At 51.5% G+C, this 115,343-nt stretch carries 111 protein-coding genes, 1 tRNA gene and 4 pseudogenes (1 of these 116 running past the window's edge); 42 read left to right on the top strand and 74 right to left on the bottom strand.

Annotation, left to right across the window (positions count from 1 at the left end):
• Positions 1 to 391, top strand: the 3' portion of a protein-coding gene (locus INT21_RS03785; RefSeq protein WP_193060435.1) for a DUF934 domain-containing protein. The gene continues 155 nt to the left of window position 1, outside the view; only the last 391 of its 546 coding nucleotides appear in the window; its start codon lies off the left edge, out of view; its stop codon occupies positions 389 to 391.
• Positions 392 to 507: 116 nt separating this feature from the next.
• Here INT21_RS03785 and smrA read toward each other — a convergent pair whose 3' ends face one another.
• Positions 508 to 1,098 (bottom strand): DNA endonuclease SmrA, encoded by a 591-nt coding sequence (gene smrA / locus INT21_RS03780; RefSeq protein WP_089038370.1) that lies wholly within the window; start codon positions 1,096 to 1,098, stop codon positions 508 to 510.
• 121 nt (positions 1,099 to 1,219) lie between these two features.
• On the opposite strand from smrA, the gene INT21_RS03775 reads away from it, so the two are divergent.
• The 3 genes from INT21_RS03775 to INT21_RS03765 are packed head-to-tail and all read left to right on the top strand — an operon-like array spanning position 1,220 to position 2,753.
• A complete protein-coding gene (locus INT21_RS03775; RefSeq protein WP_193060434.1) occupies positions 1,220 to 1,690 on the top strand; it encodes a gamma-glutamylcyclotransferase family protein in 471 nt (156 codons plus the stop codon).
• A gap of 47 nt (positions 1,691 to 1,737) precedes the next feature.
• Positions 1,738 to 2,364: an NAD(P)H:quinone oxidoreductase gene (gene wrbA, locus INT21_RS03770; protein WP_125747878.1), complete on the top strand. Its 627-nt coding sequence runs from the start codon at positions 1,738 to 1,740 to the stop codon at positions 2,362 to 2,364.
• Positions 2,361 to 2,753: a DUF2069 domain-containing protein gene (locus INT21_RS03765; RefSeq protein ID WP_193060433.1), complete on the top strand. Its 393-nt coding sequence runs from the start codon at positions 2,361 to 2,363 to the stop codon at positions 2,751 to 2,753. The genes wrbA and INT21_RS03765 overlap by 4 nt, the downstream gene beginning before the upstream one ends.
• A 29-nt stretch (positions 2,754 to 2,782) precedes the next feature.
• Here INT21_RS03765 and INT21_RS03760 read toward each other — a convergent pair whose 3' ends face one another.
• The gene (locus tag INT21_RS03760; RefSeq protein ID WP_193060432.1) at positions 2,783 to 3,475 is read right to left on the bottom strand and encodes a cytochrome b/b6 domain-containing protein; all 693 of its coding nucleotides are present in this window, start codon (positions 3,473 to 3,475) and stop codon (positions 2,783 to 2,785) included.
• A 237-nt stretch (positions 3,476 to 3,712) separates the two neighbouring features.
• On the opposite strand from INT21_RS03760, the gene pdxH reads away from it, so the two are divergent.
• Entirely contained in the window at positions 3,713 to 4,357 is a 645-nt protein-coding gene (gene pdxH / locus INT21_RS03755; protein WP_038484211.1) for a pyridoxamine 5'-phosphate oxidase, read from the top strand.
• Positions 4,358 to 4,477: 120 nt separating this feature from the next.
• On the opposite strand, the gene INT21_RS03750 is transcribed toward pdxH, so the two are convergent.
• Complete coding sequence (locus tag INT21_RS03750; RefSeq protein WP_193060431.1) at positions 4,478 to 7,222, bottom strand: bifunctional acetate--CoA ligase family protein/GNAT family N-acetyltransferase; 2,745 nt, start codon at positions 7,220 to 7,222, stop codon at positions 4,478 to 4,480.
• Positions 7,223 to 7,328: 106 nt separating this feature from the next.
• Between INT21_RS03750 and INT21_RS03745 the strand changes: the two genes are divergently transcribed.
• Together INT21_RS03745 and INT21_RS03740 are read left to right on the top strand one after the other, a co-directional pair.
• Complete coding sequence (locus INT21_RS03745; protein ID WP_193060430.1) at positions 7,329 to 8,270, top strand: histone deacetylase family protein; 942 nt, start codon at positions 7,329 to 7,331, stop codon at positions 8,268 to 8,270.
• A gap of 102 nt (positions 8,271 to 8,372) precedes the next feature.
• Positions 8,373 to 9,005, top strand: a complete 633-nt coding sequence (locus INT21_RS03740; protein WP_038484202.1) for a helix-turn-helix domain-containing protein — start codon at positions 8,373 to 8,375, stop codon at positions 9,003 to 9,005.
• Positions 9,006 to 9,045: 40 nt separating this feature from the next.
• Here the strand turns inward: INT21_RS03740 and INT21_RS03735 are convergent, their stop codons facing one another.
• From INT21_RS03735 to INT21_RS03695, 9 genes are all read right to left on the bottom strand, one after another.
• On the bottom strand, positions 9,046 to 9,396 hold the full coding sequence (locus INT21_RS03735) for a TusE/DsrC/DsvC family sulfur relay protein (protein ID WP_193060429.1): 351 nt from the start codon (positions 9,394 to 9,396) through the stop codon (positions 9,046 to 9,048).
• Positions 9,397 to 9,398: 2 nt separating this feature from the next.
• Positions 9,399 to 9,686: a sulfurtransferase complex subunit TusB gene (tusB, locus tag INT21_RS03730; protein WP_193060428.1), complete on the bottom strand. Its 288-nt coding sequence runs from the start codon at positions 9,684 to 9,686 to the stop codon at positions 9,399 to 9,401.
• A 36-nt stretch (positions 9,687 to 9,722) separates the two neighbouring features.
• Positions 9,723 to 10,088 carry a DsrE family protein gene (locus tag INT21_RS03725; RefSeq protein ID WP_193060427.1) on the bottom strand — a complete coding sequence of 122 codons (366 nt, stop codon included), beginning with the start codon at positions 10,086 to 10,088 and terminating at the stop codon, positions 9,723 to 9,725.
• Between the two features lie 53 nt (positions 10,089 to 10,141).
• Positions 10,142 to 10,531, bottom strand: a complete 390-nt coding sequence (tusD, locus tag INT21_RS03720; protein WP_193060426.1) for a sulfurtransferase complex subunit TusD — start codon at positions 10,529 to 10,531, stop codon at positions 10,142 to 10,144.
• An 81-nt stretch (positions 10,532 to 10,612) separates the two neighbouring features.
• On the bottom strand, positions 10,613 to 11,293 hold the full coding sequence (locus tag INT21_RS03715) for a Bax inhibitor-1/YccA family protein (RefSeq protein ID WP_038484188.1): 681 nt from the start codon (positions 11,291 to 11,293) through the stop codon (positions 10,613 to 10,615).
• 221 nt (positions 11,294 to 11,514) lie between these two features.
• Positions 11,515 to 11,691: a hypothetical protein gene (locus tag INT21_RS03710; protein WP_167457121.1), complete on the bottom strand. Its 177-nt coding sequence runs from the start codon at positions 11,689 to 11,691 to the stop codon at positions 11,515 to 11,517.
• Positions 11,692 to 11,819: 128 nt separating this feature from the next.
• Entirely contained in the window at positions 11,820 to 12,827 is a 1,008-nt protein-coding gene (locus INT21_RS03705; protein ID WP_193060425.1) for an aldo/keto reductase, read from the bottom strand.
• Between the two features lie 23 nt (positions 12,828 to 12,850).
• Positions 12,851 to 13,876 carry a hydrolase gene (locus tag INT21_RS03700; RefSeq protein ID WP_193060424.1) on the bottom strand — a complete coding sequence of 342 codons (1,026 nt, stop codon included), beginning with the start codon at positions 13,874 to 13,876 and terminating at the stop codon, positions 12,851 to 12,853.
• Positions 13,877 to 14,136: 260 nt separating this feature from the next.
• The gene (locus INT21_RS03695) at positions 14,137 to 14,334 is read right to left on the bottom strand and encodes a hypothetical protein (protein ID WP_193084858.1); all 198 of its coding nucleotides are present in this window, start codon (positions 14,332 to 14,334) and stop codon (positions 14,137 to 14,139) included.
• 98 nt (positions 14,335 to 14,432) lie between these two features.
• On the opposite strand from INT21_RS03695, the gene iscB reads away from it, so the two are divergent.
• The 5 genes and pseudogenes from iscB (at position 14,433) to INT21_RS03670 (ending at position 20,719) form a co-directional block, all read left to right on the top strand.
• Positions 14,433 to 15,821: an RNA-guided endonuclease IscB gene (gene iscB, locus INT21_RS03690; protein ID WP_193084857.1), complete on the top strand. Its 1,389-nt coding sequence runs from the start codon at positions 14,433 to 14,435 to the stop codon at positions 15,819 to 15,821.
• Positions 15,822 to 15,989: 168 nt separating this feature from the next.
• The gene (locus INT21_RS03685; RefSeq protein WP_193060423.1) at positions 15,990 to 17,402 is read left to right on the top strand and encodes a cytochrome ubiquinol oxidase subunit I; all 1,413 of its coding nucleotides are present in this window, start codon (positions 15,990 to 15,992) and stop codon (positions 17,400 to 17,402) included.
• Positions 17,399 to 18,397, top strand: coding sequence for a cytochrome d ubiquinol oxidase subunit II (gene cydB, locus INT21_RS03680; RefSeq protein WP_193060422.1), 999 nt, complete (start codon positions 17,399 to 17,401; stop codon positions 18,395 to 18,397). The genes INT21_RS03685 and cydB overlap by 4 nt, the downstream gene beginning before the upstream one ends.
• A gap of 221 nt (positions 18,398 to 18,618) precedes the next feature.
• Positions 18,619 to 19,383: an aminoglycoside adenylyltransferase family protein gene (locus tag INT21_RS03675; RefSeq protein WP_319022185.1), complete on the top strand. Its 765-nt coding sequence runs from the start codon at positions 18,619 to 18,621 to the stop codon at positions 19,381 to 19,383.
• A 44-nt stretch (positions 19,384 to 19,427) separates the two neighbouring features.
• Positions 19,428 to 20,719 (top strand): annotated as a pseudogene (locus tag INT21_RS03670) (ISL3 family transposase).
• A 34-nt stretch (positions 20,720 to 20,753) separates the two neighbouring features.
• Here INT21_RS03670 and INT21_RS03665 read toward each other — a convergent pair.
• The 3 genes and pseudogenes from INT21_RS03665 to INT21_RS03655 form a co-directional block, all read right to left on the bottom strand.
• Positions 20,754 to 21,179, bottom strand: a pseudogene (locus tag INT21_RS03665) (alpha-hydroxy acid oxidase).
• Between the two features lie 171 nt (positions 21,180 to 21,350).
• A complete protein-coding gene (locus INT21_RS03660; RefSeq protein WP_193060421.1) occupies positions 21,351 to 21,653 on the bottom strand; it encodes a helix-turn-helix domain-containing protein in 303 nt (100 codons plus the stop codon).
• Positions 21,650 to 22,996, bottom strand: a complete 1,347-nt coding sequence (locus tag INT21_RS03655) for a type II toxin-antitoxin system HipA family toxin (RefSeq protein ID WP_193060420.1) — start codon at positions 22,994 to 22,996, stop codon at positions 21,650 to 21,652. Before INT21_RS03655 ends, INT21_RS03660 begins: the two co-directional genes overlap by 4 nt.
• Positions 22,997 to 23,175: 179 nt before the next feature.
• Here INT21_RS03655 and INT21_RS03650 point away from each other — a divergent pair, with 179 nt between their 5' ends.
• On the top strand, positions 23,176 to 23,481 hold the full coding sequence (locus tag INT21_RS03650; RefSeq protein WP_193060419.1) for a hypothetical protein: 306 nt from the start codon (positions 23,176 to 23,178) through the stop codon (positions 23,479 to 23,481).
• Between the two features lie 148 nt (positions 23,482 to 23,629).
• The gene (locus INT21_RS03645; RefSeq protein WP_193060418.1) at positions 23,630 to 24,409 is read left to right on the top strand and encodes a transporter substrate-binding domain-containing protein; all 780 of its coding nucleotides are present in this window, start codon (positions 23,630 to 23,632) and stop codon (positions 24,407 to 24,409) included.
• 90 nt (positions 24,410 to 24,499) lie between these two features.
• On the opposite strand, the gene INT21_RS03640 is transcribed toward INT21_RS03645, so the two are convergent.
• Both INT21_RS03640 and INT21_RS03635 read right to left on the bottom strand, forming a co-directional pair.
• A complete protein-coding gene (locus INT21_RS03640; RefSeq protein WP_193060417.1) occupies positions 24,500 to 24,820 on the bottom strand; it encodes a hypothetical protein in 321 nt (106 codons plus the stop codon).
• A 92-nt stretch (positions 24,821 to 24,912) separates the two neighbouring features.
• Positions 24,913 to 25,185, bottom strand: a pseudogene (locus tag INT21_RS03635) (integrase core domain-containing protein); the annotation flags it as partial.
• A gap of 85 nt (positions 25,186 to 25,270) precedes the next feature.
• Between INT21_RS03635 and INT21_RS03630 the strand changes: the two are divergent.
• Complete coding sequence (locus INT21_RS03630; protein WP_193060416.1) at positions 25,271 to 26,512, top strand: IS110 family transposase; 1,242 nt, start codon at positions 25,271 to 25,273, stop codon at positions 26,510 to 26,512.
• Positions 26,513 to 26,736: 224 nt separating this feature from the next.
• Here the strand turns inward: INT21_RS03630 and INT21_RS03625 are convergent.
• The 9 genes and pseudogenes from INT21_RS03625 to INT21_RS03585 form a co-directional block, all read right to left on the bottom strand.
• Positions 26,737 to 27,554 (bottom strand): annotated as a pseudogene (locus INT21_RS03625) (IS3 family transposase); the annotation flags it as partial.
• Between the two features lie 423 nt (positions 27,555 to 27,977).
• Entirely contained in the window at positions 27,978 to 29,945 is a 1,968-nt protein-coding gene (locus tag INT21_RS03620; protein ID WP_193084856.1) for a 2Fe-2S iron-sulfur cluster-binding protein, read from the bottom strand.
• A gap of 57 nt (positions 29,946 to 30,002) precedes the next feature.
• The gene (locus INT21_RS03615) at positions 30,003 to 30,626 is read right to left on the bottom strand and encodes a glutathione S-transferase family protein (protein WP_193059820.1); all 624 of its coding nucleotides are present in this window, start codon (positions 30,624 to 30,626) and stop codon (positions 30,003 to 30,005) included.
• Positions 30,627 to 30,760: 134 nt separating this feature from the next.
• Positions 30,761 to 31,669, bottom strand: a complete 909-nt coding sequence (locus tag INT21_RS03610) for a LysR family transcriptional regulator (protein WP_193059819.1) — start codon at positions 31,667 to 31,669, stop codon at positions 30,761 to 30,763.
• Between the two features lie 2 nt (positions 31,670 to 31,671).
• The gene (locus INT21_RS03605; protein WP_193059818.1) at positions 31,672 to 32,583 is read right to left on the bottom strand and encodes a LysR family transcriptional regulator; all 912 of its coding nucleotides are present in this window, start codon (positions 32,581 to 32,583) and stop codon (positions 31,672 to 31,674) included.
• Between the two features lie 213 nt (positions 32,584 to 32,796).
• Positions 32,797 to 33,117: an addiction module antidote protein gene (locus tag INT21_RS03600; protein WP_193059817.1), complete on the bottom strand. Its 321-nt coding sequence runs from the start codon at positions 33,115 to 33,117 to the stop codon at positions 32,797 to 32,799.
• Positions 33,104 to 33,271: a hypothetical protein gene (locus tag INT21_RS03595; RefSeq protein WP_193059816.1), complete on the bottom strand. Its 168-nt coding sequence runs from the start codon at positions 33,269 to 33,271 to the stop codon at positions 33,104 to 33,106. Before INT21_RS03595 ends, INT21_RS03600 begins: the two co-directional genes overlap by 14 nt.
• A 386-nt stretch (positions 33,272 to 33,657) precedes the next feature.
• A tRNA-Ser gene (locus tag INT21_RS03590) sits at positions 33,658 to 33,748 on the bottom strand.
• 58 nt (positions 33,749 to 33,806) lie between these two features.
• Positions 33,807 to 35,513: a potassium/proton antiporter gene (locus INT21_RS03585; RefSeq protein WP_193059815.1), complete on the bottom strand. Its 1,707-nt coding sequence runs from the start codon at positions 35,511 to 35,513 to the stop codon at positions 33,807 to 33,809.
• 147 nt (positions 35,514 to 35,660) lie between these two features.
• Here INT21_RS03585 and INT21_RS03580 point away from each other — a divergent pair, with 147 nt between their 5' ends.
• The 3 genes from INT21_RS03580 (at position 35,661) to INT21_RS20630 (ending at position 38,233) form a co-directional block, all read left to right on the top strand.
• On the top strand, positions 35,661 to 36,821 hold the full coding sequence (locus INT21_RS03580) for an ABC transporter substrate-binding protein (protein WP_193059814.1): 1,161 nt from the start codon (positions 35,661 to 35,663) through the stop codon (positions 36,819 to 36,821).
• A gap of 26 nt (positions 36,822 to 36,847) precedes the next feature.
• Positions 36,848 to 37,714, top strand: a complete 867-nt coding sequence (locus tag INT21_RS20635) for a 3'-5' exonuclease (RefSeq protein WP_319022029.1) — start codon at positions 36,848 to 36,850, stop codon at positions 37,712 to 37,714.
• A 153-nt stretch (positions 37,715 to 37,867) separates the two neighbouring features.
• A complete protein-coding gene (locus tag INT21_RS20630; protein WP_319022028.1) occupies positions 37,868 to 38,233 on the top strand; it encodes a hypothetical protein in 366 nt (121 codons plus the stop codon).
• Between the two features lie 28 nt (positions 38,234 to 38,261).
• Here the strand turns inward: INT21_RS20630 and INT21_RS03570 are convergent, their stop codons facing one another.
• The 3 genes from INT21_RS03570 to INT21_RS03560 form a co-directional block, all read right to left on the bottom strand.
• Entirely contained in the window at positions 38,262 to 39,068 is an 807-nt protein-coding gene (locus INT21_RS03570; protein WP_193059813.1) for an alpha/beta fold hydrolase, read from the bottom strand.
• A 54-nt stretch (positions 39,069 to 39,122) separates the two neighbouring features.
• Positions 39,123 to 39,791, bottom strand: a complete 669-nt coding sequence (locus tag INT21_RS03565; RefSeq protein WP_193059812.1) for a 7-cyano-7-deazaguanine/7-aminomethyl-7-deazaguanine transporter — start codon at positions 39,789 to 39,791, stop codon at positions 39,123 to 39,125.
• A 159-nt stretch (positions 39,792 to 39,950) separates the two neighbouring features.
• Positions 39,951 to 41,867 (bottom strand): propionyl-CoA synthetase, encoded by a 1,917-nt coding sequence (locus INT21_RS03560; protein WP_193067726.1) that lies wholly within the window; start codon positions 41,865 to 41,867, stop codon positions 39,951 to 39,953.
• Between the two features lie 287 nt (positions 41,868 to 42,154).
• Between INT21_RS03560 and INT21_RS03555 the strand changes: the two genes are divergently transcribed.
• Positions 42,155 to 42,475 (top strand): ArsR/SmtB family transcription factor, encoded by a 321-nt coding sequence (locus INT21_RS03555; RefSeq protein WP_083004010.1) that lies wholly within the window; start codon positions 42,155 to 42,157, stop codon positions 42,473 to 42,475.
• Between the two features lie 31 nt (positions 42,476 to 42,506).
• Here INT21_RS03555 and sohB read toward each other — a convergent pair whose 3' ends face one another.
• Positions 42,507 to 43,553: a protease SohB gene (sohB, locus tag INT21_RS03550; RefSeq protein WP_193059810.1), complete on the bottom strand. Its 1,047-nt coding sequence runs from the start codon at positions 43,551 to 43,553 to the stop codon at positions 42,507 to 42,509.
• A gap of 140 nt (positions 43,554 to 43,693) precedes the next feature.
• On the opposite strand from sohB, the gene INT21_RS03545 reads away from it, so the two are divergent.
• A complete protein-coding gene (locus INT21_RS03545) occupies positions 43,694 to 44,005 on the top strand; it encodes an SCP2 sterol-binding domain-containing protein (RefSeq protein WP_038484038.1) in 312 nt (103 codons plus the stop codon).
• A 23-nt stretch (positions 44,006 to 44,028) separates the two neighbouring features.
• Here the strand turns inward: INT21_RS03545 and nudC are convergent, their stop codons facing one another.
• Genes nudC through INT21_RS03525 form a run of 4 tightly spaced genes read right to left on the bottom strand, consistent with a single transcriptional unit; the run spans position 44,029 to position 46,810 of the window.
• The gene (gene nudC / locus INT21_RS03540) at positions 44,029 to 44,808 is read right to left on the bottom strand and encodes an NAD(+) diphosphatase (RefSeq protein ID WP_193059809.1); all 780 of its coding nucleotides are present in this window, start codon (positions 44,806 to 44,808) and stop codon (positions 44,029 to 44,031) included.
• Positions 44,801 to 45,553, bottom strand: a complete 753-nt coding sequence (gene dnaQ, locus INT21_RS03535) for a DNA polymerase III subunit epsilon (RefSeq protein ID WP_193059808.1) — start codon at positions 45,551 to 45,553, stop codon at positions 44,801 to 44,803. Before dnaQ ends, nudC begins: the two co-directional genes overlap by 8 nt.
• A complete protein-coding gene (rnhA, locus tag INT21_RS03530; RefSeq protein ID WP_038484029.1) occupies positions 45,541 to 46,020 on the bottom strand; it encodes a ribonuclease HI in 480 nt (159 codons plus the stop codon). The genes dnaQ and rnhA overlap by 13 nt, the downstream gene beginning before the upstream one ends.
• Complete coding sequence (locus INT21_RS03525; RefSeq protein WP_193059807.1) at positions 46,013 to 46,810, bottom strand: class I SAM-dependent methyltransferase; 798 nt, start codon at positions 46,808 to 46,810, stop codon at positions 46,013 to 46,015. Before INT21_RS03525 ends, rnhA begins: the two co-directional genes overlap by 8 nt.
• 112 nt (positions 46,811 to 46,922) lie before the next feature.
• Here INT21_RS03525 and gloB point away from each other — a divergent pair, with 112 nt between their 5' ends.
• The 6 genes from gloB to INT21_RS03495 all read left to right on the top strand — a co-directional run bounded on the left by gloB (position 46,923) and on the right by INT21_RS03495 (position 54,811).
• The gene (gloB, locus tag INT21_RS03520) at positions 46,923 to 47,690 is read left to right on the top strand and encodes a hydroxyacylglutathione hydrolase (RefSeq protein ID WP_193059806.1); all 768 of its coding nucleotides are present in this window, start codon (positions 46,923 to 46,925) and stop codon (positions 47,688 to 47,690) included.
• A 29-nt stretch (positions 47,691 to 47,719) separates the two neighbouring features.
• On the top strand, positions 47,720 to 48,925 hold the full coding sequence (locus tag INT21_RS03515) for a transglycosylase SLT domain-containing protein (RefSeq protein ID WP_193059805.1): 1,206 nt from the start codon (positions 47,720 to 47,722) through the stop codon (positions 48,923 to 48,925).
• Positions 48,926 to 49,090: 165 nt separating this feature from the next.
• On the top strand, positions 49,091 to 50,971 hold the full coding sequence (locus INT21_RS03510; RefSeq protein WP_193059804.1) for an extracellular solute-binding protein: 1,881 nt from the start codon (positions 49,091 to 49,093) through the stop codon (positions 50,969 to 50,971).
• A gap of 99 nt (positions 50,972 to 51,070) precedes the next feature.
• Positions 51,071 to 52,144: a microcin C ABC transporter permease YejB gene (locus INT21_RS03505; protein WP_193059803.1), complete on the top strand. Its 1,074-nt coding sequence runs from the start codon at positions 51,071 to 51,073 to the stop codon at positions 52,142 to 52,144.
• Positions 52,145 to 52,146: 2 nt separating this feature from the next.
• A complete protein-coding gene (locus INT21_RS03500; RefSeq protein WP_193059802.1) occupies positions 52,147 to 53,220 on the top strand; it encodes an ABC transporter permease in 1,074 nt (357 codons plus the stop codon).
• Positions 53,213 to 54,811 (top strand): ABC transporter ATP-binding protein, encoded by a 1,599-nt coding sequence (locus tag INT21_RS03495; RefSeq protein ID WP_193059801.1) that lies wholly within the window; start codon positions 53,213 to 53,215, stop codon positions 54,809 to 54,811. Before INT21_RS03500 ends, INT21_RS03495 begins: the two co-directional genes overlap by 8 nt.
• 173 nt (positions 54,812 to 54,984) lie before the next feature.
• Here the strand turns inward: INT21_RS03495 and INT21_RS03490 are convergent, their stop codons facing one another.
• On the bottom strand, positions 54,985 to 55,689 hold the full coding sequence (locus INT21_RS03490) for a pseudouridine synthase (RefSeq protein WP_089038295.1): 705 nt from the start codon (positions 55,687 to 55,689) through the stop codon (positions 54,985 to 54,987).
• Positions 55,689 to 56,504, bottom strand: coding sequence for an amidohydrolase (locus INT21_RS03485; protein WP_089038296.1), 816 nt, complete (start codon positions 56,502 to 56,504; stop codon positions 55,689 to 55,691). Before INT21_RS03485 ends, INT21_RS03490 begins: the two co-directional genes overlap by 1 nt.
• A gap of 72 nt (positions 56,505 to 56,576) precedes the next feature.
• Between INT21_RS03485 and rarD the strand changes: the two genes are divergently transcribed.
• On the top strand, positions 56,577 to 57,485 hold the full coding sequence (rarD, locus tag INT21_RS03480; protein ID WP_193084855.1) for an EamA family transporter RarD: 909 nt from the start codon (positions 56,577 to 56,579) through the stop codon (positions 57,483 to 57,485).
• Here the strand turns inward: rarD and INT21_RS03475 are convergent.
• Positions 57,456 to 59,111: a methyl-accepting chemotaxis protein gene (locus INT21_RS03475; RefSeq protein WP_193084854.1), complete on the bottom strand. Its 1,656-nt coding sequence runs from the start codon at positions 59,109 to 59,111 to the stop codon at positions 57,456 to 57,458. The genes rarD and INT21_RS03475 overlap by 30 nt on opposite strands.
• A gap of 236 nt (positions 59,112 to 59,347) precedes the next feature.
• On the opposite strand from INT21_RS03475, the gene INT21_RS03470 reads away from it, so the two are divergent.
• The 5 genes from INT21_RS03470 (at position 59,348) to INT21_RS03450 (ending at position 64,672) form a co-directional block, all read left to right on the top strand.
• Entirely contained in the window at positions 59,348 to 61,048 is a 1,701-nt protein-coding gene (locus INT21_RS03470; RefSeq protein WP_193084853.1) for a SulP family inorganic anion transporter, read from the top strand.
• A gap of 104 nt (positions 61,049 to 61,152) precedes the next feature.
• On the top strand, positions 61,153 to 62,283 hold the full coding sequence (locus tag INT21_RS03465) for an MlaE family ABC transporter permease (protein ID WP_193084852.1): 1,131 nt from the start codon (positions 61,153 to 61,155) through the stop codon (positions 62,281 to 62,283).
• The gene (locus INT21_RS03460) at positions 62,283 to 63,107 is read left to right on the top strand and encodes an ABC transporter ATP-binding protein (RefSeq protein WP_193059823.1); all 825 of its coding nucleotides are present in this window, start codon (positions 62,283 to 62,285) and stop codon (positions 63,105 to 63,107) included. Before INT21_RS03465 ends, INT21_RS03460 begins: the two co-directional genes overlap by 1 nt.
• Positions 63,108 to 63,113: 6 nt before the next feature.
• Positions 63,114 to 64,055: an MlaD family protein gene (locus INT21_RS03455; protein WP_193084851.1), complete on the top strand. Its 942-nt coding sequence runs from the start codon at positions 63,114 to 63,116 to the stop codon at positions 64,053 to 64,055.
• Entirely contained in the window at positions 64,052 to 64,672 is a 621-nt protein-coding gene (locus tag INT21_RS03450) for an ABC-type transport auxiliary lipoprotein family protein (protein ID WP_193059795.1), read from the top strand. Before INT21_RS03455 ends, INT21_RS03450 begins: the two co-directional genes overlap by 4 nt.
• On the opposite strand, the gene INT21_RS03445 is transcribed toward INT21_RS03450, so the two are convergent.
• From INT21_RS03445 to INT21_RS03400, 10 genes are all read right to left on the bottom strand, one after another.
• Positions 64,646 to 66,511, bottom strand: coding sequence for a serine/threonine protein kinase (locus INT21_RS03445; protein ID WP_193059794.1), 1,866 nt, complete (start codon positions 66,509 to 66,511; stop codon positions 64,646 to 64,648). The genes INT21_RS03450 and INT21_RS03445 overlap by 27 nt on opposite strands.
• 63 nt (positions 66,512 to 66,574) lie before the next feature.
• Positions 66,575 to 67,831, bottom strand: a complete 1,257-nt coding sequence (locus tag INT21_RS03440) for a 2-oxo acid dehydrogenase subunit E2 (protein ID WP_193059793.1) — start codon at positions 67,829 to 67,831, stop codon at positions 66,575 to 66,577.
• 17 nt (positions 67,832 to 67,848) lie between these two features.
• Positions 67,849 to 68,826 (bottom strand): alpha-ketoacid dehydrogenase subunit beta, encoded by a 978-nt coding sequence (locus INT21_RS03435; RefSeq protein ID WP_193059792.1) that lies wholly within the window; start codon positions 68,824 to 68,826, stop codon positions 67,849 to 67,851.
• A gap of 1 nt (position 68,827) precedes the next feature.
• Entirely contained in the window at positions 68,828 to 70,030 is a 1,203-nt protein-coding gene (locus INT21_RS03430; RefSeq protein WP_193059791.1) for a thiamine pyrophosphate-dependent dehydrogenase E1 component subunit alpha, read from the bottom strand.
• A gap of 163 nt (positions 70,031 to 70,193) precedes the next feature.
• Positions 70,194 to 70,970, bottom strand: coding sequence for an ABC transporter permease (locus tag INT21_RS03425; RefSeq protein ID WP_193084850.1), 777 nt, complete (start codon positions 70,968 to 70,970; stop codon positions 70,194 to 70,196).
• Positions 70,960 to 71,925, bottom strand: coding sequence for an ABC transporter ATP-binding protein (locus tag INT21_RS03420; RefSeq protein ID WP_193084849.1), 966 nt, complete (start codon positions 71,923 to 71,925; stop codon positions 70,960 to 70,962). The genes INT21_RS03425 and INT21_RS03420 overlap by 11 nt, the downstream gene beginning before the upstream one ends.
• Positions 71,922 to 73,115: an ABC transporter permease gene (locus tag INT21_RS03415; protein ID WP_193059789.1), complete on the bottom strand. Its 1,194-nt coding sequence runs from the start codon at positions 73,113 to 73,115 to the stop codon at positions 71,922 to 71,924. The genes INT21_RS03420 and INT21_RS03415 overlap by 4 nt, the downstream gene beginning before the upstream one ends.
• A 3-nt stretch (positions 73,116 to 73,118) precedes the next feature.
• Positions 73,119 to 74,027 carry a glycine betaine ABC transporter substrate-binding protein OsmF gene (gene osmF / locus INT21_RS03410; protein WP_193059788.1) on the bottom strand — a complete coding sequence of 303 codons (909 nt, stop codon included), beginning with the start codon at positions 74,025 to 74,027 and terminating at the stop codon, positions 73,119 to 73,121.
• Between the two features lie 150 nt (positions 74,028 to 74,177).
• Positions 74,178 to 75,569 (bottom strand): cysteine--tRNA ligase, encoded by a 1,392-nt coding sequence (gene cysS, locus INT21_RS03405; protein WP_193084848.1) that lies wholly within the window; start codon positions 75,567 to 75,569, stop codon positions 74,178 to 74,180.
• An 11-nt stretch (positions 75,570 to 75,580) separates the two neighbouring features.
• On the bottom strand, positions 75,581 to 77,260 hold the full coding sequence (locus INT21_RS03400) for a glutamine--tRNA ligase/YqeY domain fusion protein (protein WP_038483956.1): 1,680 nt from the start codon (positions 77,258 to 77,260) through the stop codon (positions 75,581 to 75,583).
• Positions 77,261 to 77,416: 156 nt separating this feature from the next.
• On the opposite strand from INT21_RS03400, the gene INT21_RS03395 reads away from it, so the two are divergent.
• The gene (locus tag INT21_RS03395) at positions 77,417 to 77,917 is read left to right on the top strand and encodes a peptidylprolyl isomerase (RefSeq protein WP_038483952.1); all 501 of its coding nucleotides are present in this window, start codon (positions 77,417 to 77,419) and stop codon (positions 77,915 to 77,917) included.
• Between the two features lie 13 nt (positions 77,918 to 77,930).
• Positions 77,931 to 78,701, top strand: coding sequence for a UDP-2,3-diacylglucosamine diphosphatase (locus tag INT21_RS03390; RefSeq protein ID WP_193084847.1), 771 nt, complete (start codon positions 77,931 to 77,933; stop codon positions 78,699 to 78,701).
• A gap of 90 nt (positions 78,702 to 78,791) precedes the next feature.
• On the opposite strand, the gene INT21_RS03385 is transcribed toward INT21_RS03390, so the two are convergent.
• From INT21_RS03385 to INT21_RS03350, 8 genes are all read right to left on the bottom strand, one after another.
• Positions 78,792 to 80,609 (bottom strand): SurA N-terminal domain-containing protein, encoded by a 1,818-nt coding sequence (locus INT21_RS03385; protein WP_193059785.1) that lies wholly within the window; start codon positions 80,607 to 80,609, stop codon positions 78,792 to 78,794.
• A gap of 111 nt (positions 80,610 to 80,720) precedes the next feature.
• Positions 80,721 to 80,993, bottom strand: a complete 273-nt coding sequence (locus INT21_RS03380) for an HU family DNA-binding protein (protein WP_009724302.1) — start codon at positions 80,991 to 80,993, stop codon at positions 80,721 to 80,723.
• Between the two features lie 194 nt (positions 80,994 to 81,187).
• Positions 81,188 to 83,617 carry an endopeptidase La gene (gene lon, locus INT21_RS03375; RefSeq protein ID WP_038483943.1) on the bottom strand — a complete coding sequence of 810 codons (2,430 nt, stop codon included), beginning with the start codon at positions 83,615 to 83,617 and terminating at the stop codon, positions 81,188 to 81,190.
• Between the two features lie 199 nt (positions 83,618 to 83,816).
• Positions 83,817 to 85,097 (bottom strand): ATP-dependent Clp protease ATP-binding subunit ClpX, encoded by a 1,281-nt coding sequence (gene clpX / locus INT21_RS03370; protein ID WP_038483940.1) that lies wholly within the window; start codon positions 85,095 to 85,097, stop codon positions 83,817 to 83,819.
• 74 nt (positions 85,098 to 85,171) lie between these two features.
• On the bottom strand, positions 85,172 to 85,789 hold the full coding sequence (gene clpP, locus INT21_RS03365) for an ATP-dependent Clp endopeptidase proteolytic subunit ClpP (RefSeq protein ID WP_089038315.1): 618 nt from the start codon (positions 85,787 to 85,789) through the stop codon (positions 85,172 to 85,174).
• Positions 85,790 to 85,851: 62 nt separating this feature from the next.
• Positions 85,852 to 87,204 (bottom strand): trigger factor, encoded by a 1,353-nt coding sequence (gene tig, locus INT21_RS03360; protein WP_089038316.1) that lies wholly within the window; start codon positions 87,202 to 87,204, stop codon positions 85,852 to 85,854.
• 248 nt (positions 87,205 to 87,452) lie between these two features.
• A complete protein-coding gene (locus INT21_RS03355) occupies positions 87,453 to 87,821 on the bottom strand; it encodes a hypothetical protein (protein WP_089038317.1) in 369 nt (122 codons plus the stop codon).
• Positions 87,822 to 87,823: 2 nt separating this feature from the next.
• Positions 87,824 to 88,285 (bottom strand): flavodoxin domain-containing protein, encoded by a 462-nt coding sequence (locus tag INT21_RS03350; protein WP_193059784.1) that lies wholly within the window; start codon positions 88,283 to 88,285, stop codon positions 87,824 to 87,826.
• 142 nt (positions 88,286 to 88,427) lie between these two features.
• On the opposite strand from INT21_RS03350, the gene INT21_RS03345 reads away from it, so the two are divergent.
• Positions 88,428 to 88,634, top strand: coding sequence for a DUF2788 domain-containing protein (locus INT21_RS03345; RefSeq protein ID WP_038483925.1), 207 nt, complete (start codon positions 88,428 to 88,430; stop codon positions 88,632 to 88,634).
• Positions 88,635 to 88,762: 128 nt separating this feature from the next.
• Here the strand turns inward: INT21_RS03345 and INT21_RS03340 are convergent, their stop codons facing one another.
• The 12 genes from INT21_RS03340 to INT21_RS03285 all read right to left on the bottom strand — a co-directional run bounded on the left by INT21_RS03340 (position 88,763) and on the right by INT21_RS03285 (position 100,300).
• The gene (locus tag INT21_RS03340; protein ID WP_009724294.1) at positions 88,763 to 89,059 is read right to left on the bottom strand and encodes an integration host factor subunit alpha; all 297 of its coding nucleotides are present in this window, start codon (positions 89,057 to 89,059) and stop codon (positions 88,763 to 88,765) included.
• Between the two features lie 119 nt (positions 89,060 to 89,178).
• On the bottom strand, positions 89,179 to 91,560 hold the full coding sequence (gene pheT / locus INT21_RS03335; RefSeq protein WP_193059783.1) for a phenylalanine--tRNA ligase subunit beta: 2,382 nt from the start codon (positions 91,558 to 91,560) through the stop codon (positions 89,179 to 89,181).
• Positions 91,561 to 91,586: 26 nt separating this feature from the next.
• Positions 91,587 to 92,606, bottom strand: a complete 1,020-nt coding sequence (gene pheS, locus INT21_RS03330) for a phenylalanine--tRNA ligase subunit alpha (RefSeq protein WP_193084846.1) — start codon at positions 92,604 to 92,606, stop codon at positions 91,587 to 91,589.
• 157 nt (positions 92,607 to 92,763) lie between these two features.
• Positions 92,764 to 93,117 (bottom strand): 50S ribosomal protein L20, encoded by a 354-nt coding sequence (gene rplT / locus INT21_RS03325; protein ID WP_009097607.1) that lies wholly within the window; start codon positions 93,115 to 93,117, stop codon positions 92,764 to 92,766.
• Positions 93,118 to 93,174: 57 nt separating this feature from the next.
• A complete protein-coding gene (gene rpmI / locus INT21_RS03320) occupies positions 93,175 to 93,369 on the bottom strand; it encodes a 50S ribosomal protein L35 (protein ID WP_009724291.1) in 195 nt (64 codons plus the stop codon).
• A gap of 81 nt (positions 93,370 to 93,450) precedes the next feature.
• Positions 93,451 to 93,990 (bottom strand): translation initiation factor IF-3, encoded by a 540-nt coding sequence (infC, locus tag INT21_RS03315; RefSeq protein WP_083003855.1) that lies wholly within the window; start codon positions 93,988 to 93,990, stop codon positions 93,451 to 93,453.
• 12 nt (positions 93,991 to 94,002) lie between these two features.
• Positions 94,003 to 95,925, bottom strand: a complete 1,923-nt coding sequence (gene thrS / locus INT21_RS03310; RefSeq protein ID WP_089038321.1) for a threonine--tRNA ligase — start codon at positions 95,923 to 95,925, stop codon at positions 94,003 to 94,005.
• A gap of 215 nt (positions 95,926 to 96,140) precedes the next feature.
• Positions 96,141 to 97,010, bottom strand: a complete 870-nt coding sequence (locus INT21_RS03305; RefSeq protein WP_193059781.1) for an OmpA family protein — start codon at positions 97,008 to 97,010, stop codon at positions 96,141 to 96,143.
• A gap of 291 nt (positions 97,011 to 97,301) precedes the next feature.
• Positions 97,302 to 97,769, bottom strand: a complete 468-nt coding sequence (locus INT21_RS03300; RefSeq protein WP_193059780.1) for a DUF2489 domain-containing protein — start codon at positions 97,767 to 97,769, stop codon at positions 97,302 to 97,304.
• A 156-nt stretch (positions 97,770 to 97,925) separates the two neighbouring features.
• Positions 97,926 to 99,017, bottom strand: coding sequence for a COX15/CtaA family protein (locus tag INT21_RS03295; protein WP_089038324.1), 1,092 nt, complete (start codon positions 99,015 to 99,017; stop codon positions 97,926 to 97,928).
• Between the two features lie 55 nt (positions 99,018 to 99,072).
• Positions 99,073 to 99,579, bottom strand: a complete 507-nt coding sequence (locus tag INT21_RS03290) for a hypothetical protein (RefSeq protein WP_193059779.1) — start codon at positions 99,577 to 99,579, stop codon at positions 99,073 to 99,075.
• Positions 99,580 to 99,589: 10 nt separating this feature from the next.
• On the bottom strand, positions 99,590 to 100,300 hold the full coding sequence (locus INT21_RS03285; protein WP_089038326.1) for an SURF1 family protein: 711 nt from the start codon (positions 100,298 to 100,300) through the stop codon (positions 99,590 to 99,592).
• On the opposite strand from INT21_RS03285, the gene INT21_RS03280 reads away from it, so the two are divergent.
• A complete protein-coding gene (locus tag INT21_RS03280; protein WP_038483896.1) occupies positions 100,299 to 100,490 on the top strand; it encodes a DUF2909 domain-containing protein in 192 nt (63 codons plus the stop codon). The two genes, INT21_RS03285 and INT21_RS03280, sit on opposite strands and share 2 nt — an antisense overlap.
• Before the next feature lie 4 nt (positions 100,491 to 100,494).
• Here the strand turns inward: INT21_RS03280 and INT21_RS03275 are convergent, their stop codons facing one another.
• The 5 genes from INT21_RS03275 to INT21_RS03255 all read right to left on the bottom strand — a co-directional run bounded on the left by INT21_RS03275 (position 100,495) and on the right by INT21_RS03255 (position 105,069).
• Positions 100,495 to 101,352 (bottom strand): cytochrome c oxidase subunit 3, encoded by an 858-nt coding sequence (locus INT21_RS03275; RefSeq protein WP_089038327.1) that lies wholly within the window; start codon positions 101,350 to 101,352, stop codon positions 100,495 to 100,497.
• Positions 101,349 to 101,939, bottom strand: coding sequence for a cytochrome c oxidase assembly protein (locus INT21_RS03270; protein ID WP_089038328.1), 591 nt, complete (start codon positions 101,937 to 101,939; stop codon positions 101,349 to 101,351). The genes INT21_RS03275 and INT21_RS03270 overlap by 4 nt, the downstream gene beginning before the upstream one ends.
• A gap of 35 nt (positions 101,940 to 101,974) precedes the next feature.
• A complete protein-coding gene (gene ctaD / locus INT21_RS03265; protein WP_193059778.1) occupies positions 101,975 to 103,618 on the bottom strand; it encodes a cytochrome c oxidase subunit I in 1,644 nt (547 codons plus the stop codon).
• 36 nt (positions 103,619 to 103,654) lie between these two features.
• The gene (coxB, locus tag INT21_RS03260) at positions 103,655 to 104,770 is read right to left on the bottom strand and encodes a cytochrome c oxidase subunit II (RefSeq protein WP_089038330.1); all 1,116 of its coding nucleotides are present in this window, start codon (positions 104,768 to 104,770) and stop codon (positions 103,655 to 103,657) included.
• A 125-nt stretch (positions 104,771 to 104,895) separates the two neighbouring features.
• The gene (locus tag INT21_RS03255; RefSeq protein WP_089038331.1) at positions 104,896 to 105,069 is read right to left on the bottom strand and encodes a DUF2970 domain-containing protein; all 174 of its coding nucleotides are present in this window, start codon (positions 105,067 to 105,069) and stop codon (positions 104,896 to 104,898) included.
• Positions 105,070 to 105,201: 132 nt separating this feature from the next.
• Between INT21_RS03255 and INT21_RS03250 the strand changes: the two genes are divergently transcribed.
• Positions 105,202 to 105,561 carry a hypothetical protein gene (locus INT21_RS03250; protein ID WP_193059777.1) on the top strand — a complete coding sequence of 120 codons (360 nt, stop codon included), beginning with the start codon at positions 105,202 to 105,204 and terminating at the stop codon, positions 105,559 to 105,561.
• 101 nt (positions 105,562 to 105,662) lie between these two features.
• Positions 105,663 to 105,878, top strand: a complete 216-nt coding sequence (locus INT21_RS03245) for a hypothetical protein (RefSeq protein WP_089038333.1) — start codon at positions 105,663 to 105,665, stop codon at positions 105,876 to 105,878.
• Positions 105,879 to 105,919: 41 nt separating this feature from the next.
• On the opposite strand, the gene hrpB is transcribed toward INT21_RS03245, so the two are convergent.
• A complete protein-coding gene (hrpB, locus tag INT21_RS03240) occupies positions 105,920 to 108,355 on the bottom strand; it encodes an ATP-dependent helicase HrpB (RefSeq protein ID WP_193059776.1) in 2,436 nt (811 codons plus the stop codon).
• Between the two features lie 20 nt (positions 108,356 to 108,375).
• Complete coding sequence (locus INT21_RS03235; RefSeq protein ID WP_089038335.1) at positions 108,376 to 109,035, bottom strand: TetR family transcriptional regulator C-terminal domain-containing protein; 660 nt, start codon at positions 109,033 to 109,035, stop codon at positions 108,376 to 108,378.
• A gap of 202 nt (positions 109,036 to 109,237) precedes the next feature.
• On the opposite strand from INT21_RS03235, the gene xdhA reads away from it, so the two are divergent.
• From xdhA to guaD, 4 genes are read left to right on the top strand one after another with little or no spacing between them, the layout of a single operon-like run.
• Complete coding sequence (xdhA, locus tag INT21_RS03230) at positions 109,238 to 110,695, top strand: xanthine dehydrogenase small subunit (protein WP_193059775.1); 1,458 nt, start codon at positions 109,238 to 109,240, stop codon at positions 110,693 to 110,695.
• Positions 110,679 to 113,102 carry a xanthine dehydrogenase molybdopterin binding subunit gene (xdhB, locus tag INT21_RS03225; RefSeq protein ID WP_193084845.1) on the top strand — a complete coding sequence of 808 codons (2,424 nt, stop codon included), beginning with the start codon at positions 110,679 to 110,681 and terminating at the stop codon, positions 113,100 to 113,102. Before xdhA ends, xdhB begins: the two co-directional genes overlap by 17 nt.
• Positions 113,099 to 113,971, top strand: coding sequence for a xanthine dehydrogenase accessory protein XdhC (xdhC, locus tag INT21_RS03220; RefSeq protein ID WP_193059773.1), 873 nt, complete (start codon positions 113,099 to 113,101; stop codon positions 113,969 to 113,971). Before xdhB ends, xdhC begins: the two co-directional genes overlap by 4 nt.
• Position 113,972: 1 nt before the next feature.
• Positions 113,973 to 115,286, top strand: coding sequence for a guanine deaminase (guaD, locus tag INT21_RS03215; protein ID WP_193084844.1), 1,314 nt, complete (start codon positions 113,973 to 113,975; stop codon positions 115,284 to 115,286).
• The last annotated feature ends 57 nt before the right edge of the window (positions 115,287 to 115,343 follow it).

Raw genomic sequence — 115,343 nt, 5'->3', positions numbered from 1 at the left:
GGCACTCTGGCAAGCGAACCAGGACGATGCCGAGCTAGCACCGCTGCTTTCAAGTGATACCGAGTTAACCACGGAGCTTGGCCAGCAGCTAAGCCGTACCAGTGCGATTGCCATCGATTTCCCGGCATTTACGGATGGGCGTGGCTACACGCTTGCTCGTTTGCTTCGCGAACGCTACGGCTATACCGGTGAAGTACGTGCAGTCGGTGATGTGTTGGTCGACCAGTTGGATTACATGCGCCGCTGTGGCTTTACCGCCATGGCTCTGCGTGATGATCAGCATCCAGACGACGCTATCCGTGCGTTGAATATGTTTAGTGTTCGCTACCAAACCGATGTTGAGCAGCGCCAAGCATTGTTCGAACGCCGCCTGGCGGACACAAAGCAGTAACCGCAAACGATATCGAGATAGACGTAGAAAGATAGAAGTAGAGATAGAAACAGAAAGGGCAGCTTCTCGGCTGCCCTTTTTGTTTGATAAACAATTACTCGATAAACAATGGCAGGCTATCCGCGACGTTTTTGCTGGCGCTCACGGTTGTTAGCTTTGGCACGGTCACTTTTACGTAGCATGACCCAGGTGGCGCCAAGGCCACCCTCCGCAGGTTGCGCAGAAATATAAGCCTGCACTTCGTCGAACTGAGTAAGCCATTTAGCCAGATAGGAACGCAGGACATTCGCAGGACTATCTATTTCTCGCCCCCTCCCATGCACAATGAGCACAGAGCGAAGGTCGTGGAGGTAAGCTTCTTGAATAAACGGGAACAGCATTCTGCGGCACTCTGCCAGCGGCCGCCGTAGCAGATGTAGCTGGGCCTGAACACTGTAACCACCATGCTTCAGTTTATCGACCACTCCTTGCTGAATACCCTCCCGGCGGTATTCAATCGGATCAAAGGGCGGCAACAAGTCGACAAAATCATCGGATAAGAAATTACGCTCTTCCAGACGCTGCTCAGCACTTTCACGACGAGCAAGCTGGGCCTCTGTAGGCCGCTGGCGCTGGGTACCTGTATCTGCGCGGTTATGCTTGGGTAACGGCTTTACATCGCCGACCAACGCACTGAAATCCATCTCATCACGAAGTGATTGATTCATAACAGGCTCCTCTGACAGGGTCTAATGCCTCTATCCTAGCAAACCCGCCGACATTGCTTAAGACTTGTTTTCATTAACATCTAACGCCACGCTGATAGCCAACATTATCAAAGGAGTGGGCATGGTTTGGTTAAAACGTTTGATCGCGTGTAGCGCAGCACTACTAATCGGTGCCGCAGGTTGGCTTTGGCTGACAATGCTGAGCCCGTGGTTTTACGAGCGCCCCTCCCACTTGCCAGTCATTGAAGAACGAACCCACAGCGTCTTCGTCTATGGCACGCTGCGCTATCTCCCTGTGCGCTGGGTGGTGATGGGCAGTTCAGGCAACCCACAACCAGCACGTCTTGAGGGCTTTAAAAAACAAGGCCTGGACTTGACTCCCGATACCCATAGCCATGTAGAAGGGTTACGGTTAGAAGTCACTGCGGATCAGCTATTGCGCTTGGATCGTTATGAGCGCTTGGGTATTCGCTATGAGCGGGTCAAACAAACGCTGGCGGATGGTTCAATTGCCTGGGTTTATCTACGCCTGCCCGCATTTAGCCAATTGCGTAACGCATCTCCTGTACAACCGGTAGCTCTGGTACCATAAGCAGACAACGCAGTGCCCTCTTTACGTCGTTATTTCTAGGATACCTCATGAGTGATTCCACGCCGTTTGTTTTAATTCTTTACTATTCGCGCTCAGGAGCCACTGCGGATATGGCAAGGCAAATTGCAGCAGGTGTCGAAAGCATTACGGGGATTGAAGCGCGGCTGCGCACCGTCCCCCCTGTCTCCACAACCTGTGAAGCCGTTGACCCCGAAATTCCAGCGGAGGGAGCAGTCTATGCAGACCTCGAAGATTTGCGCAACTGCAGCGCGTTGGCATTGGGTAGCCCTACGCGTTTTGGCAATATGGCGGCACCGCTTAAGTATTTTCTAGATACCACCAGCAGCCTATGGATGAATGGCGCATTGATTGATAAACCTGCCTGTGCATTTACCTCCACTTCCAGCCTTCATGGGGGCCAGGAAAGCACGTTGCTCACCATGCTCATTCCGTTACTGCATCACGGCATGGTCTACGCCGGCATCCCCTATAACGAGACCGCCCTTCTTAGTACCCAAACCGGTGGCACGCCCTATGGGGCTAGTCATGTTGCCGGTGCGCGTAGTGACCGCTCTGTCGACGAGCATGAGCGTGCACTGTGTCTTGCTCAAGGCAAGCGGTTAGCCAAGCTTGCGCGAGCACTGCATACAATGCGCCAGGAGGACGCAGTATGAGGCAGTGGTTAGAAGGTCTTGAGACTCGCCATGGACTCGATAAGCTCACGCAGCAAGCAAGGCAGTTAGTCCTCGTCAGCTTTGTCATTCTGCTGCTGCTTGTTGTCTATCGTGGCTTTTTTATTCAAGGTGATACCTTTAACTGGCGTCCAGTGGTCGCGTTTGTGCTGCCACTCTTGCTATTCCTACCCTCGATCATTGGTCAGCGAGCCAGAGGCCATGCCTGGTTAGCCTTTGTTAGCCTACTGTACTTCACGCAGGGCACTATGCTGGCAACCCTACCCGGCCAAGGCGTTCGCGGTGTGCTGGAAGCGCTTGCATCCCTGGCCCTATTTACTGGCTGCATGGCGTACGCGCGTTTTCGCAGCCGTCAACAGCGCCAAGCATAAGCTTAGCTACCCTCTGTTTGCTAAAAACATCAGTAGGGATAAAACCACAGCCAGCCACAAACGCCCGCCGCAACTAAAAAAGCACCTAGCGCAAATAGGCGATGCTTAGTTCGGCGGGCAGGTTTTATATCAATCGGTTCACTATTGAAACGTTTGATTCCCGTCACCATCGCCGCGACTAAATTTTCTCCTTGCAGAGCATGCACAACGATGCCCGCAACATGGATTGCTATCAGGATAAGCAGCACATCACTATTGAGTGAATGCAAGCTGGCTAGCTCGCTACTTATGTCTCGGCCCAACAAACCGTAAAGCGGGCCCTGAAAGAAGATATCGTCACTCAAAAACAGCCCACTCACTGCCTGAAAACTCAGTGAGAGCAGCAGAAGCACCACCATCCACCCCCCCAAGGGGTTGTGGCTCGCATAGCGAGGTGCACGTCGCTTGAGCAGCGCATTTGCATAAATTGCCGTATTTTTTGGCCCATAAACAAACGTACTAAAGCGGGCATAGATAGGGCCTGAAACACCCCAGATCACGCGAAATATCAATAAACCAATAATCAGGTAGCCTGCTTGGGCATGAGCCTCAATCGGAAACAAAAACGGTGCGCCATTGGTTTTCGCGGTGTAAAACGAAATGGCCACCGCTGCCAGCAGACACCAATGGAATAAGCGTACAAAGACGTCCCAAACGGCCAGCTGTTTTCTTTCATTCTGCATTACGTTGCCCTTTATCTTCTATCCATACATTTTCTCATTTCTTCAATGTTTCTGATATAACGCATTACAGAGCACAGGCGACGCGTTATACAATCAAGCAACTTTGCATTACCCGTAACGCCATCAACCTCTCGGCTGGGCTTCCAAATAGAGCTTGTCAACAAAGCGTAGAGACAGGGCTTGAGCTTTACCGAAAGACCAGCGACCATGAACAAAATTTAAAGGGAGCAGTATTCAATGACACGCAATATAGCTGATATTAGGCGCGATTATGAAGGTGGCCGCCTTGATGAAGCCCAAGCCCCCGACAATCCCTTTGTGCTGTTTGATGAGTGGTTTAGCCTAGCGCTGGAAACGGAAGGACAAGACGGTAACGCAATGACCCTTGCTACGGTAGACAGCCAGGGGCGCCCCCATGCCCGTGTCGTTCTGCTCAAGGGGTTTGATGAGCAAGGCATGGTGTTTTTCACCAACTATCATAGCCACAAAGGTAGCGAGCTGAGTAACGTACCTTTTGCGGCCATCACCTTTTGGTGGCCTTCGCTGTCACGACAAGTGCGCATCGAAGGTCCCGTAGAGCAAGTGGCACAAGAGGAGTCTGATGAGTACTTCTCAAGTCGTCCACGTGGTAGCCAGCTGGGTGCCTGGATTGCTACCCAAAGCGTTGTGATCCCCGATCGCAATTGGATCGAAGAGCGGCAAAAACGCTTTGAACAAGCCTACGAAGGACAAGATATTCCGCGTCCGAATCACTGGGGTGGCTATCGAGTTAATCCTGAAATGATAGAGTTCTGGCAGGGGCAACCCAGTCGTCTTCACGACCGCCTGCGTTTTGAGCGGCGTGACGGCGGCGACTGGAGCCGCTTCCGCTTAGCTCCTTAATCAAGCAATTCATTAAGTTAGTCGGTTCTTAATTTAGACATTTCGTCACTCGCGTTTACCCATCCCATGAATGAGCCTGCCTCTTTTGAGGCAGGCTCATCTGGGTCAGAAGCAGCCTAGTCAGGCTGGGCTCTCTAACCGGTGACGCTGCCATTCACTTTCAGGCTCGTTCAACCTGAGCACGGCATCAATCACCTGCTCTTCCATGTTATAGCGACACTTAAAGCCCAAGTGCTTCATCAAGGCGCGCATGGGATGGTTATCGACCATAATTTTGCCGATCATTTCGAGCGTGCCAATGCTGGTGCAGTAATCGATCATCTTGTTCATTAACAGGCTACCAATACCCAGCCCCTGCAAGTCGTCACGGATAATAATCGAAAACTCCGTGCGAATATTATCAGGATCATTCCATACCCGAACGACACCCAACATCTCTTTACTCCCGTCATCGTGCTGATGTTCGGCAATAAAGGCCATCTGTCGGTCGTAGTTGATATGCGACAGAATCGACAGATCACGCTGGGTTAAGTTAGATTTATTGTGGAAGTAACGAAAACGAATACTCTCCTCTGATAACTGCCGGTGGAACGTCGTAATCAGCGGAGCATCTTCCGCGCGGATGGGGCGAACCTCTACCCGCCATCCATTTGTCAGCGTTACCCATTCACGTAGCTCTTCAGGGTAAGGCATGATGGCAAAACGCGCAGGCGGCCCTAAGTCCATGGCAAAATCCACGGCTAACATCCCATCACGGTTCAGCAACAAAGGATTGAGTTCAAGCCCTCTCAAGTCGACTAAGTCAGACGCCATTTGAGACAGCTTGACCAACAGCTGGCAGAGCCGCTGGATATCTCGTTCGGGGTCGGCCGAATGCTCGCGAATCAATGAAGCCGCATGGGTCCTGCCCACCACGTCAGCGGCCAAGCTCATGTTCAGCGGCGGTAGCGCAATCTGGCGGTCCGCTAGCACGTTTACTTTATAGCCACCTATCCCAAAAACAATCAGCGGACCGAATACAGGGTCACGCGTGATCCCGGCACAGATCTGCATTGAGTGTTTACCACGCTGCATTGGCTGCAAACAGTATTCGCGAATAGCATATTGAGGGAATTTCTCGCGTACCTTGTCGCCTAGCTGACGGATCCCTTCGGCCACTTGCTCCGGCGTTTCTAAATCTTGCAGTAGACCCGCGGATATTTTATGGGGGTGCTTACGGTAACGATAAGGACGACAATTGCCCTCGTGAATGACTTTTAGCGCCTTAGGGCCTGGAAAATGATCCGCCATTGCTAAGGCATCTTCCGGCTTGCTCAAATAGACACTAGGCGCCGCTGGAATGCCATAGGCTTCCAATACTTGGGCCGTTTCGGAATGGGTCAATGTTTGTCGCCCTTCCGCTTTGGCATTTTTAATCAGCGCGCGACACTCCGCACGAATCTCTGCGCTGGTGGAAAAAGGTAAGCTAGGCGGAATTTCATGCAGCAGCGCTTGAACACGCTGATAGTCCACCATATGCATAAATGCTTTCACCGCCTTTTCCGGCGATGTATAGGTGGGTATCCCCGCCAAATTGCACACATGCCTAGCATTCAGAGCTTCTTTCAGCCCCATCCAACTCGTTAGTAAGTTACGTTTAAATGTCTTTCGATGATCAATCAGCGCCTGAGCGGTGGCCAATGAAGGCGCTAAACGAGTAGGCGCGTGAACCACCAGTACGGCATCCACATTTGGATCGGCAGTGACAATTTTTAGCGCTTCTACAAAACGCTCTGGCGTCGCGTTGCCGCCTAAATCCACTGGGTTCTCACCGGGTTTGCTCATATCTACCTGGCTTTTATGCAGCACCCGCTGGGTCTCTTCGCTAAACTCCGCCAGTTTACCGCCGGCACTTATCAGTTTATCGATCGCCAGCATGGCGGGTCCTAAGCCATTGGATACAATAGCCAATCGGTCGCCGCGAAGCGGCTTCATGCGCGATAAGGTTTCAAGCGCATCCAGCAATTCATCGTAATCATTGACGCGAACAACGCCCGCCCGGGCAAAGGCCGCGTCAAACACCACATCACGATTAGCAATACCTGGTGTGGGGGCCATACCCGAAATATCTGACTGCGGCGTTCGCCCACTCTTGATGGCGACGACCAAGCGGTTACGCGATGCATCACGCACGGAGGTCATAAAGTGCTGAGCATCCATCACGCGCTCAAGGTGCAGCAGAATCGCTTGCGCTGGAGAAAACTGATTCACATAATCAATCAAATCTGGCAGTAGAACATCAACACTGTCACCTACCGTGATCAAGTGTGAAAAGCCAACATCGCGGCCAGCAGCCCAATCGATCATGGCATTTGCCAACATGCCCGATTGCCCTAAGTAGGCCACTTTGCCCGCTTGAACTGGCTGGCTGGCATAGGAAGCATTCAGTTTCTTCCCAGGCACAATCAGCCCCATGCACTCGGGCCCTAGCACCCGGATACCCGACTCTATCGCCGACTGCAACATACGTTGCCGGATTGAGCCTTTGTTGCCCGTCTCACGATCAAGGTAGGCACCACCGGAAAGCACCAGCGCAGCTTTAACACCAAACTGCCCAAGTTTTTTGATAAGACTAGGAACACCATCGATTGGCGAACAGATAACCGCTAAATCAGGGATTTCAGGCAGTTCATTCACGGTGCGGACGCAATCCACGCCGAAGACTGTGTCATATCCTTTCAGATTGACCGCCCATATTTTCCCCCTAAAACCGCCCTCTTGGAGATTACTGAGCACTAAACCACCCAACGAGGCTGGCTTTTCAGAGGCACCGAACACGGCCACTGTGCGCGGTTCGAAAAAATGATGCAAAAAACGTGTGCTCACGAATGCGTCTCCCCTGAAATTAATAACCACTGTGTACGACTTATTGACACTGTCGCGCAAGCCCCTGAGACGATTAAGGTGGCGATATTGTCTTCGGAGCGCTTGCATGATTACTGCCTACCTTACTCACCCAGACTGCGCATTGCACCATATGGGGCCTGAGCACCCTGAAAGCCCTCAACGGCTTGAAGCGATTCGTGCGCGCCTATCTCTAGCAGGCCTTCTTCAACAAACCATGCAGGCGGATGCCAAAGAGGCGTGTGACGAGGCATTAGCAAGAGTGCACCCAACAAGGCACCTTAATGCGTTAGCAAAGTGCCTGCCGAAAGAAGGCATCGTCACCCTCGATAGCGACACAATGATGAACCCCGATAGCCTAAAATCGGCCAGAGTGGCCGCGGGAGCCGTCATTCGCGGAGTTGATCAAGTCTTTAAGCGCCAAGCTGACAACGTATTTTGCGCAGTACGGCCGCCTGGGCATCATGCAGAAGCGGCTGATGCGATGGGGTTTTGTTTCTATAACAACATTGCCGTCGGTGCGGCCCATGCAAAAGCAAAATATGGTGCTAAACGTATCGCAATACTCGATTTTGATGTTCATCAGTGCAACGGCACTATTGATATCTTCAAAAATGATCCAGAGGTACTGGTGTGCACGAGCTTCCAGTATCCGTTTTACCCCTGGCGCTATTTACGCAGTGAATGGCAAAATGTGGTCAATACGCCGCTGGAAGTAGGCACTGATAGTAAAGAGTTTAGACGCATTATCGAACGACAGTGGCTTCCCGCTCTCCATGCGTTCAAACCAGACTTAGTCATGCTTTCTGCAGGCTTTGATGCTCATCGCGACGACCCGATGGGAGATATCTGCTTAGAAGATGAGGATTTTTATTGGATAACCCACTTAGCAATGGAGATTGCAGCCCTCTATGCAGAAAACCGAGTAGTTTCAGTACTTGAGGGGGGGTATAACCCGAAAACCCTCGCTAGCGGTGCAGAAGCTCACTTAAAAGCGCTATTGGGTTTGCCCTTTACGGATGTTCCATGACGTATGCCACTCACTATTGTGAAACGTCATGCGACGGCGACCTTGATACAGAGCGTCTGTGATAACATGCGGTTTTATTGACGTTTACTCACGTGGCTTTTTATGACCGCTACTACTGAAGAGCATGCTGCGCTGCGCATAGCCTCTGGGCGAAAGCCCTTTGTCGAACCTTTACGCCTGGGGGAACGTTTAAAACAGATTCGCCTTGCTAACCAGTGGACATTGGAAGACGTCAGCCAGCGCACAGGCTTAGCACGTTCAACACTCTCCAAGATCGAAAATGACCAAGTGTCGCCTACGTTCAGTGTGGTTCAAAAACTTATTACCGGCCTGAACATCGACCTGCCCCAGCTATTTACGCCGCCGAAGCGTGAGCGCTATACCATGGGGCGTAGAGATCTTACCCGTAAGGGCAAGGGCCAAGTGCACCCTACCCCTACCTACGAGCATGAGCTGCTCGGACATCAGCTTGCTCAAAAGCGCATGATTCCTTTTAAGACCATTGTTAGAGCACGCAGCTTTGATGAGTACCATCAGTGGGTTCGACACGACGGTGAAGAGTTTTTGATGATTTTAGAAGGCGATATTTTGTTATACACAGAATTTTATGCGCCACTCATGCTCGCCGAAGGCGATAGTATTTATTTTGATAGCGACATGGGGCACGCCCTGGTTTCTACCAGCCCAGAAGATGCGGTCGTGCTTTCTGTTTGCACACGGGGCGACTCGGTCTAACGCCCAGATTTCGTATCGCTCAAAATAACCGCAAAAATAGCTATAAACAGTTTGTGGGCTTAGGAAGGCCAGCGATGCGAGCAATACGCTTTGGTGGACTCCCCGGAAACAGCGTCATTAAATAAATCGAATTCCCCTTCTCATCACCCAGCGCCTGTTTTGTGGCTTTCACTAAGGGCCGCATTGCGGGTGCCATTTCATATCGAGTATAAAACTCGCGCACCAGCTGAATAATTTCCCAGTGTTTTTCTGTAAGAGTTAACCCTTCATCCTCAGCGAGCAACTGAGCAACCTCACCGCTCCACTGATCCTGCTTAACTAGATACCCCTCAGGATCTAGTTGGATCTTTTGCGACGAATCAAGATAACGGTATAAACTTTGATTACTCATATTCAATACCAGGAAATGATCTTTTCATTTTGCTCGGTCAACTTAATAAAGCCGTCCATTTCTATCAAAGGCAGCCCATGGCTGGTGGCAACAGAGTGAACCCCTCTCGAAATAGCATCTTCAGCTAGCAAAAAAATCGACGCTGTATTGGCTGCCCAACCTTGCCATTCAGGATAGAGCGCAGCCTGCACGCCGTCTTCTATCAGCACAACAGAATCGCCATTGCTGAGTGCGTTGAGCATTTGCACAGCAGCATCGCTATGGGGAGGTTTATTCAGAATATGCAGCATAGTTATTGGCTACTCTGCTAAAAATTGAGCGCAAAATTAAAAATTAAGAACATAATTATAACGCTGGAACAGGTCTGGCACGTCTGAAGCCGGGACTAGGGTAACTCCCTCAACCAGCTGATCAGTGGCTATATTGAAGGCTTGTAGGGTCTCGGTAGGGACTAATAGGTTTTCTATATCGTACATTTCTAACATATTAATTGTCGGTAGCGTGGCTTTTTGGCCTGGCGCGCCAACCTGTTGCTCTTTGAGTAACGCGAATATCCCCTGCCCTAAAAACAGCAGATCAACCGCTTGCCCAAAGGCAGCAGACACTAGCGCAACATCCAGCCCTTCCCGCAACTCATTTGAGCTATAGGGCGCATGTCGTATAACGATAAGTCGCTCATTTGCTTCAGCCATCTTAGTCCTACCTATCTACTCCGGTCGCCCTGTTTTCAGCCCTGTTCTCACTACTAAGCAAACGTAATAAAACGATCACAGCGCTGCTGTAGCTCAAGCAGTTGCCCTAGCCCCGTTAATTCAAAGGGTGGCTCAAGATTGAAGTTCACTTGCCCGTGCCGCTTTGCCTCTGCTTCACTCACCACACCACGGCGTAACGCCGCCGCGACGCATACATCTAATCCCACCCCGTGCTGATGATGCAGGTCAACCCAAGCGTCTCGCATATTGAGCTCATCCTGTGGAGGAGTCATTAGTCGAGAGGCATTATGAACGCCATCTTGATAGAAAAAAACGCCCTTGATGTGGTGTCCTTCATTTAGCACTGCTTGGGCAAATCGCAGCGCGGAATGAGGGGCGGCACTACTATACGGCGCCCCCATGACCAATAAGCCATACTCCATCGGATTATCTCGATACAGTCCGCCCTAAAAAAAACAGACCCTAGCAAGTAGGGTCTGTCGCGATAGTACTGCAGGGGTTGATCAGTCGTTGCTCATAATGCCTAAAATCGAGAGCAGACTGATGAACAGGTTATAAATGGAAACATAAAGCGTAATAGTTGCGAGAATGTAGTTGGTCTCTCCCGCCCGGTGAACAATTTCACTGGTTTGGTAGAGGATCGCCGCTGATGCAAACAGCACAAAACCAGCGGAAACCATCAATGAAAGCGCAGGAATGTTGAAGATCAGCCCGGCTACCATGGCCAAAATCAACACAATGGCACCAGCCATTAGGAAATTACCTAAAAAGCTGAAGTCTTTCTTGGTGGTTAATGCAACCGCAGAAAGGCCGATAAACGTCAAGCCAGTCATTGCCAATGCATTCATTATCAAAGCGCCACCGTTAGGCAACGTAAGATAGGCGGAAATGATTGGGCCAAGCGTGAAGCCCATAAATCCAGTGAATGCAAAAGTCGCCAACAAGCCAGCTGCCGAATTGGCCGTTTTGTGAACCAGGAACATCAGCCCGTATGCACCGATAAAGAACACAAAAATGTTCATTTGTTGGATGCCCATTGCGACAGAGGCACCAGCGGTGACCGCAGAGAATAGCAATGTCATGGCCAATAGCGCGTAGGTGTTACGCAGAACTTTATTAGCGCTAACACTACTTACTTCGCTGCGCGTTTGCGCTCTCGCCGTGTTCGAATCGTTAAAAGCCATTTATCTATGCTCCCTAATGGTAATACTAACAACGGACAAGGATGCCGTTACCAAGTTCCAGACGCAAGTATTTGTCTTCCACGCAAACAACTGCTTTTTAAGGCACTTGCTCCTCAAGCGTTGACTATGCTTAACATTCCACACCACTTTGGACATAGAAATGCGCTATAAAATTCCCCTGACCGTACCAAATTTGGCGTGATTATCTTCGCTTCTTCTGCTTACAGCTTCACTGCTGGCGGTGAAACGTTATCGTCGTCTTCTTCCTTGTGAGGTAAATGCTGCATTGTCGCTGCTTGACGCGCATCCTGAGCGTTATAGAGACGTGCATCGATCACGTTCAGCACCGCCAACTGTGCAAATAGCACGGCAAAACAAATGATCAGACCTTTTAACATGGCACTGTTCCTTAGGGGGCTAACAACTTAGAGGGCAAACAACATCGTCGTTGGTAGCGAATAATAGTCCTCGGCGGAAAGAAAGCAACGGGGTTTGGTAAAATCACCATTTGCCCTATCAATTTACGCTAACAATCCGCAAATTCTTCAGTATCAATATCAGCTTGTTGCGTGTCGCTATAACGAGCGCCAGCAACTTGGCTCGGCAACAGCATACCGTTGAGCTGAGTCACTGTTGCGTCATCCAACACGACCGTTTCAGCGCGTAAGTTCTCGCGTATATGCGTCACTGAGCAGGAACCAGGAATAGGCACAATATGATGGCCCTGGGCGTTTAACCAAGCTAGCGCCAGCTGTGCGGGTGAGATCTCAAGACGCCTAGCCATTGTTTTAACGTCATCCAACAAAGCTATATTGTGAGGTAAATTGTCTTTACTAAAGCGGGGCATTCCGGCGCGCATATCCCCTGTCGAAAACTGGGTACTTTCTTCCACTGCCCCCGTCAAAAAACCGCGCCCAAGTGGGCTGAACGCCACTAAGGCAGCACCGAGCTCCGCACATGCATCCTTCAGAGCAATGTCGGGATTACGTGTCCAGAGTGAGTATTCTGACTGTACTGCTGCGACTGGATATTCCGCATTACCTTTACGAAATGTTTCTGCCGATACCTCAGATAAGCCAACCGCACCAATTTTACCCTCTTCCACTAGTCGGCCCAGCGCCCCAACACTCTCTTCAATAGGAACACTACGATCTAGGCGATGCAGGTAGTAAATATCCAAATAATCCGTTTTCAGTCGTGACAGACTCTCTTCACACTGGCGACGCAATGTGTCAGGGCGACCATCGATAATGCGCTTCCCTGTTTCAGCGTCCAATGCCATTCCACACTTGCTGGCGAGAAACAGCTGGTACCTTTTTGTTTTTAAAGCGAGCCCCAACAACCGCTCATTTGCTGTTCCACCATAGAGCGTCGCCGTATCAAAATGGCGGTATCCCATCTCAAAGGCTTCTTCCAATACCCGAAGCGCCTCTGTTTCTGGCACATACTGCCCATAGCCATGGGAAAGATTCATGCATCCCAAGCCAATACGAGGAGACGAGACACCGTTTAATCGGTCAAAGAACGCGGACATAGCAACCTCTGAGGTGATTGACGTTAATTAGATAGTAGTGCGCTAGTGTTATGCGTTTTACCCTGGCTACAAACCTGCGACTGCAGCCAGTCAGGCAATCGGTGTTCAAGATAATAACGCGGCCGCCACGGAGGCCCCTCTATAAAGCCCACATGGCCACCCGAGGCATGAAGCTCCAGGGTGACATAGCTTGGCAGAGTTTCCGCATTAGGAACGCTCTGTGGGTAGATAAAAGGGTCATCTAGTGCATGCACAATGAGCGTTGGAATACGAAGGTGCTCCACGAAGAAAGCACTGCTACAGCGGTGGTAATAGTCATCGGCGCTTTCAAAGCCATGCAGTGGCGCAGTAACGCGGCCATCGAAGTCCCAAAACGTCTTCATACCTTGTAATGCTTCAAGCGCCGCTAAACGCGCCAGTTCTTCCCTTCGCCCTTGGCGTACAAACGCCTGCTGCTTATGTTCAACATACTGGCGCAGGTCTCGCAGGAAGCGGGCCTGATAAATCCTGGAGAAGCCTTTACTTATTCGGTCTGCGCAGTGGTCCAGCCGAAACGGTACCGATACCGCTGCCGCGGCCTTCAACGGCGTATTGCCACCCTCTTCACCCAAATACTTAAGCAACACATTGCCACCCAATGAGTAACCAATCGCGGCAAACAATTTGTTTGGATAGCGTAACGTTAGTTGCTTAACCACATCCGCCAAGTCCTCACTCGCGCCAGAGTGATATCCCCTGGCGCGATGGTTTGGCTCACCAGAGCAGCCACGCCAATTGACAGCCACGCTCGACCAGCCGCGCGCCGCTAACGCTTGTTGTTGCCCTAGTATATACAGTGAAGAAGAGCTGCCAGTTAGGCCATGAAGCAGCAGTACGCAATTCGCCGACTCACCCTCAGGGCCATACCAATCAAGATCGATAAAATCACCATCTTGAAGCGTCATTCGCTCACGCCGACGTTGTAATTGAGGCGATGTCCGCCATAGCGGGCTATAGAGCGTTTGCAAATGTCCGCCAGGCAGCCAGCGCGAAGATCGAAATGGAGGCATAGGTGAAGACAGGGTTGAAGACGAGCTTGAAGACATGGAGGAAAAGCGCCAGCAAAAAACAGCTGAATAGCTTAGCAAAATTTGTAAGCAGATTTGGTTGTGGCAGAAATATCGCCTTGGATATCAGCCTTGGGGCTGACACAGGCCCGCCTAAAGCAGTCGCCCCTTGTATGCAGCGTTTTCATAGATGCGACAATACGCCATGCATCACTGGATACTTTCAACTTACGTCGCAGAGTGGTTTCAACTACTATTATTAGTCAATTACCTCCGGCTGAAGCCGGAGGCTTGTAAAAGCAAGCCCGGTTGACCAGGGAAAGCGGTAGCCAACCCGCTACGTTGATAACAGGTCGCCAAGACTCACCGCCAAATGCTTCCTCAGTTTGGCGCTCTGAAAGGTCAGGATCATGCTGGCGCAGGGTAAAACGCCGAAGGTCTTGATCGCTGCCGATAGCCATATCGTTGGCAGGAGCCGGTTATCAACCTTCCCGAGGGGAGACGGGGCGAAAGCCCTGCGACACCAGGCCCGTAAGGGCATTGATTAGGAGGAAATCGCATGGCGGTTTTCGTATGGGATAAACACAAGCGGCCACTGATGCCGTGCAGCGAAAAGCGCGCCCGGTTGCTGTTGGCGCGTGGTCGTGCCGTGGTACATAAGCGCTATCCGTTCACGATCCGGCTGAAAGATCGGGTGGGTGGTGACACGCAACCGCTTCGCCTGGGCATCGACCCTGGCAGCAAAACGACCGGGCTGGCGTTGATGCGTGAAACGGACAGCACCGAATCAGACGGCCCGCAACGGCATGTATTGTGCTTATTTGACCTGGTGCATCGTGGCTATCAGATCAAGAAGTCACTGGAGCAGCGCCGTGGCTTTCGGCGGCGTCGCCGGTCAAAGAATCTGCGTTATCGCGCCCCGCGCTTCAACAATCGCACCAAGCCCAAAGGCTGGCTGGCCCCCAGCCTGCAACATCGAGTGGATACGGTCATGGCCTGGGTAGAACGACTCAGCAAGCTAGCCCCCGTCACGGCCATCAGCCAGGAGTTGGTGCGCTTTGATACCCAGAAGCTCGACAACCCGGAGATTAGCGGGGTCGAGTACCAGCAAGGTACTTTGCTGGGCTACGAGGTACGCGAGTACCTGCTGGCAAAATGGGGCCGTGAGTGTGCCTATTGTGGCACCGGCGACACACCGCTGGAGATTGAGCATGTGGTGCCGCGTTCACGCGGTGGTTCCAACCGGGTCAGCAACTTGACCCTTAGCTGCCACCCCTGCAATCAGGCTAAGGGTTCGCTGCCGTTGGCGGACTTTTTCTCCCGTGACAAGGGGCTGAGAAAACGCCTCAAGGCTAACGGCTTATCAGCGGACGCACGGCTGGAGCGGGTACAACGCCAGCTCAAGCAACCGCTGCGCGATGCCAGTGCGGTTAATGCCACGCGCTGGGCACTGTTTAATGCGCTTAAAACGACGGGACTGCCGGTGGCAGTCGCCAGCGGTGGTCGCACTAAATACAACCGTCAGCGACTCGGCATTCCTAAGACTCACGCCCTGGATGCGGCTTGTGTGGGCGCTTTCGGCTGGTTGCACGACTGGACAGCCTCGACGCTAACGATCAAATGCACCGGGCGCGGCAACTACCAGCGCACCCGCTTGACGAAATATGGTTTTCCGCGTGGCTATCTGATGCGCCAGAAGCAGGTGCGGGGCTTTCAAACCGGCGACATAGTGAAAGCCGTGGTGCCTAGCGGCAAAAAGGCCGGTACCTATACGGGCCGCGTCGCGGTGCGCAAAACCGGCAGTTTCAATATCCAGACCGACCAGGGTGCCGTGCAGGGCATTTCGCACAAACACTGCACCGTGATACAACGCGGTGATGGCTACGGCTATCACCTCACCCCGACTATTCACCAACTAAAAGGAGGAGCGGGACAGGCGGTGGCGTAACCGAGTCGCTCTGCGAGCGACGCGCTATCCCTCCCGGCACTAGAAGTACCGGGTATCCCGCGCAAAATCTGATGATTAAAGAAATATATCCATAGCCTTTAAGAATATAGCTCCTGCGACAACTACTGATTTTCAATACTTTCATGCCACACGATCTAGGAGGTCGCCATGGAATTAGATCCTCTGTTGCTTTCAAGGCTACAGTTCGCTTTTGTTGTCTCTTTTCATGCCATTTTTCCGGTGTTTACTATCGGTTTGGCTTCCTACATCGCACTACTGCATGGCCTATTCTACAAAACGGAAAATCCCGCTTGGGATCGCTTAGCGCTGTTCTGGACAAAAGTGTTTGCCGTTGTGTTTGGCATGGGCGTTGTATCAGGCATTGTGATGTCGTTTCAGTTTGGTACTAACTGGAGCAACTTTGCCTACGCCACATCTAACTTCTTAGGCCCTGTCCTCAGCTATGAGGTAGTAACGGCCTTTTTCCTAGAAGCCGCTTTTCTAGGTGTGCTGTTATTTGGCCGCAATAAAGTACCTGAAGGTGTGCATTTATTTGCTGCCATCATGGTTGCTGTAGGCACGTTTATATCTTCTTTCTGGATACTTTCTGCCAACAGTTGGATGCAAACCCCGGTAGGTTACGAGCTCATCGACGGTCGGTTCCATATCACTTCCTGGATGGAAGCACTCTTTAACCCCTCCTTCTGGTATCGCTTTGTTCACATGGGCATGGCTTCCTTCCTAACCGGCGGGTTCGTCGTTGCAGGGGTTAGCGCCTGGTTCTTACTACGCAAGCGTGATGTTGAAGCTAACAAAAAAGCGCTATCCATGTGTTTGTGGTTACTGCTGATATTAGCGCCTGCGCAAGCGGTAGTCGGCGATTTTCACGGTCTGAACACCTTGGAGCACCAGCCAACGAAAGTAGCTGCCATGGAGGGTAACTGGGAAACGCAAACCAATGTGCCGCTTCTGCTTTTTGCTATCCCCGATAAAGAAGCCCAGACCAATCATTTTGAAATTGGCATCCCCAACCTTGCCAGCTTGATTCTGACGCACCATGTCGATGGTGAAGTTCCCGGGCTTAACGCAGTACCAATAGAAGAGCAGCCTCCTGTCATCATTGTATTCTGGGCTTTCCGCGTCATGGTAGGCATTGGCGTGCTGATGATTGCTGTTGCGCTGACCGGGTTGTTTCTGCGTCGTAAGGGGCGTGTCTATGAAAACCCACTTTTCTTAAAAACGCTTACCGTCATGATTGCATCCCCCTTCCTCGCGGTTCTGGGTGGCTGGATTGTTACCGAATCAGGACGTGCGCCTTGGTTAGTGTATGGCGTCATGACACACGCGGAAGGCTTAACGCCGTCCCTTACTGGCGGCATGGCACTGTTTACCTTGATTGGCTATATCGCGGTTTACAGCGTGGTATTTTTCACCGGTATTTATTATCTAACGCGAGTTGTGCGCAATGGCATGAAAGTAGAAACACAGTCTGAAGTTGGAGGCGAGGTTGAACGCCCGAAACGCCCCCTATCCGCAGCACACACCCCCTTTGATGATGACTTGGAAGGAGCCAACACATGAGTATTGATCTTTCACTCATCTGGGCTGCCATTATTGGCTTTGGCGTCATTATGTATGTCTTAATGGATGGCTTCGATCTAGGGTTGGGAATTTTGTTTCCCTTCGCTCCTGATGAAGAGTCACGCGATGTGATGATGAACTCTGTTGCTCCCGTGTGGGATGGCAATGAGACGTGGTTAGTGCTGGGCGGTGCTGGGCTGCTCGGCGCCTTTCCTTTAGTTTATTCCGTGTTTTTGCCCGCGCTCTATATCGGTGTTTTCCTAATGCTGGCTGGCTTGATTTTTCGCGGCATCTCATTCGAGTTTCGCTTCAAGTCTAAGAAAAACCGCCGTTGGTGGAACCGCGCATTTTGTTGGGGTTCTGCCATTGCCACCTTCGCTCAAGGCGCAGTCGTCGGCGCTTACATCCAAGGGTTTGCTGTCGAAGACTTTCGCTATGTCGGTGGCGCACTGGATTGGTTGACACCCTTTACTGTATTGACGGGGATTGGACTAATGGCGGGCTACGCATTGCTTGGTTCTACGTGGCTGATCCTGAAGTCAGAAGACCATGTCCAGCAGTGGGCCTATCGCATCACACCAAAATTACTCTTAGCGGTATTGGTGGTATTTGGCATTGTTAGCCTGTGGACACCGCTGGTTAGTCCAGAAGTGCGTGACCGCTGGATGAACCAGATCCACCTAATTTGGCTGTTCCCTATTCTCGCCATGGTCTGCGCTGGCACTCTTTATCGTGCCGTAAAACGCCAGCAGGAAGGCTTACCGTTTGTCGCAACATTGGGCCTATTTATCTTTACCTACCTAGGCCTCATTGCCAGTAAATGGCCGGTTATCGTACCGCCCAACTATACAATTTGGGATGCCGCTTCTGCACCGGAGTCGCAATTGTTTTTGCTGATCGGCGTGCTGATTGTTATCCCTATCGTGTTGGCCTACACTGCCTGGTCTTACTGGGTATTTCGCGGCAAGGTAAAAGTGGGCGAAGGGTACCATTGAGGCTTTAGCAGTTAATCTGTTGATTGCTTGTCACAAAAAAGAAGGGTGCCATTTGGGCACCCTTCTTTTTATTACTGGGTAAGCGGAGAAAATGGTTGATGTGTCCTTGCCACAGGCCCTTATCGTCCAGGTGATCAACGGATAATATGGTTGACGAAGCCGCGTGAGGAGGTCATATCCTCAAAAGCATCATTCTCTTGATATTTAAGATGGGCTGTTTAGTGATCGTACCTGCCGAAGCAAATAAAGCATTGTCAATTGTTCAGAAGCGGCTAGCAAAATCACTGGTGGCTGTCTATCTCCATGGCTCGGCTGTGGCTGGTGAGCTTCGCCCCCGCAGCGACGTAGATTTGCTTGTGGTCATTGACCAACCGATGACATCCGAGGTTCGAAGATGCCTTACTTCCGAGTTAATGGAGATATCTGGGCGATACCCTTTTGATCCGGATGGACGCCACCCTCTTGAAGTGATTGTCTTTTTGCGCTCAGATCTTGCTGAGCCGCTCTATCCTGCGCGAAGCGAATTCATTTACGGTGAGTGGTTGCGTCATGAGTACGAGGCGGGTGAAGGTTCCGAGCCTGCCTGTGATCCAGAGCTTACCCTGGTGCTGGCCCAATCACGGCAGGAAGCGAAACCTCTAATCGGACCGAACGCAAACGAGCTTCTACCAGCTATTCCAAAATCTGATATACGTCGTGCAATCAAGGATGTTCTGCCAGCTTTAATCGAAATGCTACAGGGGGATGAGCGCAACGTCCTGTTAACTTTGGCGCGTATGTGGCGGACATCAGTTACCGGTGAGTTTGTCTCTAAGGATGTTGCTGCCGATTGGGCAGTTACTTGGCTACCGGCTGAACAAGCGGATGTTTTAGTCGATGCGCGGGAGGCTTACTTGAGCGGATGTGAAAGTGATTGGCGAAATCGCCAGCAAGAACTCCAACACACGGTAAAATCCCTGCACGATCATGTCTTAGCGAATCTATGAAAAGCTCTTCGTGTACCACGATGCGTCCATAACACAAGCCTCTCATGTCCAAAATGCCCGACAACATCCTGCACCTGCCGGAGTACCAGGTGCTGGGTTACACATCTACCGATGACGAAATGCACTTCCAGATAGACGCGCCCGATCCCATGGCCTGCGAGGAATGCGGGGTGCAGGGAGAGTTCGTGCGGTTCGGCAAGCGTGATGTTCCCTATCGTGATCTGCCCATCCACGGTAAGCGAGTCACCCTGTGGGTGGTCCGCCGCCGGTACACCTGTCGGGCCTGCGAGACTACCTTCAGGCCCCCCAGCTACCGGAGGTAGTGGACGGCTTCCGCATGACGCTTCGGCTGCATGAATACGTGGAGAAGGAGTCCTTTAACCACCCCTACACCTTCGTGGCGCACCAAACCGGGCTAGACGAGAAGACGGTACGGGATATTTTCAACGCCCGCGCCGAGTTCCTGGGCCGCTGGTACCGCTTCGAGACGCCCCGCATTCTGGGCATCGATGAGCTATACCTGAACAAGCGCTACCGCTGCATCCTGACCAACATCGAGGAGAAGACCCTGCTCGATCTGCTAGCCACCCGCCGTCAGGACGTGGCGACCACCTTCCTGATGAAGATGAAGGACCGGCAGAAGGTCGAGATCGTCAGCATGGACATGTGGAACCCCTACCGGGCAGCGGTCAAGGCGGTGCTGCCACAGGCCTGCATCGTGGTCGATAAGTTCCATGTGGTGCGTATGGCCAACGATGCTCTGGAGAAAGTGCGCAAGGGGCTCAGGACAGAGCTGAAAACCGCCCAGATCCGTACCCTCAAGGGAGATCGGAAAATCCTGCTGAAGCGCGCTCACGAGGTCTCAGACCGGGAACGGCTGATCATGGAAACATGGACAGGCGCGTTTCCCCAATTGCTGGCCGCCTACGAGCACAAGGAGCGCTTCTACCGTATATGGGACGCCACCACACGACCGCAGGCAGAAGCTGCCCTCGATGAGTGGATCGACTCTATCCCGAAGGGCCAGAAGGAAATCTGGAGCGATCTGGTCAGGGCAGTGGGTAACTGGCGCGAAGAGATCATAACCTACTTCGAGACGGATATGCCCGTCACCAACGCCTACACGGAGTCCATCAACCGATTGGCCAAGGACAAGAACCGTGAGGGGCGTGGATACTCCTTCGAGGCGATGCGGGCACGAATGCTCTATACCACGAAGCACAAGAAGAAGGCACCGACTGCGAAAGTCTCTCCGTTCTATAAGAAAACTATTGGTTATGGACTGCCGGACTTCGCAGAAGAACTCAACTACGGGGTCGATCTATCAACCATCTGAGCGTGGTATCAGGTTGGTGGGTGGAATGTGCCCATCAACCATCTTTTCCGCTTACCCCATCTTTTAAGGTATACACCTGGAACCAGAACGGCTGCGTCGTGTGTTCTGCGACGTCCTCAATCGAGCAAATCGACATGGTCGACAGCGTAAACGGCACACCAAATTTTTCAGCCGCCCGTGCTGCTTTAATTTCGCCATCTGCCGCTTGCATTCCCGTTAGCCCTACGGGCGCAAGCGCAACCGGCATAGCCACATCTTCGCCCAGCATAGAACTTCACGTAGAACGCCCTGACATATAGACCGCAACACGCCGTTTTAAATGAATATGCTGGAAGTCGCTGGTATTTTCACGAAAGGTTTGCTCTGTCCAACAGCCCGACTCGGCGTAGTCATAAAACATTTTTGGTGTACGGCGGGCGTAATGGCGACGAAGATTTTCAATGTTGGTATAGATCGGCATAACACATCCCTAATAGATATTGTTCTCATTAGCATCTAGAACAGACGATCTCTATGTTGTTCTTCAATACTGCACAAGTAAACGCCCTGTTTCGCTCTCTTTACTCATCAAACTATTTCAGCATAACCAGTAGAGATTTGCGGAAATGGCAGGGCATTAAAAGGAAACAAGTTACTCGGTGAACGCCAATACCTGCTCCAACAGAGCACGCTTACGCGGCAGTAAACTCACTTCTAACCCTAACGGTCGGAATACACGATTCTTAACCTCTAGGGTGACATTATTTTTATCGCCCTCCAGATCCGACAACGTTCGTCGACTGATGCCCACCAAGGCGGCATAACGTGTTTGGTTTAACCCCAGCACATCGCGGCGTAACGCACGCAATAACGCTCCGTCGGTGATTTCCCCCGCATAGAAGCGTTTCAACAGAGTCACCAGGGCCTCTTCGCGATCATCAGAATAGCGCTTCATAGCAACCCCCAGCGCTTGAGTCGAGTATTGATAGTGCGTAGGCCGACTGCAGGCATATCAAGGATTCGGGGTGGAACTCCACGGGCAGCCAAGCGTTCATCGACGCCCTCTAGCTTCAATGCAAGCGCACGAAGCTCTTCCATCACTCGCGCTGGATCGACAACGTCTGCCAGGGTGTCGGCAATTCCTCGCCAATCGTACTCCCCGCCAACTTCCAGGGGTGTTCCCCATTGCGTTGTTCGTGTCACCCCCTCGGGGTCAGCCTTCATGGGCGCGAAGTCATATACAGGGGCAAGCCCAATGCCTTCGGGGCGCTTCAATAACGCCGTATTCCGGCCATGATTGTCAGAGTTGCCGAAAGCGATATTCAACAAATCACGCTTAATCCACTCCAAAACAAAGCGCTCACCCTCGAAAACGGCGCCTTGTTCTTGCACGCGATATTGAGCCCTCAGCAAACTAATCAGTTGGCGGATTGTTTCGCCATGATGCAGGAAAGTGCCCGGTGCGGCGCCTACCAAGGAGTAGACTGACTCCAGGCCATAGCGAACCCAAGTGCCGTCGAGGTACTGCATGTCGAAACGGGGTAACCACAGGGATGGGTAACGCTCGCCCTCCACCAAACGCATCTGTTCGGTATCTATCGTGGCCACCCCTAACGATGCAAGCTCCTGATAATAATGATATTCAGCTCTCAAGATGTTGCAATCGTCAACTGAACGTCTACCGCGCGGAAATTTCACCAGCATGGGTAGGTCAGGTCGATGGTTTTCATCCTGCCAGGTATCAATCCAAACGTGGTCGTCGTTCGTCAATCTGAGCAGCAATTTTGGCGCTTCACCGCCAGCCCCAGTGGCACCGCCACTGGCCGCCCCCATCTGCTGGGCATACTCTAAAAAGTCCACCTGACGCTCTACAACGCTTTGCAGCGGAAACCGTCGCTCCTCTAAGGCTTTCTTTACGGAGAGATCAGGCAATGATTCTTTGATTCGTAAGTTGCCGACCGGCGCGATAGTGCCACGTGCCAGTAATTCAGCATCCTGTTGCCCAATCGGTAAATCGTGAAGCCCTAGATAATCCACCCAAAAACGCCGGCTAGCTCCCGCCGGCATAATGTCTTCCAAGAAACCGAACCAGTGTGGCGACTCATGAGTCAGCATTAACTCGATAGGCAACCGCATACTGCAAGCGTGCAGGTCATCTTGAAATAGCCACTCAACGGCATAGTCAGTCGCATAGCGCAGCCGAGACTCCCCGCGAGTACCCTGCTCAGGGTTAGGCAACGACAATTCAGCCGCATCATGCCACGCTTGTTCAAAATGAACCTGTATCGTTAACTTCACGAATCACCCATGTCGAAAGCCGCTGATGTACGAAATTATTAATGCGCAGCAAAATGCTCAAAAATTCTTCCGCCGATTACTTATGAGCAGTTTAGCGCACATAATAACTACAACAAAGAATTAATGAGCATTATAGTGCACACTGAATTATCCACACGAGCGCCATATTGGAGCCTAATGTGAATATTACCCATTTAGAGCATGTGTTTATCGCGCTGCTGATTCAAATGGCTCTACTTCCTTTTGCAAACGCAAGAGTCACCGGTGCCATCGCGATAGCACTGTTGCTTGGACGTGAGATTGCACAACATGAATACAGGTTAGCCGTTCAACGTGGCTGGGAATGGGGGCAAACATTACCGGTGGGCATCTTTGAAGGTGTTTGGCGCGGCTGGACGCTGGATTCAGTGTTAGACGTTGTTTTACCTGCCCTGGCATGCACAGTAGTGGCCATTACGATCAAAATCATAAAGCCAAACGGCTAAATCGCGAAAGCTAAGCGTCTAAGAACGACAAAAGGCCCTGACTCCTCAGAAGCTTTTAACAAGCCTTTATAAAGCACTTTACCTATTACGCGAATCATGCAAAATTGCTTAATCAACACCTTATATAAAAACGAAAAAAGGAAAGTCTATGCCCCGCAGTCACATAGGAATAGCAACGGCGCTTACATCACTGCTATTTGCCATTCCAGCCTACTCCGACGACCCACTTCGCCTCGCTGTTGATGTTCCCTTTGAGCCTTTTGAGTATCGCTTGCCCGACGGCACCCTAACAGGCTTCGAGGTGGAACTGGGTGAAGAAGTATGTCGACGCATCGAGCGTGAGTGCGAATGGGTAGAGCAAGGCTGGGACGGCATCATCCCCGGCTTATTAGCACGCAAGTACGACGCCATCATGTCCTCAATGGCAATCACCGATGCGCGCCGCGCACAAGTGCTGTTCTCAGAACCCTACTACAGCAACCCTAGCGTCTGGGTGACTCAGGAAGGCAACGAGATCGATATTGAAGATCGCGACGCCCTTGAGGGTATATCGGTAGGCGTTCAACGTGGCACCATCCGCGATGAATACATCACCGACACCTATGGCGATCTCGTTGACGTACGGCGCTATGCAACAGGCGAAGATCTCGCGGTAGATATTAGAACAGGTCGCTTAGACGCAGCTTTTATGTATTACCCACTAGCGCTGTCATCGCTTGAAGTTAACGCTGAAGGCAGTGGGATTGTTACCAGCTCGCCGCTGATCCGCGAGCCCAAGCACTATTTCGGACATGGCGTGGCGGCAGCCTTCCATCCTCGCAATGAAGCCCTGGCGGAGCAGTTCAATGAGGCACTGCGAGAAATCAAGCAAGACGGTACCTATGACGAGCTAATGAACAAATACGTCGACTACGACATCAAGATCTAAGACTGTCACTATCTCGCCAACTATACCCCCAGGGATAACACGCTACGCTCACCCCTGGGGTTGTTGTATTAAGTAGAGAACAATCTAAATCTAATTCCGTGACAGTGCTTCATTAAGAATGGGGACTTGTACTCTACTCAGTCCAGCTAATCGCCACGTCTCAACGGGCTCGCTGCCTTCTTCCTCCTGAATTGAGCCCCAAGCCACTCGAATCGACGTTGTATAAACAGCCCCGTCTCCCATCACAATATTCGCGTCAATTAAATACCGCCGCTTCTGCTCTTGCATGACGTCATCATCAAAATCCGAGGTTACTTCAATCTCCGCAATACCCGCATCGTTACATGCTTCATGGAAGATAGAAAATTTCTCTTCATAATAGAGATCTGGTTCAATTTTCCGTTGATGCATCCCAAGGTGCCTTTCTATATCGCCATCACAGATTGCTTGAACAACGAGCTCAAGGTAATCCCCCCATTTTTAGAGGGCTTCAAAAGTAGGCCTCAGGCCATCATGGCCAACTTCTGTTGAGGAGTGATTCCTCCGAGTCCCATATTGGGTCGTTCGTGATTGTAGTGCCAGAGCCAGCGAGTAGCATAACCTTGGACTTCTTCGGTGCTGTCGAACAGATACTGGGCCAGCCAATCGTAACGCACCGTTCGGTTGTAGCGTTCGATATAGGCATTCTGCTGGGGCTTGCCGGGCTGGATAAACGCCAACACAATGCCTTGGTTTTTCGCCCAGTTCGCCAGCTTGCCGCTGATGTATTCAGGGCCGTAGTACTTGCTGAATAAGCAGGTTGGAGCCAGCCATCTGTACCAAAATCTCTGATGCCAATCAGTGGATTTAGGAGATGTACACATGGCTGACAACTTAAAGAATAGCTCTGTGAAAGTGATGATCGCCATCGACATTGCCAAAACGTCCCATGATGCTGTCATTTTATGGCCGTCAGGTCGTACCAAAACGTTTAAGCTCCCTAACACGTTAGTGGGTTATCAGAACCTCATTAATGCAGCAGAAGTACCTGCTGAAGACATTCTGGTGGCCTTTGAGCCAACGGCTGACTTTCATCGGAATATTGCCTATTGGTTAAGGTCTCAAGGCGCCTTGTGCCATATGGTGTCGTCTTTAGCCTGCGCCAGAGCGCGTGAAATGTTGTTTAAAAGCTGGGATAAAAACGACAAGAAAGACGCGCGGGTTATCATGTACTTGATGCAGCAGGGCATGATGCAACCATTTTACGATCCGTTAGTGAATGAAATGTTAGATATTCAGGAGCTTGCGAATACGTATTATCAAATCTCACTCGCTAGATCCCGCTGTCAACATAGTTTATTCAATCATTACCTCACTCTCTTTTTTCCAGAAATGGAGCGTTTTTTTAACAGCACCCGTGCCGTGTGGTTTTGCCGCTTCTTGCTGAAATTCCCTACCCCACAAAGTATCACGCGCTATAAAAAAACGACCTTCGTGCAACGTGCTTGGGAGGTAGTGGGGAGGAAGGTGGCCAAGCAGCGCTTTTTAGAAGAGGTTTATGAAGTGGCGGAGCAGTCGATAGCGTTACCCGTACCGCTTAATAGCCCAGCAATTGCCACCTTCAAATTGCAGGTCAGGCGTTATCTGAAGCTAACCGAGCAAAGGCAGCAAATCGAAGAAGCCGCTGACCAGTTGATATCTCACCGCGATGATTACCAGCGACTTCGGACATTGCCTGGTATTGGTCCTATCATTGCGTTAGTTATTATTGCCGAAAGCGGTGACCTAAAGCGTTTTTGCCATTATCGCCAATACCTTAGCTTTTGCGGCTTCAACTTGTCGGCAAGTCAAAGTGGTAAACAGCAAGGGCATTACCGCTTATCAAAGCGAGGCAATGCACGTTTACGGTACGCCTTCTGGTTGGCAGCCACAGTCGCCATCAGACAGCGGGAAAATACATTCCGACAGAAATACGAGCGCTATATTCGGGCAACCCCTGATGATCCGGATATCAAGCGGAAAGCCCGCGTGGCAGTGGCCGTTAAATTAGCCCGCGTCGCGCATGCTTTAATAAAGACAGGTAGTGATTATCGAGGCTATTATGAGTTTGGTTGTGAGACGTAAATCTGTGCCGTTAGGGCACCCAGTGACCCTGTAGATAATGCTCAACGCTCACAACCGTTCCAAAATGCTTTGTTAAGTCCTGTTGGGCCTTTTGGACCCTTGTACACTATGGTGAGCACCCTTTAGATATGGTTGCGACGCATGAGCCTGAGTAGTGAGCAAGTGTTCCCATGTCGAGCACGAAGTGAGATTTTGTGTGCGTATTGAGCGGGTTCCGTAGGTAGTCCGTTGTCACAGCGAATAGAGCGCGGTTTGCCCCGCCACTCAATGATCTGCTCCAGTGACCGTATAACACGCTCTGTCGGAAGCGAGAAGTCTACTTCGATGCAAAGGCCTTCGCGGTTGAAGTCATCAATCACATTCAGCAGCCGGTATCTGCGACCATCGTTGAGCTGGTCGTGCATGAAGTCCATCGACCAACTGTCATTGATCATTTCCGGCACGGCCAATGGCTCCGGCTTTTCACGAACCAGGCGTTTCTTGGGTTTTATCCGCAGGTTCAGTTCCAGCTCCCGATAAATTCGGTAAACCCGTTTGTGATTCCAGCCAAACCCTTTGACGTTTCTCAGGTGCAAAAAGCACAGGCCGAAGCCCCAATTGCGCTGGTTATGGGTCAACCGGATTAGCCAGTCGGCGATCTTGGTATTCTCGCTGCTGAGCTTGGCCCGGTAGCGATAGCAGGTCTCGCTGATGCTGAACAACCAGCAAGCCAGTCGAATACTGATGCGCTTCTCATTGACGGCTTTCTGCGCCATCTCACGGCGTCGAGACGGCTTCACCACTTTTTTTCGATGGCTTCCTTGAGGATGTCCGCTTTCAATCGTTCCTCAGCGTACATCTTCTTGAGCCGTCGGTTTTCATCCTCTAGCTCTTTCAACCGGGCCATCATGGACGCATCCATGCCGCCGAATTTAGCTCGCCACTTGTAGAAAGTCGCACTGCTCATGCCATGCTCACGACACAGCTCTGGAACCGGAGCGCCGCCTTCGGCTTGCTTGAGAATTGACAGTATTTGGCTGTCAGAAAAACGTGATTTTTTCATGCAGAATCTCCCTGCGTTTAGCTTACGGAAAATTCTACTTTTGAACACCCTGGTTTTTCGGGGGGGATTACCATAGCTTCATTGCATAACAGTTTATTAATGAACATGCATAGTTTTCTGGTAACAATCATTCTGACTAAACGGCCGTAATTTATTGAAACTTATAAAAACGCAGCTCGCCTGAGCGATGCGTTTTGCCAGAAAAATGCGCATCAGTATACAGCGCCTTATCATAAACAATTGTTTTACCGAAACTCACAGCATGCTGCCCCAGAAATATGAGTGCTCATATTACAACTGTCAGTAGAAAAACGCGCAGTGGTCATGGTTGGGCTAAGCTGGCTAAACTAGGTTCCGTCGTTTGGGGTAGGCGCGCCACACCCACGTGATGGAAAAAAGGCCACTTCCATCACTGAGAATCCCCTAAGGAAGATGTATCGCAAGCCTTCCAGAGTGCTTAGCAGGTCGAGCACTGCACAGTAGAACTTTTCCCTCTGGTACTGATATGCCTTCTGGATAGGTCACCTCCCCCTGATCCAATAAGCAGGCGCACTCTCCACAGCTACCGCTGCGACATCCATAGGCAGGATGAAGTCCCGCTTTTTCAGCAGTTTCCAAAAGAGTTTCACCAGGTTGCCAGTGAGCTACCACACTAGAATTGGCAAAGCTTACTTCTACCGCTTGTTCAGCGGATGGTACTGCGTATGTTTTTGCTAGCGCCGAAGGGCCGAAGGCTTCTGTGTGTATCTGATTGGGAGCGAGCCCTAGAGCCAACGCCTCCTCATGGTAATGCTGGACAAAGGTAGCGGGGCCACATAAGTACAGCTGTACTTCGGAAAGGACTTTATCAGCCAGAACCTCCACCAGCGAAACCCGACCTGGAATCCAGCCGTTGGGGACATTGGCAGATCCGGTAACGTGGCGCTGTAATCGTAGCCCCTGCGCGCTCAAGTCGAGTAGCTCTTCACTAAAAGGCGCCTCACTGGCATGTCGCACGCTATGAATTAAGGTTACGGGGCCCCGGTCTGCGCCGGTTAGCTCATGCGCTAAACTCCGTATCGGCGTAATACCGATACCACCTCCCAGCAGCACCCAGTGAGCACGGTCTGAGCCGCTAGCATGTGCAGTAAACGAGCCACTCGGCAGGCTGACAGACAACTCCGAGCCCACCTGCAGCGCACTGTGTAAGTAACGCGAGCCCTCGCCGTCGGCCTTAACACTGATGCGATAGTCGGCCTGCTGGCTATCGCCCGAAAGCGTATAGCTGCGTACCAGCGGCGTACCATCCAAGCGCGGTACACGTAGTGTAATGAACTGTCCCGCTTTAAATGGAGCCAGCTCTTTGCCTTGCTGGGAACTCTTCGAATAGAAAGAGCGAATCTCATGCGTCTCCTCCACCACGGTGGTTACTTGAACGCGCTGCACTGTGGAGGGAGCAAGCGCTTTCCAGGGCCCATAGGGTTCAACCTCAGCGACCGCTGCATTTGCGTGGCTACGCCAGTGCAACGCCTCCGGGCGCCAGACAATATGGCGTGGTGTTAAGCACCAGTAGCGTTCAGCACCAGGATAATGTGCCCCTGCAGTTTCCTCGTCCACCAGCCGCGCTTCACCGGAGAGGTGCAGCACATCTCCACTGGTAAAATCCGGTATTACTAAGGCAGCGCGGCCGCTGGACAGCACGTTGCCTAGCGTATTGAAGAATCGATTGCCCGCAAAATCGGGCAGAATCAGATCACATCCCAGGCGCCGAATAAATCCCGGTTGCCCACCACGATGAGAGGCGTCCACCTGAACGCCTTGGTCGGTATGGGCGTAACTGCCCACGAAGGCCGTAATCGCACGATCAATATGCTCAAGAACTGGCGCCGGTAATTGACCTAGGTTCGCGTCGCGCATGGCTAGCACGGAACCCGGCAGGGGCTGTACTGAGTTCATCGTCGACCAGTCGTGAATGTACTGCGGGCAATTACCGAAGGCATGAACCACTTCCAACTGCCATTGACCTGCGGAGCCTTGCAATACCCCGTTAACCCGGTTACGACGACGCGTGTGAAGCTCAATACCCAGTAGCCCAATGTTGGCGCCATTGATAAGCAGCGGTGTAAGGGGATCATCTGCTGGCGGTGATAACGCTAGATCCAACCGTGACTCGTCCGGCGCATGAACAAATCCGGGGGCGCCCTCCAGCAGCGTGACCCAAGGCCAGCTGTCACTATCCACCGCCGCTGCTGCCACAAACGGCAGTTGAGGGAAGAAGTGCTGGAGCTGCGGTGTCAGAAAGGGACGCATCACCTTGCGGCCCACCTCTGCCATCTGTTGTTCCACACCGACCACCCGTTGCAAAGCAAGTTCGCCTTGATGCCATGGGCTGCTGGTGATGTCGTTATTCACCCTTGACTCCTCGCGAGCAGCTCGCCCGCACCGATTTGGAATGCTGCATCGGCTGGCCTAGCGGACCAACCCAACCTTGGTCACGCCCATAGGCACGAACCCATCCAACGACTCGATACGCTGAAGCCAGTCGCGAATATGCGGGTAAGGTTCCAGCGAGACATTCCCTTCGGGCGCGTGAGCGATGTAGCTGTAGAGCGAAACCTCCGCCAGGGTGGCCTGCTCACCCGCTAGGAAAGGCTGATTTACTAAGTGGGCATCTACAATTTTAAAAAGCTCATGAGCATCAGCAATCAGCGGTTCAGGGTCGAAAGGAGCATTAAACACCGTGACCAAGCGAGCCTTCATAGCGGAGTTCGCAAGCGGCCCAGCCGCCACCGACAACCAGCGCTGCACCTGTGCTTGAATTAGCGGGTCGTCAGGCAGCCAGCGACCGGCTCCATAGCGACGCTCCAGATAGACCAAAATAGCATTGGAATCTGCCAGGATAACGCCTTGATCATCAAGCACTGGCACCTGTGCGAAGGCATTCAAATTCAGGAAAGGTGGCACTTTATGCTCGCCTGCGGCTAGATCAACATCGATAAAGCTGGCAGACAAACCGAGCAGAGAAAGCATCAGCTCAATGCGGTGGCAGTGGCCAGAAAGAGCGTGGCGATAAACCTTGATAGCGTTGGACATTGTTGGGCTCCTTGAATAAGCGCTTTCAATAAATGAGTGTCACCACTATTGAGTGACGTCACTCATTCTGCGCCAAGCAAAGAGATGCAAGAATAGCGATCATGAACAACACAAAATTGCGCTGAATGAAATAATTACTCCGCCAACTGCGCCCGTAGCCAAGGAGTTGCCAGCTCAAGGAACGCCATAACGCTGGCAGGCGCTCGAATACCAAGGGTGTAGGTTAGCGCCAGAGTATCAGCCTTAGGCCAGAGGGGTTGGGCGACAGGTTCGAGCAGCCCCTGCGCGCAAGCACGACGCGCTTCTAGCGCGTAGCAACGTACGATGCCTGCACCTTCTATAGCCGCCTGCAGCCCTGCGGCACTTGCGCTAACGCTAAGCCGGGGTTCAAAGCGGAAGGATTGGCCTTCAGCCAAACGCCAAATAGACGCCTGCCCTTCCCGATGACAGTGAATAAGCGCATGGAGGGCTAAGCTGTTGAGGTTTTCAGGACGCCCTGCCTTATTCAGATAATGAGGGCTGGCAAACAAGCCAATGCGCAAATCACCCAGGGGCCTAGCGTAAACGCTCCCAGGTAGCGACCCACGCATAAGGCGAAGATGCACAGGCGCATCGCTCTCTATATGTATGGGATGTTCATCAGCCAGCAAGTAGACCTTCAGCGCGGGATGCTGCTCTTGCAATTGCAGTACCACCGGCAGTAGGAGTGGTTCCACCAACGTTTGGGGCGCTTGTATACGTAACGTGTCATTGAGCTCGCGATGCTCTAAGCGCGCACTGGTTTCAGCATCGGTAACTGTGTGGATCAGTGTGTCAGCGTATTCGCGCAAACGCTCGCCAACCGGGGTCAATGTGCTGCCTCTCGTTGATGTCGTGACTAAAGCGACGCCTAAGCGCTGTTCCTGCGCGCGCAGCAGACGATGGATCTTGGGCGCTGAGAGGCTGCCCGCATCAGCGGCGGCCTGCACGCTGCCGTGTTGGGCAACGGCAGAGAGCGCCATTAAAGCCTCAAAGCGCAGCGCCGACTCAGGTGGGAGCACCATGGTTAGGTACGATAGTCGAGCGCCGGATCGGCACGCAGCCGCTCGGCAAGAAAGTCAACGAAGGTACGCACGCTGGCAGCCCGCCCACGGCCCGCTGTCACCCAAATATTAATGGGAATGGCAGCGGGTTCGAAATGCCTCAACACTCGCCGCACTCTACCTTCGGCTTCACTAGTAGCCACTTGGTAAGAGAGCAGTCGTGTGAGCCCTGCATCTGCCTCGACCGCTGTTAACGCCGCGTGAATAGCGCTGATGCGCAGCCGTGGCGATGGCGTCACCTCAATGCGTTTGCCTTGCTCTTCGAACCACCAGTGCCCGCTCAAGTTTCCGCCTTCTGCCACCACCGTGGGCAGTGCTTCCAGCTCCAGCGGGTGCGTTGGCTCACCGTGCTGGGCCAACCATGCAGGGCTTGCGCAAACCACTTGCCGCACCTCACCCACCGGCACGGTCAAGTTTTGGCAGTTCTCTGGCACGTGGCCGATGCGTACCGCCACATCGATGCCTTCCTCCCGCAAGTTAACCGGTCGATCGATCAGTTCGGCACGAACCTGCACATCAGGATACTGTTCCAGATAGTCGACGATCTGCGGGGTAACGAAGTACTCGCCGAACAGCACTGGCGCAGTGACGTGCAATAGGCCGCGTGGGGTGAGATAGCTACCGGTCGCAGCGGCCTCAGCCTCCGCAAGCTGGGCAAGCACCTGCTGGGCATCCTCAAGATAACGACGCCCCGCTTCCGTTACGCGCACCTGCCGCGTCGTGCGTTGTAACAACGCAACACCCAAACGCGCTTCAAGCGCCGCCACTACCCTAGTCACCCGAGGCGGCGACAGCGTAAGCTGCCGCGCAGCAACCGAAAAGCTCTCCAGTTGTGCCACCGCCGCAAACACGCGCATCTCATCGAATCTATCCAAGACAGCTCCAGGGTCAGGGGAAGGAATCGCAAAAGGTATTGAGTCTCAAATACCAGTACAACATTATGGCTCTTGAACGGCATGTCATCAAAAGTACAACAGCGTTTGATACTGACGGCCACACGTACTGGAGAGGCACTCACCGCTGGATGGCCTAAGATCGAATAAATACAGGTGCCTGTGTGCGCTTTGATGCGACGCTATGCACGTCTTTTAAGTGGTTTTAGCTTGTGGCGCTTGATGGGTAAGATCGTGGAAGTTAACGCCTGTGGCTTTAATAACTGCTGTCATGGTGCGAAGTGTCGGATTGCCTTTGGGGGATAAAGCGCGGTAAAGGCTTTCGCGTGATACTTTGGCACGCTCTGCTACCAGCGCCATTCCGCCTTGAGCTTCAACGACATGACGCAGCGCCATTAGGAAAGCTGACTCTCCCCCCTCTTCGTCCAGCTCATCAAACGCTGCGCGCAGGTAGTCCAGAGCCATATTGGGGTCAGTGCGCAGCATCTCGATAACTGCTTCATCATGACTTTTCATGACGTGTTCTCCTTTTGTGGTCGGCCAAAAACGCTTTTGCCTGTTCGATGTCAGACTGCTGGGCGGCTTGACGATCTTTAGCCTTAGTAGCATCCAACCAGGCTTGAAAAGGGTCATAGCCATCAGCGGTAAGGTAGTGGGTAAGTTCAGTCATAATGCATTGTATCTTAAAAGCTACAAATTCAAAGAGATAGCGTGGCTTTAAGCGCTTGAGCTTCCAGCCGCTCTACTCGGACGACCGACAAACAAACGGCTGAAGTGATAGAGGGAAAATGGAAGGCGCAACTTATGCAAGCGGGCTGGGTGTCGGGAGGCGTGCCGCTGGCCGATGTAAAGGAAGTGAGGGCATTCCACAATTAACATGACCGAGCGATATGCGAACCTTGCGCCATACCGAGCAAGAGACGAGGTATTCAAGCTGCGATCACGTTCTCATCACGTTAAATAACCGGTGGAGAATATCGAGGCGCTGCCAGGAAGGAAAAAGAAAGCCTAGAAACGAAAAAAGCCCCTGACAAATCAGAGGCTTTTCGAGATAAGTGGCGGAGGGACAGGGATTCGAACCCTGGATAGGCTATTAACCTATGCCGGTTTTCAAGACCGGTGCATTCAACCGCTCTGCCATCCCTCCGGCTTATGGGTGCGTATAATAACAGCTTTCCCTTGGAAGTCAACGCCTTTCCGATTAATTAGTAGAGCCTTAAGCCAACACGGGTAATGTTCCCGCCTTCCATTTCACTAACCACCCAGTGAATGCCATGCCAGTCGACATCGTCGCCTACTACTGGGTGGCCGCCGACGCGTAGCGAGATAAACTCCGCAAGCGTCATGTCCTGCTCACCGGGGCTTAAGGTTAAACCGTAGGCTTGAGCTATATCCTGCATTTGCGCTTCGCCATCCAAGGTAAAGGTACCAAAGAAGGCCCGCTCTTGTTTAAGCTTTGCATCGCCGTTGAATAGGCGATTGAGCGCGACGAGGTCTTCGGTGCGGCCAATGACACAAATAACATCATCAAGCTTAAGCCGCGTGCTCCCTTTGGGGTGAAGCATAACGTGATTGCGAAATAGTGCCGAAATCAATGCGCCCGAAGGGAAACGCAGTAGCCGGATAGGAACATCTTCTAAGTCTTCGTTTTCGACCACGTAAACAAACATCTCAAAATCATTATCCGGCATTATGCCTAGCGGCCCTCGGCGGTTTGGCGTGGTACCTACAGGTACTTCTACTTTCAGCCATCGCGCCATAAGTGTTAGCGAACCGCCCTGAATAAGCAGCGACATCAGTACCACCGCAAACGCTACGTTAAAGTACAACGAAGCGTTTTCTACCCCACCGATTAACGGGAAGATAGCCAACACAATAGGCACCGCGCCCCGTAGGCCAACCCAGGCAATAAAGAAGGTTTCTCGCCAGCGGAATTTGAAAAATGGCTTAATGGTAATCAACACCGCCAGGGGGCGCGCGACAAAAATCAGTGCTAGCGCAACGAGTCCTGCTGGCAATGCCACGTCCCAGAGCTGGCTTGGAGTGACGAGTAGGCCCAGCACCAGAAACAAACCAATCTGGCTCAGCCAAGCCAAGCCGTCGTGTACCGGAAGAATAAAGTTAAGGTGGCGCCCAGGCTGATTACCAATCATCAACCCTGCTAAATAAATGGCCAGGAAACCGCTACCGCCTAGCACACTGGTTAACCCAAACACGCTAAACCCAAGCGCCAGCGCTAGCATGGCATAAAGGCCAGGGGCCAGATCTAACCAACGCAGCAGCTTAGCGCTTAGCCAACCACCACCAATACCAACAACTAAACCAATCCCAAACTGGGAAATGAAGAACAGCAGTGTTTCGCCAATGCCGCCAATATCACCAACCAACAGCTCGACCAACATCAGCGTGAGAAAAATGGCCATCGGGTCGTTGGTACCCGATTCAATTTCCAGTGTGGCCCCTACCCGCTCGTTGAGGTTAACCCCACGGCCGCTAAGCATCGAGAACACGGCTGCGGCATCGGTGGAGCCAACAATTGCCCCAACAAGCAATCCTTGTACTAGGGAAAGATCAAACACCCACATGGAAATGACACCAACAATAGCGCTGGTGATAAAGACGCCAAAGGTGGCTAACGAGAGCGCTGGCCTAAAGCCGACACGGAACGTTTTTAATCGAGTGCGAAGGCCGCCATCCAGCAGAATCATTGCGAGCGCTAGATGGCCAATCGTGAACGCCATGGTGTAATCGTCAAACTCAACCCCTAGCAGGCCCTCTTCCCCCGCCAGCATGCCAAGTCCTAAGAAAATCAGTAGCAGCGGCACTCCCATCATTGAAGAAAGACGGCTCGCTAAAATGCTGAGCGCCATCAGGGAACCGCCTACTAAGAAGAACGTGTAAATTGTGTCCATGTCTCTCCGTCTCACCATCAATGCCGTTCTATTATTACATGCCACCGTACAATTTACTGAGCTTGTTAGGCTTGTCGCTTACAGGGGCTAGCCAGATCCTTCACCTCACAGCTAAACTCCGGCGTCATACCATCGGGAGTTAAGGTTATGTTGAACGCTTTTTGGCGTATCGGTTCACTTGTATTCTTCACATTAAGCATTTTTTTATTATTTTCAATTTCAGCCACTTACGCAAACGAAGACAGCGAAACAGTTAGTAGTAGTGAGCCGCTTACGCTTGAGAGCGAGGTATCATTGCCCATTGGGCTATGGCCACCTATAGGCAATGACGCAGCAGAAGATGAGCCGGAAGAAGCGCCCAGCATGGCGCTTACACCACCACCGCCATTAGAGCCGCCCCCCTTAAAGCAGCTTCGTCTAATGCTAGATTGGTATGTCAGCCCTCAGCACGCAGCCTTAATTGTGGCGAAGCAGCGTGGCCTGTTTGCTGCCCAAGGACTTGAACTTGAATTATTAACCCCCGCAGACCCATCCATCGCGATCAAACTGTTGACGGCGGGAGAAGTTGATCTGGCGTTAACGCGTCAGCCGTTGTTGCATTTACACGTTCACGATGGTGCCGCCATTACCCGTATTGGCACGCTGATTGAGACACCACTAAATGCTGTCATCGTGGCGGGAGGCGCCCCAACAGGCGAAACTACCGATCAACTTGCAGGCTTGCACTATGGCTTTTCCACCCGCGAAGGGCGTGATGTGCTGGCAGTTCAACTGGTGCCTACCTCATTTCGCCAAATCGACGATTTCACCCCGCCGGAAAGCGTCCACTTTGATGCTGCCAGCGCCCTACGAGAAGGCCGTGTTGATGCCATCGCCGATGGCTTTTATCACACGCTGCCACAACAACTGGCGTCAGATGGCATTGTCACCCACACCGTGCGTTACAACGACGTTGACGTGCCGCGTCATGATGGTTTGATACTGTTGGCACACAGCGACACAGTCACAAAACAAGCAGCTACTTGGTCACGTGTTCTTGTGGCCTTGGAAGAGGCGAGTAATTGGATTATTGAAAACCCTGATGCAGCATGGTCGTTGCTGATTGGCAGCTACCCTGCACTGGATAATGCGATTAACGAAGCCGCCTGGGACGACTTATTACGCCGCATTGCCATTAGCCCGGCAGCTCTTGATGCCCGACGCTATGCATCATTCGAACACTATCTTGAGCAAGCAGGTATTATCGAAACAGCTTTGCCGGTTGCCCGACTAGCCGTCAACCCTCATACGTTGACTGATGTACGCTGAAATAAGGTAGTAATAACGCAAGCGCCATGAGTAACCCTCCACTGATATTTATTGATGTTGAGACGACGGGCACCCGTGCGACGCGTGACCGCATTACTGAAATTGCTGCCTTAAAGGTAGTCAATGATCACATAACGGATCGCTGGGTCAGCCTGATTAATCCTGGCACCAGCGTGCCTTCTCACATCAGCCAGCTCACCGGCATTTATGATGATATGCTGATTGATGCGCCCTCTTTTAAGACCATTGCGCACACCTTGCGAGAATGGCTCGGTGAAGACTGCCTTGCAGCCCACAATGCACGCTTTGATGCCAGCTTTCTGCGCAACGAGTTCAAGCGTGCCGATATTACCTATCAGCCGCTACTCCGCTGCACACTGCGCATTTCCCGTCGTTTAATGCCTGAACTGCCTAAGCACAATCTCCACGCCTTATTAGCGCATTTCAACATTCAGCAAGCCCGCCAGCATCGGGCCGAGGATGATGCCACTGCGCTTTGGCAGCTGTGGGAAACCTGGCAACAACAGTATGACGCTGCCAGCTGGCAAGCCGCTCTTGCCGATGAGCAGCGCCACCGAAGCCTGCCCGCACATTTACCCAGTGAGCAACTAACCGGGCTTCCTGCTTCACCAGGGGTTTATTTGTTTTATGGTCACAACCGCCTTCCCTTGTACGTTGGCAAAAGCATTAATTTACGCAGCCGCGTGCTTGGCCATTTCCAGCGCGACCACCAGGACGACAAAGAGATGCGCCTTACCCAGCAAATACAGCACGTTGAGTGGCAAGAAACCGCTGGCGATTTAAGCGCCCAGCTGAGAGAGGCTCAACTGGTCAAAGAGCTGATGCCGATTATGAACCGACAGTTACGCCGTCAGGGGCATTTAAAAACGTGATATTGGCCAACCGATCAACCTTGCCCAACGCTGGTCAGCGGCAGAGCCATCAGCCAGCCTCAGCCGGGAAAGCTCTTTGGGCTGTTTCGCAGTGCCAAAGAAGCTAAAGATGCGCTGCGCAATATTGCCGAAACACATCCGCTTTGCCCGCAAGTGCTCGGAATAGATAAGGGAACAGGACGGTGTTTTGCTAATCAGTTAGGCAAGTGTCGAGGCGCCTGCTGTGGACAGGAGCCACTTGAAAACCACACACAGCGCGCTCAAGAAGCACTAGCATCTTTTCAAGTAAAAACATGGCCTTGGCCGGGGCGAATCATTATTCGCGAGAAAAGCCGTAAAAATGGCCCAACTAACCATCATGTGGTCGATCACTGGTGCTATTTAGGCAGTGCCACGACCAAACAGCGTGCCTTGGGGCTAAAGGGAGTCGCTGCCAAATTTGATGTGGATACCTATCGCATCCTAAACCGCTTTTTACGCGAACCAGAGCGGCACAACCTGACGGTGTTGCCGCTCTAGCTCTCCGTTACTTAGCGTTGCCTTCAGGCTACGCGTGGGCGGCCATAAATGCATCAACGGCTTGCTGGAATGCTTCTGGCTGATCGGCGTGAAGCCAATGCCCGGCGTTTTTAAGTGTTACTACTCTTGCGCGTGGCAGTACTTCGCGCAGCGCTGGTAGCATGTCATCTGCGACGTAGTGCGAATCAGCACCTTTAAGCACCAGTGTCGGCCCTTCGAAAGCGCGGTCACCATCAGGTTTGCCGATAATCGCTTCATAACCACGTTGAATTTCATCCAACCCAACGCGCACCTCCATCTCACCCTGCTCATTGCGCACTAAATTGGTGGCAAGAAACAACCGAGTTGGACGGGAGTCAACATGCTCGGCCAATAAGGCGTCGGCTTCACGGCGGTTAGTGGGTTTACCCGCTTTTACTCGTTCGAGTGCAGCAAACACATCGTCGTGACCGTGCTGATAAGCCACCGGAGCGATATCCGCTACCATCAGTGACGCGCAGCGTTCAGGGCTCATACGCGCCAGCGTCATAGCCACCTTACCGCCCATTGAGTGACCCAATACATGCGCGCGTTCGATCCCAAGCTTATCGAGCGCCGCCAACACGTCTTGGCTCATCGCGGTATAGCTCATACCTTCTGCATGAGGTGAACGACCGTGGTTGCGAAGATCCACAGCAATGACCCGCCTACTGCGCTGCCAAACCTTTAAATGCGAACGCCAGTTATCGGCGCTACCCAACAAACCGTGGATCACCACAAGAGGTAGTTGATCATCGCTACCTGATTCGTCGGGCAAATCGATCACATAAAGATCAACACGGGCATCATCAGACATGCGGGCTCCTCAGTCGTTACGCTTGGATTTATGCTTGGTCGTTAAGCCTAGCCGTTATGCGGTACGGGGTGATGCGTCAGTTTGCCCTGTCCACACGACTAGCCGACGCGTTAGCCACGCTAACAACAGACCATATAAAGGCAGGAAGAATAATAGACTAATGCCTAGCTTAATGGCGTAGTCGACCACGGCTATTTCTACCCAATGTTCGGCCATAAAAGGGTCTGGGCTGTTATAAAATGCGGTCGCAAAAAAAGCAAAGGTATCCGCTAGATTACCCAATACGGTAGAGCAAACGGGAGCTACCCACCACGCCCACTGACGAAGACGATCAAACACTTGAACATCGAGTAACTGGCCTAGCACGTAAGCAAGGAAACTAGCCAACGCGATACGGGCAACAAATAGATTCCATTCTCCCAAGGCTTCGATACCGACAAAGCTTCCCCGTGGAAAAATTACCGAAACAACGTAGGAAATCACCAACGCCGGAAACATGACGCGCAGTATAATTGAGCGAGCCGGTCCTTTCCCGAACAAACGAACCGTTAAGTCCGTTGCAAGAAAGATAAAGGGGAAACTGAATGCGCCCCAGGTGGTATGGAAACCAAACAGGGTAAATGGCAATTGAACCAAGTAGTTACTGGCGGCAATGATACCAATATGAAACGCGACCATTACCAGAAGGCAACGGCGGTGCTGGGTGTCGGTTAATGCAAACATGCAGGTTGGCCTTTTTTTGCAAGTCCGAGGGGTTAGGGAACCCTCATTTAAGCGCGGTTAACGCCACTGGGGCGCGCATTATACGCCTTCCGTTAGGTAATTAAAGTCGCCCACCTGCCGGGGCGACTCTATTCATCACGCTATTAGCAATGTTTGAGCCTAAACGTCTAGCGACTTAGCTTGATCCGACGCGCCGACAGAACGCTCGCGCATCGCCGCATGCACATCTTCTAAGCTAGTCGGATCATCAATGGTTGAGGGAATGCCGAACGACTTACCGTCGGCAATATTACGCAGTAACTTGCGCAAAATTTTACCCGAGCGGGTTTTAGGCAATCGATTGACGACCAACACCTGCTTAAAGCAAGCAATCGGCCCAATGTGCTCGCGTACTCGACTGATCAGCTCTGCTTCAAGCGTTGCTTCATCGCCATCGAAACCATCTTTAGTGATCACCAGTCCGATGGGTAGTTGGCCTTTTAGCTCGTCGTGAATACCAATCACGGCACACTCAGCCACCGCAGGGTGCGCACCGACGATTTCTTCCATTTCACCGGTAGAAAGACGATGCCCGGCAACGTTGATCACATCATCGGTTCTACCCATGATGAACAAGTATCCCTCTTCATCGAAGTAGCCACCATCGCCAGTCAGGTAATAGCCTGGGTAGGCTGCCATGTAGGCACTATGAAAACGTTGGGGATCACGCCAGATACCGGAAAGGCAACCAGGTGGAAGCGGTTGCTTAATAACCACGCTGCCCTGCTGCATTGGCTCTGTTTGCTCACCGTCACGATCCAAAATTTGCACGTTAAAACCAGGCACCGGAAAAGTTGCCGAACCTGCTTTGGTGGGCGCAGACTCAATGCCAGGCAAGTTTGCTGCAATAGGCCAGCCGGTTTCAGTTTGCCACCAATGATCGATTACCGGTACATCCAGCAGGTCATCAAGCCAATGAAACGTCGGTGGGTCTAAGCGCTCACCGGCTACATATAAGTGTTCAAGACTGCTGATATCGTAATTAGCTAGCAGCTTGGCATCAGGGTCTTCTTTTTTGATTGCCCGGAAGGCAGTCGGTGCAGTGAAAAAGCTTTTAACCTTGTACTCGTCAATCAACCGCCAAAAGCCGCCTGCATCAGGTGTTTTAACGGGTTTCCCCTCATACACGATTGTGGTGCAGCCTCTTAGCAGTGGCGCATACACAATATAAGAGTGTCCTACTACCCACCCTACATCCGACGCCGTAAACATCACATCGCCAGGATTCAGGGCATAAATTGCTTCCATCGAATAGGCTAACGCTACCGCGTATCCGCCTGTGTCTCGCATAACCCCCTTGGGCTTACCTGTCGTGCCAGAGGTATACAGGATATAGAGTGGGTCGGTCGCTTTTACGGGAACACAATCAGCAAACGGCGCATCCGCTACCAGTGCTTGCCAATCATGGTCGCCTTGATGGAGTTCCGCACGATGGGCTTCACGTTGAAAAACGACGCAGGCATCCGGTTTAAAACTGCTGAGTGAAATGGCTTGATCAACAATAGGTTTGTAAGGAAGTACTTTATCAACTTCAATGCCACAGGAAGCAGCAATCACTACTTTTGGCTCAGCATCTTCAATGCGCACCGCCAGTTCATGGGGTGCGAAACCTCCAAACACAACCGAGTGAACCGCCCCTAATCGGGCACAGGCATACATTGCGATGAGCGCCTCAGGCACCATCGGCATGTAAATAACCACTCGATCCCCCTTTGTCACACCAAGACGCGCAAGCCCTCCGGCAAACTGCGCAACACGATCACGCAACGCTTGATAGGTAATGGTTTGCTTTGACTGGGTAACGGGAGAATCCCATAGGATAGCGGGCTGGTCGCCCCTGCCTTGCTCGACGTGGTAATCGATCGCCGCGTAGCAAATATTCAGCTCGCCATCGTCAAACCAACGGGCATGTTGCTGATCGTCATAGCTAAGAATTGTGGAAGGAAATTTGAACCAAGGTAGCCGCTTGGCCTGCTCAGCCCAGAATGTTTCGGGATGTTCAACTGAGTGCTGATACGTTTGCTGATAGAGGCTCATGGTGGGACCTGACTTTATTGTGTTATTGAAAGTTACCAATTGTTGACACTTTATAAAGTAAGCAGCCGCTACACCCTCATACTATGGGATAAATCGCGACTAAAGCGCTATACACCCAGCATCATTGTCGACAAAACACCACACCACTACCATTGATAGATCGTTAAACCAGCGTTTGGACAAATACCGCTAAATTACTGATCATTCAACAACTGATCCTCGCGACGCGACGATGCCTAAATAACCTATAACAACGCTGTCACAACCGTGTAGGCAAGGAGATCCTCATGTCTGCTTCTACTAGCGCCGCTGCCCGTTTACTGGAACATGATTGCCACGCCATAGAGGCGGGCACTAATCTACTTAAAGCATTGGCAAACGAAAAACGCCTCCAAATACTCTGTCTTCTGGCAGAAAAAGAGCTCTCAGTCACTCAAATCAATCAGCAACTGGAGCTAAGTCAGTCAGCGTTAAGCCAACACTTGGCAATTTTGCGCCGCGATCAGCTGGTCGACACTCGCCGCGAATCGCAAACCATTTACTACTCATTAAGTAGTGAAAGCGCCAAGGCAATCATTGACACCCTGGCGCACCACTACGCCGCCTAACTGCCAAGCAGCTATTAACAGTAGCTATCGACTATCGACGCTGCCAACCAGCCGCATCGATTAAACCAAGCCCTTTAACAATGGCTTGCTCGACGCCCGCCGACATAGCCAAGCCTACCTTACGGCTGAGGGTTTTCGGCGGTTCAAGCTTCACGCTGTACACCTGAGCCTGCGCCATGCGCTCTACCAAATACGCCTCACTGGTACCAATGCTGTCGGTCAGTTTCTGTTCTAACGCTTCACTGCCGTACCAAATTTCACCCGTCGCTAGTGCATCAATGTCCATGTCAGGACGATGCTGAGAGACATACTCTTTAAACAACCGATGGGTATTTTCTAAATCATCAATAAATTTTTCACGACCCTCTTCGGTATTTTCCCCTAGCACGGTCAAGGTTCGTTTGTATTTGCCCGCCGTCAGCAGTTCGACATCAATATCATTGCGCTTTAGCAAGCGATGAATATTAGGCACCTGAGCCACAACGCCAATAGAGCCAATCACCGCAAACGGCGCAGCTTTAATATGGTTAGCTGTACACGCCATCATATAGCCGCCGCTGGCGGCTACTTTGTCGATACATACCGTTGTGGTTAAACCTGCCGCTTGAAGGCGATCAAGTTGCGCTGCCGCTAAGCCATAGGCATGCACGAGCCCGCCCGCCGACTCTAACCGCACGACAACTTCATCCTCGGCTGCGGCAACATCAATAATCGCCGAAACTTCCTGAGCAAACTGCTCAGTTTGCGAAGCCTTGAGATCACCATGAAAGTCCAACACCCATACCTTCTGAGCGCTCTGAGCCTCTCCTTTGCCTTGCTTGGCGGCCTTGTGCTTTGCTTTCTCTTCTTGGCGAAACACTTTTACCAGTTTTTTCCTTGCACCCTGTTCTGTCGTGGCAACGCGCAGCCTGCGGCCACGAGAGCGCCGCTGGTCGTTGAGAGACTCTACGCTTAGCTTAAGGCTATTATCCCCACTCTCCTTATTACGCAACACTAACGCCAGCACGATGCCCACCATCGCCATCAACAAGGTGGCTTGAATCAAAAACGTGCCCATCTCTACCATCCAGTCACTCATACCTTCTCTCCTACTCGACAATCTAGCTTGATTAAAACACTTGTTTAAAATAACCTCGTTAATAGCGTCGTGAGAAACTAACTCACCTAACGCCTTACACCTGCTTGGTTAACGACCAAATAATTTTTTGGGAATGTATAATGTCATCGAACACGTTAGATAAACTTCAGTCGCGCTTTAATCCAGAAGCTGCCAAAGGAATGGATGAGGTATTTCAATTTCATTTCTCTGACGCAGGCAGCCATTACATGGTGATCCAAGATGGAACTCTGGACGCACACGAAGGCGAACACGACGATCCTTCTGTAAGCCTAAGCATGAGCTCAGATACGCTTAAAGGCATCATGAGCGGTGATATCAACGGCATGACGGCTTTTATGACGGGTAAGCTGAAAGCTACCGGCAATGTCATGCTGGCCACTAAGCTGACCAGCCTGTTTCCCAGTAAATAATGCCCGTTCTCGCCCGCGAGCATTCAACGCCAGCGGGCGAGATGCGCTTCGATAAGTTCACGTGAAATTGAGTACGGTGGTGGCAATGAAGGTAACTGCCTTGGCGAAAACCAAGCGGCATCACTAATCTCCACACCATCGATATGAATGCGTCGCGTCGTCGCTTCTGCAAAAAAACCAAACATTAGTGAATGCGGAAATGGCCACGCTTGGCTTTGGTGATAACGAAGGTTTTCTACATGTACGCCTACCTCTTCGTATATCTCACGATGTACCGCTTCTTCAGCAGACTCTCCAGGCTCAATGAAGCCCGCAAGTGTTGAGTAACGTCCGGGCGGGAATCTTGGGCTTCGTGCTAACAGCATCGCCTCCCCACTGGTGACTAGCGTGATAATGCAGGGTGAAATGCGCGGATAGTTACGATGCCCACAGGCATGACAGTGCATCGCAAACTCAGCTTCCAACTTGGTTGCCTTCTCACCGCAACGCCCACAAAAACGATGGTTCTCTAACCAAGCACCGACCTGAAGCGCCGTCGATAGTAGGCTGAACCAGGAGGCAGTCAACTCCCCTAGCCACTGCCGTCCATCTATCCAGTCCTCACCCGGCTTACTTTCCACTAACAGCGCCACCGGCTCATCGTGCCAATAGCACAGCGGCTGCATCCGCTCGTCCCACGGTTGAGTCGGCTGTAACGGCGTCAACTCACCGCCTTCAACCAACGGTGCTGGCGCTAGATGACTTCGGGACACGCGGATAACACGACCTTCTCGCGCATAATGGGGAATTTCTCGTCTAAGCATCGGCATTATTACCTTCAGACCAACCACCATCAAACCAACGTAATTGATGCGCCTGACATTTAGCTTGGTGAGCGGCGCGCTCTTCCTCACTAGGCCGGACGACCCTCAACTGCCCTGGCGTCAACGCTAAACGCTGTACCGACAGCCCTTCATTGGCTTGATTGTTTTGCTGCTCACCTGACGATGCTTCTGAATCAAGCGTCAGCGCCGTTTGCCCGCCGGTCATCGCCAAATAAACGTCGGCTAGGATCTCGGCATCAAGCAATGCGCCGTGCAACACACGATGACCGTTATCAATATCGTACCGCTTGCATAACGCATCGAGACTATTACGCTGGCCTGGGTGCATCTGACGAGCCATCACCAACGTATCAAGAATGCGGCAATGTTCACTAACAGGGCCTAACGCGGGGGACCGTCGCCGCTGGTTTAACATGGTCAGCTCGTGATCGATAAACCCCACATCGAAGGGGGCGTTATGAATCACCAGCTCGGCTCCTGCTATAAATGCCCAGAAGTCATCGGCTATGTCGGCAAACACCGGTTCATTCGCCACCTTGGCGTCATCAATACCGTGAACCGCCACAACCTCAGCATCAATATGCCGTTCAGGATTGATATATTGATGATAGGAGCGCCCTGTAAACCGCCGGTTAATCATTTCAACGGCACCAATTTCAACTAATCGGTGACCATCTTTTGGGTCGATGCCGGTTGTTTCCGTATCCAAGATCACTTGGCGCATGCTGCTCTCCTGTTATGCTCATCAATGGCTTCGTTAGCCAACGCATCGGCGCGCTCATTACCGGGGTGCCCGCTATGCCCTTTTACCCAGTGCCACTCGACACGATGCCGCTGTGTTTCCTCGTGAAGGGTCTTCCAAAGCTCAGCGTTTTTAACCGGTTGCTTGGCCGCTGTCTTCCAGCCTCGCTTAATCCAATTGTGAATCCATTGAGTAATTCCTTGGCGCACATACTGGGAATCGGTCCAGAGGGCCACTTCACACGGCTTATTTAGCGTTCGCAACGCCATAATGGCCGCCATTAATTCCATACGATTGTTAGTGGTATCTGCTTCGAAGCCTTTTAACGTCTTCTCATGCTGCCCGCTTGACAGCACTACCCCCCAGCCACCTGGGCCCGGATTTCCTCGACAGGCCCCATCGGTATACACCGTAACGCGAGGCAACCCATCGGTTGCTTGCTTACTCACTTTCACTATCCTTTTCTAGACGACGTTGACCTGAGTGGTATCGCGCAGAAACACCGGTTCGTGTAGCTCCCAGAGAAGTGGGAGTGATTGGTGCACGCAACCCAAATTTAAGACGTTCTACCGGCGCATGGCGTTGTCGCCGCTGCGCTTGAATCATGTAACTTTCACCCAACGGTAAATTATGCCTGCGTCCCAACGCTTCCCAGCGCTCTCCACAGGTGGTGCTCATCGGCCCCCGAAAACAGCAGTAGTCTACGCGTTCTACGTCAAAATCGACAAACGCCAGCCAATCGCGCAAACGGCTAGCCGTACGCCACTGCCCGCTCCAAGGAAAATTCCCTTGCTGCTTACGCCAACGCTGGGTTAACCCGTTCAATCCTAGCGGATTGAAACCAAACAGAACTAACACTCCGCTATCGGAAGTTACCCGGGCAGCCTCTTGTAACGTGTGGTGGGCATCTGGCAAATGCTCTAGCCAGTGATGAATAACCACCACCTCTAAACTGCGGTCTGGTAAGGCAAGGTGATCTGGTGGACAGACTAACGTGGACGAAGCCTCCGCCATTGCTCTCGTCGGTGACCAGCGAATGATATGAGGAATGGCCGACATCGTCATCAACGTCGGCCCCATACTCATCTCTAAACTGTGGCCACCTTTGCGCCCTTCAACCAGCGGCCCCAAACACGCTCGCTGCGTTTCCCATAGCGAACGGCCAGCCTCTGTTTGCCAGTACGCTTGGCTTTCCGCCATCTGCTGGGCGAGCCGAGTTGCCGTTGACGAAGTTGACATGAACAGCGCTTCCCTCCACAGTAAATGCTTTTTAACGTTTTGAACGCCAGCGTTAACGCATTCGAAAGCGTCTAATTGAGCGTCTATTTTTTTGAACTAAAGGATCTCGCCCATGATGAGCGTGACACCGATTCCCGCACTTAGCGATAACTACATTTGGCTATTAAGACAGGATACCAGTCAAAGCGTTTGCGTGGTGGATCCCGGTGAAGCAGCACCTGTCATCGAGTTTCTTGAGCGTGAATCCTTAACGCTTGATACGATTTTGATCACTCATCACCACCATGATCATACGGGTGGCCTTACAGAGTTGATTAAACGCTTCTCGCCTCGGGTTATTGGCCCCTCCAATCCTACTATTGAAGGTATTGATGAACAGGTAGGGCATGGCGATGAAGTACGTATTATGGGGCGTCTTTTTGCAGTCATGGCCACGCCAGGGCATACGTTAGATCACGTGAGTTACTTCACTCCAGGAATTCCTGCGCTACTTTTCTGCGGCGACACCCTGTTTTGTGGTGGGTGCGGCCGCTTATTTGAAGGGTCGCCAGAGCAAATGTTTGCATCTCTTCAAATCTTAGCGGAACTCCCAGAGGATACGCTGGTCTTTGCAGCGCATGAATATACGCAAGCGAATCTAACATTTGCTCGTGCTGCAGATCCTGATAACGAAGACGTTAAATATGCACTGCAGGAGTGTGAGAAGGCTCGGGCATTAGACCGACCTACCTTACCCAGCACGATAGGACGCGAGCTGAAGATCAACCCCTATTTGCGCGTGAGCACCGACAGTGTGCGTCAAGCAGTAGGTACACATGGGGTCAATGATGATGATCTCGCCACGTTCACCACTTTACGCGAGTGGAAGAACCGTTTTTAAGAACGCTATCGAGTAAAAACGAACCGACTATGACTTATCGAACGATTCGCCAGCGCTTATTACTAAGCGCTGGAAGCACTGTTATTGTGAGCCTATTTTTAGCCGCTGCGGCCAGCTCTCAAGCCTCTACTACCGATGCATACCAACCTAACAGCGCCCTCAATGACGCGCCCGCTTCACCCGATTTCCGCCCCAATGCCTTTCAGCATCACTTCTGGGAAGCGCTTGAGCTACAACCCCAGGATGCCTGGAGCACATTACGTGACAGCTTCCAGTGGCAGGAAAAAAATCTCCCCGCCGATGCTCAAGCACGTGTCGACAAGTGGATAGAGTACTACCGTTCCAGCCCGCAAAATATTGTCTCCATCACGGAACGAGCAACCCCCTGGCTTGCCTGGATCACCCAGCAAGTGAGCGAGCGTGGCCTTCCTGGTGAGATCGCGCTGATTCCGTTTGTTGAAAGTTCATTCGACCCCAGCGCCCGGAGCCATCGAGGAGCCGCTGGGCTTTGGCAGTTTATGCCGGGTACCGGAGATGCATTAGGTCTGGTTCGCAACGGCAACTACGATGGACGTTTAGACGTCGTGACGTCTACCGCAGCAGCGCTTGATTACCTGGAAATGCAGGCAGATGAGTGGTACGAGGGTGACCTGATGCTCTCGCTGGCCGCTTACAACGCCGGCGCTGGCACCGTTAACCGTGCGCAACGCCAAGCTCAGGGCCAAGGCCTTGCAGGCGACTACTGGGAACTATCACTGCCCCACGAAACGATGCAGTACGTTCCCAAACTTAAAGCCATTGCGACGATCATCAATAATCCAGAACAGTACGGTGTTTCACTTCCCGACATTCATCCTGATCCCGCTTTTGCCAAAGTTCAGCTGGAGCAGCCAGTTAGCCTGGCACAGGCCTCTCAGCTTCTGGATGTTAGTCAATCCGCGCTGGCCGAGCTAAACCCTGGCTTGCTGAATGGCAGCCTTGACCCACGTAGCGCACAGACGTTACTTGTGCCTGAAGAAGTCGATACTCAAGTGTTAGCTCAGCTTTCGCAATCAAACAGTACTGCATTAGCGTCAACCGGCACGCCAAGCGTTCACCGCGTTGAAAGTGGCGATAACCTGTCAGTGATTGCGTCACGCTATAATGTCACTCAACAAGATTTGATCAGGTGGAATGCTATTGAACGCCCAGAGGCACTGAAGCCAGGTCAACTGCTGACGCTTTCAGGACGGTAACTTGGGGAATCTAACCAGGCTTTGTTAACTAGGTTTAAAACGCAGTCTTTATTAGTCTTTCTTGGCTATGTCTCAGTTACTATTAGCGCCGCTACTGTGACTCAGCAGTTGTGTCTAAGGCTCTAAGCCCGGTTTCTAAGCCTTCGTTGCTACAGGAAGTTACCAATGCCACGCGGTGTGTTGTTTACCAAAGTACTTTTGTTAACCAGCGGCTTGCTGTTGAGCCTGTCGCTGTTGGCTTCTGAAACCGTCGCCGAAAACAACACCTCTACCCCCGTTGAGACCGTGCACGGGCTATCTCTCTACAATAGCCCAGAGCTACCTCCCGATTTTGCCTACTTCCCCCATGTTAATCCGTCCGCCCCCAAGGGCGGAACGATTACCCATACCGCCGTGGGGGGCAGTTTCGACTCTACCAACCCGTTTATTATTCGCGGCACGCCGGTTACCGGTATTTCTAAAATTTATGACTCGTTGATGGCCAGTAATCCTGGTGAGCCGTTTAGCTTATACGGGCTACTGGCAGAAGGCGTCCGCCTGGATCCGGAACGTCGGTGGATAGAGTTCGATTTGCGCCCAGAGGCTCGCTTCCAGGACGGGGAGCCGGTAACGGCCTATGATGTGGTGTTCTCACTGAACCTGCTGCGTGAACAAGGCAACCCCTTCTACAGTAGCTATTACGCCGGTGTCGAACACGTTATCGCCTTAAACGATCATCAAGTGCGCTTTGAATTTAATGACACTGAATCACGCGAGCTGCCACTGATTGTGGCCCAGCTGCCTATTTTACCTCGTCACTACTGGGAACCCCGCGACTTCAGCTCTCCGACTCTGGATGCACACCCTGGGTCAGGTCCCTATCGCATTAGCGAGGTAGACCCTGGACGGCGAATTGTCTATCAGCGAGATGACAACTATTGGGGTAAGAATTTGCCCGTCAATGTGGGTCGCTACAACATCGACCGTGTTGTTTATGAGTACTACCGCGACCGTGATATTGCCTGGGAAGCCTTCAAAGCAGGCCTTACCGACTTCAGGACTGATGCACGCGCTGCTACTTGGGCCATTGGCTATGATAATTTTCCAGCCTACCGAGACGGCTTAATTAAGCGGATTACCGTGCCCGATGTTAACCCCTCCATGATGCAGGCGTTTGTCTTCAACTTACGCGAAGAGAAGTTTCAGGACCCAAAGGTTCGAGAAGCACTGAGCCTTACGTTTGATTTCCCCTGGCTCAACACCAATATTTTCTATGGCACCTATCGGCGCACGGAAAGTTTTTTTCAAAATTCTGAAATGGAAGCTACTGGAACGCCATCAAAAGAAGAACTTGCGCTACTCGAACCTTTTCGTGAAGTGTTGATGGACTCCCATCATTCAGAACGACTGTTCACCGACCCGCTGCCCATTGAACACCCTACAGAGCTGCGTGAACGCCTGCGGCTTGCGCTTGACCTGCTGCGCGACGCTGGCTACCGCGTAGAAGATGGTGTGTTGGTGCACGGTGAAACAGGCCGACCGCTTACCCTGGAAGTACTGCTCTACGACTCTGGCCTGGAGCGTGTTGTGCAACCCATGCTACGCAATATGGCACGCCTTGGGGTTCAAACGTCGCTACGCATTGTCGATATCAATCAATACCTTAACCGAGTTCGCAGCTACGATTACGACATGGTCATCAGCCATTTCCCCCAGTCTAACAATCCTGGCAATGAACAACGCGATTTTTGGACCAGTGCTGCTGCAGAGGCACCACAAAGTCGTAATCGCATGGCCCTTGCCCACCCTGCTGTCGATGCGCTGGTGGAGCAGCTGATTCGTGCTGATGACCGGGAAACGCTAGATACCATTACACAAGCGCTTGATCGCGTGCTGCGCTGGGGCTTTTATGTCATTCCGCACTATCATTCAGGCGAAACGCGGATTGCTGTGTGGGATAAATTTGGCTACCCAGAACCGTTTCCAGCTTATGCCATGGATTTAGACGCTTGGTGGGTAAACACCGATCGAGAAGCAGAACTACAACGCCGTCATCGACGCCGCTGATTCAGCCAACATAGATTTATCAAACATAGATTCATTCAACATAGTTATAACAGCTTACCGGCAATAACTTTTGGCCCCCAATTACTCATGGAGCGCGCTGTGGCACGTTATACCTTACGCCGACTGCTACTGATGATCCCGACCCTGTTCGGCATCATGCTGCTTAACTTCATGATTGTTCAGGCTGCCCCTGGGGGACCCATTGATCAAATGTTGGCCCGCTTTGAGGGGGCCGACGCCATGGCAAGCACACGCCTGGATATGGGGGGCGCTGATGTACAAGTTAATGATGACTCTAGGGGCGCGCGTGGAATCGATCCACGCTTTATCGAGCAATTAGAGCAGCAATTTGGCTTTGACAAACCCGCTCATGAACGGTTTATCGGCATGATGGTGGACTATCTCACCTTCGATTTCGGCACCAGTTTTTTTCGTGATCGACCGGTGATTGAACTGATGATCGAGCGCCTGCCCGTGTCTATTTCGTTAGGCTTATGGACAACGCTGCTGGTCTATCTCATTTCTATTCCTTTAGGCATCAGCAAAGCGCTACGACACGGCTCTCACTTTGATGTCTGGACCTCAGGCCTAGTGATCGTAGGCTATGCCATCCCTGGCTTTTTGTTCGCCATTCTTCTTATTGTCGTGTTTGCTGGTGGCACTTACCTGGATTGGTTTCCTCTACGCGGCTTAACATCACCCGATTTCTCCGAGCTATCCACATGGGGCAAGATTAAAGACTACTTCTGGCATATCACCCTACCGGTACTGGCTGCCGCGATTGGCAGTTTTGCCACGCTCACCATGCTGACTAAAAACAGCTTTTTGGATGAAATTCATAAGCAGTACGTACTGACAGCCCGGGCCAAAGGTGCCGACGAGCAGCGTATTTTGTATGGCCATGTTTTCCGTAACGCCATGCTGATCATCATTGCTGGGTTGCCCTCTGCAATGATTGGCATTTTCTTTACCGGCGCACTGCTCATCGAGGTGATTTTCTCTTTGGATGGCCTCGGCTTATTAGGCTTTGAGGCAGTAATGCAGCGAGACTACCCCGTCATTTTCGGAACGCTATTCCTGTATACGGTAATCGGGCTGCTGCTAAAGCTAGTATCCGACTTGACCTATGTGTGGGTAGACCCACGCATTGATTTTGCGTCGAGGGAGTCATAAACATGACATTTATCAGCTCGCGTCTTTCGCCGATTACGCTGCGTCGCCTAGCAGCATTTAAAGCCAATCGCCGCGCCCGAGTATCGCTGTGGCTATTTGGCGTTCTGTTTATTGTCAGCCTATTTGCTGAACTCATCGCCAACGACAAGCCTCTCGTAATGAAATATGACGGGCAGTGGTATGTACCGCTACTGGTCGATTATCCAGAAACCGAATTCGGTGGTTTCTTACCCACCCGTACCGACTACTTAGACCCCTTTGTCCAACAGCAAATTAGCGACCACGGTTGGGCGCTATGGCCGATTATTCCCTACTCCTATCAAACCCTCGATATGCTGATGACACGACCTTCGCCTGCACCGCCAGATAGGCGCCATTGGCTGGGTACCGATGATCAAGGGCGTGATGTATTAGCGCGAGTCATTTACGGGTTTCGACTATCGGTTGCCTTTGCTCTGGCGCTCACCGCAGGCTCCTTGGTCCTAGGAGTGGTGGCGGGCGGTGTGCAGGGTTATTTTGGCGGCAAAGTAGACCTCATCGGACAGCGCATCACAGAAATCTGGTCTGGGTTACCGGTGCTATTTCTGCTGATTATATTGGCTAGCTTTGTGCAGCCCGGTTTCTGGTGGCTACTTGGCATCATGCTGTTGTTTTCGTGGCTGGGACTGGTTGATATCGTACGCGCCGAGTTTTTGCGTGCACGCAATCTCGAGTACGTGCGTGCAGCGAAGGCCATGGGGCTCCCTTCTCGGCTGATTATGTGGCGCCACGTGTTACCTAACGCGATGGTAGCCACCCTGACGTTTATCCCCTTCCTGTTCACTGGTGCCATTGGCACGCTCACCGCGCTGGACTTTTTAGGCTTTGGTCTGCCACCTGGCGCGCCTTCACTTGGTGAACTAGCGGCACAAGGCAAAAATAACCTGCATGCTCCATGGCTTGGCATCACCGCGTTTATGACGCTTGCCATTATGCTCTCACTACTGGTGTTTATTGGTGAAGGACTTCGCGATGCCTTCGACCCACGACATGTGAAGCAGCATCAGTCACCGGCCCAGGAAACCAAGCATGCCTAGTCACGCAAACAATGCCCAACCACTACTGCGCTTAAGCGAGTTTTGTGTTTCCTTCGATGGCAACGTCGTTGTCGATTCCCTCTCTCTCACTGTCAATGCGGGCGAAACGCTCGCTATCGTGGGGGAATCTGGCTCAGGCAAGTCGGTCTCTGCCCTGGGCGCGATTAATTTACTGCCTGACAACGCTAAGGTAAGTGGTCAGCGCTGGTTAGAAGAGACCGACCTTAATCAACTAGGCAAACGTGATTGGAATGGTATACGCGGTAATCAGGTGGGATTTATTTTCCAAGAGCCGATGACGTCGCTCAACCCGCTTCACCGCATTGGCAAGCAAATAGGCGAAACCCTTCGTTTACACCAGGGCCTCAGCGGTCAGGCTGCACGTACACGGGCCAAGGCACTGTTAGAACAAGTCAAACTACCGCGTCCTGATGAACTGCTTGATGCCTGGCCACATCAACTTTCTGGCGGCCAGCGCCAGCGGGTAATGATCGCCATGGCCATTGCCAATAATCCGGCACTGCTGATTGCGGATGAGCCAACGACAGCGCTCGATGTGACCGTTCAGCAAGAGATTTTAGCCCTGCTGAAAGAACTTCGCGATCATCACGGCATGGGCGTGCTATTTATCAGTCACGACTTAAACTTGGTACGCCGCCATGCAGACCGGATATGTGTCATGTATCAAGGGAAAATTCAGGAAACCGGTAGCGTTGCCGATGTATTTATTAATCCCCAAAGCGACTACACCAAAGCCCTCATTGCCGCCGAACCAGAAGGCCGGCCTGCTGAACCTGCCGATACCACGCCGCTTTTGACCACACGCCAGCTTAGCGTGAGTTTCAAGCGCCCGAGGACAGGACTTTTTCAGCGCCAGCCACCCGCTTTTGAGGCCCTGAAAGCCACCGACCTAACCATCGCTCCTGGCGAAACGCTGGGCATTGTTGGCGAATCAGGCTCTGGAAAAACGACGCTGGCGTCAGCGGTTATGCGATTAGTCGCTAGCCAAGGTGAGGTGATACTGGGCAATGCCACGTTGAGTCAGCTCTCTGGCGACACGCTTCGACGCCAGCGCCACCGGCTACAAATGGTTTTTCAAGATCCTTACGGAGCGCTTTCTCCGCGCATGCCGGTATTTGATATTGTCAGTGAAGGCCTGCAGTTTCATTACCCTAACTTGACCAATGCAGAAGTCACCGAACGCGTGCATCGTACGCTGCGAGAAGTGGGTCTGCCGGAAAGCTGTGCTGCCCGTTACCCTCATGAGTTTTCGGGGGGACAGCGCCAGCGCATAGCGGTGGCACGGGCAATTATCCTAGAACCTGAGCTACTGGTACTGGACGAACCAACCTCAGCGTTAGATCGAACAGTACAAAAACAGCTGGTCACGCTGCTGCGCGAACTTCAGGCACGCCGCCAACTAAGCTACCTGTTTATCAGCCATGATCTTGCCGTGGTGCGCGCTATGGCCCACCGCATTATGGTGCTAAAAGATGGCAACGTAGTAGAACAAGGGGATTGCCTTGAAGTGCTCGCCGCCCCGCAGCATCCCTATACCAAAGCATTGATAGAAGCTGCCCACTTGCACTAGCTACCTGGTTAACATGAACGTTCGTCTCGGCACTTTCCAAGCTGGCCACGCATGAACGCAGAAGCAAGATAACGGTATAAAAACTCATTGCTCATAATAAAAACGCCCCGGCCTTTGGCACGGGTATGTGCTGACCGGGGCGTTTTATCCACTAGCAGTGACGCTAAGTGTGTTTAGAAGCTGGCAATTTCTTCAGGCGTTAGCTCCCGCCATTCACCAGGTGCTAGGTCATCTGGCAAGACCACATCGCCAATCGAACGGCGATGAAGCGCATTGACGTGATTGCCTAGGGCTGCAAACATGCGCTTCACTTGATGATAGCGCCCTTCAGTAATGGTCAATTCCGCTTGCTGAGGAGTAATAAACCTCAGCACGGCAGGTTGCGTTGGCGTTTCTTCACCATCCAGTAGAAGTCCTTCCTCTACTTGGTTAATGGCCCACTCAGCGGCGCTACCTTCCATAGGCTCCGCCAACTCTGCAATGTATACCTTGGCACAGCGATGGCGCGGCGAGGTGACACGATGGGACCATTGGCCATCATCAGTGAGCAATAACAAGCCGGTGGTATCTACATCCAACCGCCCTACCGGCTGCAGTCGCTCTACTTTGGGTAGATCAATGAGGTCAATCACCCTTGGGTAAAGCCCACGGCGGGCAGTGCACTCTACTTCCAGCGGCTTATGCATCATCAGGTAACGCAACCCAACCAGCGCTAGCGTCTCACCATTGAACTTTACTTCGTCGTTCTGGGTGTCAATTTGGGTCGCCGACTGCTTGATGGGCTCGCCATTCAGGGTCACCTCGCCATTTTTTAACGCACGCTTTGCTAGGCTGCGCGTCAACGGGGTTGTTTCACTCAAAAAGCGATCAAGGCGCATTATTGACCCACTCCTGGCAGAAGCGAAAAGCGGTCGGCATCTTGCCAGGCAGGAAATTTTTCTCGAAAAGCATCTAGGTCCGTTTTATTTAGCGTCCCCGTTTCAATAAACGGAGAGTTTGCAGGGTGGTCGATCAGCGGTTCCCCTTTGAAATCGACCAGCATGGAATCGCCGCTATAGGCGAGTCCTTTGGCATCTTCACCGACGCGGTTGACACCCACTACGTAAACTAGGTTTTCAACTGCACGCGCTTGTAAAAGAGTGCGCCATGGGTGACGCCGGGGTGCAGGCCAGTTCGCCACACACAGCGCGGCATCATACTCGAAATGTTCGCCCTCTGCTGGCTGCTGGCGCATCCAAACGGGAAACCTCAGGTCATAGCATACGCTCAATAGCAGCCTGAAACCTTTCAGTTCAACGATCTTCCGGCCATTGCCCATACCATAGCGTTCATGCTCTCCGGCCATACGAAATAAATGGCGTTTATCGTAGTACTGCAAGTCACCGCTGGGGGTAGCCCATACCATACGGTTGAAGTATTGCCCTTCATCGACAATGGCCACGCTGCCGGTCATTACACAGCCTCTCGCCTTGGCCTGCGTCTGTAACCAGGCAACGCTCTGGCTCGCGTTCATGGGCTGGGCCATTTCCCGTGAGTTCATGGTGAAGCCAGTCGCAAACATCTCTGGCAACACAATTAAATCGGTATCGCGGCTATCTAATTCGCCTAATAGCCGCTCAAGATGCGCATGGTTGGCCTGAGGATCTTCCCAGCGCAAATCGCACTGCACTAAGCTCGTTTTCAGTTGACTCATGCCATGTCTCCTTTGCATCAGTGTGTTCGTCAATTATGTGCTAGATTAGCATTTTTAATTAATGAGGCTGCTATGTTTCCACCCGCATCAAGGGACCCTGAAGCGGTCAAGGGCGTTATGTTCGGCTTAACGGCCTACACTATGTGGGGCTGCTTCCCACTATTTTTCGCTCTGTTTGATGGCATTCCCGCATTTGAAATCCTGATACATCGGATTTTGTGGTCGTGCCTTTTCCTGGTCGGGTTAATCAGCATACTGCGCCGATGGGCGCCAGTGGTTAGCGCACTTGTTGAGCCTAAGCGCTTGGGACGCGTACTCGCTTGCGCGTTACTGATTGCCTTTAACTGGGGCCTCTATATCTATGCAGTTGAAAGCAAGCAGGTGTTACAAGCCAGTTTAGGCTACTTTCTAACGCCGCTGGTAAACATTGCCTTGGGCGTACTGGTGCTACGCGAAGTAATGGCTCGCCTCCAACTGGTTGCGCTTGGTTTGGCAAGTTTAGCGATTGCAATCCAGTTTGTGATGCTGGGTGAACTGCCGTGGATCAGCCTGTTACTAGCACTCAGCTTTGGTAGCTACGGATTATTTCGCAAGCAAGTGCCTCTTGATGGGCTTTCAGGCCTGTTTGTGGAGACGCTGCTGCTATTCCCACTAGCACTAATAGCGCTCACTTGGCTCAGTTGGCAGGGGGAGTCTCACTTTATTCATAATGTGCCGATGAGCGCTCTGCTAATAATTAGCGGTGTGTTAACTGCCCTGCCGTTGATGGCCTTTGCCGGGGCTGCACGACGCTTACGGCTGGCAACGCTAGGGTTTCTGATGTATATCAATCCCAGCATTCAGTTTTTGATTGCAATCATCATCTTTGGCGAGCCTCTAGGGCTCATCCAGTTAGCGACCTTTGTGATGATCTGGGCGAGCTTAGCGCTATATTCCTGGTCCTCTTGGCAATCACGCCCGCGCCAGCAGGTGACTTCCTGAGGTTAACTCTTCCACTGGTTTTTCAATACTCACTGCACTGGTGTCATTTGTCTTTTCAGGCTGGTAACCCACGCGGAAGCCTCCCCAGTGCTTACCATTAATGTAAATGGGAACCGAAAGGTCGTGCATTATTTCGCCAGTGTCACGCTTATAGGTTTGTAGCAGCAACGGTTTCTCATGGGCGCCGCAACGACTGCCCGTCGGATCATCAAAAATGCGTTTGCTGCGGCAATACTTGAGATCGTGATCGTAATCACCGGTGGGCTCGCGGCTAACGGCTGCGTTATGGGTAGGCACATAGCCGTTGCGGTCACATGCAATGGCGTAACTTAACCCATACTCAGTAAGCAAAGGTTCTTGCAAGCTGGGTAACTGTAAGTCCGTGAATGCATCAAAGCCTGTATGGTAAAGCGGTGGCTGTGTCCCTGGCATGACCTTGTAATCAGGCTGGAACAGCGACGTTTCTGATAACTCACCGGAGGCAATCGCTTTCTCAAACGATTTACCAATACGGTTAGCCGCTTGGCGAGCAACGCTAAACACATGCTGATGACGCCCCTGTAAACGCTGCTGCGCCAGCTCGCCATCAACGCCTTCTGCAGCGTCCATTAACGCCCGAGCTTGCTGGGCTAAATCGCGCATATCGCGATTGCCCTCATCTACATCGTCTTCAAGCTGACGTAAGCTATCAGCAACTGTTTGGCTATGGACTTTGGTGCTTTCCATTGCTTCTGCGACGCTGGTGATTTCCTGCTCAACTTGATCGAACTGTTGCGTGATAGTGGCAAGACTGCCGCCCACCTGCTGCATCCCTTGGGAACGCTCTCTGATACGGTTCATCAGCGCTCCCATCGTACCAACAACACGTTGGCCACTCTGGTGCATATCTTTAACAAGCTCATCGACGCTTTGTGTCGCCGTTGACGTCTTTAGTGCCAAGTTGCGCACTTCGCCCGCGACCACCGCAAATCCTCGTCCATGCTCGCCCGCTCGAGCTGCCTCAATAGAAGCATTGAGTGATAACAGATGCGTTTGTTCTGCTATTCCCTCAATCATCGACGTCACGTTGCGGACGCGCTCAATTTTGTCGTTAAGCGCAGATAGCATTTCCAGCGCCTGATCAGAGCGCTCGGAAACATCACTCATATCGCCAATAATATCAGCCAGCTCATCATGATTGTGATGACTTGCCTGACGAGCGCTCTCGGCAAGCGAGGCGACATGGCTAGCACTGACACTCACTTGCATGATGGCGGTATTAATAGCGTTCATACTCGATGACGCGTCACTTGCCATGGCTTCCTGCTTAGTGAGGCGTTGCGCCATAAGATCAGCGTAATGAGAAACCTCTGCCGAGGCGATAGCCGTGCTACTTGCTCGGTTCATCAACCGATAGGCCATCGCGCGAAGCGCACCATAGTCGCGAATGGGCTTGAAACCGTGAATGGGTTTTGTCAAACGCGCTTGATCAGCTGAGTAAACCAACATCATCGTTACGAGCATTAAACCTGCACCAGCTCCCGTCGCTAACAGCAGCGCAGCATAGGGAAAAGCACCAGATTCAGTCATCATCCAAACAGAAACACCTAGCACTGCCAAGGGCACTAATAGCCAAAGTAGTCGCATGTGGGGTACTCTTTTTTATTTGACGTTATTGAGCAGTCAATCAATAAAAATAAAGCAGGAGCGATTAGCCACTTTTCAGTCAGCTTAACGGGTTATGCTAATGAATGAAGTAGCACTTTCGGGTCAGAACATGCTTTTGCTTGAAAGCAAAGGCCATCACTGCCCACTCAACACGTTAAACTGATGGACTCACCAGTGGTTGGGGTTTAAAAAAACGAAGCTGACGCCAGGAGCTTATGTTCAAGCGCTATTTTCCTATTCTTACATGGCTGCCCCACTACCATAAGCGCCTGCTAGGTGCCGATATATTAGCGGGACTCATCGTAACCGTGATGGTGATTCCGCAGTCATTAGCCTATGCCTTACTTGCTGGTTTGCCCGCGGTAGTGGGCCTATATGCCAGTATTTTGCCGCAACTTCTGTATACCTTTTTAGGCACCAGCCGTACCCTGGCCGTAGGGCCGGTGGCCATCATTGCATTAATGACGGGCGCTGCACTCTCCTCTGTAGCAACGCCCGGCAGCCCCGACTATTTACAAGCTGCGCTGGTACTTTCATTACTTTCTGGCGGTATATTGGTCGCGATGGGTGCCCTTAAAATGGGCTTTTTTAGCAATTTTTTAAGTCATCCGGTTATCTCGGGCTTTTTAACCGCATCGGGAATTCTGATTGCCGTTAGTCAACTGGGAAGCCTATTGGGTATCTCCAGCAGTGGCTTTACGCTGGCAGAGCGTGTGATAACCCTCTTACCTAATCTCCCCACCTTTAACCCCTATACGCTTGTAATCGGTGCTGGAACACTGTTTTTTCTCGTTATGATGCGGCGTTTTGGTAAGCAGAGCCTTAGTGCTATTGGTTTGCCTAGAGCGCTCGCCGAGTTAATCACCAAGGCGGGTCCTGTCTTTGCGGTGATTATTACCACGCTGGCTGCTTGGCATTGGCAGTTGGCCGACCAAGGCGTTGCCATTGTCGGCGCTATTCCCAGTGGGCTACCTGCGCTAAGTTTTCCCTGGGGAGATACGTCACTATGGCGCGCCCTGTTCATCCCTGCGCTACTGATTAGTTTGGTGGGGTTTGTCGAGTCTGTTTCCATGGGACAAATGTTGGCAGCAAAACGGCGCCAACGTATCTCCCCTAACCAGGAACTGATTGGCTTAGGCGCCGCTAATCTAGCCGCAGGGTTTACCAGCGGCATGCCGGTCACCGGTGGCCTTTCGCGCACGGTCATCAACTATGATGCTGGGGCACAAACACCCGCAGCCGGAGCCTTTGCAGCACTGGGAATAGCGTTGATAACGATGGCGTTTACTGGCTGGCTCTACTACCTGCCGATTGCTACGTTGGCCGCGACAATTACCGTGTCTATTTTAACCCTGGTCGATATCCCCATGTTGCGCCAAACGTGGCGCTATTCTCGCAGTGACTTCGCCGCGATGGCCGTCACCATCCTGGTAACCCTAGTTGAAGGTATCGAAGCAGGCATTATCGGCGGTGTTAGTCTTTCTATCGCGTTATTCTTGTATCGCACCAGCCGCCCCCATAGCGCATTGGTTGGCCGGGTGCCGGACACCGAGCACTTTCGAAATACCGAACGCCACGATGTTGAAACCGTCAGTAATGTGGCGTTACTGCGAATCGACGAAAGTCTCTATTTTGCGAACGCCCGCTACCTTGAAGATACCGTTTATAATTTAGTTGCCAGCTATCCTGAGCTGGAGCACGTCGTTCTTATCTGTTCAGCCGTTAATTTAATTGATGCATCAGCACTCGAGAGCCTGGATGCGATCAATGCGCGCTTAAAAGACTCCGATGTAAAACTTCACCTGTCCGAGGTGAAGGGTCCCGTTATGGACCAGCTCAAAAAGAGTGATTTTTTAGAGGCCCTGACCGGGCGCGTTTTTCTTAGCACTTACGCCGCTTGGCGTGAATTTTCATAAGCATGTTTTCTTAAGCGTACAAAGCACCTTTAACTAACGCTCGTTTGAATGCATCATAGACTTCTAAACAAGTGCATCGATACCAAGAGCGCCAAGGAGTGGGGATGCCAAGCGAGTGGATAGCGTGTGATGATCAAACAGTCACCCTTAAAGGCGAGTGGACGCTTGCCAATTATCGCCTTATCAAAGCGGCGCTTCAGCACAGTGAAACTCACACTGAGCTTGGCAAGCCAACAGATGCGACGGTTTCACTTGACGCAATAACTCGCCTTGATACCGCCGGTGCCATACTCATTGTGGAGCTGATTGGCGTTGAGAAAGCGCAATCGGTAGCAGATTGGGCAGCAGAACTGCCGAAAGAGCAGCAGGCGTTGCTGGTGCGTATTGCCGAAGCCATGGAAGCGCCACTGGACGTTGATCCTCCTTCCTATTCGCGCATTAGCCAAGCGCTTGCCAGCGTGGGTCAGCACATGGTGGGGCTATGGTCTCAGCAGCGCCAGTTGTTGGCCTTTATTGGTCTCGTCGTGGCCACCCTCTTCCAACTGATATTGCGGCCATGCCACTGGCGCTTAACAGCCACCGTGGCCCATATCCAGCAGAGCGGTCTTAATGCCGTCCCCATCGTCGCGCTACTCACCTTTATGGTGGGCGCCGTCGTGGCTTTCCTTGGCGCTACCGTTTTGCAGGATTTTGGCGCCACAATTTATACCATTGATCTTGTGGCGTTCTCATTCTTGCGAGAGTTCGGCGTTTTGCTTTCTGCGATCCTACTCGCGGGACGAACCGCCAGTGCCTTTACCGCCCAAATTGGCGCCATGAAATCCAATGAAGAGATAGATGCCCTGCAGGCTCAGGGGCTTGATCCTATCGAGCTTTTGGTGCTCCCACGGGTAATGGCAATGTTAATTAGCCTGCCCATGCTCGCCTTTGTAGGTATGCTCAGCGGCTTAGCGGGCGGCGCCATGGTCACCTCTCTGTCACTGGATATTTCACTTACCCAGTTTATGGCCACGCTGCAAAAAGACGTATCGGTAACACACTTTTTGGTAGGACTAAGCAAAGCCCCGGTGTTTGCCTTCGTGATCGCCGTAATCGGCTGCCTGGAAGGCTTTAAGGTCAGCGGTAGCGCGCAGTCGGTGGGAGAACACACCACTTCAAGTGTCGTTCAATCGATTTTTATGGTGATTCTAATTGATGCCGTCGCCGCGCTATTCTTTATGGAGATGGGCTGGTGATCAATTCAGATAAACCGACAGAGCAAAATGACTTACCGGTTATTAAGGTTCGAGGCTTGGTGAACCGCTTTGGCACTCATGTGGTTCACGAAAATTTAGATCTGACCCTTGAACGCGGGGAAATCCTCGGCGTTGTAGGCGGTTCTGGTACCGGCAAATCAGTGCTGTTACGCAGCATCGTCGGTTTGAAACGACCCAATGACGGCACGGTTGAAGTCCTCGGCACAACGCTTAACGAGCTTAACGAGGCACAGCGCAGTCAAATAGAGCGACGCTTTGGCGTGCTGTTTCAGCGCGGTGCACTGTTCAGCTCGTTGAACCTGCAGGAGAATATTGCCCTACCGCTCATTGAGCATGCCAGGCTACCCCGTGAAGACGCCGAGCATCTTGCCAGGGTCAAGCTAGCGTTAGTCGGGCTTCCGCCACAGGCCGCGCTGCAGTTTCCTGAGTCGCTGTCTGGCGGCATGGTCAAGCGCGCTGCCCTTGCCCGTGCCTTAGCGCTTGATCCTGACATCCTGTTTCTTGATGAGCCCACAGCTGGGCTTGACCCTATTGGCGCGGCGGCCTTCGATCAGTTGCTGGTCACCCTTCGCGATGCGCTGGGATTCAGCGTATTTCTGGTTACCCATGACCTGGATACGCTCTACGCTGCCTGCGATCGGGTCGCGGTACTCTCACAGAAACGTGTGCTGGTGGTGGATACCATCGATAAAGTGGCGGATACCGACGATGAATGGATTCAAGACTACTTTCACGGCCCGCGTGGTCGAGCCGCTCAGCGTGCTCATACCGCCTTTTCAAATAACGCAAACGTCCAGGAGTGACTGCACATGGAAACCCGCGCGCATCACGTTTTGATAGGTTTGTTCACACTGGGCACCGCCGCGGCAGCGCTGCTGTTTGCGCTATGGATGAGCTATGCCGCCGGAGAGCGTAACTATCAACCTTACCGGATTCTGTTTGAGCGCAGTGTTAGTGGTTTATCAATTGGCAGTAAGGTGCAGTACAACGGCATTGAAGTTGGCGATGTTACCGAGCTGACACTGAACCCTGACGACCCACGCCAAGTTATTGCCAGTGTGCGAGTCTATGAAGACACCCCCGTCAAAACAGATACCCGAGCAAAGTTAGCCTTTGCCAGCATTACCGGCAGCATGTCGGTTCAGCTGTATGGAGGCACCCCAGAAAGCCCCCGCCTAGTAAACCAAACGGACAGCATGGCACCGTTTATCAACGCAGACCCTTCACCGATCGCCACGCTATTTGATGAAGGCGAAACAATGATTCAAAACATTAACTCTATTCTGATAAACGTTAATGAACTATTTAATGACGGCAATCGTGAACAAGCCGGCACTATTTTGACGAGTATTGCGCAGATCACAGAGATGATCGCCTCGCAACAAACAGCGCTTGATCAAAATATGGCACTGTTCGGCGAAGTGTCACGCCAAGCCACAACGACCCTTGAAAGCATCGATACCCTCAGCCAAGAGGCGACACAGCTATTGCGTCAAGATGGCCAGCAAATGATGCAAAGTGCTGAAAGCGCCAGTCGTGATGTGGCCAGCGCCGCGCAACGAATTGAACAGCTCGTTAACGACAATGCCGGTGCTGTCGACAGTACGCTGCAGGGGGCACAAGACATTGCTCCCGCACTTTCAGCCCTACGTTCTACACTAACTAATCTTGAGCGTATTACTCGCCAGCTTGAAGAGAGTCCCACAGACTTCTTCCTGGGCCGAGATCAGGTAAAGGAGTTTCGTCCATGAGCTTGCGCTTTACGTTTAGCATCGTCACATTAGCGGCGCTTGTATTAAGCGCCGGTTGTTCAATACTGCCCGAAAGTAATCCCGCAACGCTCTATCGGCTGCCATCGTCTGCCACGCAGTCTGAACACACGGCTGCCACCCTCCCCGTAAGACTGGGCATTGCTACCCCAGGGGCAGGCCACTTGCTTAACAGCAACCGTATTGTGGTCTACCCAGAAGGCAATGTAGTCAATGTGTATGAGGGCGTACGCTGGCATGAAGACGCCCCAGAAATGCTTCAAGCGCGCTTAATTTCTGACCTGCAGCAGCGCCAACTATTCACTGGTGTAAGTAGCGACCGACTGCCCCACGATGTGTTGCTACTCAGCGAACTGCGCCATTTCCAAAGTGAGTACGACACTTCCCCACCCAGTATTCACCTTCAATTAGATGTCCAGCTTGTGAATACACAACACCGAAAACCACTAGCTGCGACTAGTTTTGTTATCCGCACCCGCGCGGATAGTCCAGAGATTCCGGACGTCGTCAATGCGTTTGGCGCGGCCAGTGATGCGCTAGCTGAGCAGCTTTCAGCATGGGTCGCGGCGCAATCAAGCAGTCTGAGAACCGCCGATTGACGGCGTCTTTCTTAAAAAATCACGCGGGTCTTTAGGATAAAAATGTTCAGGCTGGCACTCTAAATGGGTAAAAAATCGCGTGTCTTTGTAAGGCATTTTCATAAAGCCGGACACGCCTAACCCCTCGATCTGGCTTACAGACGCCAACATCTGCGCCAGCAAAGCCCGAAACTCGGCTTCCCGGCTAGGGTCCAGTAGCCGATAATAGCTATGGATTTTAAGATGCTTTGGTAGTGACTCAAAGATAATCATGCCGGTGTGATGAATCTCATTCAGCCGTTGCAGTATGTGCATAATGGTGTCAGGCAGGACCAGTAGCTCTTCTGGATCAGGGCCGTCTTCAAAGTAGCTATGCTGGCGAGTGAGGTCTTCCATTTCTGGAACTGCGCTCAGCTCGTAGTCAATCGTGGTGTCAGGATCACAATGAAAAGGCTCTTCCGCACTCGCGCGCTCTAAATGCAGCGTTTGGCGGGCATTAAACAAACAGCTTTTAAACACCCCTTGGCGATGGATGGCTCGCGCCAAGTGCACCATATTGTTAACGGCTTGAATGAACGCTGGCTTTAACGCGGGATCGTGTAGGTTAAGTGAGGAGTCTATATAGACGCCCTCTCGCTCCCAGCGTACTGCTAAACCACCGACAACCGGGTATTTTCCTAAGCGACTCACCGAGGCCAAAAACGCCTTTTCGGTTTCCCCCATGCCCTGCATAAATTGCTTGTAATAGCGGTCTAACTGCACATCATTAACATCATTAAGTGTCTCTTCCGCGTTCGCTTCGCGCAGAAACGCCTTCCGAGAGCTGTAAACGACCGTATCAATCTCTTGGTGCGCCGCACGGCCCCAAACAGGCACTAACGGTGTTTGTGTTGGCGTAGGTAAATCTAACATCACCACTTTGGCCATGCGGGACATCGCCTGTAAATAGTGATCCCCTGCTTTATGGTGTATGTGTGGGTCGGGATCCAGCATGCCGTCCAAGGTGCGGGCAAACTCCAAAGGTAGCCCCAGCGAGCTAGCGGGAATGGCACGATGACCAAAGCGGCAAGATTGCGCAGAAGCTAATGCATATAGCGTGCCTGCGGCCCCTTGCTCATCGAAACGAGGCGATGATAGCGCTCCATTTAGCTGCTCTTCACCAATAAAGTAGACATCGCCCAGTCGGGCGTTGGTTTGCTGCAGGTTGTCGGACATTAATTCCATCACGTTTGCCCCGACAAATTGGAGCTTTTCATCTAACTGGGCAAACACGGACGATCCCCAGTCAATCAATGCGATGGACTCGGTATCTGGATCAAATACCAAATTTGACGGCTTGATGTCGCCATGCACAACGGGACGTGCATTGGGCCCCGTTTCGCGGCGCAGTGCAGAAAGAATATCGGCCAACTGGTTGGCAATGCTCACCACTAATCGTGGAGAGAGACGGCCTTCTTTCAGTGACACCTGTTCCAGGTTCCAACCAGGCGCACGCTCCATCACCAGAATTGACTGGCCTCGGGAGCGTTGGTAAGCCACCAGCTTTGGTATGCGGGGATGGGAAACCTGATCAAGCATAAACGCCTCTTCTTCAAGGCGTTCTTGTAAATGAGTCGGTAGCGTAATACGTGAGAATTTAAACACGTAGTGGGCAGGCACATCTTGGTGTTGCGCGCTGCCCGCAAATACAAAGCCATAGGCACCTTTACCCACCAGCTCAATCCCCGTGTAGCCCAACTGGGCGAGCTGTGCCTGACACAGTGCTACCCAGTCTTTCAGCTTACGGGCATCATGGTGGCTAAGTAGATATACCGACTGCTCTTCCGGTATATAAAACTGCTGGAGCGGTGCCTGAGACATTTCTCATTCCTTGCCAACCAACTTCGGGCTATTTAACCTCTTGCCATGCAATGCCTAGCAACCTTAGCCCAAGTGCAGCAGCATGGTTTCAGGCGCTTCCAAATAGCCTTTCCAAGCATTGCAGAACCTGGCGATGGTACCACCATCAATAAAGCGGTGATCGCCTGCCCAGGTGATGGTCATAATGGCTCGCCGCTGAACTTCTCCTTGCTCGTCGAAGCGCGGTAACCATTGGGTTTTACCAATCGCCACTATCGCCGCTTCCGGCGCATTGATAATCGGCGCGGCATAGGTTCCGCCCAACGCACCAATGTTAGAAATACTAATGGTGCCACCTTTGAGATCAGCCTGATCGACACGCCCTTCGCGGGCCGCAACGGTTAAACGCCCCACTTCACGAGCAATGTCTAGCAGCGTTAAACGCTCAACACCTTTCACATTGGGCACCAGCAAACCGGCTTTGCTATCCACCGCCATGCCGATATTGCACTGTTCGTAGTAGTGCAGTTCGTTGGCTTCCGCGTTTAGTTGGGCATTGATGATCGGCGCCTCAGTAACCGCCAGTGCCATAGCTTTCATGAAAAAGGGCATAAGTGTTAACCGCTCACCAAGCGCCTCTACCCGTGGCTTTAGACGCTCGCGCAGCGCCAGCAGATCGGTCACATCGATCTCTTCGCCATAGTGAAAATGCGGGATGGAGCTGGCTGCCTCAACCATTCTTTTCGCCATCACCGCGCGCACACCGCGAAGCGGTTCGACGCGAGGCAACTGTGTTCCTTGGGTGACTTGCGATGGTGCTTGGCTAGGGGCAGCAGAAGGTTGATTCAGGTGCGCCAGCACGTCTTCTTTTAATACCCGGCCATCTTTACCACTGCCAGCAATGGCAGTTAACTCAAGTTGATGTTCACGAACGAGACGTCGCACGGCTGGGCTAGCAGGTATTTTGCCGCTGCTCGTACTAAGGCTGCAGGTACTGGATGCCACAGCGGCTTGCTCAACTGCCTTGGCTGAGCCACTGTCAGCGTCAGCGACAGGTGATTGAGGCTCGTTAGCCTGTTCCGTCGCGCCGGCTTCTTGCGTGTCATTTTCTGCTTGGTAGGCATAAAGCGGTGCGTGTACTTTGGCAATTTTTCCTTGGGCAACATAAAGTTTGGTGACCACGCCTGCTTCGGGAGCGGTAATTTCCACGAGCGCTTTATCGGTCATCACCTCGACAATCGGCTGATCTTCCTCAATCCGATCACCCTCCGCAACGCGCCACTCCACCACTTCACATTCAACAATGCCTTCGCCGATATCCGGCAGCATGAAATCGCTCATTATTTTTCTCCCTGGCGCTAAAAGTTAACGCTTTCGCGAATCGCTTCAAAAATTTTCAGATGGTCGGGCAAATACTCTTTTTCCAGCACTAGCGGGAAAGGTGTATCTAGCCCCGTTATCCGAGTAATCGGCGATTCAAGATAGAGAAAACAGCGCTCTTGGATCGTCGCGGCGATTTCACCCGCAAAGCCACCTGTTAACGGCGCTTCATGGCTGACGATCAAACGTCCTGTTTTTAGAACAGACTCAACGACAGTATCCGCATCCCATGGCAACAACGTACGCAGATCAATCACTTCACAGGCAATGCCTTGCTCTTCAGCAAGCTCAACGGCTTTGCCGATGACTTCCATTTGCGCGCCCCAGCCCACCAGCGTTATATCAGTCCCCTCTTTAATGACCTCCGCTTCACCAATAGGAAGCTGATAATCTTCTTGGGGCACCTCACCCACCGAGGCACGATAGAGACGCTTGGGTTCTAAAAAAAGCACCGGATCTGGATCGCGAATGGAAGCGAGCAGTAGCCCTTTCGCTTGGTAGGGATTGCGCGGCACAACGACTTTTAAACCGGGCGTATGTGTAAAGTAAGCCTCTGGTGACTGCGAATGATAGAGCCCCCCCGCGATACCACCGCCATAGGGCGTGCGGATGGTTAATCCCCCCACATTGAATAAATCCCCCGAACGGTAGCGGAATTTCGCAGACTCATTAACGATTTGGTCAAAAGCGGGAAAGATGTAGTCGGCAAACTGTATTTCAGCAACGGGCACTGAGCCTTGAGCAGCCAGCCCATTGGCAAAACCAATGATGCCTTGTTCTACCAACGGCGTGTTAAAGCAGCGCGATTTACCATATTTTTCCTGTAAATGGCTGGTAGCACGGAATACGCCGCCAAAAACGCCAACATCTTCACCAAAACAGATAACTTTGTCATCTTCAGCCATGGCGATATCAAGCGCATTGTTGATCGCCTGGAGCATGTTCATTGTGGGCATGTTATGCCTCCCCCTGGGAATCTGTGGACGTATTCACCTCAAGGTCTAGCGACCGCGCTCCACGCGGGTAGGCCTCTGGATAGCGGCGAATATGGCGCTTAAGCTGATCAAATTGACGCTGTAACTCAGGGGTTATGTCGGCATAGACATCAGTAATCAGCGACTCCAGCGGTGGGGGTGAACGCTTTTCTGCCCGTTTCAAGGTATCCAGCACTTCGCGGCGCAACGTTTCCTGCTGACTAGTTTCCTCCTCCTCGCTCCACCAGCCTTTTTTCAGCAGCCATTTCTGCATGCGCAGTATGGGGTCTTTTAACCGCCATGCTTCTTCTTCACTTTTGGCACGATAGCCGGATGGGTCATCCGAAGAGGAGTGAGCAGCAAGACGGTAAGACATGGCTTCAATCAGCACCGGCTTGTTTTGTTCAACGGCAATCTGACGCGCTTGGCGTGTCGCTTCATAAACTGCCAGTGCATCGTTCCCGTCAACGCGTATCACATGCATATGATAGCCAAATGCCCTTGGGGCAATGCCATCCGCTGCAAACTGCTCGGTTGACGGCGTCGAAATGGCATAGCCATTATTGCGGCAGAAAAAAATCACCGGTACTTGATGGACTGACGCCATATTCAGCGCGGCGTGGAAATCACCTTCTGATGCCGCACCCTCACCGAAAAACGTTAAGGTGCAATGCCCATCACCCGCTAATTTCTGACCGTATGCGTAGCCTGTCGCCTGGGGGATTTGCGTTGCAAGCGGAGAAGAAATGGTCATGTAGTGCAGCTTGCGTGATCCATAATGAATCGGCATTTGGCGGCCTTTACCGTAGTCGAGCTCGTTGCCAAACAGCTGATTCATAAACTCGTCAATGGAGAACCCGCGGTACATTAAGGCGCCTTGTTCGCGGTATTGCGCCATGATCATATCGGCATCGTCTAGCGCAGCAGCGGCGCCAACAACGGCGGCTTCTTCACCCGTGCTTTGCATATAGAAACTGAGCCGCCCCTGGCGTTGGGCAGCCATCATGCGCTCATCTAGGATACGGGTGGCCAGCATGGCTTGATAGAGCCGTCTGGCATGATCACGCGGTAGGTCTGGCTCTTTAGCACCTTCGTAAAGCTCGCCCTCTGGGTCGAGCAGGCTGAAGGTAGCCATTGAGAATTCGTCGCCGGTCATAAAGAGCGGCTGATGTACGTAGTTTGTCATGCTTATTATCCTTGTATTACCCCTTTTGAGGGCAGTGTTGTTGGTGTTGACCGTTTTTGCCAGTGGATTTATCTAGCATAGGTCAAGCTTGTCGAGGTTAGTGTCACCTCGATCAACGCAACACAAGGACAGTAACGCAGTCTGCTACTTTTAGGGATACAACTTAAGACGCAGATAGACGAGTGCGCAGCTGTTGTTGCAACGCATCAAATAGACTATCGACGGTCAACGCGAGTAACGCGATCAACAGCGCACCTTGTAAAACATACGCCATATTGCCATTCACGATACCTGCTATGATCGGGTCGCCTAAGTTACTGGCGCCTACCGTTGCCCCTATAGCCGCTGTGGCAATATTAATGGTTACCGATGTTCGGATACCGGCCAGAATTACTGGTGTGGCTAATGGAAGCTCAACGCGAGTTAATACCTGCCAAGGGGTCATCCCCATGGCAAACGCCGCCTGTTTAAGACTCGCATCTACATCCTGCAGCCCGGCAAGCGTGTTTCGCACAATCGGCAATAAGCCATAGAGCATTAGCGCCACGATAATCGGCAATGTTCCAAAACCCAATACAGGAACCGCCAGGGCAAGCACTGCCACAGGAGGAAATGTCTGACCCAGTGAAGCCAACTGCCCGACAAGGGGTAAGAAGTCTCGTCCCCATTGGCGAGTGACTGCGATGCCGGCCAATACGCCTAGACATATCGTAATGACAGCTGCGATTCCAACAACAAACACGTGCCTTGCCAGCAGAGAAGCAAAATCAGCGCGGGAATAAATCACCTGACGGGCGTCGGGCTCCAGCCAACGAAATACAGGCTCTAACGCCGAGATACCCAATACCCCTATCAGCAGCAAGAGTGCCCAACCAATAGGCCATAGCCAGCGCGGGCCTGCTGCAATCGATGATTCACCACGGTTACGATCACGCTTCACGGTGACTCACCTTGTCTAACTGGGCCTCTTTGACCACTTTGCGCAGCGATAACTCACCAATCGGCATATCATGCTGGTCGACAACCGTCAGCCTATCGCAGTGGTCACGCAGCATCATTGAAAGCGCTTGGCGCAGTGAAAACTCCCCCGGAATACGCGACTGGGCAGGCAGTGTCTGCCCAAGCGATGACATGTGATCTTTGACGCGTGTTAAGGCAGCCTGCTTTAAACCACGCTCCAACCCTCCCAATAGCGACTCAACAAACGGGTCGGCGGGGGCTTGAAGCAGCGCTAGCGGTGACCCCTGCTGCACAATACGCCCTTCGCGCATAACGACTAAATGATCTGCCAGTTTGAGCGCTTCATCCATATCGTGAGTCACGAACACCACGGTTTTATGCAGCCGCGCTTGAAGCTTTGCCAGCTCGTCCTGAAGCTTTTCCCGAGTAATCGGGTCTAGCGCTCCAAAAGGCTCATCCATCAGCAAAATATCAGGATCTGCCGCCAATGCGCGCGCAACGCCTACCCGCTGCGCCTGGCCGCCAGAGAGCTGGTGAGGATACTTATGGGCAAACTCTTCCGTGGGAAGGCCTAATAGACGCATTAACTCTTCGACGCGTGCTTTAACATCAGCGGCAGGCCATTTTAGCAAACGCGGTACCAGCCCAATGTTGTGCGCTACCGTCCAATGGGGAAACAGGCCAGTACTCTGGATCGCATAGCCGATACGGCGGCGAAGCTTAACCGGGTCATAGTGGCCTATTGCCTGTCCGTCGATGATAATGTCGCCGCTACTATGCTCAATCAAACGATTTATCATACGTAGCGTCGTTGATTTTCCGCAGCCTGACGACCCTACCAGCGCACAGAACTTTCCTTTCGCGACGTGTAAGGATATGTCGTCTACCGCTGTGTCTTCGCCAAAGTGCTTCGACACATGGGAAAGCTCTATCATTTATGTCCTCCGGGGCGAAGCGCGTCGGCTAACGCCCCCAAACTAGCATCTACAATAAGTGCCAAGACTAAAATAGGCAGCGCGCCAAGCAACACCATGTCCATAGCCGCTTGGCCCAACCCCTGAAAAATGAACGTGCCAAGCCCACCCGCCCCAATCAACGCAGCAACGGCCGTTAATCCAATCGCTTGAACAGCGGTGATTCGCACGCCTTCTAATAGTATTGGCAGCGCCAAAGGAAATCTTACCTGCCAGAAGCGCTGATACGGACGCATACCCATCGCCTTAGCAGCATCTAAGGTTTCAGGGTCGACTTCATCAAGCGCAATATAAGTATTGCGCACCATGGGTAACAGGCTATAGGCAATGAGCGCCATCAATGCGGGGGTGGCGCCGATACCGCTAACCCCCAACTGGGCTAAAACAGGTACGTTAGCAGCTAGCCAAGCAAGCGGAGCCAGCAGTAGACCAAACAGAGCCAAGCTCGGAATCGTTTGCAGGAAGTTCAGCCATGCAAACGCTATTCGTTGTAGACGTTGGTAACGTCGCATTAGCATAGCGAGCACTAAACCAACTACGATACTAACGCTCACCGCTATGCCGACCAGTACCACATGTTGCAGCATGGCACGATAAAATTGCTGGTCGCGCGCTTGAAACTCCTGAACAAGGGCTAAATTTTCAAGCCATAAGGCGGCACAAAGCAGCCACGCTCCCCCCACGCTGCAGAGCAATAGGGTGGTCCATAAGCGCGACAACCCCAAACGTAAACGCACTTCCACTAGGCACAATAAAAGTAAAAAAAGCACGACCCAATAGGCAGCACCAATACCTAAACGCGCTTGCGGCAGAGTGGGATCAATCAGCCAGTGGCCTGCTACCATAAGCCCGAATGGCATCAATAAGAGTGTCAGGGTAATGATACAGAGCTGAGCATAGCTATGAAGACGGCTTGGCTTAATAGCCAAGCCGCCCATAGCGATAAATAGCAAGGAAACAAGCAGCGCACCGGGCCACCCAATCGCATGTACTAAGCCATAAGATGTACCCGCTACAATTCTATTAGGCGCGACGCTAACAAGACCCAGTAGCCAAGAGGCTCCTAACATAGCGGCACTTAAACATATCAGTACTGAGTTTAAATGCCCATATTGACGGGGTGGCAATGGCAAGGCGTCTATCTGCGACATTCATTAGTCATCCAGGCTATCAAGATAGTCGCTTGCGACTTGATCAGGAGAGAAACCATTCACCGCTACATCAGCGTTCAGCGTTTGCAACGTCACAAGGTCAAGCGTTGCAAATACGTCGTTGAGTAGCGTCTCAATTTCAGGGTAGGCATCCAGCACTTCGGCACGCACCACTGGCGACGGCTGATATACCGGCTGAACCCCCTTAATATCTTCTAAAACAACCAGTCCCAGCGCACTTAAACCACCATCGGTGCCATAGGTCATGGCACCATTAACACCGCTTGTTTGTTGGGCAGCGGCTCGCATAGTAGCCGCCGTATTACCACCGGACAGTACAAGCAGTTGATCATCGCCAAGTTCAAAACCATAAGCATCCTGAAATGCAGGCAATGCCTGAGCGGACTCTACAAATTCTGCACTCGCTGCGAATTTAAACTCGCCGCCTTCGTTAACATAGTCGGCAAGGTCATCAAGGGTCGTTAAGCCGTTGGCCGTCGCCACGTCTTCACGAATACTCATGGCCCAGGTGTTATTAGCGCTAGCAGGCTTCAGCCATATTAGCCCCTGCGCCGCATCGCGCTCTTTAACAGTCTGGTAGGCATCCTCTGCACTATTCCAGACAGGGCTGTCAGTCATATCAAAGAAAAAAGCGCCGTTACCGGTATATTCGGGATAAAGGTTGATTTCTCCCGCTTCAAGCGCACTACGCACAACGCTGGTGCCACCTAGCTGTAGGCGATCTTCTGTAGGCACACCGCCACGCTCTAGCGTTTGAATAATCAGCTCACCCAGCACGGACCCTTCTGTGTCGATTTTGGAGGACACGACAACAGGGTCGCTGGCGTAAGCAGTCGAAAAAGTAATGGCTGATAAGCAAGCGACGATGGTCGGTTTTAGAGTAAAGCGCATAGTGGTCATCCTATTATTTAGCGTCTTGAAGGTATCATCTCAGTATAAGAGCCAACGACATTGACGTCAGACGCCATATCAACGGCGCCTGACATTTACAACGTTTCTATTCAATGCCCTCACTGTCATCACGCTCAACATCGATAACGCTTAAGGCGCTTCAATCACCCAGGTTGTTCCCTCACGGGAATCCTTCAGGATAATACCCAAACTCGCTAGTTCATCTCGAATAGCATCTGCCTGAGCAAAATCTTTATTGGCTTTTGCTTCTTTACGCTGTGCTATTTTGGCCTCAATCTCAGTCTCACTCAGCGCTACCTGCTGCTGATTACCTTTCAAAAAAGTCTGAGGATCTTGCTGCAAAAGCCCTAGCACACCCGCTAGACGTGTTAATTCCGATGCTAAACGCTGCGCTTTTTCTGGCGACTCGCTCTTAGCGCGATTGAGATCCCGCGCCAGATCGAATAATACCGCTAACGCCTCAGGCGAATTGAAGTCGTCATCCATCGCCGTGGTGAAACGCTCAGCATAGCCTGCCTCGTCACCGTCACCGCTAGATGACACTTCCACACCCTCTAATGCTGTGTAAAAGCGCGTCAGCGATTTGCGAGCCTCATGGAGAGAGTCTACCGAGTAGTTAATTGGGCTACGGTAGTGGCTAGCCACTAGCAAGAAACGCACGACTTCCGGATCATGCTCTGCCAACACATCGCGGATGGTAAAAAAGTTACCCAACGATTTTGACATCTTTTCCTGGTTAACCCGCACGGCCCCGGCATGCATCCAGGTGTTGACGTAGGTTTTACCAGTCGCCGCCTCTGATTGGGCAATTTCGTTTTCATGATGAGGAAACGTAAGGTCAGGACCACCACCATGAATATCGAAGGTGTCGCCTAAGCAGCACGTCGACATTGCTGAGCACTCAATGTGCCATCCTGGGCGGCCATTGCCCCAAGGAGAGTGCCAGTGTGCTTCGCCCGGTTTAGCGGCTTTCCAAAGCACAAAATCAAGCGGGTCCTCTTTATGAACATCAACCTCAATCCGAGCACCAGAACGCATATCATCAAGTTGACGATTATTTAGCTTGCCGTAATCAGCGAACTTGCGTACCCGGTAATACACATCCCCATTGGCAGCAGCATAAGCATAGTCTTTCTTAATCAGCGTCTCAATCATGGCAACAATGTCATCGATATGACCTGTCGCCCGAGGCTCATGGCTTGGGGGCAATACACCAAGACGTGCTTCGTCTTCGTGCATTGCCTGAATCATGCGCTCGGTGAGTGTGCTAATCGATTCGTTATTCTCTTCGGCACGCTTGAGAATTTTATCGTCAATGTCGGTGATGTTACGGACATAAGTAACATCATAACCGCGATAACGCAGGTAGCGGGTTATCACATCGAAGGCCACCATGACCCGCGCGTGGCCAAGGTGACAGTAGTCATACACCGTCATGCCGCAGACATACATGCTGACTTTACCCGCCACCAGCGGGGTAAACGGTTCTTTGCGGCGTGTCAGCGTATTATAAATGTGCATATGACGATTCCTTAGCCCTTCTGTTTGATTTTCGCCCAGCTATCTTTCAACCCAACGGTACGATTAAACACCAACTGCCCTGGCTTGGAAGCATGACGGTCAGCGCAGAAATAGCCCACCCGCTCAAACTGGAAACGATCTTCTGGAACAGCATCCGCCAAACTGGGCTCGCCAATGGCGTGGCACACCGCCAAGGAGTCGGGGTTCAGGTGTTCGAGGAAGTCGACATCTTTGTCACGATCCGGCTGTTCAACCGTGAACAAATTGTCATACAAGCGCACTTCCATCGGTACACCATGGGCGGCACTCACCCAGTGAATCACGCCTTTCACCTTGCGGCCTTCAGGGTTTTTACCTAGCGTATCGAAATCCACCGAACAGTGCAGTTCCGTCACGTCACCGGCTTCGTTCTTAACAACGTCATCACAACGAATCACGTAGCTGTTACGCAGGCGGACTTCTTTGCCGGGCGCTAAACGGAAAAACTTTTTGGGCGCGTCTTCCATGAAGTCGTCTTGGTCAATATACAGCTCGCGACTAAACGGCACCTTACGCACCGCCATATCTTCTCGCGCGGGGTGCCCAGGCACGTCATACACTTCTTCATGGTCTTCAGGAACGTTGGTCAGTACCACCTTAAGGGGTTTCAATACGCACATTGCCCGCGGCGCATTGTCCTCAAGATCAGAGCGAATCGCATGCGTTAGCATGGCAATATCCACCAAACCTCCATCGGCGCGCGTAACACCAATCATCTCACAGAACTTGCGAATGGATGCCGGCGTATAGCCGCGACGACGCATACCTGAAATAGTTGGCATACGCGGGTCGTCCCAGCCATCAACAATCTGCTCGTCAACCAGCAGTTTCAGCTTGCGCTTCGAAGTGAGGGTGTAATCCAAATTAAGTCGAGCAAACTCGATTTGGCGCGGCTTGGCGGGAACCGGCAAGTTATTCAAAAACCACTCGTAAAGCGGGCGATGGTCTTCAAACTCTAGCGTACAGATTGAATGGGTAATGCCTTCGATGGCGTCAGACTGACCATGGGTAAAATCGTACGACGGGTAGATTTTCCACTTGTCACCTGTTTGATGGTGGCTGGCATGGCGAATACGGTAAAGGATCGGGTCGCGAAGATTGATATTGGGCGACGCCATATCAATTTTTGCACGCAGTACTTTTTCGCCTTCGCCAAACTCGCCGTTACGCATGCGTTCCAGCAAATCTAGGCTTTCGTCAACGCTGCGCTCGCGGTAAGGACTTGGCTTACCCGGTGCCGTGAGTGTGCCACGGTATTCGCGAATTTCATCTGGCGAAAGATCATCAACGTAAGCTTTGCCCTCGCGAATAAGATGTTGTGCCCACGCATAAAGCTGGTCGAAATAATCAGAAGCAAAGCGAACTGGGCCTGCCCAGTTAAAGCCTAACCAGCTGACGTCCTCTTTGATAGCGTCGATATACGCCTGTTCTTCCTTCGCGGGGTTGGTGTCGTCAAAGCGCAGATGACACTCACCACCTAGCTGCTCTGCCAACCCGAAGTTTAAACAGATCGACTTTGCATGACCGATATGTAAAAAGCCATTAGGTTCGGGAGGAAAGCGCGTCACGATTTTGGTGACCTGGCCGCCCTCTATTTCGTCGCGTACTTGGTTGCGAATGAAGTTCGGCGCTGGGGTGGTCTCGTTGGTCATGGTGGTGTTGATAACCTCATGGTGGATGGCGGGCTAGGCAACCAATGCCTAAGCTATTAGGGTTTGCGCTTCGCGGTGCCAAGCAAAACCGCTATTATAACGTGACGCCGATGCACAGCGCCAAGGCGAACGCCTTTATTGAACAGGAATTTATCTATGATCGTATTACAGACCAACCACGGTGACATCACTATTGCGCTTAATCATGAAAAAGCGCCAAAAACTGCCGCTAATTTTGAGCAATATGTCCGCGATGGTTTTTATGATGGCACTTTGTTTCACCGTGTTATCGATGGCTTTATGGTTCAGGGCGGTGGCTTCGATCAAGATTTTAACCAAAAGCCAACGCGTGATCCGATCGAGAACGAAGCCGACAATGGTTTACAAAACACGGTTGGCACACTGGCAATGGCACGCACTCAAGACCCTCACTCTGCCACAGCGCAGTTCTTTATCAACGTTGGTAACAATAGTTTCTTGAATCATAGTGGTAAAAGTCTTCAAGGCTGGGGATACGCAGTGTTTGGCGAGGTTGTCGACGGCATGGACGTGGTAGACGCCATCCGCGGTGTAAGCACCACACGTCGTGGTATGCATGCTGACGTGCCCGCAGACGATGTCATCATTGAGCGCGCCTATGTAAAAGAAGCCGACTAATTACGGGAGTTCTATGCGCACTCTGCTGATAGCTGATATGCATCTAAGCAGTGATACCCCTGAGATTAATCAGGGGTTTTATCATTACTTAGAGCACACCGCTACTGGGGCTGACGCCCTGTATATTCTAGGCGACCTGTTTGACGCCTGGATCGGAGATGATCTCCTTGACACACCACATCCTCTTAGCGACATTGCCTGGGAAGTGATCAGACGGTTACGCAAATTAAGCAGCAACGGAACTGCGATTTATTTCCTGCACGGCAATCGCGACTTTCTGATTGGCGAGCGCTTTATCAGTGAGTGCCAAGCCTCTCTGCTACCCGAAAGCCAAACGGTGGAACTCCAAGGAGTGCCTGTCGTTATTCTACATGGCGACAGTCTTTGCACTAAAGATGATGCTTACATGGCGTTCCGCCAACAGTCCAGAGATCCTCAGTGGCAAACGCAAATCCTATCCTTACCCCTTGATCAGCGACTGGAGCTTGCCAAGAGTCTGCGTATGCAGTCGGGCGATGACAACGCGAGTAAAGCGGAAGCGATCATGGACGTGACACACGAAGAAGTGGTGGCGCTGATGGCGTACTCTGGTGTCACCACCATGATTCATGGTCACACACACCGGCCAAAGGTACATGACCTGACGGTTGAGGAGGTACCTGCAAAACGTTTTGTTCTTGGTGACTGGGATGTTCACCATGGCTGGGACATTGTCGTTGAACGCACGGCAGAGCATGACGCCATGCCTATTCTGCGTCAATTCACCTTAGCCAACCCACCCTAATACTTAACGTTGCACATCAGCAAAAAACCATCAAAAAAGCCGGCCAAATCAATTTTTGGCCGGCTTTTTGGGTTAATAAAAACGCGTTAATTAACGCTCAATCTTCGCGTCACTACGCAGATCGTCTACCAAGCCCTGAATGATAGACTGGGCGCGGAGTTGTTCAGCCATTTGAGCTACAAAAGAAGTAAGCTGCTCGTCAACTTCGCCTACGGATACGCTATCCAACGCTATGATGGCAACGCCTTCCGGAAGTGACACAGAACGGTAAACGCTATCACCCTCCTGCGGACGCGGCATACGAAACACCTGTTGCACTACCGCCTGGGGAAGCACAGTGTCAGACTGGCGCGATATATTGCTAGCCTCAAGCCAATCAATGTTGCTGGCCTCGCCCGCTTCCACCGCCTCGATCATACGAGCCGCTTCTTGCTCAAGTGCTTCTTGGCGTTGTTGAGCAACAACAGCGTTAGCGACTTCGTCACGCACATCGTCTAGCGTGAGTTGAGTCGTTTCGCGATGCTCCGCAACACGCAGCACAAGGCGACGATCATCATCCAGCTCGATCACTTCGCTGTTATAGCCTTCTTCTAGCACATCAGCACTAAAGGCCTCATCTAGCACCCCCGGCTCTGAAAGCACGCCCTCACCTTCACCGCGTGCTAACCAGTCAGTCTGGTTTAGCGTTAGACCGAGGTCATCCGCTACGCTTTGCAGATCATCGGCAGCAAAACTCTCATCAATTAAGCGCTGAACTTGCTGATTGAACTCATCATTGACTTCACGCAGAGCAACATCTTGCTGAAGTGCCTCACGCTGCTCTTCAAAGGCGGGTGCTACCAGCTCGGTTACCTGAAGGATATGAAATGCACCATCCATTTCCACCAGTTGAGATGTTTCACCTTCATCGAGAGCAAAAGCAGCTTCATCAAAGGCATCACCAAAGAAACCACGACTAATAACCCCTAAGTCGCCGCCTTCCTCAGCACTCGCCGTATCATCTGAATAACGCAGTGCCGTATCGGCGAAAGTTTCACCGCTGTTCAAGGCTTCTAAAGCCTCATTAGCGTGTGCTTGCGCTTCTTGGCGACTGCGCTCTTCGCCAAACGTCACCATAATATGAGAGACACGTCGATCGGCATTGCGATTCTGCTCACGCCACGCATCGCGCAAGCTCTGCTCGTTAACCTCAACGTTTTCCGCCATCGCTTGACGGTCAACTAACACATACTCAACGCGCACCTGCTCAGGACGCTCGAAACGTGCCTGGTTTGCATCGAAATATTCCTGCATTTGCGCTTCAGTAACATTCGCCTCTACGCTTACATCATCGGCATCTAATAAAACATAGCGAAAACTGCGCTGCTGGCGCTGCAATTCAGCTAAGCGTTCCTGCTCGCTTTCCAAGCTAAAGTCGCTAAACGCAAGGCCTTGCTGCAAGTGCTGGCGCTTGATATCGGCACGCAGCTCTTCACGAAACGCCACTGGGGTATATCCTGCACCAGCAAGACGGTTGCGGAATATTTCAGCCGAGAACCGACCATCTTGATCATGAAACTCTGGCAGACCAACAATCATTTGGTCTAGTTGGGCATCGGAGACGAACACACCACCGTCTTCAGCATATTGTGTTAGCAGTTGCTGAGTTATCAACTGGTCAAGGACATCATTACGAAGCGCCCGCTCTTGCTCTGGTGGCACCTGTCCAGAGCGAAGCGCACGTTGTACCTCAAGCTCAACCTGCTGACGCATGATTGGTTCGCCGTTAACGCTCGCCACTTCATTAGGGTCATCGCCAAAGACACTAAACAGCGACTCCACGCCAAAAAGCGCCATGGCAGCCACCATGACACCGATAATTATTTTGGCACCCCAGCTTCTGGAGCCATCTCGAATACTTTGCAGCATGCTAGCCTCAGATCATCACAGCTATCTATCGCCCTAACTATCGGGCCAGAAAAAAACATGGGCGCATCGCGAATGCGATGCGCCCATTAGCTTACAGCAAACGCGAGCCAATTAGTTGACGGCGTCTTTCAGCGCTTTACCGGCTTTGAAGCTGGGGACTTTCGCAGCGCTAATTTCAATCGGCTGGCCGGTCTGCGGATTACGACCAGTACGAGCGGCACGCTCTTTAATTGCGAAAGTACCAAAACCTACCAGTGAAACACTTTCGCCTTTTTTGAGGCTATCGGTGACAGACTCCACCATGGCATCCAATGCGCGGGTTGCCGCTGCTTTAGGAATATCAGCAGACGCGGCAATAGCTTCAATCAGCTCGGACTTATTCACACTTCACCCCTTAACTGTTTCAAAAAAATGGCTCTGAACGGCACTGCCACCGTTAGATACAACTTCAAAGCGTAGCTGTGTTTTATAGCAATGCCTTGAAACCCCTGTCAAGCGACAGTGCCGAGAAATGCCCGCAACTCAAGGTCTTGGGCAAAACTATTAAGTAATGTTAAAACTCAATGGAGTATTAACGCTTAATGGGTACTCGTTACGACGGTTGAATTAAAAGCCGGATCAGAACCTTTCAACGAGACGCTCTCGTCAATTGGATCGTTATGTAGCGCTACGGCCAGTACTTCATCTATCCACTGTACGGGACGGATATCAAGTGCCCCTTTAATATTTTCTGGCACTTCCTTGAGGTCTCGACGATTTTCCTCAGGAATTAAGACCGTCTTTATACCACCGCGACGGGCTGCCAGCAATTTCTCCTTTAACCCCCCAATGGGCATCACTTCGCCACGTAGGTTCACTTCGCCTGTCATGGCCACATCACAACGCACAGGGCGTTGAGTATAGGCAGAGACAATCGCGGTTACCATGGCAATGCCTGCACTTGGGCCATCTTTAGGCGTAGCACCTTCCGGAACGTGAATGTGCAAGTCTTCATTCTCAAACCGTTGCGGATCAATACCATACTCTTTTGCACGCGCCTTAACGACCGTTTGCGCCGCACTCACCGACTCTTTCATAACATCGCCCAGCGAGCCGGTTTTGTTGATACGTCCTTTGCCGGGCGTAACAACAGATTCGATATTCAGCAATTCGCCGCCAACCGATGTCCACGCTAGCCCTGTCACACGACCAACTTGATCTTCCTGCTCAGCCAACCCGTAGCTATAACGGCGCACGCCGGCATAGGCTTCAATATCTTCAGCTGCCAGTACTTGTTGAGCCTGCAGATGGCTACCCTGCTTACCACTCGCTGCCTGCTCGGCTTCTAAACGCTCGCGCAACACCTTACGGCAGACTTTGGCGATCTGACGCTCCAGCTCTCGCACCCCAGCTTCACGGGTGTAATAACGCACTAGTTCTAGCAGAGCATCATCATTGAGCGCCAGCTCTTCTGTTTTGAGGCCATTCGCTTCTTGCTGCTTCGGCAACAAATAGCGCCTAGCGATCGCTAGCTTTTCATCTTCGGTGTAACCCGGCAAACGAATGATTTCCATACGATCCAACAGCGGACCAGGAATATTCATTGAGTTAGCAGTACAGATAAATAGCGTTTCTGACAGATCGTAGTCCAACTCAAGGTAGTGATCACTAAAGCTATTATTTTGCTCAGGATCAAGCACCTCTAGCAGCGCTGATGCAGGGTCACCGCGGTGATCCATACCGAGTTTATCGACTTCATCCAATAAAAACAGTGGGTTCTTAACGCCAGCACGGCTCATCCGCTGCATTAACTTACCCGGCAACGAGCCAATGTAGGTGCGGCGATGACCGCGAATTTCAGATTCGTCACGTACGCCACCTAACGCCAGGCGAACATATTTACGATTCGTGGCCCGTGCGATAGATTGACCAAGAGAGGTTTTACCCACACCTGGTGGGCCCACCAAGCATAATACAGGCCCTTTCATCTTACGCACGCGCTTCTGTACTGCAAGATATTCAAGGATGCGTGCTTTGACTTCTTCTAAGCCGTAATGATCCTGATCCAGCACTTCTTGCGCTTTCACTAAGTCGTGCTTGACGCGGGTACGCTTCTTCCAAGGGACGGCTATTAGCCAGTCTAGGTAAGAGCGAACCACGGTAGCTTCGGCCGAGTTAGCAGCCATCATTTTCAGCTTACTAAGCTCTTGAGTAGCCTTTTCTGCCGCTTCTTTGGGCATTCCAGATGAAGCGATGGCTTGCTCGTATTTTTCGGCCTCATTTGGCACATTATCCAGCTCACCCATCTCTTTCTGGATGGCCTTCATCTGCTCATTGAGGTAATACTCGCGCTGGGTCTTTTCCATCTGCTCTTTCACACGTGAGCGGATGCGCTTTTCAACCTGCAGCAAATCAATTTCGGACTCAATCAGCGCCATTAAATGCTCAATGCGATCACGCACGCGATCCATTTCGAGCAACTCTTGCTTGTCGCCTATTTTTAATGACAAGTGCGCACAGATGGTATCGACCAACCGGCTCGGATCCTCAATTCCAGAAAGCGAATTGAGCACCTCGTTAGGCACTTTTTTGGACAGTTTGACGTATTGCTCAAATTGGTTGAGCAGCACACGTACCAGTGCTTCTTGTTCACGACTGGTTAGCGGCTCACTCTCGCGAGGCACCAAGTAAGCTTGGGTGTAGCCCGTTTCGTGCTCTTCAATATCAATAACATCAGCGCGAAAATTACCTTCAATCAGCACTTTTACAGTGCCATCAGGCAATTTTAGCAGTTGCATGATATCGGCCACGGTGCCCATGGCATAAAGATCAGCGTTATCGGGCTCATCCTGGGAGGCCTCACGCTGAGCCACCAGCAGCACACGTTTGTCGGCCTCCATCGCCGCTTCCAACGCTTGGATGGACTTCTCACGACCAACAAAAAGTGGAATAACCATTTGCGGGTACACAACCACGTCCCGCAAAGGCAACAGGGGTAGACATTGTGTCTGATCGGCGTTCTGCTGCATCGCAGACGTTCCTCAAAATCGGATGAGTACTTGAAAGGGTACTTAGCCAAGTACCTCACAGTATGAAAAGCATGGCGCTAGGGCGCTGAGCAGCTAGGCAAACATTTCATGAATAACTTATGAATAACAAGGGGTCGCCTAGGCGACCCCTTGGTTTGGCGCAAGCGGTAAAAGCTAGGCCGTGGCGTGCACGTCGGGACTAGCCGTCGGTGCCATCAACACGAGCGTCTTCCTGCTGCGAATAGATCAGTAGTGGCTCACTTTCACCTGCAATCACTGAACTATCAATCACCACTTTGCTAACACCTTCAAGCGAAGGAATCTCGTACATGGTGTCTAGCAGCACAGACTCAAGGATAGATCGCAAACCTCGCGCGCCAGTCTTACGCTCCATTGCCTTGGTAGCAACAGCACGCAGCGCTTCGTCTCTAAACTCGAGCGTCACATCTTCCATTTCAAAGAGCTTGGCGTACTGCTTAACCAGCGAGTTTTTAGGCTCGGTTAAGATCTGTACCAACGCATCTTCGTTTAGCTCCGTGAGCGTCGCAATCACGGGCAGACGTCCAACAAACTCAGGAATTAAACCAAATTTCACTAAATCATCTGGTTCTACGTCGGCCAGTAACTCACCTACACCACGTGAAGACTCTTTGCTCTTCACGCTAGCATTGAAACCAATGCCGCCTTTCTCAGCACGGTCACGGATAACTTTATCAAGACCCGCAAAAGCGCCACCCACAATAAACAGCATGTTGGCCGTATTGACCTGAACAAACTCTTGCTGGGGATGTTTACGACCACCCTGCGGCGGCACGGATGCTGTTGTGCCTTCAATCAACTTGAGTAGTGCCTGCTGGACACCCTCGCCCGACACATCACGTGTGATGGAAGGGTTATCAGACTTGCGCGAAATCTTATCGATTTCATCGATATAAACAATGCCTCGCTCAGCCTTTTCGACGTCGTAATCACACTTCTGCAGAAGCTTTTGGATGATGTTTTCAACATCCTCACCCACATAACCCGCTTCTGTCAGTGTAGTGGCATCGGCAATGGTAAAAGGTACATTCAATAACCGCGCCATGGTTTCCGCCAACAGTGTTTTACCACTACCGGTAGGACCAATGAGCAGAATATTTGATTTACCTAGTTCTACATCGCCTTCGCGCACTTCCGTCTTAAGACGCTTGTAGTGGTTATAAACCGCTACAGATAGCACCATTTTGGCGCGATCTTGTCCGATGACATAGTCGTCTAACGTATGACGTATTTCGCGAGGCGTAGGTAAACGCTCTTCATCGCTCTCGGCATCGGCTTCGAGAACTTCTTCGCGAATGATGTCATTACATAAGTCGACACACTCATCGCAGATATATACGGACGGGCCTGCAATTAGCTTACGTACTTCGTTTTGATTCTTACCACAAAACGAGCAGTATAAAAGCTTGCCACCTTCGTCCTTGCCTTTGCCGTCGGCCATTCGCGTACCTCTATCACTGCGGCGGCTTACGCCGCCGGAAAAGCTCGTTAGAAAAGCAGAATCCTACCACGCTATCAGGATGTAGGCCGCTTATCCAGCACTGCGTCAATCAAGCCATATTCTTGGGCTTTAGTGGCGCTCATAAAGTTGTCACGGTCAGTATCCCGAGCAACAGTATCAAGTTCTTGACCAGTATGATGGGCTAAAATCTGGTTCAGTTTTTCACGAATACCTAAAATCTCACGGGTGTGGATCTCGATATCAGACGCTTGGCCTTGATAGCCACCCAGCGGCTGGTGAATCATCACACGGGAATTAGGCAAACAATAACGCTTACCTGCTGCGCCTGCTGTCAGCAACAGTGCACCCATGCTAGCTGCTTGACCAATACATACGGTCGACACATCAGGCTTAATAAACTGCATGGTGTCGTAGATAGACATACCTGCCGTAACAGACCCACCAGGCGAATTAATGTAAAGGTGAATATCTTTATCAGGGTTCTCTGACTCAAGAAACAGCAGCTGCGCCACCACTAAGTTCGCCATGTAATCTTCAACTGGTCCAACCAGGAAAATAACACGCTCTTTTAGCAGGCGTGAGTAGATGTCATAGGCTCTTTCCCCTTTGGCGCTCTGCTCAACCACCATGGGCACTAAACCGCCGGCGTTTTGAATATCAAACTCACTCATTCGTGATTCCTTGCGTCCGGTAAGGGAAAGCGCACCCACATGGGATGCGCCACGCGATGAAGTTAAGCGCTAGCTTGTTCGCTTTCTTCAACACCTTCATCTTGCTCGGCCTGTTGCTGAGCCGCTGCCAATGCCTGCTGGTAAGACATTTCAACGTCTTTAACGTTCGTCTGCTCCAGCAGCTTATCAACAGCCTTCTCTTCCAGGATGGCAGACTTCACTTGGGTTTTGAGCTGCTCATTACCCATGTAGTATTCAACCACTTCGGAAGGATCCTGATACTGCTCTGCCAGCTCTTCAACCTTAGCCTTAATTGCATCATCATCAGCGTCTAACTCATTCGCCTTGATAACCTCGGCCAGCAGCAATCCTACCTGGACGCGGCCTTTCGCTTGCGCTTCGAAGAGTTCATTCGGCAGCTGGCTGACATCAAAGTCCTCGCCCAGACCGAACTGCTGTGCTGCCTGACGCTTCATGCCATCAGTTTCTTGCTGAACAAGCGCACTTGGCACAGGAATATCGTTCGCTTTTTTCAGCGCATCCAACACCTGCTGCTTAACACGGTTATCCACCGCTTGGGCCGCTTCGCGAGTCATGTTCTTTTTGATTTCAGCGCGGAATTTCTCTTCATCGCCATCGTCAACACCAAAGCGCGCAATAAACTCAGCGTCTACGGCCGGCAGCGTTTGGCTACTGACTTTATGAACGGTGACTTTAAAGGTGGCTTCCTGGCCTGCAAGATGCTCTGCTTGGTAATCTTCAGGGAAGGTAACAGTGATGGTTTTCTCATCACCCGCCTTCGCACCGATCAACTGCTCTTCAAAGCCTGGGATGAAGCTGTTGGAGCCAATAACTAAAGCATGGCCCTCAGCACTTCCACCTTCAAACGGCTCATCACCCAGGAAGCCCTGGAAGTCGATGGTAACTTGATCGCCATCAGCAGCAGCGGCGTCTACTTCTTCCCACGCAGCATTTTGCTTACGCAGTGTATCGATCATTTCGTCGACATCAGCATCGCTAACCGTCACTACCGGACGCTCAACTTCAGTGCCTTCGATAGACGCAAGCTCAACCTGCGGGTAGATTTCCATAACTGCCACAAACTCTAGGTCTTTGCCAGTTTGGTTTACTTTTGGCTCAATCTGGGGAAAACCGGCAGGATTAAGGCCTTCTTCCGTGATGGCACGCACATAGCGCTCACGCATCACTTCACCTACCACCTCATTGCGCACGCTGTCGCCATAGCGCTGACGAACTACAGCCATCGGCACTCGGCCTTGGCGAAAACCATTCAGGCGAACGTTTTTCGCGGTGTCTACTAAGCGAGCGCTGACGGCCTCGTCGATTTCGGCGGCCGGCACCTGAATAGTGATACGGCGTTCGATCTGGGAGGTCGTCTCGACGGAAACTTGCATGAATTGTCCTCTAGCGGCTGGGCGTTATGTTGATTGCGTAAAATAAGTACAAGGGGGCAATTTTAAGAACCCTAGCGCATCGTGGCAAGCGCCATGCTCGCAAGATGGGGGCATAACCCGCAAATACAAGGGTAATCACTAGCAAAACGACCATTTTAGGTCGTTTTTTGACCACAATGCAGTCAAAATTATTTTTAAACGTTAGATGAAGCCTTGTAGCCTGGCGATCACAGCTAAAATAGTGGCCTTTAATCGCGTTTTGCCCACCACAAAGAAACAGCATGAAATAGCAGACCACAGGTTGCTGCGTGGGAAATAAACACTTGCCAGCTAATCCAGTCAGTGAACAGACCATGCCATGCCCCCATTACCAGGGCACCCATCAGCAGCATAAATAGCAAGCGCTGACATAATTTCGGCAGCGCTTTTCGTGCGTCAACCGACAGCATTTTCCACTGAACAGCGGCAGCACCTACCACAATGGCTAGCGCAATAAGTAACAATGCCTGGCGTGTTTCATGCCCTTCTACCATGTAACGAGGTATCGCGGCCAACATCACAATACAAAGTCCGAGGGCAACGCTAATACGCTCTGGAGAAAAAGGGACTCGCTGCATGGCTAAGCAACCTTCAGTTGCTGAGACTCAATCCACTCTTCTACCCACGGAATAGCGGCGTCATCTGCCATAAAGGTTTCCATAGCATCCACTTCCAGCCGCTCACCTAAACGCGTCGCACCATGATCCTCTAATAACGCATCGAGCGCTCTTCCCGCTCCACAGAACGTATCTCCGTATGAGCTATCGCCCAACGCAATCAATCCATAGCGCAACGAGGTAAGCGAGGGACTTTTTTCCTGCAGCCCGCGCACAAAAGAAACAAAATTCCCTGGGTAATCTCCACTGCCCGTGGTTGATACACAAAACAGCGTAAGATCTTGGCTATTGGTCAAATCGTCAATCGTCGGCTGCTCAGAAATATCAACCTTGTAGCCAGCCTGCTCAAATAACGGCTTTACTTGCTCTGCGACATCTAGCGCGCCACCGTACATTGTACCGACTAGAATCGTTAGCGTTGGCATGGCCTACTCCTCTGCAATAGTGTCGCACTGTGCTTTGTTCAGTCGACAAATACCCGATGAATTTGGTCAAATATTAACACGACTCGCAAAAACGACACACGCCTTCTCATGGGGCACTATCAATCATTTAGTAGGAAATCTTATGCAGCAGCTCTTTGAAGCATGGATAACACCGATCATGGTCGGTGGCTTAATCGTGTTTATGTGCTTTATTATTTGGGACTTAGCTAAGAAATCCAACGCAGGGAAGTTCGGCACGATCATGCTTTTTGTCGTTCTGGGTGCTGGCATGCTGGGTTATGTCATTAAGGTAGTGATCACTTGGCTCATTGAAGGACGTGGACTTTAGTCCGAAATTAAAAAGGAGCACCCGAAGGTACTCCTTTTCATTTGCTACCATTCTGGGCATCAGCTCAGCACAACTGCTCGACACACTTAGCCACCGATCAGCGCGTTTAAACTTCCGCCACCCGCAAGTTAGCTGCTTGTATAACGCTCTACCTGCTGCTTTAGTTTTTGACCGGGACGAAAAGTAACAACGCGCCGTGCAGAAATGGGAATCTCTTCACCTGTCTTGGGGTTACGCCCCGGTCTTTCGCGCTTATCACGCAAATCGAAATTGCCGAAACCCGATAGCTTAACCTGCTCGTTTTCGCGCAAGCAGGCACGGATCTCTTCAAAAAAAGCCTCAACCATGGCTTTTGCTTCTCGCTTCGACAGCGCGAGCTCAGTGTGTAAATGTTCTGCTAGCTCTGCTTTGGTCAACGCACCCATAAGGCCCCCTCCATGTAGCAAACGCATTGCCAAGAACGTGATAAGCGTCGTGTCATGGCATTATTTAATTATTCACGTAACTATCCACCAAACCTAGTCGCAAATCCTATCCACAAATCCTATCCACGTAGCTCAGCATCTAATTCTGTTCGCACTTGCGATACGATAGAATCTACCAACAGGTTGATTTCATCGTCATTTAGCGTGCGTGATCCGTGCTGCCACGTCAAGCCCAATGCAATACTCTTACAACCATCAGCTACGCCCTTACCAGCATAGACATCAAATAGCTTAATGTCTTTTAAGTAATCGCCAGCTTGTGCTTTTGCACAATCAAGTAGCGCCTGAACCGGTATCTCTGCCTTAACAGTGAAAGCCAAGTCACGGCGAACTTCCGGATAACGTGACAGCGGCTCAAAAGCCGGGATGAGACCCTCGCTCAGCGCATCTAAGCGAACCTCAAACATGACGGCATCAACTTTCAGCCCTAGCTTAGCTCGTACCTGAGGATGCAAGGTGCCAATCCAACCGGCTGGCTGACCATTATGCAACAGCCTTGCTGTTTGCCCAGGATGTAGCGAAGGATGCTCACCCGGCTCAAAACGCCAAGCATCCAGCGCGCCACCAAGCGCCAGCAGGCTTTCTAAATCGCCTTTTAGATCGTAAAAATCGACTTGGGCTTTAGCCCCGCACCAACCTTCAGCTTCACGACCTCCGCATACCAGCGCTCCCATCATCGGGACTTGCGAAAGGTTGTCCAAATGGCCATTAAATACCAAGCCAGTTTCAAACAATCTGACACGGGTTTGCTGCCGGTTCAGGTTATGCTCAAGCGCACGCACTAAGCCAGGGAACAGACTGGCCCGCATCACCGACAGATCTGACGAAATCGGATTCGCCAACACTGGTGAAATAGCGTCCGGCAACATCACCGCCTGGAGATCAGGCGCAACAAAGCTGTAAGTTATCGCTTCCTGAAAACCGCGAGCTACCATTTGGTTACGCAGCTGGGCTTGGGTTAGCACCGCCTCGTTAGCCGGACGCAGTGCCAAACGCGCCGCAGGGCGCCGAACAGGCAGGTTGTTGTAACCATGAACCCTAGCAATCTCTTCAATGAGATCTTCTTCGATCGCCACATCAAAACGCCAGCTTGGCGCTGTGACTGACCAGCCATCTGCCTGCTTATCAACTGCAAGCCCTAAACGCTGCAGAATGTCAGTTACATCTTCAGCCGGCAGCCGCTTCGAAAGCGCGCTCTCTAAACGCGCCTCGCGCAATACAATGTTACGGGGTGCTGGCAGGTGTTCGTCACTGGACGACTCAGTAACAGGGCCAGCCTGACCACCACATATCTCCATTAGAAGCTGAGTGGCACGCTCAATCGCCACACTGGCAAGCGCCGGATCAACGCCACGTTCAAATCGATGTGATGCATCCGTATGGAGACCGTAAGAACGCGCCTGCCCTGCGATAGCCAGCGGCGTAAAATAGGCAGCTTCCAAGAAAATCGTATCGGTCTTCTCACTTACCCCTGAGTTCTCGCCCCCCATAACGCCTGCCATTGCTAGAGGACCTTCATCATCAGCAATAACCAGCGTTTCAGGTCTTAGCGCTACTTCCTGACCGTCCAATAAGGTCAGGCGCTCTTCATTACGCGCCAAGCGAACGGTAATACCGCCGTGAAGGTTGTAGCGATCAAACGCATGCAACGGCTGGCCTAGCTCCAGCATCACGTAGTTAGTCACATCAACGGCAGGGTCAATGGAACGAACACCGCTACGCCGGAGACGCTCTACCATCCACAGCGGGGTTTCGACGCTAATATCGACACCTTTAATAATGCGGCCCAGGTAGCGTGGGCACTGCTCCGGCGCTTCAATACGCGCTGAAAAAGTATCGTCAATACTGGCTTCAATGGCCGCAATCTCAGGCCCACTCACCGGAAGACGATTGAGCACACCCACTTCTCGAGCCAGCCCCTTGATACTTAGGCAGTCACCACGATTCGGCGTGAGATCAACCTCAATGGTCATGTCATCGAGCTGCATATACTCTCGAAAACTTAGACCTATCGGCGCAGAGGCGGGCAGCACAAAAATCCCAGGAGACGTCTCTTCCTCAAGGCCTAGCTCTGAGGCCGAGCAAATCATTCCGCGTGACTCAACACCACGCAATTTGGCTTTTTTGATCTTAAAGTCGCCCGGCAGAATGCCACCCACCTGAGCAAACGGAATTTTTTGACCAATATCGACATTGGCAGCGCCACAAACAACCTGCACAGGCTCACCGGTACCATCATTAACAGTACATACGTTGAGCTTATCAGCATCTGGGTGCTTCTCTTTAGTCAGCACCTCTGCAACCACTACGCCACTAAACGCGGACGCAACGGCCTCGATAGCATCGACCTCAAGGCCTGCCATGGTAATTTGATCAGCAATTGCCTGTGTATCAAGCTGCGGAGCCACCCAGTCACGCAGCCACTGTTCTGAAAATTTCATATTGATTCCCGTCGTTGGCAGCGGTCTTAGGTAAATTGGCGAAGAAAACGCAGATCGTTCTCAAAGAACAAACGTAGATCATTGACACCGTAGCGCAGCATCGCAAGCCGCTCGGCGCCCATACCAAACGCAAACCCTGTGTAGCGCTCAGTATCAATACCCGAATGCCTGAACACCTCGGGATGCACCATCCCACAGCCCATAACCTCCAACCAGCCGCTATGCGAGCAGACACGACAACCATCACCGCTACACATCACGCACTGAATATCGACCTCTGCGGAGGGCTCAGTGAATGGAAAGTAAGAGGGGCGGAAGCGCACTGAAAGATCATCGCGTTCAAAAAATGCTTGGAGAAAATCTTCAATAGTTCCCTTAAGATCTGCAAAGCTCACACCTTCGTCAACCAACAGACCTTCCACTTGGTGGAACATTGGGGTGTGGGTGAGATCTGAATCACTACGGTAGACACGACCAGGGCAAACAATACGGATCGGCGGCTCACTACTTTTCATGGTACGTACTTGAACTGGCGATGTGTGAGTACGTAACAAGCGTGTAGCATCGAAATAGAAGGTATCTGCCATACCACGCGCAGGGTGATGAGCGGGTATATTTAGCGCTTCGAAATTATGGTAGTCATCTTCAATTTCTGGCCCCACCGCCACATCGTAGCCAATCCTGGTAAACAAGCCTTCAATACGCTCAAGCGTGCGAGTGACGGGATGCAGGCCGCCATTCTCTTGACCGCGGCCAGGCAGTGTCACGTCAATTTTTTCAGCTGCCAAGCGAGCATTAAGCGCTTCGCTTTCAAGCTGCTGACGCCTTGTATCAATTTCAGCTGCCAGGGTCTGTTTCGCCTGATTAATTTGCTCACCGGCGGCAGGACGCTCTTCTGCTGATAGCTTTCCTAAGCCTTTCAACAAGGCCGTCACTTCGCCTTTTTTACCCAAGTAACGTACGCGCAACTCATCTAGAGCAGGGACACTTTGCGCCGCATGAATAGCATCGCGAGCCTCTGACACCAGAGTAGGAAGATGGTCCATCCGATTCACTCCGAATTAAGCGATTTCCATCTCTAAAGATGGCTGGCATGTTGAAGGTGACAAAAAAACAGGGGAAGAGCGGCTGCTCTTCCCCTGCATGGGTCACACTGAAATGACCTCTGACACGTCACACTGATCTAACTCAGTGTAATGTGACTTATTGGGCAGCCTTGGCTTTTTCCACGATAGCCGCAAATGCAGCTTTCTCGTGTACTGCCAGGTCGGCCAATACTTTGCGGTCAATTTCAATACCGGCTTTCTTCAGACCGCCAACAAAGCGGCTGTAAGACATGCCATTGATGCGCGCACCAGCGTTAATACGCTGAATCCACAAAGCGCGGAATTGACGCTTGCGGTTGCGGCGGTCACGGTAAGCATACTGACCGGCTTTGATAACAGCCTGCTTGGCTACGCGGAAAACACGCGAACGGGCTCCGTAGTAACCTTTAGCCTGCTTCAATACTTTTTTATGGCGACGACGGGCAACTACGCCACGCTTAACACGAGTCATAACACACTCCTGACTTTATGACTGAGGCTAAATGCACTCAGATAAGAAAATTCGACCTTACAGATTCGGCAGCATGCGCTGAATCAGCGCTTTGTCAGAAGCATGGATCTGCTTCATACCACGCAGCTGACGCTTACGCTTGGTCGACTTCTTGGTCAAGATGTGGCTACGGAAAGACTGCTTGTGCTTGAAGCCATTAGCGGTCTTTTTAAAGCGCTTAGCAGCGCCGCTGTTGCTTTTGATTTTCGGCATGAGAAAACTCCGCTCGATATTTTTTAGAAAACCCAGGGCCGATCAGCGCTTTCACGCTGACCCGTTAGCTTCGCCGTTGGATCACTTCTTCTTCGGGGCAATAATCATGATCATCTGGCGTCCTTCCATTTTCGGGAAAGACTCTACCGCTCCGATCTCTTCCAGGTCTGCCGCGATCCGTTCCATTAGCTTACGACCAATGTCCTGGTGCGCCATTTCACGACCACGGAAGCGCAATGTGACTTTGCCCTTATCACCACCTTCAAGAAAGCGCGTCAGGTTTTTAAGCTTGACCTGATAATCGCCTTCGTCGGTGCCAGGACGGAATTTGACTTCCTTGACCTGAATTTGCTTCTGCTTTTTCTTTTGAGCCGCTTTCTGCTTCTTCGTCTCAAAAACAAATTTGCCATAATCCATAATCTTACAAACGATTGGATCGGCATTCGAAATTTGCACGAGGTCTAAACCGGCAGCTTCTGCACGCTCAAGCGCTTCGGTGGTGGGCACAACACCCAACTGTTCACCTTCAGCATCGATCAAACGTACTTCTTCTTCGGTAATTCTCTCGTTCATTGGTGGGCGCTTGTCTTGTGGACGCCCGCGCTGATTGCTTCGCTTGATTGCTCCGTCTCCTTAGGCAATTGACGATGTCGCCAGGGCTGCTCGCTCTGCACTGCAACGTTCGATGAATTCATCGACTGTCATTGTGCCGAGGTTTTCGCCGCTGCGAGTTCGCACGGCCACTGAGTCAGCTTCGACTTCCTTATCTCCCACCACAAGGAGATAGGGAACTTTCTGTAACGTATGCTCACGGATTTTAAAGCCGATCTTCTCGTTCCTCAAGTCCGCTTTAACTCGTAAGCCATTTTTTTGCAGCCGTTGCTCCAACTCAAGCGCATAATCACGCTGCGCATCAGTAATGGTCATCAACACAGCTTGCTGAGGTGCCAACCATAGCGGCATCGCACCAGCATAGTGCTCGATTAGGATTCCCAAGAACCGTTCAAAAGAACCTAAGATAGCACGATGAAGCATCACTGGGGTCTTTCGTGTCCCATCTTCATCAACGTATTGCGCGCCTAAGCGCCCTGGCAAATTGAAATCTAACTGTAGAGTACCACATTGCCAAACACGATTCAGGCAATCACGCAGAGCGAATTCAATTTTCGGGCCATAAAAAGCCCCCTCTCCTGGCTGAAGCTCCCAATCAAGCCCCGTCGCATTGAGTGCAGCTTCAAGCCCCTGCTCTGCCCGATCCCACATCTCTGCTTCGCCAAGAAAGTCCTCAGGTCGAGTTGACAGCTTGAGTTCAACATCCTCGAAACCAAGCGTTTTATAAACTTGCAGGGTAAGCGCAATGAATGCTTCTGCTTCTGCCTGAATTTGACCTTCGGTACAAAAAATATGCGCATCATCTTGAGTAAAGCCACGAACGCGCATCAGACCATGCAATGAGCCCGATGGCTCATTCCGGTGGCAGCTACCAAATTCTGCTAGACGTAACGGTAAATCGCGGTAGCTTTTCAATCCCTGATTAAATACCTGTACATGACAGGGACAGTTCATAGGCTTAACAGCATACTCACGCTTTTCTGACTCAGTGGTAAACATGAGCTCACTGTAGTGACCCCAGTGGCCCGATTTCTTCCACAACGAAAGATCCACTACTTGCGGCGTTTTAATCTCTTGATAACCATGCGCTCGCTGAATTTTGCGCATGTAATCTTCTAGCGCCTGGTACATCGTCCAGCCATTGGGGTGCCAAAAAACCATGCCTGGCGCTTCTTCTTGCAAATGGAAAAGATCCATCTTGCGTGCCAATTTGCGATGATCTCGCTTTTCGGCCTCTTCTAGGCGCTTCAAATAAGCTTTGAGCTGCTTCTTATCGCCCCATGCTGTACCGTAAATACGTGTCAGCATCGGGTTTGAGGCATCTCCACGCCAATAGGCGCCAGCTAGCTTGGTTAGCTTGAAAGCTTTCAGGTGGCGCGTATTCGGCACGTGCGGCCCGCGACACATGTCCGTGTACTCTTCATGATGATACAAACGTATTGTTGCACCCTCAGGTATATCACGGACAATTTCCTGCTTGAACGTTTCGCCACGCTCAATAAACGTTTTCATCGCCTTGTCGCGATCAACGTACTCACGCACCACGTCGTAATCACGCTCAATAAGTGATTGCATGCGTTTTTCGATGGCTTCCAAGTCGTCAGGCGTGACCGACTTGCCGAAATCAATGTCGTAATAAAAACCATCGTCAATGACTGGCCCAATGGCCATTTTGGCATCAGGGTACAGTTGCTTAACCGCATGTCCAATCAAGTGAGCACAGGAATGGCGGATAATCTCAAGCCCTTCGGGATCACGGGCGGTAATTATCGCCACTTCAGCATCTTGCTCGATCAAGTCAGCAGCATCGACCAATACACCATCAATCTTGCCAGCCACACAGGCCTTGGCCAAACCAGGGCCAATGGATTCTGCGAGCTGCATGATAGAAAGTGGTGCTTCGAACGTTCTTTGGCTGCCATCCGGCAATGTTACTATGGGCATTAAGATATTCCTTGAGCGCAGTGGTGATCCATACCAAGGATCACATTTCGCTATCAATGATCGAGAGTATTAGGTGCTTTTTGAGGGTTGCCCAGCCTACCAGAATTTAGCAGGCCGTAAAATAAAACGGGAGGCATAAGCCTCCCGTTTCGTGCTTAAAGGGCATTAATCACTGGCACAATGGCCTAACCCTTTAATGTAAAGCGATGCGTGGCTTAGTTCCACTCATCCATTTCTACACGACGGTTTTGTGCGCGACCCGCATCGGTATCATTGCTAGCAACCGGGCGCTCTTCGCCGTAGCCAACAGCACGCATACGGTTAGCACCTACGCCACGTTGGGCAAGGTAAGCAGCAACGGATTCCGCACGACGCTGCGACAGATTTTTATTGTACTGATCAGCACCGCGAGAGTCAGTGTGACCTTCAATGCTCACACGCACATCAGGATTATTGACCAGGCGCTCTGCAACACCGTCCAGAACACCTCGTGCTTGGGCAGTTAGCTGTGCAGAATCAAACTCAAAGTTTACGTCCTGCAACACAACGCTGTCAGGGCAACCTAGTGAGTTAACTGCAACACCTGCAGGAGTATTGGGGCACTGATCGCGATAATCCGGCACGCCGTCGTTATCAGAATCGAGTGGGCAGCCATTTGCGTTAACAGCTACACCAGCAGGCGTTCCCGGGCACTGATCACGGTAATCTGGCACGCCGTCACCATCGGAGTCCAGCGGGCAGCCTTCAGCATCCACTGCAACGCCTGCGGGCACTTCACCATAGCTTGGGCACTGCGGTGCTACTGGCTCAGGCGTACGGTCTGCACATAGCAGGCCACCGATCGCTGCACCAGCAGTTGCGCCAATAGCGGTATTTTCATCTTCGTCAGAATTGCCGCTCGTTGCGTAAGCAATACTGCCGCCGATAACACTGCCTGCCAATCCGCAAACGAAGGGATGTTGATACCAATCGCGATCGCTACTTGCGCTGGTTTGGCCAGATGATTGTGATGCTGAGCTGGCACAGCCTGATAAACCCACTACCAGTGCAGAACCGATTAGCAAGCCAGTCGTTGATTTTTTCATGCAAGACTCCTTCTTGATCCAATGCTGACATGGTCAAAAGACCAAATCTATCCCAATGCTTCTAATTCGCGAGAGCATCCATTTTTCGCTGCTCAGTACCATGGCAATATTGTGCTTTCACCATATGTCTGAACGTTTGCCTATGATTAACGTTTAATCACCAGAAGGCAACAATGCCGAGATATCAACTTCTTGCCAATACCGACATTTTCAGCATAGCAAAATTGACGCCATAAGCGTCAAAAAACATAGGTTATCGTACTTATAGCCCCCTATGCTCGTTAAACAGGGTTAATGAAGACCCATAGATCCTTTGGACCTCCACTCAATTACCTTTTTTGCTGCCTCAAGTACGGCTGGACGCATATCGTCCTCAACAGCAATACGCTCTTTATCTTCTTGCATTCGCTCTCGTGGCGTCAATTGCTTACGTGCGGAGTGAGTTTTTAAATGCCGAGTACGATTGTACACCTCTGCAAACGCTTGAAAGTCTGGACGCTCTGTTAGGCTAGAATCAATAATCTCAAGCAACACTTTGCATCGCCAAGCCCCTTCTGTAATGTCGACTTGCTCTTGCACCAGCGCGCTAACGACAAAATCAAGATTTTCCAGGCTGTTTTGATGGGCACGACGCTCTTCGTCCAGCCGAAACGCTTCTCGACGCTTAACCTCTTGGCGAAGTTTATAGGCATAAAAACCAAGGGCTGCAACGACAATAATTGCAACGATGAATAACAACAACGCTCCTGTGGAACTCATAACGCTCCTTTCACAACGGAGAGGTAGAAAGCTTGACGATAATTGTACACCCTATTTCCCCAACGATACCACTTTCACAATTTTTTCATCTTTGTTACAGCACAACAACAAATAGCCTCTATTGTTTTTGACTCAGCAAAACCTCTAGTTACCACCTTACGTCAAGAGAACCCGAGATGACTTTAGATCATTCACCTCATTAAGATACTGATTATAAGGATATTTCCAACACCAAACAGCCCACCCCATACACAAGGTCAAGGCAACCGCTCCAGCGGTATGTAACAGAGCCAGCCATAGTGGAAGCCACAACAACACATTAGCAATGCCAAGCGCGACTTGGGCAAAATAAGCAATTACCACCAAGGTGAGCGCTCGCCCGACAGACGCAGCCGTACGATATCGCCACCATAGCGCCAACAAGACAATACCGAGTGCAAGCGCTCCAATACGATGCATAACGTGAATTGCAGTACGTGCATCGGCATGTAGCTGGCCATGTAAATAATTAGGGCCGACCGTTTGTGTTAGGTGGAAGCCTTCACTTATATCCATTTCTGGCCACCACTGCGTATTGCAGGTCGGGAATCCTTGGCAGGCAATACCTGCATAATTGCTGGATACCCAGCCACCTAAAGCAAGCTGCACAACTAATATCAACACGCCGATTACCCAGAGCGCATTAGCACTCTTAAATGGAGAGGTATAACGTGTGGAAAAAGAAGCATGGTCGATAGAGGTAGGTACAGGCCTTGTCAAGCTGAGCCGAATTCGCAGATGCACCCAAAAAAACAGCATCAGCACACTTAGCCCACCCAACAAATGCAAAGTAACCACTTGTGGCCAAAGCTTTAGCGTCACTGTAAAAGCGCCAAACGCGCCTTGAAGCAGAATAACAACGAGCAAGGCAATACTTACTTTCCATGGAAACCCTGGACGCTTGCGCAATGAAAAACCTAGCGCCACTACGCTTAGAACGATAAGCCCTAAAAAACTTGCTACATACCGATGAGCCATCTCTACCCATGCTTTAAAAGGCACAAGAGGTACATCAGGATGTTGTAGAGCAGCATGCTCGGCATCAGGGACTAACAGCCGCCCATAACAGCCGGGCCAGTCTGGGCACCCCAAACCAGCGTCAACTAAGCGCGTCCATGCGCCAACTAGAATCACTAACGCTGTAAGCACAGTGCCGACCAAGGTTAAACGTTTCAGCCATTGTAAGCGCCGCTCAGTAGAATATGGCACGTTGCTTCCTTACGACCTGCGAGGTCGAGCATGCAGAGTAACGGTATATTGTTTGCTATAGCGGATTAACCTTAAACAAATGACGTATATCATCGAGAATATCAGCTGCTGGCACTGCATTATTAAATGACAACGCTGGCCTGCCGAAAGGATCCATTAGCCAGACGCTATTTTCTTCTCGCCATGCAGGTTCTGCCAGCCAACGACTAACCTTTTCACCTGGAAGCTCTTGTGCACTCCCGCCTATTCGTAGTCGCTCTAACCGAGGAGCTTCTCGACCCAACGCTCGATGCAGACGCCACAATTCATCCATGCGCTCATCACAGAGAGAAGTACAGTCAAACACGAGTGTCCACGCATCATTTTTTTCGGGTTGAGCGCTCAGAGGCCAATCATCTAGTGCGGGCACGCTGACATGCACTTGACCATGGGCAGTATCTTCACTAGGTATGCCTATTTGCCATGTCAACATCATCCACGCAGTAACAATAGGCGCCGCGAATGCTGCAAATATCAGCAACAACTTAACTCGCGGATAACGAACTGGCTGGCGTTGCTCCATGCTTTTCCCCTCAGCAACCTGTAAGGCTATCTTTTGTAAGACTATCTTTGCGCAGGCGACGTCCCCCCAACACCATGACCACTGTCGCAGCAAGTGCCAACCCCCACCATTGAAAAGCATAGCCAAGATGGCGACTAGGAGGCATCACGCTAGCTTCCCACCAGGGCGTAAACACCCCCTCACCCTGGTCAGCATGTAGCCAGCCGGTGTAAGTGAAGGCCGGCAATGTTGATTCCCACGGGGTTAAACTGATCTGCTGCAGCCTTACCCCTTCCTTGTTTTTGCCATATAGCGGTCCACCGGATCGCGCAACCTGCCACTCGCCTGAAACGGATACGCTGCCCTCTGGAGTATCCGCTTGCGGCGCCGCCCTACTTGGCCCTGTCTCAATAAATCCCCGCTGAATAAGCCACAACTGATCAAAACTGTCTCGGAAAGGGGTTAACACAGCCACGCCCAGACGCCCATCTACAATGCGGTTATCCAGATAAAGCGTGTGATTAGCGAGGTACTCTCCTTGCAAATGCAGCTCAGATCCATCTTCTGGCATAGCAGTAGGCGATTTGACCAAAGGCGCTGCCTGACGAGCGGCTAACAAAACTCGCTTGTCAGCGGCACGCTCCCACTGCCATAGTCCTAGGAAGATACCTAGCGAAACTAATACGCCCCAAAACACACACCAGACGTATAGACGTTGCGACCCAAAAGAGGTTTTCGTCATGTGGTTAAAGCTGCTCATTGGCCTAGTTTTTATTGGAATAGTCGCTAGTTTAGCGGCTGGCGCAGGTTTTTTATTAAAGGATGACAGCAGCTCGCGACGGCTACTAGCATCCCTTAAATGGCGCATTGGGTTAACATGTCTACTCATGGCCTTATTAGTGTTTGGCTTCTGGTCGGGAGATTTAGGCTAATTGATTAGAAAACGTATACAAAAATAAATAACCCAACCCATACAACATCTACAAAGTGCCAATACCAACAAGATGCTTCAAAACCAAAATGATGATCTTGGGCAAAGTGCCCTTTATGTATACGTATCAGCATACTGGTTAAAATTAACGTACCTATAATGACATGAACGCCGTGAAAGCCCGTTAGAATAAAGAAAGTAGCGCCGAAGATTCCTGCCTCAAGCGTAATACCATAATGGTTATACGCTTCATAATATTCGACGCCCTGAATCATAATAAAACAGCAGCCCAGCAATACAGTACCTGCCAGCCAGTTTCTGCACGTCTTACGCTCGCCTAATTTCAAAGCTTCATGTGCAACCGTCAAAGTAATGCTCGACGTTACCAAAATTAGTGTATTGACGAGCGGCAATTGCCATGGACTTAAGACACTATCCGGGCCAGCCACCGACGAATCAGGAGGGTTTAACAACGGCCACTGAGCGACAAAATCAGGCCAAAGTAACGCAGAAACACCTTTTGCTCCTTCACCACCTAACCAGGGTATAGCAAACGTTCTAACGTAAAATAAGGCGCCAAAAAATGCGGCAAAAAACATCACTTCCGAAAAAATAAACCAGCCCATCCCCCATCGAAACGAGCGATCCATTTGGGCATCGTACAATCCGCTCATTGACTCGTGAATAACATCTCTGAACCAAAAGCCCATGACGGTAATTACACAAGCCATACCGATTAGCATGAACGGGGTACCCGTGTCGTACACAAGCTTAATTCCTGTACCCACCATCATAGCCCCGAGCGCCAGCGAGCCTAGAATAGGCCATCGACTCTTTGCAGGAACATAGTAGCCGCCACTCATATCGAATCCCCTATCGTTTTGTTGTCATTCTTCGAGATGTCTTTTACTAAGTGATGAACCGGGTACAAGGTATACACCAGCGTTATCGTATTAATATCCTCAGGAAGGTCACGCGCTAGCTGGAATATCAGAGGAATCGTCAAGCGCTCATCCCCTTGAAGCTGCTGCTCTTGGAAACAGAAACAGCTTATTTTTCTTAAATGCGTCGTAGCACTTGAAGGAGAGACGCTAGGTACAGCTCGCCCCCAACTTTCGACATGACTGTTGTTGGTAAACGTAAAATCAACTTCAGCTGTTTGGCCTGGGTGGACACGCATTTGGCGGTTTTCGACGCTCATTCGCCATGGTAACCCCGCGCCACCTCGGGTAATGAACTGCACGGTGATATAGCGGGACTGATCAACTTCTTCATGAATAATGGCTTTAGCCGTGGTATCCACTTTGCCATTAAGGCCCGTCACACTACAAAACACGTCATAAAGAGGGACCAGTGCGAATGCAAAGGCAAACATCCCAATTAACGCCGCTACTGTACGAATGACTGTCCGTTTAACCCCAACTGATTGCACCGTATCATTGACTGCCATATATCCCCCTAGACCATTCACTGATGGACAGCTAATTAGTCATGATGATGGGTACGGTTAAATACTGGCGGTGTTTCAAAGGTGTGCAACGGTGCCGGACTGGGGACGCTCCACTCTAGGTCTTCTGCGCCTTCCCAAGCTTTTGCAGGTGCTTTTTTACCTCCTCTTACACACATCACCACAACCAATACAAACATCAGCTGTGACGCTCCAAAAAAGAAGGCACCAATGCTGGAGAGCAAATTAAAATCTGCAAATTGTAATGCATAGTCGGGAATACGCCTTGGCATGCCCGCCAAGCCTGCGAAATGCATAGGGAAAAACGTTAGATTAACGCCAACAATAGAGCACCAGAAATGGCATTGAGCAAGTCGCTCGTTAGGATAATAACCTGTCCATTTGGGTAGCCAATAATAGACACCAGCCATAATGGCAAAAATAGCACCGGGTACTAGCACATAATGAAAATGCGCTACGACAAAATAGGTATCGTGGTATTGGAAATCCGCAGGTGCAATGGCCAACATTAGTCCTGAGAAACCGCCGATGGTGAATAGAACCACGAAAGCCAAAGCAAACAGCATGGGCGGTTCAAAACTGATCGAGCCACGAAACAGCGTGGTCACCCAATTAAATACTTTCACGCCTGTGGGCACGGCGATCAGCATGGTCGAGTACATGAAAAATAGCTCCGCTGTTAGCGGAAGACCGACGATAAACATATGGTGTGCCCACACTAAAAATGACAGCAGCGCGATAGCTGCCGTGGCATACACCATAGACGCGTATCCAAACAACGGCTTACGCGCGAAGGTAGGAATAATGGCTGAGACAATACCAAAAGCCGGCAAAATCATGATGTAAACTTCAGGATGGCCAAAGAACCAAAATAAGTGCTGGAAAAGCACTGGATCGCCGCCGCCCGCAGCGTCAAAGAAACTGGTACCGAAGTTAATATCCATCAGCATCATGGTAATAACGCCCGCTAGTACAGGCATTACCGCAATCAATAGAAAAGCCGTAATTAACCATGTCCATACGAACAGCGGCATATCCATCATGCGCATTCCAGGTGCGCGCATATTCAGAATGGTCGCAATAATATTTATAGCCCCAAGAATCGAGCTAATACCTGCAATGTGCAGAGCTAAAATAAAGAATGTTGTGGAGGCAGGTGCGTAAGTCGTCGATAACGGCGCATAAAATGTCCAGCCAAAATTAGGCCCACCGCCCGGCATGAATAGCGTAGAAAGTAGCAATGTAAACGCCACCGGAAGCAGCCAGAAACTAAAGTTATTAAGCCTGGGCAGCGCCATATCCGGCGCACCAATCTGAAGCGGAATCATCCAATTGGCTAGCCCAGTAAACGCTGGCATTACCGCAGCAAACACCATGATTAATCCATGCATGGTGGTCATTTGGTTGAAAAATTCTGGCTCTATAAGCTGCAAACCAGGTTGAAATAGCTCGGCTCTCACTACTAGGGCAAATATGCCTCCAACAAAAAACATGGTGAGAGAAAAGATCAGGTACAGAGAACCAATTTCTTTATGGTTGGTTGTCAGAACCCATCGCAGTATCCCTTTGGGCTGAGCCGCATGGTCGTGATGAGAATGACCGCCAGCCGCTGCAGTAGAGCTATGTTGCAGCGAGTGTTGAGGAGGTAGTTTGGGCGCCATGAGCATCTCCGCCTGATTTATTGTTAGTACCTTGAATTATTGTGCAATACGTTCGGCCACCGTAGCTGGCTGCACCACATCACCTGTCTCATTGCCCCAAGCATTACGGGTATAAGTAACAACAGCGGCTATTTCGACAGGATTTAACGTACTGCGGAATGCCGGCATAGCAGCGCCAGAAACACCGTTAATAACCCGATTCAGGTGCCAATCTAAATCACTAATCAGTTGATTATTGTTGGCTAGTGCAGGAAATGCGGGTGGCGCCCCCTGACCTTCGCTTTGGTGACAGGCAGAACAGATAGTCTGATAAACGGTCTCTCCCCTCGCCATCAAATCCTCCATTTCCCACTCCCGGTCAACCCCCATAGCCTCTTGCTCTGCGGCTTCTTTACGTTCTGCCAACCATGCTTCGAACTCTTCTTCTTCCATCGCATGCACAACCACTGGCATAAACCCGTGGTTAACGCCGCAAAGCTCGGCACACTGGCCACGATAGATGCCCGGTTCATTAATTTTCACCCAGTTCTCATTGATGAACCCAGGAATCGTATCCTGCTTAACGGCTAGTTCAGGCACCCACCAAGAGTGAATAACGTCATCTGACGTCATTAAAAAACGCACTTTACGATTGATCGGCAGTACCAATGGCTCATCTACGTCTAACAAATAGTGCTCATCTCTCGCTTTTTCTCCACGAATTTGTTCAGTTGGTGTACTCATATTTGATGTAAACGCAACATCTTCACCAAGGTACTCGTAGCGCCAGCGCCATTGTTGGCCAGTAATCATCACATCTAGATCAGCTTCTGAAGCGTCGTACATACTCTTCAACGTCGCCGTTGCGGGCACGGCCATTCCAACCAAAATCAGAATAGGAATAGCGGTCCAAAGAATTTCTACGGAGGTGTGCTCATGAAAATTCGCCGCTTTTTCCCCTTTTGAGTGTCTGTATTTAAATAGTGAGTAAAACATCACCCCAAACACAATCACCCCAATGACCACGCATACCCAAAAAATCGCCATATGCAGACCAAAAATATCTTGGCTGATATCGGTGACCCCAACAGGCATATTCCAGCTATTAGCATGAGCTTGAGTGATACTGAAGGCACTGGTAATGGTTAGCAGCCATTGCCACGATAGATGCATAGGAACCTCCGTTATTATTGTTGTTCTCGCCAACCTTTTTATTAGGTCAGGATTAACTGATTAACGTCAGTATAGAAAACATGTGGCATTCGTCACGAACAACTATCGTGAGGTGTATCAACGCTTCATCGCGACGCAATCACTGCAATCCCGACCAAGATCAGAACAAATACGAGCGTGATTACAATTCCCGTCACAATAAAGGCCGCGGGGTTACCGCTAGAAAAATCCTGTTGCCGCTTGAGGTCATTTTGTACGCCTAGCAGTGCTGACAGTACTGATTTAACGACTGACCACATTGCGCCTCTCCTCGTTATCACGTATTGCGTCGCCTGAATGAACAACTCTTCTGCAGAGCTTTAGCTATAGTTGAAGATAGGAGAACCTGTGAAGAATGCCTCACAAATTGAAAAACTCGATAGGAACCTACTATGGACCATACAAACAAAAAGCAGCCCTCATCCATCAACGACACGAACCAAAATATCGCAGCTTGGTGGCAGCATTACTGCCTATTGAGTACCATGCCAATGGTGCGTTGTCAGATTGCGTGGCTTGAGAGCGTGACAGAAGCCATGCAGCTGGAAGCTGAGCTTTTCCAAGCTATCGCTAAAAGTAGCGAAAAACTGACGATATGCCTGACTGATGGCAAAGAAAATTGCAGCGCTAAGGAACTCACTGAGCATTACCAAGAAATGGTCAAAACGCTTACCGATGCTAATCTTGAGCGTTTTGCTAAGGTATCTCAGCTTTCCCATGAGTTTCGACGTAGTCTTTGGGAAGAAATCTAACAAATCTAACAATTTGGGATTAAGCTTGCGACTTACAGTCGTGCCATTCACACTACGCACGCTTTGCTAAGAGCAGCTTTTGACTGGTGATGGAGCCTAATATGCCCAAATGTCGTGGATTTATTTCGTTGTTCTCGTTAATAACCGTGGTCTTAGTATCGTTGACTGGCTGCACAACTTACACTTGGCCGGATGGCTCGCAAGAGACTGTGCTTGGCGTGCCCCCAGAAGAAGAAAACCGGCGTTATGAAGAGCAGCGTGCCGACGGAGTACGCTATCGCGTGCCAGGTAAAATACCTGAAGAGCAAACGCAATGACCTTCTTCGATCTGGCTTCTCTTTAAACGGTGTTATTAACGTTATCTTCGTTTTGTAGATGCCGTTGCTTGAGCGGTAATTGGATCTTCTGGCCAGGGGTGTTTAGGGTAGCGGCCACGCATCTCTTTACGCACCTCTGGGTAGCCATTCAACCAAAAACTGCGTAAATCCTGAGTAACTTGAAGCGGCCTTTTTGCCGGTGAAAGCAGATGAATGACAACCGGCACATGACCGTCCGCAACGGCGGGAGTATCCTGCCAGCCAAACGCTTCCTGTAACTTCAAAGCAAGCACTGGCGGCCTTCCTGTTAGGCAGGGCTCATAATCAATGGCTGCTCGATTACCGCTAGGAGCCGTTATTGTCGATGGTGTTAAACGCTCAAAATGGGTTTGCTCATCCCAACTGAGCGTTGCCATTAAGTAGGTATGGAATGGCATTTTTTCTAGCTGACTGAAGCGTGTTATACCCGTCATGTAAGGTGCCAGCCATACATCCAAACTGTCTAATAGCGCGTTTTCTGACCAGTCAGGCCATACGTTAGAATAAATACTCGCCACTAGCGCCATTCGCCCCTGTAATTGCTTAACCTTGCCATTAAAAAGCGCCGCAGGGCGTTGCTTTAATGCGCACAGCAACGCCTGTTGGACAGCCTCTCCAGATAACTCCGCTAAGGGCCGACTTGCCAACACAAGTTCACCATGGCGCTGAACAGCTTCACCAAGAAGCTTTCCTTGGGCATCTGACCAAGTAACACGCTCCTCCCACTGTTGAGTTGCCGGGTAAAGGTCAATAAGCGCTGCCTGCGTAATCGGTTCTGCCAGGTAAATTGCTGCCTCACTGCTGGCACTCTCTACGCTAACAGCGACGATAAATGCTTCATTCGCTAGGGGGTGGCTAATGGAAAGCGTGGCGGTTTTGCCATTGGCCAGCTTGAACCGACCTGGACTGATGAATTGACCAACGCGATCCGGGTAAGCCATCGCCAGCAGATAGCTAAGCGGCTCAAGCGGTAGCTTATGTGGAATCTGAAGGCTAGCCATGTCCATAAGGCGCTTGGTTTCTCGTTGCCATTGAGGAAATCGCCAGGGTTGGCTGAGCCGCTGAGCCAGCGCATCTCTTAGCGAGCCACTAACACGCTCTCTACCCTCTAGCAGAGCTGCTAAAGCACAGGCGAGCGGTAATGCATCCAATGACACTGCCTTTGACAGCATGACCGCTAAACGAGGTTCAAGCGGCCAACGCGCACTTTGCTTACCTAATGGTGTTAATAAACCCGCTGCATCAAGAACACCAAGCTGACGAAGCAAAGCCTGGCTACTTTGCCATGCACCGTTAGGCGGTGGTGTCATCCAAATTAACTCTTCAGGCGAACGCGCTCCCCATACGGCAACCTCAAGCGCAAGTTTTGATAAATCAGCTTGGGCAATCTCAGGTTCACCGTAAGCAACCAGTGGCTGCTCTTGAGACCATAAGCGATAACATACACCCGGCTGCTGCCGCCCTGCACGACCACGACGTTGATCAGCGCTGGCACGATTGACACGCCGGGTAGTTAGTCGAGTGAGCCCAGTTCGCGGCTGAAACAACGGCACACGCTCCAAGCCAGCGTCAATAACCACATTAACGCCATCAACTGTCACACTGGATTCCGCAATGGCGGTTGATACAATCACCCGCTGGCGAGTTTCGTGTAACTTCAATGCAGCTTGTTGCGCCTCGATAGGCATGCCGCCATGTAAAGCGCGCACCTCAATATCAAAGGTGCTATTTTCCAGCATTTGCACTAGCCGAGTTATCTCTGCCACCCCAGGTAAAATCACCAACACGCCGCGGCTACCGGCATTCGCTAAGGCTTCGGTTACCACTCGGTAAGCGGCAGCGTCTAACGCTTCCTCGCTACTAAAAGGGCGATAATACGTTTCAATTGGGAATTCACGCCCCGTACTTTCAATCACGGATGTATCGCTGCCCAATACGCTTTTTAAAGCAGCAACATCTAACGTCGCAGACATCACCATCAGTCGTAAGTCATCGCGAATGCTTTGCTGAATATCCAGCGATAGCGCCAGCCCAAGATCTGCTTCTATGCTGCGCTCATGAAACTCATCGAAGATGATACCGGCGACGCCTTCGAGCAACGGATCATCTTGCAACATACGCGTCAGGACGCCCTGGGTGACCACCTCCAAGCGTGTGTGCGGCCCCACTTTGCTGTCCCCTCGCATACGATAGCCAACCGTCTTACCGACAGGCTCATCAAGCTGCGCGGCCATAAAGCTTGCCGCCAAACGAGCCGCTACCCGCCGAGGCTCTAACAACACTATCTTCTGGCCCTGCGCCCATTGGCTGTTAAGCAAGGTCAGCGGAACGCGGGTTGTCTTACCCGCCCCTGGCTGGGCGATTAAGATTAAGCGGTTATGTTCAGAGAGAGCCGCCTGAATCTGCTTGAGGTGCTGTTCAATGGGAAGCGTAGACATCGCCAATATGGGCATAGCAGCTAAACTGATGAGTCGTTTGATAAATGCGACGCTGAAATACCGCATCCTTTCAAAATAACATGCTCAAGAAAACGGCAAATAGACTCGAAATCCGTTTCGCTGAGCACTTCAGTCCCTAATATCCCCGTTACCTGCGCACTGTATTCCGTGTAATGCTGGGTAGCCGACCAAATCAAGAATATAAGCCAGCGTGGATCGACATCATCCATTTTCCCTAGCTGAGACCACTGGTGAATAATTTCTGCACGGGAAGCTACCCACTCTTTCAACTCACCAGAGAGGTAATTACTCAAGAAAGGCGCACCCGCCAAAATCTCGGCGGCAAATAGCTTTGAACCTTCGGGGTAACGCTGACCCAGCATCATCTTGGTGCGAATAAAATCGCTTAATACCTTAGCTGGATCACTTTCAGGTGTTATATCTTCAAGTACCGCATTCCACCGGTTCATCATTCGATTAAGCAGTCGTACATAAAGCAGCTGCTTACTGCCCATGTAATAGAGAATATTCGCCTTAGGAAGACCTGCTATATCGGCGATGGCCTGAAGGCTGGCACCACGATAACCATGTTGAGAAAACACCTGCTCCGCAGCGCTCAGTATGGTCTGTTCAATGCGATCTCTGCTGGCATTTTCATGGTTAGCGGTATCCGCTGTCATTGATTAAGCTCCTTTAATAAGCGCTTTTGATAAGCACCAATGGTCAGCCCATGGGACTTATTACATATAATTGGTTTATCGACGCCGGCCGTGTAAGTGCACAGACAGCCGCATTAGCAACAAATTCTTGCAAGGTGCGCTCTTTTGTCTCAAGCTAAACAATATTGACCGATCGGTCAGAACAATCATAACGGAGTTTGGCATGGCTACGATTGAGTTCCTGCTCAACGGCACCCCCAAGCAGTGTCATGTACCCCCTGACACCAGCATTCTAACGCTGTTGCGTGATCATTTGGGCATCACTGGCACAAAAGAGGGCTGCGCATCGGGTGATTGTGGCGCTTGTACAGTCGCAATCAACAATCCAAGCGACACGCAAAGCCGCTTTTTAAGCGTCAACGCGTGTATTACCCCGGCTCATCAACTTCACGGTCAGCACGTTATTACCGTTGAAGGGCTTGCGACTGAAGGCAACTTGCACCCAGCTCAACGCGCAATGATCGAGTGCCATGGCAGCCAGTGCGGATTTTGCACACCAGGAATTGTCATGTCCTTGTTCACCTTGCATGCCAACCAACAGCAGCGCCCCTCACCTCTTACACCAGAAACACTGGAAGCCGCATTAGGTGGAAATTTATGCCGCTGCACGGGATACCGACCGATTCGTGACGCCGCATTGAGTATGCAAGATTTCTCTTGGGAAGCACCGCAGTGGTTCGATGCGTCTCAGCCAGCCAGTCACCCGCTTCATGTGCCGGAGTCAACCGCAAAGAGTGAGCCACTGTTCGTACAGCCAACCACCTTGGCTGAGTTGGCCGACGCAAGATATCGCTATCCTGATGCACGCCTTGTGGCTGGCGCAACAGATCTATGGCTGGAAAGCACTCAGCGCCTTACCGCACTGAACCAGCTTATTGATACCACTCGCGTGGCTGAATTGCGCCAAATTGAAGAGGCGACATTCCAAGCTCAACCAGGTTGGTGGGTAGGCGCCGGGGTTACGTACTCGCAACTTGAGCCCTTATTAAGCAGTCACTTTCCTGCGTTTGCACACCTCCTTCACAGGCTCGGCTCCCAACAAGTTCGTAACCGGGGAACGCTCGGCGGAAACATCGCCAACGCTTCGCCAATAGGAGATACGCCACCTGTACTACTGGCGCTCAATGCGTGGGTAGAACTTACCAGCCATGTCGGTACTCGCCAGCTGTTGCTAAGTGATTTTTTTATCGACTATAAAAAAACAGCGCTGGCTGCTGATGAAGTCATCAGTCGTATTTTTATACCTCAACTGGCTGAATCAGCCACACTAAGGGTCTGGAAGCTTTCTAAACGACGCGAGGATGACATAACGGCGGTATTAGGTGCGTTTTGCTACCGTGTTAATCAGGGTGTGATGGAGGATGTTCGCATTGCCTTTGGCGGTATGGCTGCAACTCCCAAGCGAGCTAGTCAAACAGAAGCTGCGCTAGAGGGCCAGCCCGTTTCCAAAGCTAGCTTTCAAGCAGCCCAGCAAGCCCTTGCTGAAGAGTTTCAGCCAATGAGCGATGTACGGGGTAGCCAATACTACCGAGAACAAGCCGCTCTCAACCTATTAGAACGCCTCTACTTATCGCTTTCGTCACCCAACCAGGAGGTGATGCTCCATGCGTACGCTCACTAAACTTGATGGCGACAGCAGCCGAGCTCGTCGAGAGTTACATGACCACATCCAAGGGTCAGGCCCACTTGCCCGCCATACTGTCGATAGCCACGGTCAGCGCCAAGCAGGCACCGCTAGCTTCCATGAAAGCGCTGAAAAACACGTTACCGGCAAGGCCGCCTACATTGATGACCTCAAAGCACCGGCAGATGCCCTGCATGTAGCTCTGGGGCTATCTCCTGTCGCACACGGCACATTGACCGCGCTTGATCTCGAAGCAGTTAAACAAGCGCCTGGCGTTGTCGATGTCATCACTTTTCACGACGTGCCCGGTCATACGGATATCGGCCCTGTCTTTCCAGGCGACCCCATTTTTGTTGATCAAGAAATTAGCTACGCAGGCCAGTGTATTTTCGCCGTTGCGGCTACCTCGCTTCAGGCTGCTCGCCGAGCGGTAACGCTGGCCCAGTTAAGTATTGATGAACAACCAGCGAGCCTCGACCCTGTTGCTTCTGCCGAACGCAATGATGTGGTTCGCCCTACACATGTTCAAGAGCGAGGCGATTGGCAAGCGGAACTGCGCCAAGCCGAGCAAACGGTTGAGGGCGAGCTTTTCATCGGCGGACAGGAACATTTTTACCTGGAGGGACAAGCGTGCTTGGTTCTGCCTACCGAAGATGAAGGGGTGATTGTCCATACCTCTAACCAGCACCCTAGCGAGACCCAAAAACTTGTCGCTGAAGTACTGGGCATTCCCTTTCATGCTGTCACCGTTGAAGTACGCCGAATGGGCGGCGGTTTTGGAGGCAAAGAAACTCAAGCATCTCCTTGGGCTTGTATGGCAGCCATTATTGCCCGCAGAACCGGAAAAGCCACACGTATACGTCTACCACGAAGTGATGATATGCGCGCGACCGGTAAGCGACACCCCTTTCATAATCGCTACCGACTAGCCATTAATCGGCAAGGCATCATCCAGGGGGGAGACATAACAGTTATTGGTGACTGCGGATACTCGCCTGACCTTTCGGACGCCATTGTTGACCGTGCAATGTTCCATGCCGACAACGCTTACTCATTAGGCAATGCTCGCGTCACCGGTCACCGAGCTAAGACCCATACCGCTTCTAACACGGCTTTTCGGGGTTTCGGCGGCCCTCAGGGCATGATGATTATCGAAGCTGCAATGGATGATATCGCGCGTAAGGTCGGTGAAGACCCTCTCACCATACGCAAACGAAACTTCTATCGCGACGGGCGAGACGTCACCCACTACGGGCAGTCAGTGGATCAAAAGCAGTTACTCCATACGCTGGTTGATACATTGGAAACCAATAGTGATTACTGGGCGCGCCGTGCGGCTATTAAGGCATTTAATAGCAACAGTCCCATCATTAAAAAAGGGCTTGCGCTAACGCCAGTAAAGTTTGGCATCTCATTTACCGCCCAGCACCTTAACCAGGCCGGTGCGCTGCTGCATGTGTATACCGATGGCAGCATCATAATCAATCACGGCGGCACCGAAATGGGCCAAGGACTGCACACCAAGATTTGTCAGGTAGTGGCTCGCGAGCTTGGCTTGGATTTAGATAGCGTGCGGATTAGTGCAACTCGCACGGATAAAGTACCCAATACATCCCCTACGGCGGCTTCAAGCGGCGCCGACCTCAATGGCATGGCCGCGCGAGATGCCGCCAGTAAATTGCGCGAAAGATTGTTCGACTTTGCCGCGATGCATTTTGAAGGCGGCTTAGACCGAGAAGGCATGCGCCTGGAAGATGGCATGCTGATTGCTGGGATTAATGAAAGCGAGCGTCGCATCCCCTGGGGAGAGCTTGTTCAAACGGCCTACCTCAATCGCATCTCGCTGTCAGAAAAAGGCTTTTATGCGACACCATTGATTCATTACAACCGTGCAACGGGCCAAGGCCGCCCTTTTTATTATTACGCGTTTGGAGCAGCCGTTGCCGAAGTGAGTGTTGACACATTGAGCGGCGAATATTTAGTTAACCGTGTTGACGTGCTACATGACGTTGGCAATTCGCTAAACCCTGCCATTGATATTGGCCAAGTAGAAGGTGGCTTTATCCAGGGAATGGGCTGGCTAACCAGTGAAGAACTTAAGTGGAGCGATAAAGGTATGCTGGTTAGCGACGGGCCTGCGACCTACAAAATACCCACGTTTGGTGATCTTCCCGCTATTTTTAACGTTGAACTATTGGAAGGCCACCCAAATTCCATGGCAAGCCTATATCGTTCTAAAGCCGTTGGTGAGCCACCGTTTATGCTTGGTATCTGTGTTTGGTCTGCACTACGTGATGCGCTTTCAAGCTTAACCGATTACCAACAGTCTCCCCATCTCGACACTCCCGCAACCCCTGAGCGAGTGATGTTGGCTGCAAACGCAATTAGAGAAAAAGCGCTATGACACAGCCCTCAGCAGAAACTTGGCACGCTGCACTCGATCGATTGCAGCGTAGCGGTGTTCCCCACGTGTTGGCCACTCAGGTAACCAGCGCGGGCTCAACCCCGCGTGAGCCCGGCGCACGCATGGTGATCACCCAAGAGGCGATCTATGACACGCTAGGTGGAGGCACTTTCGAGTGGCAAACTATCCATGCTGCTCGAGACTTTTTACAGCAAGGCCGCGCAGGCTTTCACTTAGAGGCATTCTCGCTAGGTGGCCGCAGCGGCCAGTGCTGTGGCGGTTATGTCAATGTGCTGCTGGAAGTGTTTCCTGGTGCCGCTACCAATATCGCTTTATTTGGTGCTGGCCATGTCGGACGAGAGATCGTAAAGCTTAGCGAACCGCTCCCCTGGCAAGTACACTGGTTTGATAGCCGAGCAGATGTATTTAACGAACGCGATCAGCAGCAATCCCGACTCAGTTGCCATACGCTGAGCAGTGCGCAAGAGGGAACTTCAGCCCTGCCGCCCTACTGTCATGCACTGGTATTAACCCACAACCATGATGAAGATTACGCCCTTATCACCGCTTTACTACAGCGCAATGACATCGCCTCGATAGGATTAATCGGCTCTGATAGCAAATGGGCAAGCTTCCGAGGACGACTGCAGCGCGAAGGCTACACCGCTGAAGAAATAGAGCGTGTACGCAGTCCCATTGGCTGTATTCATAACACTAAACTTAGCAACAAAACCCCCTATGCGATTGCTTTGACGGTGGTAACCGAACTGCTTTGGCTAACGGACAAGCCAGCCTCACTAGACATGCGCGGCCTTGAGCCGAACGCAATACGTGCACTTGTTGACGATACGAAAACGACTCAGAGTTAATATGAATTCCTCAATCGATACGCTCATCCGCGCTGAAATTGTCAGCTTTGCACGCGACCCAGGTAATGATGACCTACCTCAGCCAGGTAGCCTAGAGCATTATGGCGATGGGCTACTGTGGCTAAAAGGCAGTCATATTCAGGCTGTCGGCCACTATGGTGATCTCGCTGATCAACTGCCAAGTGACGCCCATGTTATTGATTATCGCGGCAAGTTGATTATGCCCGGCTTTATCGATACTCACGTTCACTATGTTCAGCTAGACATCATGGCTTCCTACGGCCGACAACTACTTGATTGGCTAAATGACTATACGTTTCCTGAAGAGTGCCGTTTTGCCAATCATGCGCATGCAGAAGCGCTATCGAACGCTTTTCTAGATGAAATGCTTCGCGCGGGAACGACAACAGCCCAAGTATTTGGCTCAAGCCATCCTGGCTCAGTGGATGCGTTCTTCACCGCCTGCCAAAAACGTCAGCTACGCATGCTGGTCGGTAAAGTATTAATGGATCGCAACGCGCCTGACGCCCTAATGGATGGCGTGTCTGGAATTGCAGACAGTGAGCGACTTATTCAAGACTGGCATGGCAATGGCCGACTAGGTTATAGCGTCACGCCACGCTTTGCGCCCACCTCTACCAAAATGCAAATGGATGCTGCCGGCGCCCTCTTGCGTAACGACTCTAGCCTTTGGCTACAAACTCATTTGGCTGAAAACAGTGGGGAATTAGATTGGGTAGCTGAATTATTTCCTGGTAGCCGCGACTACTTAGCCGTTTACGAAGAAGCGGGGTTAGTCGGCCCTCGCAGTACCTTCGCGCACGGCATTCATCTGAATAACGATATGCGTAAACGCTTGGCGGATCGAGGCGCCAATATTGCCTTTTGTCCAAGCTCCAATCTTTTCCTAGGCAGCGGATTATTTGACCGAGAAGCAGCTAAACAGACCGGCATGGCATTCACCTATGCTAGCGATATCGGCGCAGGCACCGATTTATCAGGGTTTGGAACGCTTAAGGCAGCCTACCAAGTGGGCCAATTAGGGGGACAGCCTCTTACCGCATGGCAAGTTTTTTACGGTTTAACCCATGGCAATGCAAAAGCGCTTTCCCTAGATACCCATATCGGCCAGCTTGCCCCTTCGTACGAGGCTGATTTTGTAGTCATTGATCCTCATGCGACATCACTGTTGAAGCGCCGTATCCAACACAGCAAAACACTCGGCGAGCGTTTATTTGCGCTGATGATGCTCGCTGATGATCGCGCTATCTATGAAACTTGGTCAAATGGGCAGTGCCAGCACCAACGGGATTAATTTTCAAAGTTAACTCGTCATTCCCGCAGGCCCTTAGCGGGAATCCATGTTGGGCTG

The sequence above is a fragment of the Halomonas sp. 3F2F genome, assembly GCF_014897805.1.
In the GTDB taxonomy this organism is placed as follows: domain Bacteria; phylum Pseudomonadota; class Gammaproteobacteria; order Pseudomonadales; family Halomonadaceae; genus Vreelandella.
Note: the sequence above shows the minus strand (reverse complement) of the source record. Positions and strands in the feature narration are given on the sequence as shown.

Bases quoted from the DNA above. Each gene is read 5' to 3' on its own strand.
- INT21_RS03715 (WP_038484188.1), bottom strand. From the start codon at position 11,293: ATGGCTTTTAACGATTCGAACACGGCGAGAGCGCAAACGCGCAGCGAA.
- INT21_RS03695 (WP_193084858.1), bottom strand. From the start codon at position 14,334: ATGGCTATCGGCAGCGATCAAGACCTTCGGCGTTTTACCCTGCGCCAG.
- thrS (WP_089038321.1), bottom strand. From the start codon at position 95,925: ATGCCCATAGTAACATTGCCGGATGGCAGCCAAAGAACGTTCGAAGCA.
- INT21_RS03645 (WP_193060418.1), top strand. From the start codon at position 23,630: ATGCCCCGCAGTCACATAGGAATAGCAACGGCGCTTACATCACTGCTA.
- INT21_RS03595 (WP_193059816.1), bottom strand. From the start codon at position 33,271: ATGACTGAACTTACCCACTACCTTACCGCTGATGGCTATGACCCTTTT.
- INT21_RS03445 (WP_193059794.1), bottom strand. From the start codon at position 66,511: ATGTCTCAGGCACCGCTCCAGCAGTTTTATATACCGGAAGAGCAGTCG.
- INT21_RS03660 (WP_193060421.1), bottom strand. From the start codon at position 21,653: ATGAAGCGCTATTCTGATGATCGCGAAGAGGCCCTGGTGACTCTGTTG.
- INT21_RS03740 (WP_038484202.1), top strand. From the start codon at position 8,373: ATGACCGCTACTACTGAAGAGCATGCTGCGCTGCGCATAGCCTCTGGG.
- xdhB (WP_193084845.1), top strand. From the start codon at position 110,679: ATGCGTACGCTCACTAAACTTGATGGCGACAGCAGCCGAGCTCGTCGA.
- INT21_RS03610 (WP_193059819.1), bottom strand. From the start codon at position 31,669: ATGGTGCTCCCACCTGAGTCGGCGCTGCGCTTTGAGGCTTTAATGGCG.
- INT21_RS03760 (WP_193060432.1), bottom strand. From the start codon at position 3,475: ATGCAGAATGAAAGAAAACAGCTGGCCGTTTGGGACGTCTTTGTACGC.
- wrbA (WP_125747878.1), top strand. From the start codon at position 1,738: ATGAGTGATTCCACGCCGTTTGTTTTAATTCTTTACTATTCGCGCTCA.
- INT21_RS03440 (WP_193059793.1), bottom strand. From the start codon at position 67,831: ATGAGCGATTTCATGCTGCCGGATATCGGCGAAGGCATTGTTGAATGT.
- smrA (WP_089038370.1), bottom strand. From the start codon at position 1,098: ATGAATCAATCACTTCGTGATGAGATGGATTTCAGTGCGTTGGTCGGC.
- INT21_RS03500 (WP_193059802.1), top strand. From the start codon at position 52,147: ATGACATTTATCAGCTCGCGTCTTTCGCCGATTACGCTGCGTCGCCTA.
- INT21_RS03630 (WP_193060416.1), top strand. From the start codon at position 25,271: ATGGCTGACAACTTAAAGAATAGCTCTGTGAAAGTGATGATCGCCATC.
- xdhC (WP_193059773.1), top strand. From the start codon at position 113,099: ATGACACAGCCCTCAGCAGAAACTTGGCACGCTGCACTCGATCGATTG.
- dnaQ (WP_193059808.1), bottom strand. From the start codon at position 45,553: ATGCGCCAAGTGATCTTGGATACGGAAACAACCGGCATCGACCCAAAA.
- tig (WP_089038316.1), bottom strand. From the start codon at position 87,204: ATGCAAGTTTCCGTCGAGACGACCTCCCAGATCGAACGCCGTATCACT.
- nudC (WP_193059809.1), bottom strand. From the start codon at position 44,808: ATGCTTAGACGAGAAATTCCCCATTATGCGCGAGAAGGTCGTGTTATC.
- INT21_RS03705 (WP_193060425.1), bottom strand. From the start codon at position 12,827: ATGTCCGCGTTCTTTGACCGATTAAACGGTGTCTCGTCTCCTCGTATT.
- sohB (WP_193059810.1), bottom strand. From the start codon at position 43,553: ATGAGTGACTGGATGGTAGAGATGGGCACGTTTTTGATTCAAGCCACC.
- INT21_RS03235 (WP_089038335.1), bottom strand. From the start codon at position 109,035: ATGACAGCGGATACCGCTAACCATGAAAATGCCAGCAGAGATCGCATT.
- INT21_RS03355 (WP_089038317.1), bottom strand. From the start codon at position 87,821: ATGCAGCGAGTCCCTTTTTCTCCAGAGCGTATTAGCGTTGCCCTCGGA.
- INT21_RS03465 (WP_193084852.1), top strand. From the start codon at position 61,153: ATGCCAAGCGAGTGGATAGCGTGTGATGATCAAACAGTCACCCTTAAA.
- INT21_RS03600 (WP_193059817.1), bottom strand. From the start codon at position 33,117: ATGAAAAGTCATGATGAAGCAGTTATCGAGATGCTGCGCACTGACCCC.
- INT21_RS03640 (WP_193060417.1), bottom strand. From the start codon at position 24,820: ATGCATCAACGGAAAATTGAACCAGATCTCTATTATGAAGAGAAATTT.
- clpX (WP_038483940.1), bottom strand. From the start codon at position 85,097: ATGGCCGACGGCAAAGGCAAGGACGAAGGTGGCAAGCTTTTATACTGC.
- INT21_RS03725 (WP_193060427.1), bottom strand. From the start codon at position 10,088: ATGGCTGAAGCAAATGAGCGACTTATCGTTATACGACATGCGCCCTAT.
- pheT (WP_193059783.1), bottom strand. From the start codon at position 91,560: ATGAAATTTTCAGAACAGTGGCTGCGTGACTGGGTGGCTCCGCAGCTT.
- INT21_RS03615 (WP_193059820.1), bottom strand. From the start codon at position 30,626: ATGTCCAACGCTATCAAGGTTTATCGCCACGCTCTTTCTGGCCACTGC.
- iscB (WP_193084857.1), top strand. From the start codon at position 14,433: ATGGCGGTTTTCGTATGGGATAAACACAAGCGGCCACTGATGCCGTGC.
- INT21_RS03570 (WP_193059813.1), bottom strand. From the start codon at position 39,068: ATGTCTGATGATGCCCGTGTTGATCTTTATGTGATCGATTTGCCCGAC.
- lon (WP_038483943.1), bottom strand. From the start codon at position 83,617: ATGCAGCAGAACGCCGATCAGACACAATGTCTACCCCTGTTGCCTTTG.
- INT21_RS03475 (WP_193084854.1), bottom strand. From the start codon at position 59,111: ATGCGACTACTTTGGCTATTAGTGCCCTTGGCAGTGCTAGGTGTTTCT.
- INT21_RS03340 (WP_009724294.1), bottom strand. From the start codon at position 89,059: ATGGGTGCGTTGACCAAAGCAGAGCTAGCAGAACATTTACACACTGAG.
- INT21_RS03415 (WP_193059789.1), bottom strand. From the start codon at position 73,115: ATGTCGCAGATAGACGCCTTGCCATTGCCACCCCGTCAATATGGGCAT.
- INT21_RS03580 (WP_193059814.1), top strand. From the start codon at position 35,661: ATGTTGAACGCTTTTTGGCGTATCGGTTCACTTGTATTCTTCACATTA.
- INT21_RS03555 (WP_083004010.1), top strand. From the start codon at position 42,155: ATGTCTGCTTCTACTAGCGCCGCTGCCCGTTTACTGGAACATGATTGC.
- INT21_RS03395 (WP_038483952.1), top strand. From the start codon at position 77,417: ATGATCGTATTACAGACCAACCACGGTGACATCACTATTGCGCTTAAT.
- cydB (WP_193060422.1), top strand. From the start codon at position 17,399: ATGAGTATTGATCTTTCACTCATCTGGGCTGCCATTATTGGCTTTGGC.
- INT21_RS03275 (WP_089038327.1), bottom strand. From the start codon at position 101,352: ATGAGTGGCGGCTACTATGTTCCTGCAAAGAGTCGATGGCCTATTCTA.
- osmF (WP_193059788.1), bottom strand. From the start codon at position 74,027: ATGCGCTTTACTCTAAAACCGACCATCGTCGCTTGCTTATCAGCCATT.
- INT21_RS03345 (WP_038483925.1), top strand. From the start codon at position 88,428: ATGCAGCAGCTCTTTGAAGCATGGATAACACCGATCATGGTCGGTGGC.
- INT21_RS03435 (WP_193059792.1), bottom strand. From the start codon at position 68,826: ATGCCCACAATGAACATGCTCCAGGCGATCAACAATGCGCTTGATATC.
- pheS (WP_193084846.1), bottom strand. From the start codon at position 92,606: ATGGACCATCTTCCTACTCTGGTGTCAGAGGCTCGCGATGCTATTCAT.
- coxB (WP_089038330.1), bottom strand. From the start codon at position 104,770: ATGCATCTATCGTGGCAATGGCTGCTAACCATTACCAGTGCCTTCAGT.
- INT21_RS03430 (WP_193059791.1), bottom strand. From the start codon at position 70,030: ATGACAAACTACGTACATCAGCCGCTCTTTATGACCGGCGACGAATTC.
- INT21_RS03510 (WP_193059804.1), top strand. From the start codon at position 49,091: ATGCCACGCGGTGTGTTGTTTACCAAAGTACTTTTGTTAACCAGCGGC.
- INT21_RS03280 (WP_038483896.1), top strand. From the start codon at position 100,299: ATGTGGTTAAAGCTGCTCATTGGCCTAGTTTTTATTGGAATAGTCGCT.
- INT21_RS03470 (WP_193084853.1), top strand. From the start codon at position 59,348: ATGTTCAAGCGCTATTTTCCTATTCTTACATGGCTGCCCCACTACCAT.
- gloB (WP_193059806.1), top strand. From the start codon at position 46,923: ATGATGAGCGTGACACCGATTCCCGCACTTAGCGATAACTACATTTGG.
- INT21_RS03390 (WP_193084847.1), top strand. From the start codon at position 77,931: ATGCGCACTCTGCTGATAGCTGATATGCATCTAAGCAGTGATACCCCT.
- rarD (WP_193084855.1), top strand. From the start codon at position 56,577: ATGTTTCCACCCGCATCAAGGGACCCTGAAGCGGTCAAGGGCGTTATG.
- cysS (WP_193084848.1), bottom strand. From the start codon at position 75,569: ATGCACATTTATAATACGCTGACACGCCGCAAAGAACCGTTTACCCCG.
- INT21_RS03420 (WP_193084849.1), bottom strand. From the start codon at position 71,925: ATGATAGAGCTTTCCCATGTGTCGAAGCACTTTGGCGAAGACACAGCG.
- INT21_RS03485 (WP_089038296.1), bottom strand. From the start codon at position 56,504: ATGAGTCAACTGAAAACGAGCTTAGTGCAGTGCGATTTGCGCTGGGAA.
- INT21_RS03285 (WP_089038326.1), bottom strand. From the start codon at position 100,300: ATGACGAAAACCTCTTTTGGGTCGCAACGTCTATACGTCTGGTGTGTG.
- tusD (WP_193060426.1), bottom strand. From the start codon at position 10,531: ATGGAGTATGGCTTATTGGTCATGGGGGCGCCGTATAGTAGTGCCGCC.
- INT21_RS03255 (WP_089038331.1), bottom strand. From the start codon at position 105,069: ATGTGGTCAGTCGTTAAATCAGTACTGTCAGCACTGCTAGGCGTACAA.
- INT21_RS03245 (WP_089038333.1), top strand. From the start codon at position 105,663: ATGCCCAAATGTCGTGGATTTATTTCGTTGTTCTCGTTAATAACCGTG.
- INT21_RS03545 (WP_038484038.1), top strand. From the start codon at position 43,694: ATGTCATCGAACACGTTAGATAAACTTCAGTCGCGCTTTAATCCAGAA.
- INT21_RS03300 (WP_193059780.1), bottom strand. From the start codon at position 97,769: ATGAGTTCCACAGGAGCGTTGTTGTTATTCATCGTTGCAATTATTGTC.
- INT21_RS03745 (WP_193060430.1), top strand. From the start codon at position 7,329: ATGATTACTGCCTACCTTACTCACCCAGACTGCGCATTGCACCATATG.
- pdxH (WP_038484211.1), top strand. From the start codon at position 3,713: ATGACACGCAATATAGCTGATATTAGGCGCGATTATGAAGGTGGCCGC.
- xdhA (WP_193059775.1), top strand. From the start codon at position 109,238: ATGGCTACGATTGAGTTCCTGCTCAACGGCACCCCCAAGCAGTGTCAT.
- rplT (WP_009097607.1), bottom strand. From the start codon at position 93,117: ATGACTCGTGTTAAGCGTGGCGTAGTTGCCCGTCGTCGCCATAAAAAA.
- INT21_RS03305 (WP_193059781.1), bottom strand. From the start codon at position 97,010: ATGAAAAAATCAACGACTGGCTTGCTAATCGGTTCTGCACTGGTAGTG.
- INT21_RS03565 (WP_193059812.1), bottom strand. From the start codon at position 39,791: ATGTTTGCATTAACCGACACCCAGCACCGCCGTTGCCTTCTGGTAATG.
- INT21_RS03455 (WP_193084851.1), top strand. From the start codon at position 63,114: ATGGAAACCCGCGCGCATCACGTTTTGATAGGTTTGTTCACACTGGGC.
- INT21_RS03700 (WP_193060424.1), bottom strand. From the start codon at position 13,876: ATGCCTCCATTTCGATCTTCGCGCTGGCTGCCTGGCGGACATTTGCAA.
- INT21_RS03270 (WP_089038328.1), bottom strand. From the start codon at position 101,939: ATGGCAGTCAATGATACGGTGCAATCAGTTGGGGTTAAACGGACAGTC.
- ctaD (WP_193059778.1), bottom strand. From the start codon at position 103,618: ATGGCGCCCAAACTACCTCCTCAACACTCGCTGCAACATAGCTCTACT.
- INT21_RS03525 (WP_193059807.1), bottom strand. From the start codon at position 46,810: ATGTCAACTTCGTCAACGGCAACTCGGCTCGCCCAGCAGATGGCGGAA.
- INT21_RS03400 (WP_038483956.1), bottom strand. From the start codon at position 77,260: ATGACCAACGAGACCACCCCAGCGCCGAACTTCATTCGCAACCAAGTA.
- INT21_RS03685 (WP_193060423.1), top strand. From the start codon at position 15,990: ATGGAATTAGATCCTCTGTTGCTTTCAAGGCTACAGTTCGCTTTTGTT.
- INT21_RS03350 (WP_193059784.1), bottom strand. From the start codon at position 88,285: ATGCCAACGCTAACGATTCTAGTCGGTACAATGTACGGTGGCGCGCTA.
- INT21_RS03710 (WP_167457121.1), bottom strand. From the start codon at position 11,691: ATGTTAAAAGGTCTGATCATTTGTTTTGCCGTGCTATTTGCACAGTTG.
- INT21_RS03250 (WP_193059777.1), top strand. From the start codon at position 105,202: ATGGACCATACAAACAAAAAGCAGCCCTCATCCATCAACGACACGAAC.
- INT21_RS03490 (WP_089038295.1), bottom strand. From the start codon at position 55,689: ATGCGCCTTGATCGCTTTTTGAGTGAAACAACCCCGTTGACGCGCAGC.
- INT21_RS03765 (WP_193060433.1), top strand. From the start codon at position 2,361: ATGAGGCAGTGGTTAGAAGGTCTTGAGACTCGCCATGGACTCGATAAG.
- INT21_RS03560 (WP_193067726.1), bottom strand. From the start codon at position 41,867: ATGAGCCTCTATCAGCAAACGTATCAGCACTCAGTTGAACATCCCGAA.
- INT21_RS03495 (WP_193059801.1), top strand. From the start codon at position 53,213: ATGCCTAGTCACGCAAACAATGCCCAACCACTACTGCGCTTAAGCGAG.
- rpmI (WP_009724291.1), bottom strand. From the start codon at position 93,369: ATGCCGAAAATCAAAAGCAACAGCGGCGCTGCTAAGCGCTTTAAAAAG.
- INT21_RS03585 (WP_193059815.1), bottom strand. From the start codon at position 35,513: ATGGACACAATTTACACGTTCTTCTTAGTAGGCGGTTCCCTGATGGCG.
- INT21_RS03385 (WP_193059785.1), bottom strand. From the start codon at position 80,609: ATGCTGCAAAGTATTCGAGATGGCTCCAGAAGCTGGGGTGCCAAAATA.
- tusB (WP_193060428.1), bottom strand. From the start codon at position 9,686: ATGCTGCATATTCTGAATAAACCTCCCCATAGCGATGCTGCTGTGCAA.
- guaD (WP_193084844.1), top strand. From the start codon at position 113,973: ATGAATTCCTCAATCGATACGCTCATCCGCGCTGAAATTGTCAGCTTT.
- INT21_RS20635 (WP_319022029.1), top strand. From the start codon at position 36,848: ATGAGTAACCCTCCACTGATATTTATTGATGTTGAGACGACGGGCACC.
- INT21_RS03290 (WP_193059779.1), bottom strand. From the start codon at position 99,579: ATGGAGCAACGCCAGCCAGTTCGTTATCCGCGAGTTAAGTTGTTGCTG.
- INT21_RS03775 (WP_193060434.1), top strand. From the start codon at position 1,220: ATGGTTTGGTTAAAACGTTTGATCGCGTGTAGCGCAGCACTACTAATC.
- clpP (WP_089038315.1), bottom strand. From the start codon at position 85,789: ATGAGTGAGTTTGATATTCAAAACGCCGGCGGTTTAGTGCCCATGGTG.
- hrpB (WP_193059776.1), bottom strand. From the start codon at position 108,355: ATGTCTACGCTTCCCATTGAACAGCACCTCAAGCAGATTCAGGCGGCT.
- INT21_RS03515 (WP_193059805.1), top strand. From the start codon at position 47,720: ATGACTTATCGAACGATTCGCCAGCGCTTATTACTAAGCGCTGGAAGC.
- INT21_RS03450 (WP_193059795.1), top strand. From the start codon at position 64,052: ATGAGCTTGCGCTTTACGTTTAGCATCGTCACATTAGCGGCGCTTGTA.
- INT21_RS03735 (WP_193060429.1), bottom strand. From the start codon at position 9,396: ATGAGTAATCAAAGTTTATACCGTTATCTTGATTCGTCGCAAAAGATC.